At 54.3% G+C, this 82910-nt stretch carries 72 protein-coding genes and 2 pseudogenes; 29 read left to right on the top strand and 45 right to left on the bottom strand.

Going from position 1 to position 82910, the window contains the following annotated elements:
- A partial coding sequence (locus WNY38_RS15415) for an FAD-binding oxidoreductase (RefSeq protein WP_342858251.1) occupies positions 1 to 797 on the bottom strand: 797 nt, incomplete at its 3' end.
- A complete protein-coding gene (locus tag WNY38_RS15410; RefSeq protein ID WP_342858250.1) occupies positions 797 to 2146 on the bottom strand; it encodes a glutamine synthetase family protein in 1350 nt (449 codons plus the stop codon). The genes WNY38_RS15410 and WNY38_RS15415, both read right to left, overlap by 1 nt.
- A gap of 126 nt (positions 2147 to 2272) precedes the next feature.
- Between WNY38_RS15410 and WNY38_RS15405 the strand changes: the two genes are divergently transcribed.
- Positions 2273 to 2983 carry a GntR family transcriptional regulator gene (locus WNY38_RS15405; RefSeq protein ID WP_342858249.1) on the top strand — a complete coding sequence of 237 codons (711 nt, stop codon included), beginning with the start codon at positions 2273 to 2275 and terminating at the stop codon, positions 2981 to 2983.
- Between the two features lie 372 nt (positions 2984 to 3355).
- Here the strand turns inward: WNY38_RS15405 and WNY38_RS15400 are convergent, their stop codons facing one another.
- From WNY38_RS15400 to WNY38_RS15385, 4 genes are read right to left on the bottom strand one after another with little or no spacing between them, the layout of a single operon-like run.
- The gene (locus WNY38_RS15400; RefSeq protein ID WP_342858248.1) at positions 3356 to 4315 is read right to left on the bottom strand and encodes a substrate-binding domain-containing protein; all 960 of its coding nucleotides are present in this window, start codon (positions 4313 to 4315) and stop codon (positions 3356 to 3358) included.
- A 35-nt stretch (positions 4316 to 4350) separates the two neighbouring features.
- Entirely contained in the window at positions 4351 to 5322 is a 972-nt protein-coding gene (locus WNY38_RS15395) for an ABC transporter permease (protein WP_342858247.1), read from the bottom strand.
- Complete coding sequence (locus WNY38_RS15390) at positions 5312 to 6832, bottom strand: sugar ABC transporter ATP-binding protein (protein ID WP_342858246.1); 1521 nt, start codon at positions 6830 to 6832, stop codon at positions 5312 to 5314. The genes WNY38_RS15395 and WNY38_RS15390 overlap by 11 nt, the downstream gene beginning before the upstream one ends.
- A gap of 12 nt (positions 6833 to 6844) precedes the next feature.
- Positions 6845 to 8299, bottom strand: a complete 1455-nt coding sequence (locus tag WNY38_RS15385; protein WP_342858245.1) for an aldehyde dehydrogenase family protein — start codon at positions 8297 to 8299, stop codon at positions 6845 to 6847.
- Between the two features lie 242 nt (positions 8300 to 8541).
- Here WNY38_RS15385 and WNY38_RS15380 point away from each other — a divergent pair, with 242 nt between their 5' ends.
- Positions 8542 to 9303: an IclR family transcriptional regulator gene (locus WNY38_RS15380; RefSeq protein ID WP_342858244.1), complete on the top strand. Its 762-nt coding sequence runs from the start codon at positions 8542 to 8544 to the stop codon at positions 9301 to 9303.
- Positions 9304 to 9338: 35 nt separating this feature from the next.
- On the opposite strand, the gene WNY38_RS15375 is transcribed toward WNY38_RS15380, so the two are convergent.
- From WNY38_RS15375 to WNY38_RS15360, 4 genes are all read right to left on the bottom strand, one after another.
- Complete coding sequence (locus WNY38_RS15375; RefSeq protein ID WP_342858243.1) at positions 9339 to 11783, bottom strand: FAD-dependent oxidoreductase; 2445 nt, start codon at positions 11781 to 11783, stop codon at positions 9339 to 9341.
- Positions 11784 to 11802: 19 nt separating this feature from the next.
- Positions 11803 to 14244 (bottom strand): FAD-dependent oxidoreductase, encoded by a 2442-nt coding sequence (locus WNY38_RS15370; RefSeq protein WP_342858242.1) that lies wholly within the window; start codon positions 14242 to 14244, stop codon positions 11803 to 11805.
- 9 nt (positions 14245 to 14253) lie between these two features.
- On the bottom strand, positions 14254 to 14811 hold the full coding sequence (locus WNY38_RS15365; RefSeq protein ID WP_342858241.1) for an XRE family transcriptional regulator: 558 nt from the start codon (positions 14809 to 14811) through the stop codon (positions 14254 to 14256).
- 221 nt (positions 14812 to 15032) lie between these two features.
- A complete protein-coding gene (locus tag WNY38_RS15360; RefSeq protein ID WP_342858240.1) occupies positions 15033 to 16232 on the bottom strand; it encodes a replication initiation protein in 1200 nt (399 codons plus the stop codon).
- 597 nt (positions 16233 to 16829) lie between these two features.
- Between WNY38_RS15360 and WNY38_RS15355 the strand changes: the two genes are divergently transcribed.
- Both WNY38_RS15355 and WNY38_RS15350 read left to right on the top strand, forming a co-directional pair.
- Positions 16830 to 18245 (top strand): AAA family ATPase, encoded by a 1416-nt coding sequence (locus WNY38_RS15355; protein ID WP_342858239.1) that lies wholly within the window; start codon positions 16830 to 16832, stop codon positions 18243 to 18245.
- Entirely contained in the window at positions 18232 to 19320 is a 1089-nt protein-coding gene (locus tag WNY38_RS15350; protein WP_342858238.1) for a ParB N-terminal domain-containing protein, read from the top strand. The genes WNY38_RS15355 and WNY38_RS15350 overlap by 14 nt, the downstream gene beginning before the upstream one ends.
- A gap of 103 nt (positions 19321 to 19423) precedes the next feature.
- Here WNY38_RS15350 and WNY38_RS15345 read toward each other — a convergent pair whose 3' ends face one another.
- Both WNY38_RS15345 and WNY38_RS15340 read right to left on the bottom strand, forming a co-directional pair.
- Positions 19424 to 20518 carry a Gfo/Idh/MocA family oxidoreductase gene (locus WNY38_RS15345; protein ID WP_342858237.1) on the bottom strand — a complete coding sequence of 365 codons (1095 nt, stop codon included), beginning with the start codon at positions 20516 to 20518 and terminating at the stop codon, positions 19424 to 19426.
- A 36-nt stretch (positions 20519 to 20554) separates the two neighbouring features.
- Positions 20555 to 21265: a GntR family transcriptional regulator gene (locus WNY38_RS15340; RefSeq protein WP_342858236.1), complete on the bottom strand. Its 711-nt coding sequence runs from the start codon at positions 21263 to 21265 to the stop codon at positions 20555 to 20557.
- Between the two features lie 109 nt (positions 21266 to 21374).
- Between WNY38_RS15340 and WNY38_RS15335 the strand changes: the two genes are divergently transcribed.
- The 6 genes from WNY38_RS15335 to dctP all read left to right on the top strand — a co-directional run bounded on the left by WNY38_RS15335 (position 21375) and on the right by dctP (position 26979).
- Entirely contained in the window at positions 21375 to 22529 is a 1155-nt protein-coding gene (locus tag WNY38_RS15335) for an LLM class flavin-dependent oxidoreductase (RefSeq protein WP_342858235.1), read from the top strand.
- Positions 22529 to 23419, top strand: coding sequence for an aldo/keto reductase (locus WNY38_RS15330; RefSeq protein WP_342858234.1), 891 nt, complete (start codon positions 22529 to 22531; stop codon positions 23417 to 23419). The genes WNY38_RS15335 and WNY38_RS15330 overlap by 1 nt, the downstream gene beginning before the upstream one ends.
- 20 nt (positions 23420 to 23439) lie before the next feature.
- Entirely contained in the window at positions 23440 to 23934 is a 495-nt protein-coding gene (locus WNY38_RS15325) for a flavin reductase family protein (protein WP_342858233.1), read from the top strand.
- 81 nt (positions 23935 to 24015) lie between these two features.
- Entirely contained in the window at positions 24016 to 24606 is a 591-nt protein-coding gene (locus tag WNY38_RS15320; protein WP_342858232.1) for a TRAP transporter small permease, read from the top strand.
- The gene (locus WNY38_RS15315) at positions 24606 to 25895 is read left to right on the top strand and encodes a TRAP transporter large permease (protein ID WP_342858231.1); all 1290 of its coding nucleotides are present in this window, start codon (positions 24606 to 24608) and stop codon (positions 25893 to 25895) included. Before WNY38_RS15320 ends, WNY38_RS15315 begins: the two co-directional genes overlap by 1 nt.
- 25 nt (positions 25896 to 25920) lie before the next feature.
- Positions 25921 to 26979: a TRAP transporter substrate-binding protein DctP gene (gene dctP / locus WNY38_RS15310; RefSeq protein WP_342858230.1), complete on the top strand. Its 1059-nt coding sequence runs from the start codon at positions 25921 to 25923 to the stop codon at positions 26977 to 26979.
- A 60-nt stretch (positions 26980 to 27039) separates the two neighbouring features.
- Here the strand turns inward: dctP and WNY38_RS15305 are convergent.
- A pseudogene (locus WNY38_RS15305) lies at positions 27040 to 27332 on the bottom strand (tetratricopeptide repeat protein); the annotation flags it as partial.
- 136 nt (positions 27333 to 27468) lie between these two features.
- Between WNY38_RS15305 and WNY38_RS15300 the strand changes: the two are divergent.
- Positions 27469 to 28461, top strand: coding sequence for a YeiH family protein (locus WNY38_RS15300; RefSeq protein ID WP_342858229.1), 993 nt, complete (start codon positions 27469 to 27471; stop codon positions 28459 to 28461).
- Positions 28462 to 28528: 67 nt separating this feature from the next.
- Here the strand turns inward: WNY38_RS15300 and WNY38_RS15295 are convergent, their stop codons facing one another.
- The 4 genes from WNY38_RS15295 to WNY38_RS15280 are packed head-to-tail and all read right to left on the bottom strand — an operon-like array spanning position 28529 to position 32675.
- Positions 28529 to 29890 (bottom strand): amidase family protein, encoded by a 1362-nt coding sequence (locus tag WNY38_RS15295; RefSeq protein WP_342858228.1) that lies wholly within the window; start codon positions 29888 to 29890, stop codon positions 28529 to 28531.
- Positions 29891 to 29914: 24 nt separating this feature from the next.
- Positions 29915 to 31177 (bottom strand): TRAP transporter large permease, encoded by a 1263-nt coding sequence (locus WNY38_RS15290; RefSeq protein ID WP_342858227.1) that lies wholly within the window; start codon positions 31175 to 31177, stop codon positions 29915 to 29917.
- Positions 31170 to 31643 carry a TRAP transporter small permease gene (locus WNY38_RS15285; RefSeq protein ID WP_342858226.1) on the bottom strand — a complete coding sequence of 158 codons (474 nt, stop codon included), beginning with the start codon at positions 31641 to 31643 and terminating at the stop codon, positions 31170 to 31172. The genes WNY38_RS15290 and WNY38_RS15285 overlap by 8 nt, the downstream gene beginning before the upstream one ends.
- Before the next feature lie 54 nt (positions 31644 to 31697).
- Complete coding sequence (locus tag WNY38_RS15280) at positions 31698 to 32675, bottom strand: TRAP transporter substrate-binding protein (protein ID WP_342858225.1); 978 nt, start codon at positions 32673 to 32675, stop codon at positions 31698 to 31700.
- Positions 32676 to 32935: 260 nt separating this feature from the next.
- On the opposite strand from WNY38_RS15280, the gene WNY38_RS15275 reads away from it, so the two are divergent.
- Positions 32936 to 33892 (top strand): LysR family transcriptional regulator, encoded by a 957-nt coding sequence (locus WNY38_RS15275; protein ID WP_342858224.1) that lies wholly within the window; start codon positions 32936 to 32938, stop codon positions 33890 to 33892.
- On the opposite strand, the gene WNY38_RS15270 is transcribed toward WNY38_RS15275, so the two are convergent.
- The 4 genes from WNY38_RS15270 to WNY38_RS15255 all read right to left on the bottom strand — a co-directional run bounded on the left by WNY38_RS15270 (position 33887) and on the right by WNY38_RS15255 (position 40014).
- Entirely contained in the window at positions 33887 to 34381 is a 495-nt protein-coding gene (locus WNY38_RS15270) for a RidA family protein (protein ID WP_342858223.1), read from the bottom strand. The two genes, WNY38_RS15275 and WNY38_RS15270, sit on opposite strands and share 6 nt — an antisense overlap.
- A 192-nt stretch (positions 34382 to 34573) precedes the next feature.
- Entirely contained in the window at positions 34574 to 37657 is a 3084-nt protein-coding gene (locus WNY38_RS15265; RefSeq protein WP_342858222.1) for an efflux RND transporter permease subunit, read from the bottom strand.
- Positions 37654 to 38787: an efflux RND transporter periplasmic adaptor subunit gene (locus tag WNY38_RS15260; RefSeq protein WP_342858221.1), complete on the bottom strand. Its 1134-nt coding sequence runs from the start codon at positions 38785 to 38787 to the stop codon at positions 37654 to 37656. The genes WNY38_RS15265 and WNY38_RS15260 overlap by 4 nt, the downstream gene beginning before the upstream one ends.
- 258 nt (positions 38788 to 39045) lie before the next feature.
- Positions 39046 to 40014, bottom strand: coding sequence for a sodium-dependent bicarbonate transport family permease (locus WNY38_RS15255; protein ID WP_342858220.1), 969 nt, complete (start codon positions 40012 to 40014; stop codon positions 39046 to 39048).
- Positions 40015 to 40140: 126 nt separating this feature from the next.
- Here WNY38_RS15255 and WNY38_RS15250 point away from each other — a divergent pair, with 126 nt between their 5' ends.
- On the top strand, positions 40141 to 41061 hold the full coding sequence (locus WNY38_RS15250) for a LysR substrate-binding domain-containing protein (RefSeq protein WP_342858219.1): 921 nt from the start codon (positions 40141 to 40143) through the stop codon (positions 41059 to 41061).
- 204 nt (positions 41062 to 41265) lie between these two features.
- Here the strand turns inward: WNY38_RS15250 and WNY38_RS15245 are convergent, their stop codons facing one another.
- The 14 genes from WNY38_RS15245 to WNY38_RS15180 form a co-directional block, all read right to left on the bottom strand.
- Positions 41266 to 41718: a MarR family winged helix-turn-helix transcriptional regulator gene (locus tag WNY38_RS15245; protein WP_342858218.1), complete on the bottom strand. Its 453-nt coding sequence runs from the start codon at positions 41716 to 41718 to the stop codon at positions 41266 to 41268.
- Between the two features lie 163 nt (positions 41719 to 41881).
- Positions 41882 to 42655 (bottom strand): class II aldolase/adducin family protein, encoded by a 774-nt coding sequence (locus tag WNY38_RS15240; protein WP_342858217.1) that lies wholly within the window; start codon positions 42653 to 42655, stop codon positions 41882 to 41884.
- A 28-nt stretch (positions 42656 to 42683) separates the two neighbouring features.
- The gene (locus WNY38_RS15235) at positions 42684 to 43706 is read right to left on the bottom strand and encodes a 2-dehydropantoate 2-reductase N-terminal domain-containing protein (protein WP_342858216.1); all 1023 of its coding nucleotides are present in this window, start codon (positions 43704 to 43706) and stop codon (positions 42684 to 42686) included.
- Positions 43707 to 43722: 16 nt separating this feature from the next.
- The gene (locus WNY38_RS15230) at positions 43723 to 45003 is read right to left on the bottom strand and encodes a TRAP transporter large permease (protein WP_342858215.1); all 1281 of its coding nucleotides are present in this window, start codon (positions 45001 to 45003) and stop codon (positions 43723 to 43725) included.
- Positions 45003 to 45545: a TRAP transporter small permease gene (locus WNY38_RS15225; protein ID WP_342858214.1), complete on the bottom strand. Its 543-nt coding sequence runs from the start codon at positions 45543 to 45545 to the stop codon at positions 45003 to 45005. The genes WNY38_RS15230 and WNY38_RS15225 overlap by 1 nt, the downstream gene beginning before the upstream one ends.
- Positions 45542 to 46555, bottom strand: coding sequence for a TRAP transporter substrate-binding protein (locus WNY38_RS15220; protein ID WP_342858213.1), 1014 nt, complete (start codon positions 46553 to 46555; stop codon positions 45542 to 45544). Before WNY38_RS15220 ends, WNY38_RS15225 begins: the two co-directional genes overlap by 4 nt.
- Before the next feature lie 352 nt (positions 46556 to 46907).
- The gene (locus WNY38_RS15215) at positions 46908 to 47441 is read right to left on the bottom strand and encodes a flavin reductase (RefSeq protein WP_342858212.1); all 534 of its coding nucleotides are present in this window, start codon (positions 47439 to 47441) and stop codon (positions 46908 to 46910) included.
- A 12-nt stretch (positions 47442 to 47453) separates the two neighbouring features.
- On the bottom strand, positions 47454 to 48410 hold the full coding sequence (locus WNY38_RS15210; protein ID WP_342858211.1) for a PDR/VanB family oxidoreductase: 957 nt from the start codon (positions 48408 to 48410) through the stop codon (positions 47454 to 47456).
- 11 nt (positions 48411 to 48421) lie between these two features.
- On the bottom strand, positions 48422 to 49183 hold the full coding sequence (locus tag WNY38_RS15205) for an SDR family oxidoreductase (protein ID WP_342858210.1): 762 nt from the start codon (positions 49181 to 49183) through the stop codon (positions 48422 to 48424).
- Positions 49183 to 49677 (bottom strand): aromatic-ring-hydroxylating dioxygenase subunit beta, encoded by a 495-nt coding sequence (locus WNY38_RS15200; protein WP_342858209.1) that lies wholly within the window; start codon positions 49675 to 49677, stop codon positions 49183 to 49185. Before WNY38_RS15200 ends, WNY38_RS15205 begins: the two co-directional genes overlap by 1 nt.
- A gap of 3 nt (positions 49678 to 49680) precedes the next feature.
- Positions 49681 to 50964: an aromatic ring-hydroxylating dioxygenase subunit alpha gene (locus tag WNY38_RS15195; protein ID WP_342858208.1), complete on the bottom strand. Its 1284-nt coding sequence runs from the start codon at positions 50962 to 50964 to the stop codon at positions 49681 to 49683.
- Positions 50965 to 50981: 17 nt separating this feature from the next.
- Positions 50982 to 51350 (bottom strand): hypothetical protein, encoded by a 369-nt coding sequence (locus tag WNY38_RS15190; protein ID WP_342858207.1) that lies wholly within the window; start codon positions 51348 to 51350, stop codon positions 50982 to 50984.
- 10 nt (positions 51351 to 51360) lie between these two features.
- Entirely contained in the window at positions 51361 to 52500 is a 1140-nt protein-coding gene (locus WNY38_RS15185) for an acyl-CoA dehydrogenase family protein (protein WP_342858206.1), read from the bottom strand.
- Positions 52501 to 53670, bottom strand: coding sequence for an amidase (locus WNY38_RS15180; protein WP_342858205.1), 1170 nt, complete (start codon positions 53668 to 53670; stop codon positions 52501 to 52503).
- 162 nt (positions 53671 to 53832) lie between these two features.
- On the opposite strand from WNY38_RS15180, the gene WNY38_RS15175 reads away from it, so the two are divergent.
- The 4 genes from WNY38_RS15175 to WNY38_RS15160 all read left to right on the top strand — a co-directional run bounded on the left by WNY38_RS15175 (position 53833) and on the right by WNY38_RS15160 (position 57999).
- On the top strand, positions 53833 to 54396 hold the full coding sequence (locus tag WNY38_RS15175; protein ID WP_342858204.1) for a nuclear transport factor 2 family protein: 564 nt from the start codon (positions 53833 to 53835) through the stop codon (positions 54394 to 54396).
- 186 nt (positions 54397 to 54582) lie between these two features.
- Positions 54583 to 55869, top strand: coding sequence for an ATP-binding protein (locus WNY38_RS15170; RefSeq protein WP_342858203.1), 1287 nt, complete (start codon positions 54583 to 54585; stop codon positions 55867 to 55869).
- A 141-nt stretch (positions 55870 to 56010) separates the two neighbouring features.
- Positions 56011 to 56661 carry a GntR family transcriptional regulator gene (locus WNY38_RS15165; protein ID WP_342858202.1) on the top strand — a complete coding sequence of 217 codons (651 nt, stop codon included), beginning with the start codon at positions 56011 to 56013 and terminating at the stop codon, positions 56659 to 56661.
- 180 nt (positions 56662 to 56841) lie between these two features.
- Positions 56842 to 57999, top strand: a complete 1158-nt coding sequence (locus tag WNY38_RS15160) for an aromatic ring-hydroxylating dioxygenase subunit alpha (RefSeq protein WP_342858201.1) — start codon at positions 56842 to 56844, stop codon at positions 57997 to 57999.
- A 120-nt stretch (positions 58000 to 58119) separates the two neighbouring features.
- Here the strand turns inward: WNY38_RS15160 and WNY38_RS15155 are convergent, their stop codons facing one another.
- Positions 58120 to 59232 carry an S-(hydroxymethyl)glutathione dehydrogenase/class III alcohol dehydrogenase gene (locus WNY38_RS15155; protein WP_342858252.1) on the bottom strand — a complete coding sequence of 371 codons (1113 nt, stop codon included), beginning with the start codon at positions 59230 to 59232 and terminating at the stop codon, positions 58120 to 58122.
- A 115-nt stretch (positions 59233 to 59347) separates the two neighbouring features.
- Between WNY38_RS15155 and WNY38_RS15150 the strand changes: the two genes are divergently transcribed.
- Complete coding sequence (locus tag WNY38_RS15150) at positions 59348 to 59935, top strand: HutD family protein (RefSeq protein ID WP_342858200.1); 588 nt, start codon at positions 59348 to 59350, stop codon at positions 59933 to 59935.
- On the opposite strand, the gene WNY38_RS15145 is transcribed toward WNY38_RS15150, so the two are convergent.
- Positions 59896 to 61254 (bottom strand): formimidoylglutamate deiminase, encoded by a 1359-nt coding sequence (locus WNY38_RS15145; RefSeq protein ID WP_342858199.1) that lies wholly within the window; start codon positions 61252 to 61254, stop codon positions 59896 to 59898. The genes WNY38_RS15150 and WNY38_RS15145 overlap by 40 nt on opposite strands.
- An 85-nt stretch (positions 61255 to 61339) precedes the next feature.
- Here WNY38_RS15145 and hutI point away from each other — a divergent pair, with 85 nt between their 5' ends.
- The 4 genes from hutI to hutU are packed head-to-tail and all read left to right on the top strand — an operon-like array spanning position 61340 to position 66547.
- Positions 61340 to 62551, top strand: coding sequence for an imidazolonepropionase (gene hutI / locus WNY38_RS15140; protein WP_342858198.1), 1212 nt, complete (start codon positions 61340 to 61342; stop codon positions 62549 to 62551).
- On the top strand, positions 62548 to 64086 hold the full coding sequence (gene hutH / locus WNY38_RS15135) for a histidine ammonia-lyase (protein ID WP_342858197.1): 1539 nt from the start codon (positions 62548 to 62550) through the stop codon (positions 64084 to 64086). The genes hutI and hutH overlap by 4 nt, the downstream gene beginning before the upstream one ends.
- Positions 64083 to 64883, top strand: coding sequence for an N-formylglutamate deformylase (gene hutG, locus WNY38_RS15130; RefSeq protein ID WP_342858196.1), 801 nt, complete (start codon positions 64083 to 64085; stop codon positions 64881 to 64883). Before hutH ends, hutG begins: the two co-directional genes overlap by 4 nt.
- Positions 64880 to 66547 (top strand): urocanate hydratase, encoded by a 1668-nt coding sequence (gene hutU, locus WNY38_RS15125; protein WP_342858195.1) that lies wholly within the window; start codon positions 64880 to 64882, stop codon positions 66545 to 66547. The genes hutG and hutU overlap by 4 nt, the downstream gene beginning before the upstream one ends.
- Positions 66548 to 66611: 64 nt before the next feature.
- Here hutU and WNY38_RS15120 read toward each other — a convergent pair whose 3' ends face one another.
- Entirely contained in the window at positions 66612 to 67301 is a 690-nt protein-coding gene (locus tag WNY38_RS15120; protein ID WP_342858194.1) for a GntR family transcriptional regulator, read from the bottom strand.
- Positions 67302 to 67511: 210 nt separating this feature from the next.
- On the opposite strand from WNY38_RS15120, the gene WNY38_RS15115 reads away from it, so the two are divergent.
- From WNY38_RS15115 to WNY38_RS15100, 4 genes are read left to right on the top strand one after another with little or no spacing between them, the layout of a single operon-like run.
- Positions 67512 to 68468 carry an ABC transporter permease gene (locus tag WNY38_RS15115; RefSeq protein ID WP_342858193.1) on the top strand — a complete coding sequence of 319 codons (957 nt, stop codon included), beginning with the start codon at positions 67512 to 67514 and terminating at the stop codon, positions 68466 to 68468.
- 3 nt (positions 68469 to 68471) lie between these two features.
- Positions 68472 to 69329, top strand: a complete 858-nt coding sequence (locus WNY38_RS15110) for an ABC transporter permease (RefSeq protein ID WP_342858192.1) — start codon at positions 68472 to 68474, stop codon at positions 69327 to 69329.
- Between the two features lie 3 nt (positions 69330 to 69332).
- On the top strand, positions 69333 to 70970 hold the full coding sequence (locus WNY38_RS15105) for an ABC transporter ATP-binding protein (protein ID WP_342858191.1): 1638 nt from the start codon (positions 69333 to 69335) through the stop codon (positions 70968 to 70970).
- Positions 70967 to 72025, top strand: coding sequence for a succinylglutamate desuccinylase/aspartoacylase family protein (locus WNY38_RS15100; RefSeq protein ID WP_342858190.1), 1059 nt, complete (start codon positions 70967 to 70969; stop codon positions 72023 to 72025). Before WNY38_RS15105 ends, WNY38_RS15100 begins: the two co-directional genes overlap by 4 nt.
- A gap of 4 nt (positions 72026 to 72029) precedes the next feature.
- On the opposite strand, the gene WNY38_RS15095 is transcribed toward WNY38_RS15100, so the two are convergent.
- The 3 genes from WNY38_RS15095 to WNY38_RS15085 all read right to left on the bottom strand — a co-directional run bounded on the left by WNY38_RS15095 (position 72030) and on the right by WNY38_RS15085 (position 75237).
- Positions 72030 to 73187: an FAD-binding oxidoreductase gene (locus tag WNY38_RS15095; RefSeq protein ID WP_342858189.1), complete on the bottom strand. Its 1158-nt coding sequence runs from the start codon at positions 73185 to 73187 to the stop codon at positions 72030 to 72032.
- Position 73188: 1 nt separating this feature from the next.
- Positions 73189 to 74229 carry an aromatic ring-hydroxylating dioxygenase subunit alpha gene (locus tag WNY38_RS15090; protein WP_342858188.1) on the bottom strand — a complete coding sequence of 347 codons (1041 nt, stop codon included), beginning with the start codon at positions 74227 to 74229 and terminating at the stop codon, positions 73189 to 73191.
- 105 nt (positions 74230 to 74334) lie between these two features.
- On the bottom strand, positions 74335 to 75237 hold the full coding sequence (locus WNY38_RS15085) for a LysR substrate-binding domain-containing protein (protein ID WP_342858187.1): 903 nt from the start codon (positions 75235 to 75237) through the stop codon (positions 74335 to 74337).
- Positions 75238 to 75410: 173 nt separating this feature from the next.
- Here WNY38_RS15085 and WNY38_RS15080 point away from each other — a divergent pair, with 173 nt between their 5' ends.
- The 3 genes from WNY38_RS15080 (at position 75411) to hisC (ending at position 79530) form a co-directional block, all read left to right on the top strand.
- Entirely contained in the window at positions 75411 to 76967 is a 1557-nt protein-coding gene (locus WNY38_RS15080; protein ID WP_342858186.1) for an ABC transporter substrate-binding protein, read from the top strand.
- A 77-nt stretch (positions 76968 to 77044) separates the two neighbouring features.
- Positions 77045 to 78415, top strand: coding sequence for an FAD-linked oxidase C-terminal domain-containing protein (locus WNY38_RS15075; protein WP_342858185.1), 1371 nt, complete (start codon positions 77045 to 77047; stop codon positions 78413 to 78415).
- 14 nt (positions 78416 to 78429) lie between these two features.
- The gene (gene hisC, locus WNY38_RS15070) at positions 78430 to 79530 is read left to right on the top strand and encodes a histidinol-phosphate transaminase (protein ID WP_342858184.1); all 1101 of its coding nucleotides are present in this window, start codon (positions 78430 to 78432) and stop codon (positions 79528 to 79530) included.
- Between the two features lie 195 nt (positions 79531 to 79725).
- On the opposite strand, the gene WNY38_RS15065 is transcribed toward hisC, so the two are convergent.
- The 4 genes and pseudogenes from WNY38_RS15065 to WNY38_RS15050 all read right to left on the bottom strand — a co-directional run.
- Entirely contained in the window at positions 79726 to 81180 is a 1455-nt protein-coding gene (locus tag WNY38_RS15065) for an NAD-dependent succinate-semialdehyde dehydrogenase (RefSeq protein ID WP_342858183.1), read from the bottom strand.
- A gap of 42 nt (positions 81181 to 81222) precedes the next feature.
- Positions 81223 to 81440: pseudogene (locus WNY38_RS15060) on the bottom strand (4-aminobutyrate--2-oxoglutarate transaminase); the annotation flags it as partial.
- 145 nt (positions 81441 to 81585) lie between these two features.
- Positions 81586 to 82290, bottom strand: a complete 705-nt coding sequence (locus WNY38_RS15055; protein ID WP_342858182.1) for a type 1 glutamine amidotransferase — start codon at positions 82288 to 82290, stop codon at positions 81586 to 81588.
- A gap of 29 nt (positions 82291 to 82319) precedes the next feature.
- The coding region (locus tag WNY38_RS15050; RefSeq protein WP_342858181.1) for an FAD-binding oxidoreductase at positions 82320 to 82910 on the bottom strand (591 nt) is incomplete at its 5' end.

The following is an 82910-nucleotide window of genomic DNA, read 5'->3' as shown; positions in this document are numbered from 1 at the left end:
TGTGTTGAGACCGGCATAACACGGGATGTCAACGTCGGCACCACATGCCCAAGATAAGCGTTTCCGCACAAAACCAGTGTCTTACATGTCATCGTGCCGGTGGTTGTGGTCACAACGGGTTCGACAGCATCGGTATCAACGCCCGTCACCATGGACATTTCATAGATCGTGCCGCCAAGCTTTTCAAAGGCCGCGGCCTCACCAAGCGCGAGGTTAAGCGGGTGCATGTGCGCGCCAGTATGGTCGATCAGGCCACCTTCATAGAGGTCAGAATTGACGTGTTCGCGCAGTTGGTTTTTATCCAGCATCTCTTGGTTCTTGATGCCGTAGCTTTCCCAAAGTTTTTTGCGTTCTTCGAGCTCTTTCATGTGCGCCTTGGTCAAGCCCGTGAAAACGTTCTTCTCTTTGAGATCACATTGGATGTCATACGTCTTGATCCGCTCGCGGATGATTTCACCGCCTTCTTGCACCAGTCCAGCCACAAAAGTTGCGGTGTCCTGACCATAGCGTTTTTTGATCGTCTGAAGGCTTGCGTTCAACCCGTTGACAATCTGCCCGCCATTGCGACCCGATGCGCCCCAACCAACGCGCGCGCCCTCGAGGATCGCGACTTTGTATCCCTTTTCAACAAGATGCAGCGCCGTGGACAATCCAGAATACCCTGCCCCAACCACGCAAACATCAACCTTGTTAGGGCCCGTCAATGGGGGCCGCTCCGGTGAGCGATTGGCCGATGCGGCGTAGTAGCTTGCGGTATGCTTGCCGTCACCTGCGTAGTGTTTGGTCTTTGTGCTCATCACACAATCTCCAGATAGGAATGGTATTCAAAGTCGGTAACTTGGCGCGCGAAGCGTTTGAGTTCTTGGGTTTTGGACTCAACAAGCATCGTCTGAAGTTCGGGCGAGAAGACTTCTGCCACATGAGGGCCGTCTTCAAACGCTTCGATCGCGCTCGCCCAATCCAATGGCAAGTGAGGCAGATCAAGACGATATGCGTCACCGACAATAGGAAGCGAGGGCTTCATTTCATTCTCGATCCCCCAAAGCGCGCCACCTAGAATGCTGGTCAGCACCAGATAGGGGTTAGCGTCGGCCCCAGCCACACGGTGTTCTATCCTGCGCGCCTTTGGACTTCCCCCAGGAATACGAATGGCAGCGGTTCGGTTTTCGTAGCCCCAAGCGATGCCTGTCGGGGCATGCGCCCCCGGCATCAACCGACGAAAGGAGTTTTCATGGGGCGCAAAGGTTAGGCTGGTTTCTCGCATCGTTGCCAGCAGCCCCGCGACAGCGGACAGCATAATAGGCGTGCCCTCTTCGCCACCATTGTCGAAAACATTGATCCCGTTCTCGTCCAGCAACGAAAAATGCACATGGAACCCGCTTCCTGCGCGTTCGCCATAGGGCTTGGCCATAAACGTTGCTGCAAAGCCGTGCTTACGCGCAACGCCGCGCACAAGCCGCTTGAATAATACAGCATCGTCACCTGCTTTGAGCGGATCATCGACGTGCAACAGGTTAATTTCGAACTGACCCGCGCCGTTTTCAGAAATTGCGGCATCCGCCGGAATGCCCTGTTGTTCACACGCGTCATAGACATCGTTCAAGAAACCATCAAAGTGCTGAAGCTCGTCAATTGAAAGTGCGCCGTCGGAATCCAGCCGTTTGCCTGTCACAGGCGAATGCGGTGGCTTAGGTTGATTTCCCGACGGGTCACACAAATAGAATTCAAGCTCCGTGGCGACAACGGGCCTCAGACCTTTGGCCTTGAACCGATCGACAACGCGACCCAAAGCGCGGCGCGGATCCCCTAAGAACGGCGTGCCATCTTCCTTGCGCATCCAAAGCATCGCCATTGCGGTCGGGCGGTCAGACCATGTGATAGGCAACAGATCGCGACCTGTGAAATCACAAAGCCCGTCTGAATCGCCCGTTTCAAACACCAGCTTGCTGTTTTCAACATCTTCACCCCAAACATCAACGTTTAAGACAGACAGCGGCATGCGCACACCGCCTTCAACAACCTTGAGGGCTTGATCGACTGGAACACGTTTGCCGCGCAGCGTGCCGTTCAGGTCGCATACGCATGCAAAGATCGATTGGATTTCTGGTCTTTCGGACAACCATTTCGTCACGTTTTCAACTGGCATCGAATCCCCCTTGTGATGCTGTATTAGCATATGTGATATCGTTTTCAAGTTTATGATTTTATTTTACTTGGACTTTAGCTTTCTCTACCTTAAACGGGAATGACTGGGCTTCAAACAGGTGACATTATGGCTGGGCAACAAGAATTAAGCATCCCTGCCCCGCTTCTCGGCGAAGATGCAACAACCCAAGAATCCGTTTACACAAGGCTGCGCCAAGCGATCATGGTCGGAACGATTGAACCGGGCACTAACCTGACAATGCGTGGACTGGCGGATACGATGGGATTGAGTCCAACCCCCATTCGAGAGGCGGTACGCCGTTTGAGTTCAGAAGGCGCTATCGAAATTCTACCCAATCGTCGCATGGCAATCCCCGAGATGACGATGGGACGCTTTGAAGAACTCGTCGCGCTACGAATTTCACTTGAAATACATGCAGCAGAGCGCGCTTTGCCTTACATTTCTGATATTGTCATAGATGAGATGCAAAGACTTGATGAGGAAATGGATATCGCAATCGCAGACATGCGCATTGATGATCTGGCAATTCTCAATCAAAAATTCCACCGCATGTTGTATTCAGTCAATCCAAACCAAGTCTGTGTTCCCGCAATAGAAAGCGTTTGGTTGCAGCTGGGCCCGTTCCAACGTCAAGTCGTTCAACGTGTAAAAGAGTTCTACAAAGTTGACAGGCACAAAGAGATACTTGCAGCGCTCAGGTCGCGCGAAGTCGCATCTCTTGTCGTGGCCATAGAAAGCGATATCCGCGAGGGCATTAGCCATGCCGGAAGACGTTTACTGACCCAGATGCACGCCGGATACGCGACCACCACTTAAGCCGTTCCCGCCCCTGACCAGCAACAAACCACCCAAAAATTTAGCCAACCCCTTAACTGTGCTCGTTGAGCGCCAGCACCACGTGCCCAAACTCCATATTTTGTGATATCTTTATTCAAAACAAAATATCATGCATTACTTAGCAACACATCAGACGGAACGTTCGTACAAAGACTGGCAGACCAAGCCGTTCGCCAAGCGAATGCGCGCCTGCAGCGGCGGTGGCGACGTGCGAATGTGTAAAACTGACACCATTACGGCGCAGGACAGATCCAACAGGGTCTTGCGTTTAAAGTCTTGAGTGGCAGCTGAAAACGCAAAAAGCGACGCAAAATCTGCGCCGCTTTTCGAATTTTCAAACCCTAAGTGGATTTAGAAGACTTTGCTTGGATCGTAGCGTTTCATCGCTTCTTCTTTAAGAACCAGACCGGAATACAGCGGCGTGATGTTGGGCAGTTTTGCCCCAGCCAACAGACCCATCAGGTGATTAAACCCAACGCGACCAATTTCGTCACTGTCGTTCACAGCTGTGGCGATAAAGTTGGTGCCCTCTTGCTGCATTTCCCACAGAGTTTCTTTGCTGGCATCAGAGGCAGCAAAGACCATATCCGCGGAACGTCCCGCATCGGCTGCTGCTTTTTGCGCGCCAAGGCACATCGCGTCATTTTCGCAGAAAACCGCATTCAAATCGTCGTGCAGCGCAAGCATGTCGGACATGATTGTGTAACCGCCATCAAGTCCCCAATTGCCAAAACCAGGCGCCACGGTCACTTCGATATCAGCGCTTGAACTGACCGCATCGATAAAGCCGTTAGAGCGCGCAAGCCCGATGGAGTTGTCCGCAGGACCGCCCTTGATCACAAGCACATGACCCGCGCCGCCCAAGTGCTCTTCGATATGTTCGCCAATCGCGTTGCCCATCACATCGTTTTGCGCGCCAACCCAATTCCACGGCGTGGACAGGTCGGTGTTTTTCCAAAGACGATCTACGAAAACCACTGGAATGCCGGCTTCTTCGATTGCGATCAACGCGGATGGAATGGTCTCTGTTGGGCCAGCACTGACGATCAGACCATCAACACCTTTGGCAATAAGATCCTCAATGTCCGACGCCATTTTAGCCGCGTCAAACCCTGCATCTGTTGAGATCACTTCGACGTTGCTATAAGCGTCCGCCTCGCGGTGCACAGCTGTGTCCATCCCTGCAAAATACGGCGCACCGTACAGCAAGTTTGCCATGCCGATGGTTAAGGTTTTGTCTTCTGCCGATGCGGCCCCTGCTGACATGGCGACCAGCGCCGTCAAAAGACCTGTGGTTTGTTTGAAATTCATCACTTTGTTTCCTCCCTAAAGTGTGTCGTCGATTGTTAAGATGGTTTCCGGCGCACCAAGACAGCGACCAGAATGATCAAGCCCTTTACGATCTGCTGATAGTAGGACTGGACATTGAAAAGATTCAGGATGTTATCGATCACCGCCAGCGCGATAACCCCGCCAAACATCCCCCCGACCGAACCGCCACCGCCGCCCAAAACACCACCGCCGATCACAACGGCTGCGATGGCATCAAGCTCGTATCCCGTCCCGACGCTGGGTTGCGAAATCCCAAGACGCGCGGCCAGCAGCACACCTGCAAGGCTCGCGAAGAACCCGCAAATCACATAGGCCAGCGTGGTTTTGGCTTTGACGTTCACACCCGCCAAGCGCACGGTTTCAGGGCTGATCCCAATCGCCATGATCGAGCGGCCCGCGCGGGTGTGGTTCATGAAAACCCAAACGATGGGAATACAGACCAAAAAGATCACAAACGGCACAGGCAGAATGTCAAAAACCTTGCCTGACCCCAATGTTTTCAAAAAGAATTTGTCAGAGGCATAGGTCGGCGATTCACTGTAAATAAACAAAGCCCCGCGCACCACGCCCATCATCGCCAAAGTCACGATGAAAGGTTGCAGGCGCATATAGGCCACCAAAATACCGTTGATCAAACCGATGATCACGCCAACCGACAAAGCCACCAAAATGGCGACGCTGATATGCACCTGCCCCTGCAAGCCGGACACCAACAGACCGGCAAAGGCCAGCGTTGGCCCGACAGACAAATCGATGCCACCAGAGCGAATTACAACATACATTCCGATGCTTAAAAAGCCGGTGGTCACCATCTGACGCGAGACGTTGACCATATTGCGTTCGGTCAAAAACACGTCCGAGGTCAGCCCCGTTATCACGACAAGGAGCACCAGTACCACACAGAAAATAAGATTGGTTTTGGCCGATTTGGACATGTGTTTGAAGGTCCAGTTTTTTGCCGCTGGGGTCGTGTTCTTAGAGGTCATTTTTGGGTCTTTCCACATCTGCTGCGGCCACGAAAATATCGTGCTCGGAGGTTGTTACCGGATCAAGTTCAGCCACGATCTTGCCGTCGCGCATCACGTTTATGCGGTGCGCAAGGCCAAGAACCTCGGGCATTTCTGAACTGATCAATAGGATCCCGATCCCTGTCTGGGCCAAGTTCGCAATCAGTTTGTAAATTTCGACCTTGGTCGCGATATCGACGCCGCGTGTTGGCTCGTCCAGGATCAAAACCTTCAATCCCTTCATCAGCAACCATTTGGCAAGCACCACTTTTTGTTGGTTCCCACCACTCATGCGGCGCAAAATATAAGCAAGGTTAAGCGGGCGCAGGTCGAGTTCTTGCACCTTTTGAAACACCATATCGCGTTGCGCCGAGCGGTTCAAAAACGGCCCCCACCCGACGAGGTCCATCGAAGCAAGGCCCGCGTTATCGATGACATCCGCGTCCAGAACCAGACCATCGACTTTGCGTTCTTCTGTGACAAACCCGATGCCCGCCGCCATCGCGCGGGCGGGGCTTGGCGCGTTAAACGCAGCGCCATCCATCACAATTGTGCCCTGATCCATGGGGTCGGCACCAAAGATCGCGCGCATCACTTCGGAACGCCCCGATCCTACAAGACCGCAAAAACCCAAAATCTCGCCGCGCTTCAACTCGAACGATACATCGGCAACCTTCGGCGCGGCCTTCAGCCCCGTGACGCTGAGCAAAGTTTCCGTGCCTGCGGTGCCGCGTTTGGGGAAAATGTCTTCCAACGGACGCCCAACCATAGAACGGATCAAGCGGTCTTTACTCGCCTCTTCGCGTGAAAACGTATCGACAGAAACACCATCCTTGAGCACCACAAAAGTGTCGGCAATGTCCAGCACTTCTTCAAGGCGGTGCGAAATATAAAACACAATCGTGCCGCGGCTTTTAAGCGTCTCTATCAGGCGAAACAGCACATCGCTTTCAGTTTGAGTCAGAACGCCGGTGGGTTCATCAAGGATCAAAACCTCAGGCGACACACGGCTGGCTTTGGCAATTTCGATCATTTGTTGCAAGGCCACGGGATAGGACCCAACGGCATCGCGCACGTTGATATCGCAAATGCCCATGTGCGCCAAATCCGCTTCTGCGTCGCGAAACAACTGATCCCAATCAATGCATTCGATCACGCCAGCCACGCGTTTTATCGGCCATTCGCCAAGGTACAGGTTTTCGGCAACCGACAGTTCTGGCAGCAAACTGAGCTCTTGATAAACGGTGCGAATGCCCAGATCGAAAGCCTTATGCGGTGACAAAATGAATGTTTTCTGATCATCGATTTCAATGGACCCAAGTGTCGGCTGTTGAGAGCCAGACAAAAGCGACATCAAAGTCGATTTGCCCGCACCATTTTCCCCACAAATGGCCACGACCTGCCCACGATGCGCCTCAAAGCTCACCTCTTTGAGAGCCAGAGTCGCGCCAAAGGCCTTGGCGATCTTATGTAGACGAATGTGCTTCACGCTCGGCTCCGCTTAGCAATCAAAGACGTCAAAGGCGTCTTTAAAGATCACAGTTTTCAACTCGCTCATGTCTTTCAAGGTCTCCATAAAGCCCTCGCGCACGCCATTGCCGCTGTTTTTACGACCGCCAAAAGGCAAGCATTCCAACCGCATGGCGGACTGGTGATTGACAACAACCGTACCAACCTCAAGCTTCATGGTCGCGTTCATTATGGCACGAAAATCATTGGTAAAAATGGCGGCCTGTAGCCCAAATTCACTGTTGTTCGCCAAGGCCACCGCCTCATCAATCGTATCAAAGGGCACCAAGGGCAAAACCGGACCAAACACCTCTTCGCGCAGCAATGTGTTATCCTCAGCCACGTCCACAAAAACCGCCGGAGTGATCTGTTGATTGGTACGCACACCGCCCATCAGCAAAGTGGCGCCTTCAGAGACAGCGGCCTGAATTTGGCGTTCGACTGTGTCGGCAGCGCGGGTCGAAATCAAAGGACCGACATCGGTGGCAGGATCTGTATGATCGCCAACAACAAGGCCGCGTGTCAAATCTAGCACGTGATCGACGACAGCTTGGTGAATGGTTTTGTCGATAAACACACGCTTGACCGAACAGCAAATTTGACCATTCCCTGACGTGAACCGCCCCGCCACAATCGCCTGTGCCGCGATCAAAGGATCAACATCGCCACAAATAATCGTCGCGTCGCTGCCGCCCAGTTCCAAGTTGACCTTTTTCAAGGTTTGTGAGGCAGCAACGGACACAAGTTTGCCCACACGGGTGCTGCCTGTCAGCGAGATCATATCCACGCCTTCGATTTCCGCCAAACGCGCGCCAACAACTTCGCCGCGCCCCGTCAAAATTTGATGCGCGGCCTTGGGCAGACCAGCTTCTTCATAATAGCGCGAAATTTCCAGCATCGTCAGCGGGCATTCTTCAGGCGCTTTGGTGATCACGCAATTGCCCGCAGCCAAGCCGCCCGCCAGTTTGTGCGACCACAGCTCGACCGGATAATTGAACGGCACGATGGCCGCCACAACACCCAGCGGTTGATACACAGTATAGGCGAGTGAATTTTCCAAACCCTTCATGCTGTTCAACGGGATGGTGTCGCCGTGAAGCCGCTTGGCTTCTTCTGCGTAGCCTTTGATGATGCGCGCAGCGGCGTCAATTTCCCATCCGTTGATCTCTTTAAATGTTTTGCCATTCTCGGCGTTCAACATCTGAATCAGCATCTCGCGATTTGCCGTGATGCGGCTGGCAACGTCTTCTAAAATGCGCGCGCGCTCATGCGCTGGCATCCGCGCCATGGCAGATTTTGCACTGACGGCTGCGCTGACAGCGCGGTCCACATCCGCTACAGTTGCGGCCGGGGCATGACCCAAAACAGACCCATCATATGGATTTTGAATTGTCATTTCAGCACCATCAGAAGACGAAACCCACTCACCTGAAATTAACATGTTCATCTTGCCGTCCTCTTTTGGCGTTCATTTTTTGTACAACCCTTGTTCGTTCGACATTTAAACTAAGTCAACAAATATTGAACAATGCGAATTCAAAAATATTCTAAATTACTGTATATTAACAATTAAATTTCGTACGATATGCGTACATATCAAAAATCCTCAGGTTTCACGTTAACATAGACAAGCAAATGCAACCTGTGTATCAATGTTGTACACATATTGTTCAAACGGTTTGGAACCTCATGACGCGCGATTCAAACAAAAGCTCAACGGTTCTCAAAGCCTTTCAAGTGCTGGAAACTGTCGCAAACCTGCCGTCGCCGGCCACAGCGCCCGAAATTTCCAAAATGGCAAACATTGAGCGGGTGACGACATATCGGTTGCTGCGCACGATGGAGCACGCGGGCTATGTCGAAATGGACCCCGAGTCCAAAACATATCGCATAAGCCGCAGAATGCTAGCTTTGGCAAAACCTGTTTTGAACGCAGGCACAGACCGGCTTGTGATCGAACGCCTGCTCAATTCCATTGCGCAGCGCACAGGCGAAACCTGTCACTATTCCGAACTCATGGGGCCTGAGACGGTCCTGATTCAAAAGGCGAAGGGCACGCAGCTTGTCGCGGTCGATTTCAGCATCGGCAACCGTGGCGCGCTGCATTCAACATCTGTCGGCAAGGTGATCATGGCCTTTCAACCCGACACGGTGTTCGAGACCTATTTCGAAGGTGAGCTTAAAAAACACACACCCAAGACCTGCATCGACAAAGACAAGATGCGCGCAGAGCTGGCCGTTGTCCATCGCACAGGCGTGGCCTTTGATTTTGAAGAACTGGCCGAGGGCATGAACTGCGTGGCGGTGCCCGTGATCGACCCCTTTGGCGTGGTCGAGGCTGGCATTTCAATTTCAGGCCCCGCCAGCCGGTTCACAAAGAAACATCTGAGTGAACTGGCAAAGATCATGAAAGAAGAAGTCGGGAAAGCAGCCCTGCTCCCCGACATCTAATTTTATCATCACTTTAAACGAACGCCCTGCCGCGCTTAGACCTTTACCCGTGCAGAGGTCGGATCATAGAGCGGCTTGAGCGACGCAGTAGCGGCAAAGCGTTGCCCCGCGACTTCGATCTCATAGTTTGAGGCCAGAACTTGATGCACGGTCTCATTCGCGCACGGCACATAACCCAGACCAATCGCAGCCCCCAAGGTGTGCCCGTAATTGCCCGAGCTTAGATAGCCCACAAGCTGACCATCGCGCAGAATCGGTTCCGCGTGATAAAGCAAGGGATCAGGATCCGTCAGTTGGAACTGCACCATCCGCTTTTGCAGGCCTTGCTCGCGTTTGCGCAACACTGCGTCGCGCCCCAAATACAGGCCATCGGTTTTTTTGATCGCAAAGCCAAGACCCGCCTCAAGAATGTGATCTTCGCTTGAAATATCATGGCCAAAGTGGCGAAAACCCTTTTCGATCCGGCAACTGTCCATCATGTGCAAACCGCACAGTTTGGCATCCATATCGCGGCCAGCCTCCAGCAAGACCTCAAACACATGCGCCGCCATATCGGTGGACACATAAAGCTCCCACCCCAGCTCACCCACATAGGTCACGCGGTGCGCACGGGCGAGGCCCATGCCAATCTCGATCTCTTGGCAGGTGCCAAACGGATTGACCTCATTGCCAAAATCATTGGGCGACACGCGTTGCAACAATTTGCGCGCATTTGGGCCCATGACACAGATCACAGCCTCGGCGGCGGTCATATCGGTCAGCGTCACGCGGTAATCGCCAATCAGACGCCGCATCCATGCCTGATCCGCGATGCGGGTGGCTGCGGGCGTCACAACCAAATATTCGGTCTCGGACAGGCGCGTGATGGTCACATCCGCCTCGATACCTCCGCTTGCGTTCAAAAACTGGCTGTAGACGATTTTGCCCACAGGCACCGACAGATTGCTGGCGGCAACAAAATTCAGAAACGCCTCGGCATCTGGCCCGTCCACTTTGATTTTGCCGAACGATGACATGTCGTAAATGCCAACGTTTTCGCGGATGGCTTTATGTTCGCGGGCGGAATTTTCAAACCAATTTTGGCGCTTCCACGTGTACTCATATTCGGCTTTTTGCCCTGCATCTGCGAACCAATTGGCCCGTTCCCAGCCTGAAAATTCGCCAAAGACAGCGCCTGCCGCCTTGAGTGCGCCGTGCAGTGGTGAGCGGCGAATGCCCCGCGCCGTGGCCTTTTGGCGGTAAGGAAAGTGGTCGGCAAACAGCAAACCAAGCGTTTCTTTGGACCGCTCAAACAGATAGGTTTTATTGCCCTGAAATGGCTGCATCCGCGCAATATCAACATCCCCCAAATCAAAGGGTTTCTCACCTGTGTCCATCCAAGCGGCCAAGGCCATACCCGCGCCGCCCGCAGATTGAATGCCGATGGAATTAAAGCCAGCGGCGACCCAAACATTGTCCATCTCAGGGGCAAGGCCAAGATGATAGGCATCATCAGGGGTAAAGCTTTCAGGCCCATTGAAAAACGTGTGAATGCCCGCGCTTGCCAACAAAGGCATACGGTTAACAGCCTGTTCCAAAATGGGCTCGAAATGATCGAAATCCTCAGGCAGCTGATCAAATTCGAAATCCTCAGGGATGCCTTTCATCGCCCAAGGTTTGGCCACGGGTTCAAACGCGCCAAGCAGCAATTTGCCGGCATCTTCTTTGTAATAGGCACATTCCTCAGGCACGCGCAGGGTCGGCAGTTGCGCAAAATCAGGGATCGTATCGGTGACAATATAGAAGTGTTCGCAGGCATGAAGCGGGACATTGATGCCCATTTGGCGACCCACATCGTGGCCCCACATGCCCGCACAATTGACCACGTGATCACAAACAATAATGCCGCTCTCGTCACCTGTTTTCCACGTGACGCCGGTGATACGTCGACCGTCGCGCCTAAATCCAGTGACCTTGGTGCGTTCAATAATCTGCGCGCCGCGTTGTTTGGCACCGCGCGCCATCGCCAGCGCGATATTGGCCGGATCGCCCTGCCCGTCTTTGTCCAAATACACCGCGGCAGTCACGTCATCCACATTGACATGCGGATAGCGTTTGACAACTTCGTCAGGGCTGATTTGTTCCACCTCGACCCCAAACGCGCGCGCCATCGACGCCTGACGCAAGATCTCTTCACGGCGCTCTGGCGTCAGAGCGAGCGTGATCGACCCGTTGCGGCGAAACCCTGTGGCGACGCCTGTTTCAGCCTCAAGATTTCCATATAACTCTTGGCTGTATTTCGCCAAACGGGTCATATTTTGCGAGGCGCGCAGCTGCGCAATCAGGCCTGCCGCGTGCCATGTGGTGCCAGACGTCAGCTGCTTGCGCTCCAACAAAACAACGTCTTTCCAACCCAATTTGGTCAGGTGGTAAGCCACGGAACAGCCGATCACGCCGCCACCAACGATCACAACACGGGCATGTTTAGGGGGCAATATCATATCGATACCTTTCAAAGGGTTACGCGCGAATGCGGCTGTTGTCTGCGTCCCAAAGGCACGCGGTGTTTTGGATCGTCGCCTTGTGGCGCAGACCGTAAATTTCAACCTCAACCGATGCACCCGCAACGGCGGCCTCGGTCTTAATCATCGCAATCGCGATCGCCGCATCAACACGGTAGCAATAAGCGGACGAGGTCACTTCGCCGACGCGTTTCCCATCTGCAAACACCGCCGCCATATAGGGTGCATCTTGCGCGCTGTCCTCGATCACCAATGTCACTTGGGTTTTCACAGGGCCTTTGGCCTGCTCGGCAATCAGTGCGGCTTTGCCAGGGAAATTTTGCGGTTTATCAAGTTTCACAAAGCGCCCAAGACCGGTTTCCAACAGGGAATAATCGGTCGATAAATCGCCTTTCCACGTCAGATAGCCCTTTTCGATCCGCATCGCGTTGAGCGCATACATGCCAAAAGGCGTGGCCCCTGCGGCGCGGATCGCGGTGTAAACAACGCTCGCTTCTTTCACTGAAACATGGACCTCCCAGCCCAATTCACCGGCAAAGGACACCCGCGCCAAGCGCACATGCACCCCCGAGATCACCGCATCTTGGTGCGTCAACCAGCCCAGTGACAGATCACCATCTGAAATCTCAGCCAAAAGATCACGCGACTTTGGCCCTGTGACCAAAAGCGTGGTCAGCTTTGTGGTTGTGTCAATCAGGCTTAGGCCCTCAGGCAATCTGCGCGACAGAATTTCAAAGTCATGCCACTGCGCGACAGCGGCGGTCATCAGGGTAAAGTGATCCTCATCATGACGCATGCACGACATTTCGGTCAGGACATGACCGCGATAATCTGACAGGTAAATCAGGTTCAAACGGCCAATTTTGGGCAAGCCGCCCGCGATCTGGCCGCGCAGCCAGTCCGCAGCGCCTGAACCGCTCAATTCAAACCGCGAAAACCCGCACATATCGATCACACCAACGCCGTCGCGCACGGCTTCGACCTCGGCGCGGACCCGTGGCGTCCACGGGCCGATGCGGTTCCATGTCAGGGTTGCGGCCTCGGACGTATCATCGCCGTCTTTGGCAAACCAATTGGCCCGTTCCCAGCCATTGTAGGCACCCATTTGCGCGCCATCTGCGATCAAGCGGTCATGATTGGTGGACAGTTTTTTATTCCGCTCGGCAGGCCATTCATGATGGGGGAAATGCATCGCATATTCATGGCCATAGGTCTCAAGCGCTTTGCCAAGGTTGTACTGCGTATCGGTGTAATCCGTGTAGCGCCGCGGATCGATCGCCCACATGTCCCATTCGGTTTGGCCATGCATGATCCATTCGGACATAACCTTGCCCGCGCCGCCGCCTTGGGCGATGCCAAAGGTGAAACTATGGGCTTCAAAGGCGTTCGGCACCCCCGGCATTGGCCCAACCATTGGCAAGCCGTCTGGCGCATAAGGAATAGGGCCGTTGATGTTGCGTTTGACGCCTTGGGTTCCCAGCAAAGGCACCCGTTCCATCGCATCCATGATGTAAGGTTCAAGCCGGTCCAGATCATCAGGATACAGTTGAAACGAGAAATCGGCCGGCATTTGATTGTCTGGCGTGATCCAAGCCGCTTCGCAGGTCATCTCGTAAGGACCAAGGTTCAAACTATAGGTGTCTTGGCGCAGATAGTATGACGTGTCGACATCGCGCAGCATCGGCACTTTGCGGCCCTGTTCTTTGCTCCATGCCTCAATTTCTGGGATGGATTCTGTCAAAAAATACTGGTGGCTCATCACCGTCATGGGCACTTTGCGCCCGCCGAAGGCTTCGAACCATTCGCCCACGCGGCCTGCGTAATATCCCGCCGCATTGACCACATAGTCGCAGCGAATATCGCCTTTTTCCGTATGAACGGTCCATTCGCCCCCATCGCGGCTAACGCCTGTTGCTGGCGTGAACCGCGCGATTGTAGCGCCTAAGTCGCGCGCGCCTTTGGCCAAGGCTTGAGTCACTTGCGCGGGGTCAATATCACCATCAAGCGGATCCCACAGCCCGCCCTCCAAATCGTGTATCTCCATAAAAGGAAAGTGTTCTTGCAGTTGATCAGGGGTGCACATGTCCATCGTCAGACCCATGTGCGCCGCCATGCCGCGCACGCGGTCAAATTCCATCATGCGCGCGTGGGTGTGGGCCAAACGCACAGCGCCCGTGACGTAATAGTTGATCGGATACGAGACTGCGTCACCAAGATCACGATACAGCGCAAGGCCGTAACGCTGCATGTTCATCACACCATAGTTGGTCGAAAAATTCGGACAATTGCCCGCGGCGTGCCATGTCGAGCCTGCGGTCAGCTCGTTCTTTTCAAGCAAGACACAATCCGTCCAGCCCGCTTTGGCCAAATGATACAAAGTCGACACACCGATAACACCGCCGCCAATGATGACGACGCGCGCAGCTGTTGGAAGGGACATAAACAGACCTCAGTATACAGGGGGGGAAATGACCCAGACCGCGACGGCCTGATCATCGTAAGGATTGGCCCAGCGATAGCTTTCGCCACGAATGCGGAATGCATCGCCAGATGAAATGGTGAATTTTTGATCCTCGATCCACAGATCAAGGGTGCCTGAAATCACATAAGCGACCTCAACCGTGGGGCGCTGGATGGCTTTGGTCAATTTCGAATGGGGCTTAAAAATGGAATGAACCACTTCATAGTCGTCCGTTAAATCGGGGGACACCAACGTCTCGACCAACCCGTTGTCATGCGACCCAATTTCGCGCCGCGCCGCCGCACGTACGATCACACCGCGCTCATCGTCTGGCGCATCAGTCGTGCCAAAAAACAGCGACATCGGCACGTCAAGCGCGCGGGCGATGTCTTGCAGGCTTTTGATGCTCGGGCTGGTATGATTGCGCTCAATCTGGGACAGCCATCCCACGGATTTGCCAATCGCTGTGGCCAAGGCCTCAAGCGTCATTTTGCGCGACACCCTGAGGGCGCGAATGTCGTGGCCAAGATCGTCGGTGTCAGGCATGGGCGCTCCAGAATCAAATGCTCAGCAGGCACATCCTGCTTGAATGAAAAATTGGCACGTATTTTCATTTTTGGGAAATGAAAAATAAAGCTAAATTTTCATTTTTGATTGTGAACAGCGCAAACGTCTAAAAACTATGCAGGGCAAAACAATAAATACCGCCCTGCCCCAAACGAATGAAAGCTTAGACCCCCATGATAGGCGCAATCTGCGATGGTGGCCTACTCTGCCGCTTCAAAAGCCCCAGGCGCAATCTCCTCCCAAAACGCCACGATTCCAGCGTGATTGAGCGACGACACCCAGCCAAAATTTTCAAAATCCAACAGAGCTGCCCCATCCAGCTTGGACATAAACAAACGGCGATCTGCATCGCGCTGCGTCGGCGATCTGGCACTCACAAGCCTTTGCAAAATCTCTAACCGCTTGGCCCGCTCCGCGCCCTTTTCACTCAAAGGCTGCTGCGCTGTCGGGTTTCGCGACGAAACCGTACTGCCGCTAAAGTCTTGCTTAAGAGCTGCGGTCAAATAGCTCACAGGGTTCTTAACCCCGCCCTGCCCCGCAACATAATCGACCTGCTTGCGCACGTAAGCTTCGTCGTGCTCGTTCATCCATTGCAACGCCAAACGATCACTCACCCCAAGCGCACGCATCCGTTTGTAAATATCCGAGTTGCGCAAACCCTCACCATCGTCCAAATCCAAAATCGACAGCTGCGGGTTCTCTGCAATCTTGAACCGAATTTCAGACACCGACCGGCCAATCTTTTTGGTTTCAGGCGTCACAACGATGTTCGACGTCTTATTCACTTCCGCCACAGCCGGCTTGATGATCTTGGCGTTCAGATGCTTATACACCTCGTAATAGGAACTTTCAGACACCCCCATCAACCGGCGGAACAAATCCAAAGACCACCATCCCGTCGATCCCGTCCGCACAAATCGATAACAATTCTCGTACAGCGCCAAAGCGTGCCCAGAGGTAAAGCGTCTTTGAATGTTCAGATTGATCAGAGCAAAAACTTTTGGGTCATCCAGCTTTTGCGCCAAGGCGGGCGAATAAGCATATTCGCAAACGCCGCCCTTTAACTTGGCATAGCTCAGCAAAGACGACACGCCCCATTCCTGACGTCCCTCCTCGTCCAACATGTCCCATTCGGCCACAGTTTCGGCCAAGCCCCGCAGAGATTGTTTGAGCGTGTCCATATCGTTGGAATTATAGCCGATCATCATACATAAGGTCCGCGCATCGATTTGATGCACTTGTTGGCTCATCAATGTGTCATAGGCATTGAGCAACAGAACATTGGACAATTTGCGCTGCAACAAAGTCAGCTTGCCCGATACATGAATCGCGGCCACGTTTTTCTTCACCGCGCCACGTCGCAACGATCCGGTCAGGGTCTCTTTTTCAATATCGTCCATTGCCTGTCTCTTTGCTCATGCGCGCCGTCGGACCATTTGTTTAAGTTTATTTTGGTCTCTTTCATGCGATTCGTATCGCAGGGCTTCACATCGTTAGTATTTGCGATAAGGTCCCCACGTTCAAGTATTCAATTGGCACCTTAAGCTGCATACCGTAACTGGGTACCTTGAGCAACCGCCGCTTGATTGAGGGACCCAAATACAGGAAAGACAGACCACAGGGTTAGGGCGTGCTCTATTTGATTCGTTTGCAAATGACCCTAAACCAGCCTTTTAGGGGTCTAACGTGGAAAACAGATAAAAAATCCCGCGAATCGGCACCTCAGTTCCCGTATATTGGTTCCTTTGAACCTGAATGCAGGCACCTAAAAGCCTGTATCCAGGTACCTAAAAATATATAAACTATTGATTTTTAAAAATTTTTCTGGGCATAAAGACTCTAAATTCTCATAAAGAAAACTAAACAGACCTGAGTTTGTTTCTAATTTTGATTTTCAATAATGGGATAGCCTTCAAAGTGATTCACATTTCCTCGATCATGTGCCATACTTTAACGGACATCGCATAAAATAGCGAACATGCAGAGGCACGAGAATCATGACGTCAGCCAATAAGGGCAAAGATGCTCTCCCACCTTATTTCAATATAGATCCAAAAGCAGCAGCTGAAAGCTTAGCAGATCCCATCGACACAGCGCGCTTTGCTAAGGCCGCAGCCTTTGCAGGACGTGGTCGCGATGATTTGGCCAAACGCGGCTATGCGCCTGACGGCAAAAAACGTCTACGTAAATTTTCCACATGGGAAATCTGTAAGTATTTGATCCCCGTGGCTGCTGCGCATTTGCGGCGGGTTTTGAAAGCCAACCCGGAATTGCCGCAAGGCGAAGGGGAAGGTAGTTCAAAGTGGTTCAGCTTGGACGACGTGCAAAAGCTGCGTGAGCATTTTGCCAAAGAAGGCGCTGCAAACCGCGAATACACAGCTTGGCGTCCTAAAGGTTTGCCTGCCAAGGTTGTGGCTGTTGCGAATTTCAAAGGCGGTGTCGGAAAAACGTCGACAGCAGCGCATTTGGCAATGTCTGCAGCTCTTGATGGGTACAAAGTTTTGGTCATTGATTTGGACAGCCAAGGATCGATGACATCGATCATGGGTGGAACTGTCGCGGATGAATGGCAAACAGCGTTCCCGCTTTTGGCCCGCGATTATGCTTTGGCTTTGCAACGTGAAAATAAGGTGCGTGACGCGGCGGGGCAGGCGCCTTTCCCGTTCGACGAAACCCTTACCGAAGCGTTAACAGTTTCGCCGCGAAACCTTGTTCAGAAAACGCACTGGCCCAACATTGATCTCATCGGCGCTCAGCTCAATTTGTACTGGGCCGAATTTCAAGTCCCTGTTTGGCGGATGCAATTGCGGTCCTGGGCGCTATGGGACGCCCTATCTAACGCGTTGGAAGATGGCGGTTTGCTTGAGGAATATGATTTGGTATTTCTCGATACGCCCCCAGCCCTTGGGTACCTGACCATCAATGCTTTGGCCGCCGCAGATATCATGCTGGTGCCCCTTGGAGCGTCGTTCTTGGAATTCGATTCCACGGGCCGTTTCTTTGACATGATCTACTCTACTTTTGCATCGATTGAAGAAGGCGAAAACCGCAATCGACGTGCAGATGGTCTACCAGAAATGCGCTTTGAATGGGATGCGGTTTTGGCGCTGATCACCCGTTTCGACGCTTCGCAGCAAACGGATTTGGCCAATGTGATTCAGGCTTATTTTGGCGATTTCATGACGACATATCGCCAAGATATCACGGCTATGGTCGGGCAGGCGGGAGAGCAAGTCTCGGGCATCTATGAAACAGATTATCGCGATTTTAACCGCGACACCTATGTGCGTGGACGCGAAACATTTGATCAAACTTGGGCCGAAGTGAAACGGGTCATCTTAGGCACATGGTGGCGCGATTTGCAGGCGGCCGAGGCAGATAAAACAGAGGGACAAACAGATGGCGAAGCGTAGAAAACTGGTCGCCCCATCTGCGGCTGATTTGGATCAGATTGAACAACAGTTTCGCGGCGAAACCACAGCGCGCGCACCGTTAAGTGTGCCGATTGCGCAGGTGGCTGCCGAATCGGCGGGCGCTTTTGATGCTCGATCTCAAGCAGATCGCGAGAAATCTGCCAAAGACAGCGCAGATGCGGAAGTTCTGCGCGAGTCCCAGTCTAAAGGTTTGATCTTAAAAGAATTACCCTTAGAGCATATCCACGCGGATGCTTTGGTGCGTGACCGTGTTGTGCTGGACGCTGAGCAGATGAAAGAACTGCAAATGTCCATCGCCAAAGGCGGGTTGCGATTGCCGATTGAGGTGTTCGAACTGTCTGAACCCGATGGAGAGCGCCGCTATGGCTTGCTGTCAGGCTATCGCCGGTTGCATGCGGTGCAAGCGCTCAAGGACCTGACCAAGGACGCGCAATACGATACGATCAAAACCATTGTGCGCGACCCTGATGCCATGGGCGGCACCTTTGCGGCGATGATCGAAGAGAACGAAATCCGCGCGGCTTTGAGCCATTATGAGCGGGGCCGCATTTCGGTGATTGCTGCGCAACAAGGTGCCTTTGAAAATACCGAAGCGGCTGTGAACGGGCTGTTCCCGATGGCATCAAAAGCCAAGCGATCTAAAATCCGCTCTTTCGCTCTGATCTTTGAAGAGCTGGGCGATATGCTGGTTTTTCCTGATCAGCTTAAAGAGCGCGATGGTTTGAAACTGGCCGCAGCGCTGCGCGAAGGCTATGAGAATAAATTGCGTGATGCGATGGCCATCACCACGCCTGCAACACCTGAGCAAGAACTGCTACAGCTTGAGACAGCACTGTCCGCATTGACCACAGTGCGCAAAGACCCAGCACGGGGCGGGCGGCCAAAGAAAGCCGCGGCAGCACCGCACAGCGCGCGCCAGTTGAAGTCTGGTGTTCGATTGGCCAGCAGCCAAGACGGGCAGGGCTGGATGATCCGGATCAACGGCGATCGTGTGGATCAAGAGTTGGTGGAGATTGCTATGGCCGAGCTGGAACGTCTTTTGGATGCGCCTTAGATGCCCATTAGATGTACAGAGCATAGAGACAAAAAGACCCTAACCGCTCGGTTAGGGTCTTAAATTTGTCTGTGGGCTGATGTGCCACTTAATGCGAGGCAAACTAATCCAAGGTCACAACTTGACCTGTGAGCGCACTTTTCTGTGCAGCCATGCCCATTGCAACGGCTTTCCAACCATCGTCCAAGCTGACATCGGGCAGAGCGCGTTCACCGCGGACCAAAGCCAAAAAGCCTTCGTGTTGATAAAAGGTCGATCCGTTGTGATCGCCAGCTTCCAAAAGCGCGGGATCAACGGGAATGTCACGCACCTCGGGGCCTTTGGGATCACGGGGGCTGACAATGAGTTGGGCAATGGGCGCGTCACCCAAATGCGCTGGCCAGAAACGACCAGGGCCAGGGACGAGGGCTTCGATTTTACCATTCGGCCCAACGGCGCTGATTTCTTCTTGGTAGCGCGCGCCTTCGGCAAACATGCACAGTTCCAACATGGCGCGCATGCCGTTTGCGAATTCGACAATCACATAGCCGTTGTCCAGAATGTCAGAGGTTTTGCCGTCGTAAACCTCGTCAAGATGGTTCACGTCTTGGCCTGCGCTGGCCATGATCCGCACAGGTTCGGATTTTGTCAGCAGGCGCATGAGGTCAAAGAAGTGACAGCATTTTTCAACAAATGTGCCGCCTGATTTTTCATTGAAGCGGTTCCAGTCGTCGACTTTTGGCAAGAACGGAAAGCGGTGTTCGCGGATGGTCAGCATTTTGATCCCGCCGGTCGCGTCATCAACCGCGGCGCGCAGGGCCGCAACAGGGGGCATATAGCGGTATTCCATCGCCACCCAGACAGGTGCTGGGTAGCTATCTTGGAACGCTTTAAGACGCGTGACATCGGCGGGGTCCGTGAACAAAGGTTTTTCCACAAGGACGGGCAGGGGGCGCGTGGCGGCGATCTGTTCCAGCTGCGCCATATGGCAAAAGTTTGGGCTGACGATGACGAGGCAATCCAATGTCTCTATCGCCAAAAGCGCCTCGATGCTGTCACAGAACTGGGCCTCTGGGGCAAAACTTGCGGCGATTTTGGCCATGTTCGGGTCTGGCTCAAAGATCGCGGTGACTTTTGTGTCGGGCAGCAAGGCGATGTTGCGCAGGTGTTCTTGTCCCATCATGCCACAGCCGATGATGCCGTAATGTGTGGTCGTCATAGTCTTTCCCTTTTTTTTCTGGCCGTTTGTCAGGCCTTACTTGAGGCGTTGCACATAAAGGGCTTGATCGGTGTCAAACCATGTGCGTGAAAATTCGACCGCCTCATTGGCCTCGGCCCAACTTAAGCGTTCAATATATCCGGTGAGTGTGCCGCTGGGTTTGGTGAAGTTTGCGGGGGCCCAATCGGGCACGGCGCCAATGCCCACGCGGTCTTCGGCGCGGGTGATCCAAAAGCCAAGCTGTTCTTGGTAAAAGTGGTACAGCGAATCAGAAATGGCCCCATCGGGGACTTGGCCTGCATCACCGTCGAGCCAAATTTCTTCGACGCCTATTATAGTCTCGTTCAAGAATCGCAGGCGACGGATTCGGGTGGCATGGGTGCTGGTGCCGAAGGGGGGCAGGGTGTGCGGTTTTTCCATGGCATCGACGCTGAGAATTTGCGCTGTCGGCAGACCGCCACCACTGAGAAGTTCAAGGCGGAACATGGCATAGATGCTGTTGCTGTCACCGCCATGGCGGATGTAATTGCCCGAGCCTTGGATGCGCTCAAGCAGGTTTTTTTCAACGAGAATATCAAGCGCTTTGCGCAGGGTGCCCACGGATGTTTTCAAGGATTTGGCCATTTTGCGCTCAGGCGGCAGGCGTTCGCCATCCATCAAACGGCCCGCGCTGATGTCGCGAATCAGCAGTTCAGAAATCTGAACATAGGCTGGCAAAACATTGGGGTTTCCACCGCTCGGTTTCATGGGTTTGATCCTCAGGGGCAACAGGGAAAAATAATTGATACACCATTGATCTACATCATTTCGAGTGCTAGGCAAGTGGAAAGTGAGACGCATTCTTGGGAGGAAAGCGATGACCGTCGTACCTATCACATCGCCAGATTTAGACGCCGCAGAAGTATCGTGGTTCGCAGCCCTGTGTTCAGATGACTATCAATTTTTGGGGGTGCCTGACGGTGATTTGCGGTCCAGCTGGGCGCATTGTTCGAACATTGTGAAAACGGCGGAAAAGCAAGGGTTTGGCAACATTTTGTGCCCCTCGTCTTATCAAGTTGGCCAAGATACTTTGTCGTTTGTGGCAGGCTGCGCGCCGATCACCACGGACATCAATTTGCTGGCCGCGGTGCGGTGCGGAGAGATGCAGCCGATCATGTTGGCGCGGACTTTGGCAACGCTGGATCACATGTTGGAAGGTCGTTTGACGGTCAATATTATCAGCTCTGATTTTCCCGGACAAAAGGAAGACAGCGCCTATAGATACCAGCGGTCCCGCGAAGTCGTTGAGATTTTGAAGCAGGCCTGGACGCAGCGCGAAATCAACTACGAAGGCGAGATTTACAACTTTAAGGGTCTCACCACTGATCCTGTCGTGCCGTACCAAACCGGCGGGCCGCTGTTGTACTTTGGCGGGTATTCCCCGATGGCGCTGGAGCTGTGTGGTCAGCATTGCGATGTGTATTTGATGTGGCCTGAAAAGCAAGACGAGCTGGCTGGTCGGATGCGCGCTGTGAATGCTGTCGCCGAGAAATATGATCGCACGCTGGATTACGGTCTGCGGGTGCATATGATCGTGCGCGACACTGAAAAAGAAGCGCAAGAATACGCGGAATATATCACATCGAAACTGGATGATGACTACGGTCGTATGATCCGCGAACGTGCACTGGACGCGGGGTCTTTGGGCGTGTCGCACCAAGCGGCGAACCGTGAGCTTGCAGATGAATACGGCTACATCGAGCCTAATCTTTGGACTGGCGTTGGCCGTGCAAGATCTGGTTGTGGCGCGGCTCTTGTCGGCTCTGCGGATCAAGTTTTGTCCAAGATCGAAGCCTATCAAAAAATGGGCATGCGCGCGTTTATTTTCTCTGGCTACCCGCACATTGATGAAGCCGAACATTTTGGCCGCCTTGTGCTGCCGCATCTTAAAACCTGTTCTATGCCGCAAGCTTATGGCCGCGTGCCGAGCAGTGCCCCCCAAACCCCCTTGGCCGCAGGAGTCCGCCGTTAATGGAACGCATTCGTTTTTCTGATACTCTAGATATGAGCCGCATCGTTTATGGCATGTGGCGCGTGGCTGATGACGCTGACACGTCGGTCAAACATGTGACCGACAAAATTGACGCCTGCCTTGCACAAGGTATCACAACCTTCGACCAAGCCGACATCTATGGCGACTACACGGCCGAGGCCGTTTTGGGCACCGCTCTGCGTGGTCAGTCAGCGCTGCGTGATCAAATGCAGATCGTAACCAAATGCGATATCGTGGCGCCTTGTGGCAAATACAGCGATGTGCCGGTCAAATATTACGATACCTCTGCGGCGCATCTTAACGCCTCTGTTGAAGCGTCTTTGACCAGCATGGCGATTGATCACATCGATCTTTTGCTGGTGCACCGCCCTGACCCTTTGATGGACCACCTTGAGACTGGCGCTACCCTTGATGCCCTTGTGACGTCCGGCAAAGTCGGCAACATCGGCGTGTCGAATTTCAAGCCTTGGGATTGGGAACTGCTGCAAGCTGGCATGAGCAACCGATTGGTCACAAACCAACTTGAAGTGTCGCTTTGTGCGCACGAGGGCTTGGTCAATGGCGACATCGCGTTTCACCAAAAGAACGCGCAGCCGATCATGGCATGGTCGCCTTTGGGTGGCGGTGCTTTGATGACCGCAGATGACGACATCGGCCGTATGCTGGATATCATTGCAAACGAGAACGGTGTTGATCGCTCTGCGGTTGCCGTGGCTTGGGTCTTGGCCCATCCTGCCAAAATCTTGCCCGTTATGGGCACGAACAACTTAACCCGTATTGCTGCGATTTCGGATGCATTCAAAGTCAAAATGGACCGCCAAACGTGGTATAAACTTTACACGGCAGCCTTGGGTCGTGAGATCGCATAATGGGACAGGGGAGCGTATTGATGCCAGAGTGTTTTAAACCGAACGCTGACAACACGCGCTTGCTGCGCGATGCTTTTGGACGCTTTGCAACTGGGGTGACGGTTATCACCGCCGCCTCAGAGGATGGTCCTGTGGGCATCACCGCCAATAGCTTTTCGTCACTGTCTTTGGACCCTGCGCTTGTATTGTGGTCGCCCGCAAAAGGATCGCGCCGGTTCAAATATTTTGAGGCCGCTCCCCAGTTCGCCATTCACATTTTAGCCGACGATCAAGCGCAGGTCTGCGAAGGCTTTGCACGCGATATGCATGCCTTTGACACTCTGGACATGACGATCAGCGCGCAAGGCGTGCCGCTGATCAACAATTGCTTGGCGCGTCTTGAATGCCGCCATGTGGCAACCCACCCGGGAGGCGATCATGTGATCGTGGTTGGACAAGTGACACATGCCGAAATCAATCAAGGCAACGCGCTTGGATTTTTCGCTGGCAAATACGGAGTGTTTCAAGCGGCTTAAAAACGCGAGGAGGCGGATTTAGGAACGTACGGCACATAAGAGAAAAGGCCTGACAAGGGCCGCCATGGGAGGAGAAGGTCTGTGGGAGGACTATTATTGGTACTTGCACCGCTTGGGGTCGTGAACCATCACGTTTTACGTGTGGCACGCGGCTTGGGTGCTGTTGCTGTGGGCTTGATGGTTTTGGCCATCTTGATACAGGTGTTTTATCGCTACATTTTGAACAACGCGTTGCCGTGGCCCGATGAGGCCGCGCGTTTTTGCATGTTGTGGATGGCGGGTTTGATGGCTCCGACTGCCTTTCGCCAAGGCGGCTTTGTCGCCATCGACATGTTGGTGGTGATGCTGCCGCGTACTGTCGGTGGGGTGATCAACCTGCTTCTTTTGCTTTTGTCACTCTTGGTCTTGGTGGTCGCGGTGAAAATCGGCTGGGGCGAAGTCACTGGTTTTGGCGGGCGTTTTGCGACTGCCGCTTTGTATATTCCAACCTCATTTGATTTCACCGAGTACCTGCGGGTGCCGCGCGCGTGGATGATGACCTCGCTTTTGGTGGGTGTCATTTTGCTGACCAGCGTCAACGTGGAATTGATTTTGCGCACATTGGTCACGCTTTTGGGCGGTGAAGACCGTTTGACGCCCATTGTTGCGGCTGATGCTGGGGGTGCTGAATAATGTTAGTCTGGTTTTTACCCGTATTTCTTGTCTTTTTGATGATCGGTCTGCCGGTCTTTTTCGGACTGTTGGCAGCACCTGGCATTTTGCTGTGGCTCAACGGCCAAGAGAAAGACATCACGCTTTTGTACCGCAATGTTTACAACGGCATGGACAGCTTTCCTTTGATGGCGATCCCGTTTTTCATGTTGGCGGGTGAGTTGATGAACAAGGGCGGCATCACGATGCGCCTTGTTGAATTTGCCCAAGCCTTAATGGGGCATTTGCGCGGGGGATTGGCGCATGTGAACGTGCTGTCGTCTATGTTGTTTGCGGGGCTGTCTGGCTCTGCTGTGGCGGATACATCTGCGCTTGGGTCGATGTTGATCCCCGCGATGGAAAAGCAAGGCTACACCCGTAAGTTTGCCGCGGCGATCACAGCGGCGTCTTCTGTCATCGGGCCGATTATTCCGCCCTCTGGCATCATGATTATCTATGCCTATGTGATGGGCGAAAGTGTGGCCGCGCTGTTCTTGGCGGGCATCGTGCCAGGGGCGATGATTGGCATCGGTTTGATGTTGATGGTGCGTTTTATGGCCAACAAATATGACTTTCCAGTTGCCAGCCGCAAATACACTTGGGGCGAGCGCGGGCAGGCGTCTTTGAAGGCGTTCTGGCCATTGCTGACACCTGTGATCATTTTGGGCGGTATTTTGGTTGGTATTTTCACGCCGACCGAGGCGGCAGCTGTCGCGGTGGCTTATGCTTTGTTCATCGGGTTCTTTGTGCTGCGCACTTTGACGGTGTCTGAAATTCCTGGCATTTTGATCCGCTCAGGCACGACATCAGCGGTTGTTTTGCTGCTGGTGGGGGCTGCTATGGCGTTCAAAACTGTGGTCAGTCTGAGCCACGCGCCCGAACAGATGGCGAGCTTTATTTTGTCGCTGTCCGACAATCCGCTGGTGCTGTTGTTCTTGATCAATCTGCTGTTGTTCGCTGTGGGTATGTTCTTGGACGCGGGTCCTGCGATCATCATTTTGGGGCCTATTTTGGGGCCTATCTTTATCAATCTTGGTGTTGACCCGATCCACTTTGCGATCATCATGTCGGTCAACCTAACCGTTGGTTTGGCGACGCCGCCGATGGGGTTGATTTTGTTCGTGGCCTCCGCCGTGTCGGGCGAGAGGGTCGAAGCTATTTCCAAAGCGATCTTGCCATTCTTGGCCGTGGAAGTTGTCGTTATTTTTCTAATCACGTACGTACCGGCGATTTCGATGACCATTCCAAGGCTCACCGGATTTGCCAACTAAAATAGAGTATAAGGGAGGAACCAACATGCTCAAACATACGCTTAAAACACTCGCGCTGTCCGCGCTTTTGGCAGGGACTGCATTGTCAGCCACTGCGGCAGATTTCAAACTGCGTGCAACGGCGAACTCGAATGAAAACGACGAAGACTATGACGGTCTTGTGGTGTTCAAAAACTACGTCGAAGCGGCGTCCAACGGCGCGATCGAAGTCGAATTGTTCATCGGCACGCAGCTGTGTTCAAACGGCGCGGAATGTTTGCAAGGCGTGGCGGATGGCAGCGTTGATATCTACATTTCGACCTCAGGCGGCGCGTCCGGCATTTTCCCATATGTGCAAGTGCTTGACCTGCCATATTTGATGGCTGACGACCGCATCGCGGAACACGTTTTGTCTGGCGATTTTGTGCGCACAATGCGCGACATGGCTTTGGCTGATTCAGGCGACACAGTGCGTTTGATGACCATTGGCAACACCGGTGGCTGGCGCAACTTTGCCAACACAAAACGTCGTGTTGCTGAGCCTGCCGACATGGAAGGTCTGAAAATCCGCACTGTTGTCGCCGATCTGCCGCAAGAGCTGGTCAAAGCTATGGGTGCATCCCCAACGCCGATCCCGTGGCCCGAGCTGTTCACATCGTTCCAAACGGGCGTTGTTGAAGGCTCCAAAAACGGCATCACCGACATCATGGGCATGAAATTTCCAGACGCTGGCTTGCAATACGTGACCTTGGATGGCCACGCTTACATGGGCGCTTTGTGGTGGATGTCTAATGATACATTCATGTCTATGCCCGAAGACATGCGCCGCGTTGTGGTCGATGGCTTCTATGCCTTGCAGCAAGCGACATTTGCCTCACCAAAGCGCAAATCTATCGCAGCTTATGAAGAATTCGTAGCCGGCGGCGGCGATCTTTACGTGCCAACACCTGCGCAAAAAGCGGACTTCAAAGCGGCGGCAGCCCCTGTTTACGACTGGTTCAAAGCCAATGTTGCAAACGGCGAAGCAGTCTTTGAAGCGTTAAATGTTGCGGTTGCACAAGCCGAAGCTGACGTGAACGCAGCCCGTGATGCAGACCTGAACTAAAACGATGCGGGGCGTGCGTGTTCAGCATGCGCGCGCCCTCATCCGATCATCTGCGTTCGCTTATCTGAACGGGTACATCCAAACCTTGTACTCATTGACCAAAATATGCGCTTGATAGATCTGCTCTTGCATCATTTTTTCACAACTTCTTCCAGCGATATCGCCGCATCAGGATCCCCGCCGATGGCAGACAATGTGTACCACATATAGGCCCGCACCAGATCAATGCCGGTGACGCCGCGCCCGACTTCGTAATACCAACCTATCCCAGATTGAGCCCCCGGATGCCCCTTCAAAGACGCCCGCAAATACCATTCAAACGCTCGGGTGTCGTCTTTTGGGACGCCAAGCCCCTTGCGCTGCGCGACACAGATGTCGCAGCACTTGTTGATTTTATCAATGCCCTGACTGGCACCACCATAGACAGGCCGCCTTTTGGTGAGCCGTTTGCGGTGGCCAGTGGCCTTCAACTAGACTAGGACTTTTTTCATGATGAATTGGAAACAGACTGCCGAGCGGATTTTTCCTGGGCTTGTGATCGCGGGTCTTGTGGCTGTGACCGCGCAGTTTTTGTCGGAACATTACGGCGCGCCCGCGATGTTGATGGCCATTTTGCTGGGCATTTCTTTGCAGTTTTTATCCGAAGAAGCGCGCACCGAACCGGGCGTTGCTTTTGCCGCCAAAGGCCTGTTGCGTTTTGGCGTGGCGCTTTTGGGCGCGCGGATCAGCGTCGAGATGTTGCAAGCTTTGGGGCCTGCTTTGGTGGGGCTGACTGTTGTGGCGGTGATTTTGACGATTTTGTTTTCACTGCTGATTGGGCGGTTTTTCGGCCGCGATACAATGTTTGCTTTTCTGACCGGTGGCTCTGTCGCCATTTGTGGGGCGTCTGCGGCGATGGCCATCGCGTCTATCTTGCCCAAAGGCGAGACCCGCGAACGTGATCTGGTGTTCACTGTGGTCAGCGTGACTGTTCTGTCGACCATCGCCATGATTTTCTATCCGATTTTGGCAGATAAACTTGGACTGGATTTGCGCCAATCTGGCGTCTTTTTAGGGGGCACGATTCACGATGTCGCCCAAGTGGTCGGCGCGGGCTATTCGATTTCGGAAGAAACAGGCGATTTGGCCACGGTGGTCAAATTGATCCGCGTCACCATGCTGGCGCCTGTGGTGTTGATCGCGTCGATGTTCTTGCGCAAATACGCCGAACCTGGCGAAGCGCGTCCGCCGTTGTTGCCCGGATTTGTCGTGGCGTTCTTGATTGTCGCAGCGCTGAATTCGTTTCATTTGTTGCCCGAGGTCCTGCGCGATTTGGCCTCTGTCGTGTCTCGCTGGGCGCTTTTGACGGCCATCGCCGCTGTGGGGATGAAGACGTCAATTCCGCGTATTTTGCAGGTGGGCGGGCCCGCGATCGGGCTTTTGGTTGTGCAAAGCCTGTTCCTAGCGGGGTTTGTCTTGGTCGGAGCCTTGATGCTTGGGTAGCGTCAAGGGTTCGGTTTTGGATGGGTGCGGCGGCCCCAAAGGGCCGCGCAGGGTTCTTATTTTTGGGTCATCCCCTCAAAGCGGCCTCGATCGCGCGACAGTGCTGTAGCAAGTCCACATCCAATGACGTGGCCATGGAAAACAACACCCCAATCGGTGCGCCGTTTTGCGCGTGACCCGCGGGGATGCTGACGCCGGGCATGCCCAGATAATTGCCCAACATGGTGTTGCGCAAAGCCATCAGGTTCGTGCGCGCAAAGTGATCTGTGTCGGCGTCCAATTCGGCAATTTCGGGCGCGGTGATCGCAACACTTGGGAAGACCAAAATATCGTGACCAAGGGTGTCGGTGACGGCTGTTTCCAGACGGGCACGTTCCCATTGTAGTTGGATATAGTCTTGCGCGGAAAACTGTGTCGCGGTTTTCATCCGCTCAAACACACGCTGGTCCATCTTTGCGGCATCCGTGCTGGTCAGCAGATCTTTGTGCACCGTCGCGGCCTCGGCCACGGTCAATGTGCCGTGTTTGGCGAATAGATCTGTCACCTCGGTGAAGATCGGAAAGGCGCGGTGGGTGATGGTATAGCCTGCTTTTGCGAGCTTTTCTAACGTGGCTTCGAAACAGGCGGCGACGTCCGCGTCCAAGTCTTTCAAGACCACATCTGTTGGCACAATCAGGTTGGGTTTCGTAGGCGAAGTTTCAGGTGTTGGTTGCGGAGTCTTGCCGCGCAAAATCGCATCGAAGGTGATGAGGTCCTCTAAGCAATGCGCAAAACTGCCGACGGAATCCAAGCTGGCTGACAATGGAAAAATACCGGTTTTGTCATAATGGGACAGGCTGGATTTGAACCCCGTGATGCCGCAAAAAGACGCGGGCACACGCACGGAACCGGCGGTATCTGTGCCGATCGCCAGCGGCACCAAAGATGCCGAAACCGCCACGGCAGAGCCAGCGGAAGACCCACCAGGGGCCAAAGGCGTATTCGTAGAATGCGGGTTCACTGGCGTGCCGAAATGTGGGTTCAACCCAAGGCCAGAGTAGGCGAATTCCGACAGATTGGTTTTGCCGATGCAGATCAGACCCGCTTTGGTGCAATTGTCATAGATGACAGCGCCTTTCGCGGGGGCGCTTGCATGCTCATAAACCGCGCTGGCGGCTGTTGTTGGCGTGTCTGGGATGTCGACCAAATCTTTCCACGCCACGGGAATTCCGTCCCAAATGCTAAGCGGTTGCCCAGCTTTGCGGCGCGCGTAACTGTCTTTGGCGGCTTGCAACGCGGTGTCTTTGGTCAAGGTGATGAAGATCGCGTCATCACCATGGGCTTTGATCGCGGCAAAACAGGCTTCAACCAGCGCTTGGGACGTGAGCGTGCCAGAAGCAAGACGCGCGGCCAATGTGGTGGCGCTGACAGATGTAAGTTCGGTGTTCAATTTAGGCTCCGTGGGGTCTAGTGATCACACAAACAAGGTGATGACTTTAGGGAAAAGGATCAGCAAAACAAGCACCACCAAATAGGCGCCTATATAAGGCAGCGCGCTTTTAGATATGTCTTCCATGCGCGATCCCGATAGGCGCGCGGCGATGAACAGGTTCAACCCAACAGGCGGGGTGAAATTGCCAACAGCCAAAGCGATGACAGTGAAGACGCCGAAATAAACCGGGTCGATACCCACTGCCAAAATCAAAGTGCCCAAGGTTGGCACCAACAGCACAAGTGCTGCGACATTGTCCAAAAACGTACCCGCAAGCAAGAGCAATACAAGGATCATCACCATGATCAAGGTGGGGTTCGAGCTGAATTCCAAAATCGATGCGGCTAAGGCCTGCGGCACCTGTTCGGCGGTGATTATAAAGGAAAAGGCGTTTGCTGTGCCCATCAGATACATGACAATCGCCGAACTGATGGCGGTGTCGATAAAAATAGGCCCAAGCGATTTGATGGTGATCGACCGGTAAATAAACATCCCCACGATCAAGCCGTAAAGGCAGGCGACAGCGGCAGATTCAGTGGGGGTAAAGATACCGCCATAAATTCCACCCAGAATGATCAAAGGCATGACCAAAGCCAAACTGCTTTCCGCGATCACTTTGCGGGGGCTCATATCGGCGCTGACAGGTTCGCCCGTCAGCCCAAGACGCTTCGCCATAATGTAATTCACCACACCCAAAGCGCAGGCAATCACGATCCCAGGCAAAATGCCCGCGATGAACAGATCACCGATCGAAACGTCCGCGATGGTGCCGTAAATGACCATTGTAAGGCTGGGTGGAATGATCAAACCCAGCGCGCCGGATGAGGCCACAACCGCGCCGGCAAAAGCAGGCGCATAGCCGCGCTTGACCATCGATGGGATCAAGATGGACCCAATAGCCGACGTGGTCGCAGGGGCCGAGCCAGAGATCGCGCCGAAAAAGGCGGATGCCCCCGTGGACATCTGCGCCAGGCCACCCGGATAGCGACCCAAAGCAAGGCCGGAAAGCTTGACCAGCCGTTCAGATATTTGCGCCGCCGCCATGATATTGCCCGCGAGCAAAAACAAAGGGATCGCCAGAAAGGGAAAAGAATTGAGACCATTGAACAGCTTTTGCGGCACGATGATCAACGGGATGGAGCTGCCAAAATACAAGGCCGCGACCGATGCGATGCCAAGGGAAAAGGCGACAGGCACGCCCATCACTAACAGGGAAAAGAGGGCCAGAAACAGGATCTCAGTCATGGCGTTTGTCCTTAAAAAACGGGCTCAGTTTTTGCTCTATCAAAAACACCAGCGCGAGGATCGAGCCCACGGGAATCGCCATTGTGATGTAGCCGACCGGAATTTTTGCGGCGGGGGATGACTGGCGCATGGCGCGCATGGCCAAGTCGTAGCCCTCATGCGCGATCAAGCACAAAAAGCCCGCCAGTGAGATGAAAATCAACACATCTGCCACGCCCTCAAAGGGTTTGGGCGAATTTTTTTTCAAGATGTCCATCGCGATATGGCTGTTGGAGCGAAAGGCGACGGCTGCCCCTAAAAACACCGACCAAATCATCGCGTAGATTGACAATTCGCTGGCGGCAGCAAGCGAAAAGTTAAACAAAAACCGGCTGGCGACCTGCGCGGTGACCAAGGCAAAGACCGCGAACAGGCACAGGCCTGCAACAAATCTGACAAACATGTCCAAGAGATCAAAAAATTTCATAAGCAACCTTCATGTATTGGCGCGCGACGCATCGGCCCCGCGCGCCAAGTTGGATTAATCGGCCAGAGTGGCTTGGATTTCTTCGATGATATCCGCGTCTAGTGTTTTCTTGAACATTTCAATCACAGGGGCCGTTGCGGCCTGAAACGGCGCTGGGTCAACTTCGTTGATCTGATTGCCCAAAGCGGCCAATTCAGCCCATTGTGCGTCTTCCAAGTCATTGACCATTTTCAAGTGCACGGCAGCCATTTCGGTGGCTGTGTCCAAGATGATCTTTTGGTGCTCTTCAGACAAGGACGCGAGCAGGGCTTCGTTCATGATCAAGGGCGAGCCAAGATAGATATGCGCGGTTTTAGAGGTATAGGCCTGAACTTCGTAGAATTTTTGCGTCAAGATATGCGCAGGCGGGTTTTCTTGTGCGTCAGCCGTGCCAAGTTGCAAAGCGGAATAAAGCTCGCCGAAGGAAATCACCACTGGGTTGGCGCCCATGGCTTTGAAGGTTTCAACGAAAACTTCGCCTTCTGGCACGCGGATTTTAACGCCTTCAAGCTGTGACGGATCGGTGATGGGTTGCACGTTGTTGGTGATGTTGCGCAAGCCGCCCATCCACCAACCGATCACAGTCGCACCAGTGCCGGCCATTTTCGCTTCAAGTTTGTCACCCACAGGGCCTTCAAGAACTTCGTGCACATCGTCGAGTGACGAGAACATGAACGGCAGGTTCAAGATGCCCATGTCTGGCACCCAGTTCGACAAAACAGTGTCTGAGACGAGGAAGATATCTTGCGTGCCCAGCATGGTGCCTTCGACGGCTTCCAATTGCTTGCCCAGTTGATCGGCGGGGTAGACATCGATTTGGATTTCGCCGTTTGAGCGCTCTTTGACTGTTTCTGCGAAAAGCTCAGAGATGGTTTGGTAATGGTGCGTTGGTGCGCCGGTGTGGCCCAAACGCAATGTGACCTCTTGCGCGTTGGCGGCGCTCGTGAGCAGAACTGAGGCCGCGAGGATTGAGGCGGTTGAGAACAATTTCATGGAATTTTCCTTTGTTGGACAGGATGATAAAGCGCGGTGTTCTTCTTTTTTGGGTCGTGTGGGTCGGTTCAGAAGATTCACAAATTCAAACAAACGCGGGCTAGGGGCTGCAGATCCACAAGCGGCTCGTTCGTTGCACCAACTATGGCATTGCAAATTTTGGAGAAGGTAGCATTAACTTGCGACGTGGGCGTTGCCATATTGGCAACAGGGGCGTACAGGAATCGAGTGGTTTTTGTGCATAAAAATAGGGCAATGCTATGAATTTGAACGGTTTGAGATATTTTATGGAGGTTGCCAAGTGTAAGTCGATTCGACGCGCCTCTGATCGGCAACATGTTGCCGCCTCTGCCATCAGCCGCCAAATTTCTGCGTTGGAACATGAACTGGATTGTGTGCTGCTGGATCGCCGGTCTGACGGGGTAAGCCTGACAGAAGCGGGCGAGCGGCTTTGGGTGCATGGGTTGAAGATTGAGGCGCAGCTGCAATTGGTTCATTCTGATATCGATGATTTGCGCGCCCTGCATCGTGGCGTGATCCGCATCACCACGGTCGAGGGGATCACCGAAAATTTCCTGCCCGACATCTTAACCGAGTTCAATGAAGCCTATCCTGATGTGACCTTTGAAATCACCGTCGCCAGTTTGGATGAGACGGTGAATGCCTTGGATCGCTACGAGGCGGATATCGGGTTTGTCTATGATTTCTCAAACCACCACGCGATTGAAACCACGGCCCATTGCCACCAGCCTTTGATGGCTTTTGTGCCGCCCGCTCACCCCTTAAGCGACGGACGTGCGGTGGGGTTGGCCGAGATTTTGACGTATCGGCATGTTTTGCCAGATGACAGTTTTGGCATTTCGCAGCTGGTCAAACGGGTGGCGAAAAAGGAAAAGGCCGAGGTCTCGCCCTGTGCGCGCAGCAATCTTTTGAACTTTTTGCGCAACTACGCCCTGCGCACGCAAGCGGTGATGTTTGTGCCGCTGCAAGGGGTGTATAGCGAAGTGGTCAACGGGACGTTCGCGCCGGTCAATCTGCAATGCGCGGCCTTTGCGCACCGTCGTTTGTCTATCGCGCGCAGGCGTCAACGTGTTTTGTCCCCGGCAACTGAGCTGTTTTCAAAGTTCGCCGAGGACCGGTTTGCACATTGGGAAGCGCTGGACGCCAAAGCGCTTGAGGGGGCCCAACAAAGATGCTGGGCACCGTCGTCATTATGACTTCAAAAGAACCGTCATTTCGGCCTCAACAGGGGCATCCAAGCCAAGCTCGTTTTGGAACAAGGCGGCGCGCGCGTGTTTGCCACGTTCTGGGCCGAGCAGCTCAAGGTACAGATCCGAGGCGCCGTTCATCACAAGATGCGCTTCGGTAAAGCCTGGCGCGGAATTGACATAGCCAACCATTTTCACGATGCGCTCGATACGGTCCAAATCGCCGATGACCAGCTTCATCAAAGCCAAGTGGTTGAGCGCCATCAGTTTGGCAGACTCGTAGCCTTGGGCAATCGTCAGCTCGCCGCCAAGCTTGCCTTTGATCGGCATGATGTCTTTGTCGTTTTCATCGCGGATCGTGCCCAAAGTGCCCGACACGTAAAGCATATTTCCAACCTGAACTGCAGGCAGGTAGTTTCCGATTGGACGCGGGGCAGGTGGCAGTTTCAGCCCGAGTGCTTCCAGTTTTTGCTCAACAACGCCTTTGGTCTCAGTCATGATCAATCCTCTCGATGGGTACAGGTCCATCATTAGGTTTTGGGATTGGGCACGGGAAGAACGTATCAGGTAGGGGAGCTTTGCCGAAACGGCAACAAACCCTTCGCTTTGTGTTGCTCATTAAGGGTGGCGATACAATTGCGGCCAGTGACATTAAACCACTGGCCGCAAAAAATCATGTGTGGATGCGTTCTAAGCTGTGACTTCGGCTTCCAAGCGCGCCGCAGCCGCACCAGGGGCAGACCCCCAAACCGCGATCCAGCGATAAAAAATTGGGGTCAAGAACAGCGTAAACACTGTGGCAAAGCCCAAGCCGCCGACAATAACCCAGCCCACGGCGATCCGTGCCTCGGCGCCAGCACCAGAGGTAAAGATCAAAGGCAAGCCACCAAAGATCGTCGAGATCATCGTCATCATCACCGGACGAATACGCAACCGCACAGCGTTACGGATGGCCGCGTCAATGTCTTGACCTTTTTCACGCAACTGATTGGCAAACTCGACAATCAAAATCCCGTTTTTCGCCATGACGCCGATCAAAATGACCAATCCGATCTGACTGTAATAGTTCAGCGATCCACCCGTCAGCGAGATCGCCAAAAGGGCAGCGGCCAGACCAAATGGCACCGTCATCATGATCACCACAGCGCTGGCAAAGCTTTCGAACTGCGCCGCAAGCACCAGCAGCACCACAATCATCGCAACGCCAAAAACGGTGTAAAGCGCATCTGCACCATCGGTCAGCGTTGCGGCCTCGCCGGTAAAGATCAGACCCATGCCATCTGGCAAAGTCTCGGCCGCCAGAGCTTGCGCGTGAGCCATGGCGGTAGACAGGGTCGCGCCCTCGGCAAGGTTGGCTTGCAAAGCGACGGTCAAAGCACCGCCTTTGCGTTCGATCTGTGCTGACGACACAACCATTTCAAGCGAGGCCAGCGCAGAGAGGGGCACATAGCCGCCATCATCCAAACGCACGGACAAGGACGCGATGTCTGACGGGTCATCGATGGGCGGACCGCCTGGTACAACGTTGACGTCAACTTCTGTGTCATTTTCAAATACGCTGACGGCGACATTGCCTTGCACCATGGCGCTGATCAGGGCTGTCATTTCAGAACTGGTCAGCCCCATGTCGCTGGCCGCGGCATCATCAACGTTCACTTGCAATTGCGCGTCAACGCTGTCGCTTGACAGTTGTGGGTTCACGAAAGTCTCATCTTGCGCCATGGCCGCGATCAAGGTCTCAGCTGCGGCGGTCATGTCGTCAAGGTTCGTGCCTGTGACAGCCAATCCCAGTCCACTGCCCCCGCCACGAATGTTCAGACTGTTGGTCGATCTGGCACTCACACGCACGCCCGGAATTGCCGACAGTTGGCCGTTGATTTTGGTCATCAGCTCGGCTTGGGAAAAATCGCGATCATTCCAATCGGGTAGGCGCACAATAATAAAGGCACTTGTCCCACCCCCAACGCCGACGATGCTTTGCACTGTCTCGATTTCGCCGGTTTCTTGGTAGGGCTCAAGGATGTCTTCAACCATCACCACCTGACTGTCGAGGTAAGACACGGTTGTGTCCGACGCACCGCGCGCTTGGATCAAAAAGAAACCACGGTCTTCGGTCGGCGTCACGGTTGATGGCAAGGTTGTGGCAGCGCCGATAGAGATGATCACAAAGGCGCCCGCTACAGCGATCACAAAGACAGGCGTTTTGATCGCCAAGTCCATGATTTTGTCAAAATATTTGGCCAGTGCGCTTTGTTTTTCAACCTCAGGCGCGCGCTCTGCGTCGCGTTTTCCGGGGTCCAAAAGGGCTGCCAAAACAGGGGTCAATGTCAGCGCCGTGAAAGACGATAGCGTCACAGCAAAGGCCAGAACAAAGCCGAATTCCGCGAACACGCCACCGGCCTGACCGGGCAAGAATGAGATTGGAATAAACACCGCCGCTAAGGTCGCGGTGGTCGAGATAACGGCGAAGAACACCTCATTGGTGCCCGCTGCGGCCGCCGCGAAAGCGCCCATGCCTTCTTTGCGTTTGCGCACGATGTTTTCGATCACAACAATCGCGTCATCCACAACCATGCCCGTGGCCAAAACAAGCGCGAGCAAGCTAATGGTGTTGACCGAAAATCCGGTGATCCAGATCGCGGCCAATGTGCCGATCAGCGCCACTGGGATTGTCACCGCAGGGATAAATGTGGCGCGAGGAGAGCGCAGGAACACAAAGATCACCGCGACCACAATGGCCGTGGCCAGCATGATCGATTTCACAACTTCTGAGATAGAGCCTTCGATAAAGATACCATCGTCTGAGCCGATAATCAGCTCAACACCTTCAGGCAGTTGCGCTTGAAGTTCATTCACGGCGATGGTCACGGCGCGCGAAATATCAAGCGTGTTGCCGATGGATTGGCGCGTGATGTCCATGCCAACTGCCGTCTGACCGTTGACGCGGGCAAAGACAGAGCTTTCTTCGGGGACAAGCTGTACCAATGCGACATCTGCAACCGTAGTGGTGCTGTTGATCTGCACCGCGGCGATGGTTTGAACCGTGACATTCTTGCTGGCGACACTCAACGAAAGGGTCTGATTTTCAGCCTCTATTGAGCCCAAAGGCGTGTCATCGCGTAGGTTTTCCAAAGCCGTGCTGACATCTAAAATTGTCAAACCTCGGCTCAGCAAAGATGTCAGATTGACTGTGACCCGAAACTCGTTCGACCGATTGCCGCGCACGGTGACTTCGGCGATCCCGTCAATCGTTGAAAGCCGCTCGTAGATAGGCCCTTCGGCCAATTGGGTAAGCTCGTCAAATGAAGCATCCCCCAGCAAAGCCAGACGGATAATCGCATCAGAGTTGGTGTCGCTTTTGCTGACCTCGGGATCATCCACATCATCGGGCAATTGGCGCAAGGTGTCGGATACGATTTCACGGGCTTCATTCGCGGCGACATCAACATCCGTGCCGTCGGACAGATCGATGGTGATCCGGCTTGATCCAGTGCTTGAGGTCGACTCGATGTAAGACAGCCCTTCCAAAGCGCTTAAAGCGTCCTCAAGCACTTGGGTGATTTCTGAATCCACCGTCGCAGGGACCGCGCCCTCATAGGTGGTGCGCACAGACAGAACAGGGCTGTCGACATCTGGCATTTCTCGCACATCGACACTTGATAAAGCCGTTAAGCCCGCGATAATGACCAAAAGGTTCAAGACGATGCCAAAGATCGGTCGGGCGACAAAGGTATCGGCGAACCCCGCCTTATGCAGTTTTTTCTCTAAGCTCATGGCTTGCCCTTTGCATCAGCGGCTGAGGTTACAGCGGCGCCCGCGCGCAGTTTGGCGGCACCTTCGACGATAATCTCACTGCCCAATGGCACATCTGTTTCAATCCAAACCTGATCGCCTTCGCGGTAACGGATGGCAACCGAATGGCGCGCGGCGTGGCCTTCATCCGAGACCCAAATACCAGCGCCTGTGCGATCCCATGTCAGAGCGGTTGAGGGCACAACCGGCAGGGGTTCTGTCTCGTCAACCATGCGCACGTTGAACGTCATGCCAGACAAAAGCAGACCTTGCGTGTTGTCAATTTCGGCGCGGCCTGTTGCACTGCGCGTCACGGCGTCCAGCTGGGTGTCGAAGCCAGTGATAGCGCCATCGAAAATGCGTCCTGCGTAGGTCGGCGTACCAATCATCACAGGCTTGCCGATTTCCAGCAGGCCGACAGAGCGTTCAGGCACTTCGAATTCCGCCAAAATGGTGCTGGAATCGTCAATGCTGACGATGGCAGTATTTGTCGAAATATAGTCGCCGACTTGAATATCGCTCAAACCCAATTGACCCGTGATAGGGGCGCGAATGACACGATCTTCCAAGGCGATTTGGGCCAATCCGACATTGGCTTCGGCCAGACGCAAAGCAATGTCAGCTTCGGTCAGTGAGACATTCGTCACCGTCAGATTGCCGCTGGCCTTCAAGGTCTCATAGCGGTCTACGGTTGTTTGCGCTTGATCACGTTCTGCCACGGCGATTTCCAAGGCAAGCTGTTGCGTGCGGTCATCCAGTCTCACAAGAACATCACCGGCTTCGACGCTCCCGTTTGCGGCCATCTTTACCTCGGCCACAGTGCCAGATTCGCTGGCGACGACATCGACACTGTGCAGCGCGGTCGCTGTGCCAATGGTGCGCAAGACAAGTGCGTAGTTTTGCTCTGCCAGCGGTGACAAAACCACTGTCGTTGCACTGTTGCGCCGTCCGCCGCCACCTGGACCACCACCACGCGCAGGTGTTGCAGCGCCTGCATCACTGGATTCATCGGGCTTGACCAACGCAGCAACCGCAGGCGGCAGGCCAAAAGTATAAACATAAGCCACAGACAGGACCGCGACGGATGCAACAACGACAAACAATTTCTTCAAACGAATGTTCCTCTAACTGATTGTGACCGTATATATTTTTAGGCCTTTAGACATAGTTACGTGACACTCTGAATTTTCCGTTGCAAAAAAGATATTTAATGTTGCTCACATTGGCGTGAAGATCGTTTTTGAGGCAGTTAGCGCGACCTTCACGCTATCATATCGACTTGCGCACTGCAGTTACGTGACCGTGAAACAGCCGATCATGCAGGTGCTCAAAAGCTGGCTTTCATCTTAAAATTCGTCACGACAAGCCCATTAAACCCAACCTGACATCAAAAAGTAAAGCGGCATGCCGAGTGTGAGATTGAAGGGGAAGGTGACACCAAGAGCGAGGGACAGGTAGATGCCGGGCTTTGCCTCAGGCAAGGCCAAGCGCATCGCAGCGGGCACAGCGATATAAGACGCGGAGGCGCTTAAGACCATCATCAAGAATGCGCCACCTGAAGACAGACCGATCAGGGCGGCCATACCCAAGCCAAAGAAGCTGCCAATGACCGGCATAATGCAGCCAAAAACCAGCAACCCAGCAGTGATATCTTTGCGATTTTCCATCAAGCTGCGCCCCGCAGACAGACCCATATCGAGCAAGAAGAGCGCTAGAACTCCGGTGAACGGCACAACGATAAAGGGATGAAGGTCCTCAAGACCTGCTTCGCCGGTCAATCCGCCGATCACGAAAGAGCCAACCAGAAGCACGATAGAGCCATTGCCAAGTATATGGCGAATAAGTGCAGAGTCGATCGCCGCAGCCCCACCGCTGCGTGCGGCAATCCAAAGCGCGGATATGATGGCTGGCACTTCCATGACGGCGGCCACGGCCACAAGATAGCCTTCGGACGAGATGCCGCGCGCTTCAAGCAGACTGACAGCCGTGACAAAGGTGACAATCGAAATCGACCCATAATGACCCGCGACGGCGGCGGCATTCATCGCATCAAGTTTCGTTAGGTTGCGCAAGAGCACATAGGCCACAAAGGGCAATATGAAAGATAAGACCATGCCAGCGCCAAGCGAGGCGACCAGCTGCGCGTCGATGCCGCTTTTGGCCACAGCGGCCCCACCTTTGAATCCGATGGCCAAGAGCAGATAAATCGACATGATTTTCGCCGCACCCACTGGGATCGAAAGGTCACTGCGGGCAAAAGCGGCAATCAGACCAAGTATAAAAAACAAGATGGTAGGCGCGAGCAGGTTGCTCGCCAAAGAGGCGATTGAGAGTTCCATGTCTGGTCCTTTTGGTTGGTGGCGGCCCCGCGCAATTGCGCGAGGGAGGGAGACGTGGCTGCGATATCGCTTGAAATAAGAATACTCTCAAATATATATAAACTGTATTTTATATAGTCTGGAGCTATGATGCGCCCAACCCTTCGCCAGCTCGAATATATTGTCGCCATCGCCGAAACCGGACAGGTCGGACTGGCTGCGGCAAAGTTGAATGTCAGCCAGCCAAGTCTGTCAGCGCAATTGGCTGAGGTCGAACAAGACCTTGGGGCAACTTTATTTCAACGCGGGCGCTCTGGTTCCAAGATCACGCCCGTAGGCGAAGATGTTGTGCGGCGCGCGCGCCAAATTTTGCATGAATTGGAAGATCTGCGCGCAGCTGCCCAAGGTGGCGGGATTTTTCAAGGGCGGTTACGTTTGGGGGTTTTGCCATCGGTGGGGCCCTATTTACTGCCCGGCGTGGTGCAGCGATTGCACAAAGAACATCCCAGTTTTCGCCTGATCGTGCGCGAAGAAAACACCCGCGATCTTGACGAAGGGCTGCGCAGTGGGCGGCTTGATATGGTCATTTCTACGCCTGAAGATCATCCCGGAGCGCGTCAGGACCATCTGTTTACTGAGAAACTTTGGGCGGCTGTGGCCCATGATCATCCGCTGTCGCGGGGCGCTAAATCTTTACAATTGGCGGATTTAAAAGGGCAAACCTTGCTGACGCTGGGCACACGGCACCGGTTGTCGCATATCGTTGCTGGTCTGGCCGCAAGTGGCGGTGGGCGTGTGTCGGACGAATATGAGGGCACCAGTTTGGACGCCATTCGTCTTATGGCGGCTGCAGGGGCAGGGATCGCGATTTTACCCAGTATTTATGCCGCGATTGAGGCGCGCCGTGGCACGGATGTGCGTCTGTTTGCGATAAACGACCCCTCTGCCAGCCGGGATATTGCGTTGATTCAGCCGCAATTGCCGCAGCCGCGTTCGGGCAGTGACGTTCTTGTGGATATTCTTGGCAGCGAAGCGCAGAAGATCTTGAAGCACACGCCCGCCTTTTAAAGCCTAAGATAGATGGTGTATCTGTGCGGCCAAACGGCGAGAGGCCTCTGTCACCTCGTCGCCAAGAGCACCGTTATCGACCGCCCACCACAAAACCATGCCACCAACGTTTAAAGCCGCTAGGACAAGGGCGGTGGTTCGTCGATCTTCGGTGTCTCAGATGGGTTGTTTTCATAAAGCCAGATCATCGCCTTCAGCAGCGCTTCATAGCTTTTTCAGGCTTGCAAAGAGATCGGATAAAGTGCTGTTCAACGCGGCCAGTTCTGCGTCTGACAGTTTCGCAAATGTGCTCTCGAAAATGGCCTGCGCTTCGGCAAAAGCCTTTTTACGCAGCTTCTCACCTTTGTCCGTCAGGCAGACTTCTGTCACGCGTCCATCCGTGGGGCGCACGCGGGTCGACACCAGACCGTCACTCATCATGCGTTGTACAACCTTGGTGGTGGTGTTGAGCTTTTGCGCCGAAAAATCTGCAATTTCGGACACGGACAGATATTGATCCTCGTACAGACTCATCATCGCGCGCCAACGAGGCAAATCAACGCCGTATGATTTGATGCGGCGTTCCAAAGCATTGGCATAGGCCGCGTTGATTTGACTGACCCAAAAGAAAGGCCAATTTTCTTTAAATTTATCGGGGTTATCCTGGTGTACGGTCACAACTGTTTCTCTTCGCGTCAGGTTTGTTCCCTTAGTCTAGTGAGCTTTACCGTGAAATAGAATGTAAAAGTGATACGAACTGACCGAAGCTTTGGGCGTCGCATGCAAAACAGGGCTGCACAGCGGCAGCCCTGTAAAACCTCAAGAAAAACTGCGCCCGAACTCAGGCGAACTCAGGTCGATCGCGTTTCATTTTGCGCACCATGGCATCATAAAGCAAAGTCGCGAAAGAGGCGTTGTCTTTCAGGCGCTGCGCATCTGCGGCGCAGCGTTGTTTGACCTCATCGGTCAAGGCATTGTTCGGCCCGGGAATGCCCCCTGCCGCACATTGAATTTCGGCAGCACGCTGCACGGTCCACAACAAGAAAAACGTCAGCGGAATATCGGCTTCACAGACCGCGATCCCGTGGTTGCGTAAAACCAAAACATGTTTGTCCTTGAGCGAGGCCAACATACGTTCGCGTTCCTCGTCATAGATCGTGATGCCTTCAAAGGTGTGATAGCCCACCCGCCCGTACAGCTGCGCGCCGTAAAAACTGTCATGATCGATATCAAAGCCTTTCATGGTCATCGCAGAAATCGGCGTCGTATGCGTATGCGCGATACAGCCCACATCAGCGCGGTGCGCGTGGATGGCCCCATGCAGGGCAAAACCCGCGGGGTTTGGTTTGTATTCACTGTCACGCAACAGCTTGCCATCCACCCCCACAACCAACAGGTTTTCTGGGGTCACCTCGTCATAATGCAGTCCCATCGGGTTAACGAGATAGGCGTGATCCTCGCCAGGCAAGCGCACGGAAATATGGTTGAAAATCAATTCTGTCCAGCCAAGGTAGCTGACGAGATGATAGAAGTCCGCCAACTGCACGCGCAGCTCGGCTTCGGTCATGCCATCCATTGGCACGGAATCTTTGGCAGGGGAACTTTGCATGGTCATTGAGAGATCCTTTCGAGCAGGTTGGCGGTCATGCGGTGGTTGCGACAGGGCGTAGCGTTTTAAGGGCTGCAGGCACCTGCGCGAGAGAAAGAGGAATGCTGTCAGCTGTTTGAATAAGGTCTAACAGCGCTTGCAGAACGGGCATGTCTTTGCCCTTAGCTTGTGCAAACACCATCGGCGCGCGGCAAATGGCGTCAAGTTCTAAGGGTTTGCCCGCCAAAGCGTCTTGCAACATCGAGGTCGGAAACGCGCCCGCATCGATCAGCAAATCCGTGAGCCACGGGTTTGGCGGCAGCTCATATCCCTCCGCTGTAACCCAATCGCGAAACTCATCGGCAAGGGCTGTGGCGATATCACACAGCGCTGGTGTTTTGCCGATCTCATCCAGCATCGCCCCTGTCAAAGCCGATAGCGGATTGGTGGCAAAGTTGGCCAACAGTTTAACCAAAACTTTTTGTCGAATGTTCGGGTGCAAATCCGTGCGCACATCGCCTTGTTCCAACAGTGCGATCAAAGCCTCGACATGGCTTAGATCGACGCCCGCGCAGACAGTTCCAAGACTGAGCGTTGGCGTGTTGCTCGACTGAGCCTGCCCGCTGGCATCGGTTTGTACCGTCATCAACAGCACCGCGCCAAGCACTTGTTGGGGCGTCAAAAGTTCTGCCAAACCACCGTCAGGGTCCAACAGCGAGGCCGCGCCAAAACCGGTATCATCGGCGTAAAACCAAAACGGCAATCCGTTCACCATCGGGATCACCAAGGTGTCCGGGGTGATGGCGGCCTTATTCAGCTTAATGGCGCTTGCAAGGCTTTGCGACTTCACACAGACAAACAGCGCATCCATCGGCTCACTCAGCTGCGCGCAGGTCTTAGGGCGCGCTGCAATCACCTTGCCTCTGTCATTCAATTGCACGCCGTCTTGGGTGATCTGCTCTAGGCGCGCTCCGCGGGCGGTCAGCCAAACCTTGGCATCAGATTGCGACAAAAGCGCGGCCATGGCGGTGCCGATATTACCGGCACCGATCACGCCAATCTTATAGGGAGTGGTCATTGTTTTTCTCGTCTCTCTAAGTGAGGAATAACACCAGCACAGGGAAGGCTGTTAAAAGTGCTATCCGAAGCACATCCATGAACACGAAAGGCACAAGGCCTTTGAAGATCGTCCCAAGACGCACATCGGGCACGACGGAGCGCAAAACAAAGGCGTTCATGCCCACGGGCGGGGTGATGTAGGAAATTTCAGTGACCATCACCACGAAGATACCAAACCAAATCAGGTCGATCCCAAGGTTGGCGGCAATCGGGTAAAAGACGGGCACGGTAAGCATGATCATCGACAGGCTTTCCAACACACAGCCCAAGGCCAGATAAATGCACAGCACAATCACGATGAACCCCAGCGGACTGTTGGTCAGCCCTGTGATCAGCGATTGGATGTCTTGGGTCATACCCGACATATTCACATAGTTGGTAAAGGTCAGCGCCCCGAAGAGGATGAAAAACATCATCGCGGTGGTTTTCATCGTGTCAAACAACACCGCCAACGTGGCTTGGACCGAAAACTGACGCTTCAAAATAACCAAGACAAAGGCGCCAGCCGCCCCCATGCCCGCACTTTCGGTGGGGGTGAACACGCCAAGGTAAATTCCGCCCATAACAAAGGTGAACAAGGCCAAGGCGCCAGCAGTGCTTTTGAGCGCGCGGATGCGATCCATCAGTGGCAGTTTGGATTCTGTCTGCAGATCAATGCCTTGAAACCGCATGGAAAGGCGCACGGCAATGGAATAGCCAATGACGCCGATCACGCCAGGAATAAGCCCTGCCAGAAACAAACGTCCGATGTCTTGTTGGGTCAAAATGCCATAAAACACCAAGATCACAGAGGGTGGGATCAAGATGCCCAAAGTGCCACCCGCCGCGATAGCAGCCGTCGACAGCTGATCAGGATAGCCATAGCGGCGCATGGACGGCAGCGCTATTTTCGTCATGGTCGCAGCGGTCGCAAGCGATGAGCCACAAACCGACGAAAACGCTCCACAGGCCACAACAGTGGCAATTGCCAAACCGCCTTTGCGATGCCTCAGCCACGCATAGGCGGACTCGTATAGCTCGCGTGCGATGCCCGATTGCACCACGAAATTCCCCATCATCAAGAACAGCGGCAACACAGACAGCGAATAGTCGCGCCCATTGTCGAAAAACACAGACCCCAGCAGGGCCAAGGAAGGCGACCAGCCGATAATGGCCACAACCCCCACCAATCCGACGCTGGCCAGCGCGAAGGCAATGGGCACGCCCAAAAACAACAACACGACCAAGATAGCCATGCCAACGGGCCAATGTTCCATCAGTTTTGTCCTTTGTGGCTCAACTGCAAATACAAGCGTTTGAGCGGTAAAAATGCGGTGATAAGACCGCCGATAAGCGCGCAAATGGCGCAAAAATAGCCCAAGGGCGCGATGGGAATGCTCAAGCTGGTGGTCGACCCGCCGTAGCCGCCGATTTGGCCTGCGTAGATCCAGATGCGCCATGCGACGACCACAAGAATGACGCCGCTCAACAGCCCTGTCAGGGCTTGGCGAAAGGGTTGCACCGCGTCGGGAAATTTATCGGTCAACAGATCAACCGTCACGTGATTTTCGGCTAAAGACACAGCACCCAGACCCAGAAAAATCACCGCGCAGAGCAAGATTTCGGTCAATTCACCCGCCCCTTTGATTGGGGCATTGAAGACATAGCGGCCAACAACATCGCAGACCGTCAGCCCCATCATCGCGACCAAAAAAAGCCCACCTATACCTCCCAAGATGATCCCCGAAGGCGTCAGGTGGTGGTCAGGAGACGCAAGATTTTGCGCCTCCTGACGTGGTGTTTCCGCAGTGTCGGTCATTTTTCAGCAACGACTGCGGCGATTTCAGCTTTGAGCATCTCAAGAGCAGCGGGGCCGTCCACGCCAGTCTCTGACACTTGCGCAACTTTTTCATCAATCACAGGCGCCAGGGCTGCCGTCCACGCAGTAACCTGTTCATCTGTCGCTGGTGTCACGATTGTTGATCCGGCCATGGCCTCGAGGCCCGCTGCATCCGCGCGATCCCACATTTGACCCGCCATGCGCGCCAAGGCTTCGCCAGTCACACTGTCGATTGCCTCTTGTTGCTCTGCGGGCAGGCTGTCCCATTTTGCCTTGTTCATCACGATGTAAAACGACGTGTTGTACAAGCCACCGGGGACAGAAACGCCCACTTCAAGCTGCGGGATCAGTTTAAAGAAATTCACCGACTCGTAAGGGAACAGGATGCCGTCGGCCACGCCTTGGCTTAGCAATTCGTAAGCTTTCGACGATGGCCCCTCGACAGGCACCGCGCCCAACGTGGATGTCACTTCATGAACAATGCCGCCGCCCACGCGTAGCTTTTTACCGTCCAAAAGATCGACAGCGCTTGCGTCGCCCTCTTTTAGGAAAATCTCGCCTGGACCATGGGTGAAGACCCCCAGCACCTTGACCGCGTCATATTCGCCAGCGTCTTTGAGCATGGCATCAAACGTGCGCCAGTAACCGACGGAAATCGCTTCTGCACTGTCGCCCAAGAACGGGATTTCTGCGATATTCGTGGTCTTGAAACGACCCGGATTGTACCCTTGCACGCCAAAGGTGATGTCCGCGACGCCATTGATGGCAAAGTCAAAATGCGCAGCTGGCGGTCCTAATGGGGCGGGCAGGATATTGGCGACAACTTCGCCGCCTGTCGCAGCCGTGATTTGCTCTGTCATAGGCACGATGACCTCAGAGACAAGCGGGTGCGATGGCGGCAACCAATTGGCCACAGTCAATGTTGTTTCAGCAAAAAGCGGGTTGGACAAAACCATAACCGCGGCGACGGAGGAGAGTAGTTTTTTCATTGTGCGTTTCCCTGTTGTTGCACTGGCACACCTTGCGTGCGCCTGTTTTGTGTATGTCGGATCGTTTGGCGAAGACGGCCAAAAGGGGTGGGGGATTTTCAGCGTGACATCTGGTCATGCTTGGCCACGTGGTGGGCCGTCCTGTTCGATTTCCCTTTGGTCTCCTTCGCCTTATTACAGTAAAAATACCGCTTTAATTTGGGTTGGATCAAGAAAACTTCGACCCTGTGAGAGGCTTAACCCAAATAACTGTGCATTCCAGTGTGGATGGTCAAAAAACAAGCAGTGTGACTGGGCCTTGCCTGATCTTGATGCACAATCTGACAGCGTGGCGAATCTCTTATCTGAATGCTTACCCCTTTTGCGTCGGGTCTGGGGTGGAGGCTGGCGTCTCACCCGTCTCTAAGTGGTGAAAATCACGACTAAAATAGACCAAACCGCGATCCGTTTTTGCCGGCAAATGTACGTTTTCGATTTCGCAAAACATCACCGAATGCGACCCTTGTTTCAACACAGATCCGATCCGGCAATCGAAAGCGACATTGGCGTCACGCAACACCGGCGCGCCTGTGTCCATCGTGAACCAATCGCCATGAGAAAACCGATCCACGCCTGGGACAAAACGGGCAAAAATATTTGACAGATCTTGGTGATGCGCGGCCAGAACATTGACGCAGACCGTGCCGTTTTGCAAAAACTTATCATGCACGAAAGCCGCGCGATTGACGCAAACCAACAGCGTGGGCGGCGCATCGGTCACCGAACACACAGCAGAGGCCACGAGCCCGTGTTTGCCCGCCACCCCGTCCGAGGTGATCAAGTTCACGGCCGCACCCATACGGCTCATGCCGTCGCGAAAATCGCGTTGAGATTGCGTCAATTCCATCGTCATCGCTCCCTAAAGGTCCAAAACCAATTTGCCTTTGCCGCGCGAACAGCAGGCCATAATCACATCGCCATCTTCGCGTTCCTCATCCGTGAGAAACTGGTCGCGGTGGTCAATATCGCCGCTGATCACATCAGTCATACAGGTGCCGCAAACGCCTTCTTCGCATTTCACTTCGATCTTGATGCCTTGCGCTGCCAGCGCCTTGGCGATGGTGTCATCTGCACCCACGGTCACTGTGACACCACTTTCGGCGCATTCAACTTCAAAACTATCACCGCTCAGGTCGACATCTGCCGAGAAATATTCACGGTGGACGTTTTCAGTGGCATGACCCGCGCCCTCAGCCGTGGAAATCACCCAGTCCATAAACCCCTGCGGGCCGCAGACATAAAGGTGGGTGCCTTCAGTCGCATCAGGCAAATCACGTGTCAGATCAAGACGTTGTGCATCATCGCGATCATCAAAGTGAAAGATGATTTTATCTGCAAAATCAGCAGCTTTCAGTTCATCCAAGAAGGCTGTGCCCTGCTCAGAGCGCGTGCAATAATGCATAACAAAGTCTTTGCCCAAAGCTTGCAGACGCTTGGCCATGGCGATCATCGGCGTAACCCCAATGCCGCCGCCCAAAAGCACGGAAAGTTCGGCTTGCTCGTTCAGCGGAAAGTGGTTGCGCGGGCCTTCGATTTTGAAATCAACGCCTTCGATTGCACGTTTATGCACCGCAACAGATCCGCCGCGCGACGCCTGATCTTTCAGAACACCGATCTCGTAAAACGTGGTTGCCGCCGGATCAGAGCACAAAGAGTACTGCCGCCACAGATCCAAATCTGGAAGGTAAATATCAAGATGTGCGCCGGCTGTGAAGGGCACAACAGGCCCGCCATCTTTTGGGGCAAACCGAATGCGCGCGATGTCACCACGATCATCATGGCGGGCTGTCACTGTGTATGTTTGTGCTTGTGTCATTTTATGAACCCTTAGCGCATGAAAAGCCCGCCATTGACGTCCCAACAGGCGCCATTGACGAAAGCAGACCGAGGAGCGGCGAGCATCGCCACCAATTCGGCCACGACCACGGGGTTGCCCAATTGCCCGACGGGAATATTGGCGATGGCCTTGTCGATATTGTCGCCCAAAACTGCGCGTACCATGGGCGTGTCCATGGGGCCGGGGGCAATGGCGTTGCAGGTGATGTTGAACGGTGCCAGATCGCGGGCAAAGATTTTGGTCAGTGTCAGGATCGCGCCTTTTGAGGCCGCGTAATGCGCGCCCGTAGCCGTTCCACCATTTTGCCCCGCAAGTGACGCCATATTGATGATGCGGCCATATTTGCGCTCTTTGAAATGTCGCCCGAACGTCTGGCAGCCGGTAAAGGTACCGCCCGCGTTGACGGCCATGATGTCGTTGAACACGGCCGGATCGATATCCATCACCGGTTCGGCTTTGGTGCGCGCCGCGTTGTTGACCAGCACTTCGACAGAGCCATAGCGCAACACGCATTCATCCAGCACGCGCTGCCAATCGTCGGGCTTGGACACATCAAGGGTCGCGGTCATCGCGGTGTCGCCCGACAGGTCAAGTTCTGACACCAAAGCGGCGGCGTCAGTGCCCGGGTCCACATCGGTGATGATGACGCGAAACCCGTCTTTGTGCAGCGCACGGCAGACTTCGGCGCCAAAGCCGCGCGCGCCGCCTGTCACCACGGCTGTTTGGATTTTTTCTGGAAGAGGTGTGGCCATCAGAACAAATAGCTGAATGAATTCAGCATCCCATCAGAGTTAAGAAGTTTTGCGATCTTGCGATCCAGTTTGAAGCCGTCTTCGGTCTTTCTCAACGTGTAAAACAGGTTCGCGGCCCAAACGCGTTGCCGACCGAATTTATTCTCGATCAAATGCTCGGCGACGCGCACTTTGATGGTATCATTCTCGGCGCTTTCAATCACGATTCGGCTGACCGTACGCACTGTGTCGGCAGCGGGGGCAGACGAAATGGAAAAGCCGCGATTGAAACGATCCACGCGCATGCGGCGCATTTTGTCGTCATCGTAGCAAAGGTTCAGTTGGTTTTTGTAATCCTCGCCGTCTCCCATGGGCAGAATGTAAATGCCGTCTTGCGTCCAAAGATCCAGCCAGGCACCATAGTTTTTTGCGTCAAGCATATCGGCTTCTTGCCACAGGAATTCAGTGACATCCGCCAACAACGCTTTCGTGTCGATTTTGCTCATCTCAGTCATGGTTCAAGCCTCCTCGACCATCATACGTTTCCACATTTTATAGGCGGCGCGCATGCCGGTTTCGGCGCTGATATGACCGCGCGGGCCCATGGTGCCGGGTTCTTCGTCGACCATGCCGCGATTGACAAGAATGGGCAGATCTTCGCCGCCTTGTGTGCCACGTTGCACCCGTTCCCAGACCTCGGCGTCATCGGGCGAGCCAAAGCCCATCGGCCCTTGAAAATGTTCATGCAAGCGCAGACGGGTTTGGTTGGCAATTTCAGGCCCGCCATCCATACCAAGCGCCATGTGGCGAATGTCAGTTTTGTCGACGCTGATCGGGGTCAGGACGCGGAAGAACGACAACGAGAAAGACACATTCGGAAACAGGTTCATGTTGAAGCCTGGCCCGCCAACGGCAAGCACGATCTTTTTGACCTGCTCCTCAGAGTAGCCCTCTTTGCGAATCTCTTCTGCGAGCCATTCAAAGCGCGGCTCTATAGGGTCGTCCAAGCGGTCGTCCAAATCCTCGCGCGTGGGCATCATCATCATGATCGAATGCCCGTTGCCCAAGTCTTCGACCCAGCCTTCGTTCTTTTCCATGAAAGCAAACAGGTCTTCGGTTGTCTCGTCCAGCGTTTGCATGAAGGATTTATGCACGACTGGGAAATGGTAGGCGTCGGTGGTGTTTTCCAACTGCACTTTCCAGTTCATCGGCACAGAAAACTGATGTTCGCCCAGCACTTTAACAGGGAAGCCGCCACCTTGCTTCATGAACAAAGTCATGTAGCGGCACACTTCTGGCCCAAGGAAATCGACAAGCGGTTCGGCGTCTTCATTGAAGGTGGCAAAGACCATGCCTTCAAAGGATTCTGTGCGCAGTTTCAGCAAACCGTGCTGTGATTTGTCGAAATCATCGCCATATTGTTCGGGGTAAGGTACAGCCCGCAAGGCACCATCAAGCCCATAGCCCCAGCCGTGATAGGGGCATTGGAACGACGCCGTTTTGCCCTTTTTCACTTCGCAAACGGTTGCTGCACGGTGACGACAGCGGTTGACCATGCAGTGGATTTTACCCTTGCGGTCACGCACCACGATCACCGGATCAAGACCCACATTGGACAGCTTGAAAGAGCCTTTGTCGGCAAACTCACTTTCATGCGCAACCCAGACCCAAGTTTTTTTGAAAATCCGGTCCATCTCTTCTTTGAACAGCTCGGGGTCTTCGTACATTTCGGTGGCGACCTTGGCGTTTCCTACATCGTAGAGCGCATCCAGATCGCTGAATTTTGGCATATCAAGAGACATGTGTCAGCTCCCGTGGTTTACAGAATTTCGGTGGGAATTTCGAGCGCGCGCCCCATACGGGCTTCAACGGTCATGTATTTCCACAGGCGATCATTGCCTTCGCCCACAACAATGGTGCGCAAGAGATTACAGGCCGCCTGAACAGCTTCGCGATCAGGGAAATCCGCAAGAATATACCATGTGTATGGAAAGCCTTGAGTGGCGCCCACCATAGTCTGGTCGTCGTCAAAAGTGCCAACAATCTGCACACCTTCCATCTGGTCGATGCCCATCATCAGCGCTTGGGTGGCTTTCCAAACAGGGCCGATCTGATCAAACGGCAGGCTGAAAAAGGTGGGGTGATTGTTAAAGCACAACAAGGTGCGCAAAGGTGTTTTCTCAGTCATGTTACGTCTCCTATGGGTATCCGGGCATTGTGGGTTCGTCGAACATGGCAGCACCTGCGCCTGTCCATGTGCCTTCGCTCAAAAAAGCGTGTTGGGCCACTCCAGCGGCGTCCAACATGTAGCGGCCAAGCGGGTGGCCCTCATTAATGACGGCTGATCCGCCAAGGGCAAAGGCCATCCGTGCGGCCTCTGCGCCGTCTTTTGCAGCCTTTGAGGCCACAAGACGCAAACGAATATGCGTGTCGCGGCTGACCGTCTCGCCGTGTTCAAGCTCTGCGTAGGCGTCTTCCAGCGTGTCGTAAAACAGCGCGCGTGCGCCCAAATACAGGCCTCGCGCTTTGGCATATTCGCTTTGCAAATAGGGCCGCGCGCCGGGTTTTGGTGCGCCTGTTACAGATTGGCGTGATCCGCTGTCGTGGATGAAATCCAACGCCGCCCGCGCCGCCCCCAAGGCCACGACTGCCAGAACCTGCGAGGCCAGCGCCATTGATGGATAGCGGAAGATTTTGTCATCCATGGTGGGTTTGGACCCACGCACGAAAGTCCATTCGCGGGGCACAAAAACACCATTCGCTTTGATGTCGTGCGACCCCGTGGCGCGTAGACCAAGGGTTTTCCACGTGTCCACCACCTCGATCTTTGCCGCTGGCATGATCGCGATCAGTGGCAGTTTGGTCTGTTGATCCTCGACCTTGATTCCCGCGCCCGCTAAATCCGCGCCCATAATGCCAGAGCCCCAAGGCCATTGGCCCGTCACCTCGTAACCGCCCGCGACCGTTTTTGCAGGCTGGGGCGGGAACATAGCGCCCGCAAAGACTGTGTCGGGGTTCTTGCCAAAAATTTCGGCATAGGTCTCGGGGGGCAGGGTGCTCAAATACGTCGCGGACACGCCAAAGCTTGCGACCCAACCGGCAGAGGCATCCGCGGCTGAGATGTCTTCGATCATGCGGCAAAAATCTGCAGGGCTTTTCTCGTCGCCGCCAAACCGTGCGGGCACAAAAGCGCGGTAGACGCCCATGCCTTTGAACTGGTCCACAACGTCCCGAGGAATATGCCGCAACTGTTGAAATTCACCAGCGCGGGCTTGAATGCTGTCCAACACCTTTTGGGCGTTCAGCGGTTGATCCGTCAGCGCGGAAAGAGTGTTCATTTATATGTCCTCCTGTTGGAATGCAGGCAATGTCGAGGCCATCCATTCAGCGACGGCGCAAAGCTGTGCGTCCTCGCCTTTGCGGCCAATAATTTGGATGCCCGCAGGCAAGTGATCTGGTCCAACGGTGATCGGCAAAACGATCGCCGGATGTCCGCTGAGATTAAATGGCCGTAAAAACTTGGTCAGCGGCAAAACCGCTGCGGGGTCTTTTGCGGCCTCCAGCGTGGGCGGGATCATGGGCAAAGCGGGGGTGATCAGCGCGTCATAAGTGGACAGCGCTGCGTCCACCTCTTGGGTGAAAATATCGCGCATGTCTTCAGCGGCGCTCAGCTGTTCTGGGGTGATGTTACGCGCCTTGATCAAGCGTTGCAGAATGTCCGCACCCAAGGGTGCATTGGCATCCACCAGCGGGCCGTAAGCTGCGGCGGCTTCCACACCGATCACGGTCATGCCAGCGTCAAAGGCCGCCTCCATATAGGGCAATTCCAGAGAGCACGCATCCGGCAGAATTTCCATCAAAGCAAATATCAAAGGGTCGCCAACAGATTGATCTGTATCGCATTTAATCCGTGCAAGGCGCGGCTGCGTGGTCAAAACCGTCGGCGTAAATGTCGGATCAATCGCCGCCATACCTTGGGTAAGCATTTGTGCTGTGCGGGCGAAAACCCCGACGCAATCGAGCGAACTGTCCTTTGGGTGGCAGCCTTTGCGGCTCACGCGGCCAAAGCTGGGCTTGATCCCGTAGACGCCACAGCAGATTGCAGGTTGGCGCACAGAGCCGCCGGTATCTGTGCCCACGGCAAAATCACAAATCTCTGCGGCGACAGCAACTGCCGAGCCAGAGGAGGAGCCACCCGGGATGCGGTCCGGCCAGCGCGGGTTTAGGGGCGTGCCAAAAGCGGCGTTTACTCCCGTGACCCCATAGGCCAGCTCATGCATATTGGCTTTGCCGATGATCTTGCAGTTTTTAGATAGAACGCTTTCAACCACCACGGCATTTTGTGTCGCAGGGGCGGCGTCTTTCAGCGCGGCAGAACCACAGGCCGTCACCATATCTTTGATGTCGATACAGTCCTTGATCACCACACTTAGGCCCGCTTTGCTCCTGCCTAGATCCATGTCTAGAGTGTGCGCCAAAGCGCCTATATCCTGTCTGGTTACAGTCATATTGTTCCCGTTGTTCTGTTCGTTTTTTAGGCGCTATTTACGGTAGAATTACTGTAATTGCGCATGGCGTCAATAATTTTCATGTGAATATTGAAATACTTTTTGAGATTGCGCATGACTAAGGCAAGACGATTAATAATCCAGCATAAGAAAGACGCGCTCATGACCACAGACCGTATTGCCGCCCTAGAATCCCGCCTCGGCCAATTGGAAGCCGAAGCAGATATCCGCCGTTTGCAGGCGCGCTACATGTTCTTATGTGACACGCCAAACCCTGAATTTGGCTCCAATGATGACGCGGACCGTATTGACCGGATCATGGAGCTCTACGCCCCAGAGGCCACATGGGAGGGTGTTGGCGAATATTATGATGGGCAATTTGGACGTGCCGAGGGCTGGGACGCCATCAAAGCGCATTTTGAAAACTTCTGGGGCGCAAAAGTGAATCCTGCGCTGATCTTGAACTGCCACTACCTGACATCAGAACAAATCCGCGTCGCGCCCGATGCCCAAACCGCCGAAGGCAATTGGGTGCATATGCAGCCTTGGTTGTTCTCTGACGGCAAAGCCCTGCTGCGCTCGTCGCGCCTTTTTAATAAATTCCGCATATGCGAAGACGGTGTTTGGCGTTTTACCCAGAACAGAACCGAAAACGTCTTTGTCGCGCCGCTCGCGTCCACATGGGCGTCGGACTACCCGTCTAAATCGGTTCTGATGCAGCCTTGAGCGCTGCTGCCAAACAACCATGTTGATGGTATAGCAACGGCGCGTCGAACCGCTTGCCCCGATCCAAGCGACCTGAACAGCTGGAAGGGTCCAGATTAAATATACAATTTACGGACTTTCTAATGATCAAATGGTGTGATATCCAGTGATCAATACGTGAGACATATTTTTGGGAGCACCTGACGGATGATTGAGACTGAAGAGTATCTATCTCGTCATCTTATGACTGAGTTAAATGAAGCTGTCGCATCTGCGCGGATTGTGAACTTGGTCGGCCCTAGGCAAGTCGGAAAGACCACGCTGGTTAGAGATTTATTTGAGCATGGTCGCTTCATTACACTGGATGACGCAGCAGTTTTGTCTGCGATTGAGGCTGATCCCGAAGGTCAGCTTGCAAGTCTGATGCAAGACCTTGGCGACGCTCCGCTCATTATTGACGAGGCGCAAAGGTCAAAAACCCTTGCACTGGCAATTAAGCGCACGGTCGATGCCAGTCGGCGCAAAGGGCAGTTCGTTTTGACGGGCTCGTCTAATGTCTTCACAACCACGGATGTCGCGGATTCGCTTGCCGGCCGAATGCGTACGCTCAAGCTTTGGCCTTTGTCGGTCGCTGAAATTAAGTCTGCGCCTGCGAACCGTTTGATTGATTGGGCAATGCAAACAGCGCCAAATCTTGGGCAGATTTCCGAACCTGAACCACTTTTGCGAAACGACTACATAGATCTCATTTTGGCAGGTGGATTTCCCGAAACCAGAAGCTTGCCTTTACGCGCGCGCCAGCGCGGGTATCGTGATTATATCGATGCGGTGGTTGAGCGGGATGTGGCAGATCTGACGCCAGTGCGAAAACCGGATGCGCTGCGCGTGCTCATCGACCAAATGGCCGCGCGCTCAGGTCAAGAAATTAACACTTCGCAATTGGCAAAACTGACGAAGCTGCAGCGCATTACAGTTGACCAATACATTGATATTCTGGTTCGGCTTTCGATGTTGACCAAGCTTGGAGCATGGACCTCCGGCGAAGCGCGGCGTGAGATCAAAAATCCGAAATATCACTTTGTTGATTCAGGGATAGCCTGTGCGTTGCGGCGTTTTACCAACACGAGCTTTGAGGTCGATCACACGCCGCAGGCTTTGGGCGGGTTACTTGAGAGTTTTGTTGCCGGTGAACTGCAACGATCTTTGCCGCTGCAAAACGAGGACTATAGACTTTATCACTGGCGCAGCCCAGATCAGCGTGAAATCGATATTTTGATCGATGGCGGAAACCATCTGGTCATGGTCGAAGTGAAGGCGTCCGCTTCAGTCAGTCACGACGATTTCAAACACCTGAAATGGTTTGCGCACGATGGGCCTGGTAGGGGCAGGGCGTGCATAGGCATCGTATTCTATTTTGGCCGCGAGAAACTCTCATTTGGCAATGGTAATTTTGCTTTACCTGTGAGCGCGCTGTGGAGCAGCGTTACGGTTTAAAGGTGTATGCCTCTTCAGGAGTTGGCTGGTTAATTTACCTATAATCAATATTATGTAAAATTATTTGATTAATCTAGAGGGCTACAAATACTAGTGCATTAGGGTTACGGTTGAGTGCGAGAACACGGAGTAAATACAAATATGCCGACGCCCACGATTGATCCTGAGACCATGAACGCGACGGTCTATGGCGACCTGCGGATCAAATTGATCACGGGGCAGCTCAAACCGGCTGAGGCGGTGTCCGTGCGCCAGCTTGCCGAACTTTACGGCGTCTCGACCATGCCCGTGCGCGAAGCCTTGCGACAATTGGCGTCCGAAGGCGCGTTAAAATCCGCCGCCCGCAAAGCGTATCGCGTGCCCGACTTGACCGCAAAAGAGGCGTCAAACCTGTTTTTTGTGCGTGGTGTTCTGGAAGGGGCCGCGGTCGAACTGGCGGCGCAGCGGATGACAAAACGCAAGCTATCTACGCTGGAATCTGCCGTTAAAAAAACCCGCATCTGTTTGAACAGGCGCGATGTATCTGGATTGTTGCTGGCCAATTATGAATTTCACAGCACCATCTATCAAAGCGGTGACAACGGCGCGCTCGCGCTTAGCATTGATCGTCTTTATGTCCAAACAGGGCCTTGGTTGGCCCATGGTATCATGAACCTTGTGGACGCAGACAATTGGCTTGGCGAACATGATCTGATCATCGACGCCCTAAGACAGGCTGATTCCAAAACAGCACGCAAGCTGATCGAAGAGGACGCCTTTTGGGGCGTTGATCTGTACCGTCAGCGGGCCTGACCCCCCACAATTTGCGCGCACTTTTTTCCAACGCCTAAAATATTAGCAAGCCTCAACTGGCCTTTAGCGGCACGTCGAAAAGACGTTCGCTGGAAACGTGATAGGTATATTTTCTTTTGCTTATTGCGCTCAAGTTCCCTACATCTGTGATCACAGATTCACTTTTATTTGGAGCGCGACATGCCAGCCAATACCCCACTTAACGCACAAGGGTTGCGTCAGCATCTGACAGAATTGACAAGCCGGTCAAAGGATGAGGCCTATAGCATGCCGTCGCCCTTCTATACGTCCCAAGACTTCTTGGACCTTGAAAAAGAACAGATTTTTAGCAACGAATGGGTCTGTGTTGGTCATGTTGGCGAGGTTGCTGAACCCGGTGATTTTTACACGACAGAACTGATCGACGAACAACTTTTGGTCGTGCGCAACGACGAGGGTGACATCAACGTTTTGTCCAACGTCTGTCGTCACCGCGGCAATTTGGTCGAGGCTGAAGCCAGCGGCAATCGTCGCAGTTTTGTGTGCCCCTACCACGCTTGGACGTATAAACGTGACGGCGCGTTGAAAACCGCGCCTTTGATGCGAAAGGCCAAAGCCTTTGACGCAAAAAAATGCAGCCTTCCACAGTTCAAAACCGAAATTTGGAACAACTTCATCTTTGTGAATTTGGATGGCAAAGCAGACCCATTGGCGCCACAACTGGCCTCGCTCGACGGCATTTTACACAACTACCACCATGAATTGCGGAACCTTCTATTCAAGACCGAAGATGTCTGGGGCACCAACTGGAAAAACCTGACCGAGAACTTCATGGAAGGGTATCACCTGTTTGCGACCCACCCAAAAACATTGCAACCGATGACCCCGACGCAGCTGTGTCGCAAGGTTCCTGGCGAAGATCGTTGGACAGCGTATCGGTCATACTATGATCCAGAATACCCGCCGCGCGGTCCGTTTCATGATGACATGACAGAAGACGAACAACGCAATTCTGTATTGTTCAACATCTTCCCCAGCTTTGTTGTGGCTGTTGCGGCGAACTACACTTTGTTCCTGTGTCTGCGCCCTAATGGTGCGGATAAAGTATCAATTCGCTGGGGTGTTTGTGGTCTCAAAACGGATCCAACAGACCCCGAAGTTGTCGCTTACGTTGACCTGTGCAAAGCGTTCAACGCCGAGGACAAAGAAAAATTGGAAACCTTGCAACAAGCGCAGAAAACGCGCTTTTTCGCAGGTGGCCCGTTGGCGCCAGATGATCTGGAAGGCACAATTTGGGATTTCTTAGCCTACATGGACAGCAAGCTGGGCGTTGAACCTGTCGCCGCTGCCGCTGAGTAATCCAAAGCGCGCGCCTGCGGTGCTGGCGCGCGGCATTCACTACAAAAGCGATTTCAAACCCTGCCCCGATGATCACAACATTCTTCATGGCAAAGCTCCTTTGGTCCCACCCTTGGAGTTTTAAAACTCGACGACAGCGCGGATGGATTTGCCCGCATGCATCAATTCGAACCCATGGTTGATTTCATCTAAGGTTAGCTTGTGGGTGATCATTGGGTCGATTTCGATTTTGCCGCCCATGTACCAATCAACGATTTTAGGCACATCTGTGCGACCTTTTGCGCCGCCAAAGGCGGTCCCGCGCCACACACGTCCTGTCACCAATTGGAACGGACGCGTGGAAATTTCCGCGCCTGCTGCAGCCACGCCGATGATGATGCTTTCACCCCAGCCTTTGTGGGCTGCTTCAAGCGCTTGGCGCATGACGGTGGTGTTGCCCGTGGCGTCAAAGGTGTAATCCGCGCCGCCGCCTGTCAGCTCGACCAGATGGGCCACAAGATCGCCCTCGACTTTGGTTGGGTTCACGAAATCTGTCAGGCCGAAATAGCGGCTCATTTCTTCTTTGTCGTCGTTCAAGTCAACGCCAACGATTTGATCAGCACCTGCCATGCGCAGACCTTGGATCACGTTCAGGCCGATGCCCCCCAAGCCGAAGACAACGCAGCGCGATCCGATTTCGACCTTGGCCGTGTTGATCACAGCGCCGATGCCGGTGGTGACACCGCAGCCGATGTAGCAAATCTTGTCAAACGGCGCGTCTTTGCGCACTTTTGCCAAAGCGATTTCTGGCACAACAGTGTGGTTCGCAAAGGTCGAACAGCCCATGTAATGGTAGATCGGCGTGCCATCGAGCATGGAAAAGCGCGTCGTGCCGTCAGGCAACAGGCCTTTGCCTTGAGTGACGCGGATCGCTTGGCACAGGTTGGTTTTGCCAGACAGGCAGTATTCGCATTGGCGGCATTCAGGCGTGTAAAGCGGGATCACGTGATCGCCGACTTCCAGCGTTGTGACGCCCTCGCCCACTTCCAAAACGATGCCTGCGCCCTCGTGGCCAAGGATGGTCGGGAAAATGCCCTCGGGGTCGTCGCCTGAACGGGTGAATTCATCCGTGTGGCACAAACCAGTGGCCTTGATTTCGATCAGAACCTCGCCCGCTTTCGGACCTTCAAGATTCACGTCCATAACTTCAAGGGGTTGACCTGCGGCTACGGCTACGGCGGCACGTGTTCTCATCATCGGGAAGGCTCCATGGGTTATTATGTACATACTTATTATTATTTAGCATGCTAAATAAGATGTAATCTGAACTGGGTCAAGCGACCTGTTTGACAAACACAAGGACAACGCCATGCAAATTTTATCAGCCAGCGCGCTTATCGATGTGCCGTGGAAAAACGGCGGCGGCATCACCCGTAACATCGCCAAAGGCCTGCACGGCGCGCGGCCAGCTTGGACGATCAGCCGTGCAGATGTTGCACAAAACGGCCCGTTTTCAGACTTTTCAGGCATGACACGCGTTTTGACCGTCGTGTCTGGCGGCAGCATGACGTTGACGACACCAAGCCTATCATTGGACGCATCTTTATGGACGCCGGTGATCTTTGATGGCGGGCTTGCGATTGAATCGCTTTTGAATGACGGTCCGCTCACTGATTTGAATTTGATGTTTGATCCGAAGCTTTGCGAGGGCGTTGTGACCGTGCATAAAAAGACGTCAAACCAAACGGTCCAAACGCCTAAAGACGGCATCCTTGTGCTGCATGGTCTTGCGGGCGCGCCCAAAACCAACGGCACACCCTTGGGCGTCAGCGATACCGCCTTCATATCAGATACAAACGCGGTGCTAGAGCTGGCGGCAGGTGACGCCCTGCTTGAGATACGCCTGCGTTATTTAGATCAAAGCGCCGCCATTAAGCTGGCCATCGCTGACCGGTAAGCGGTGATGATCGCATCGCGTTTCACATGTCGTCCCGATTGGACGGCATGGCGACCGGCGGACCAGACATCTGTCACCACGTTGTCTTTTGCGCCAAAGACCAAGCCATCAAGCAGCTGATCTTGACGCAAGGCGCACAAAGCCGGTGCGGAACTGTCAATCGCAACAAGATCGGCCAGTTCGCCCACCGCGATCTCGCCCGCGCCACGCCCCAAAGCCTGCGCGCCGCCTTTTGCAGCACCGGTATAAAGTGTCTCACCAACAGAGCCCTCGCCCACAACCATAACATTGCGTGCAATGTCGCGCAGACGCTGCGAATATTCCAAAGTCCGCAACTCTTCTGTGAGCGAGATTAAAACATTGGAATCAGAGCCAACACCAAAGGCGCCACCAGACTGCAAATAGGCCGGACCGTTGAACGGGCCATCCCCCAGATTGGCCTCGGTCACAGGGCACAGCCCCGCAACCACGCCGGATTTGGCCATATTCACAGTCTCGGCGTCGGTCATATGGGTGGCGTGGATCAGGCACCAATCTGTGTTGGCATCCGTGTTTTCCAAAAGCCATTCCACAGGGCGCGCGTTCAACCAAGCCTGCACATCGGCGACCTCTTTGGGTTGCTCGGCGATGTGAATATGGACAGGGCCATTTGGTCTGGCGGTCAAAACGGCTTTCAAATCCTCAGGCGATGTGGCGCGCAAAGAATGCGGTGCAATGCCGACGCGGCAATCTGCGGGCAGTTGCGACACGGCGGCTTGCGCGCGCCCCACTAAACCATTGAAGCGATCGACAGAGTTGCCAAAGCGCGCTTGACCTGCTTCAAGCGGCACTTTGCCAGCGCCACCGTAGGTGTACAAAACCGGCAGATGTGTCAGGCCGATGCCCGTCTCGCTTGCCGCCGCTGCGATGCGTGACGATAGCTCGCCCAGATCATCATAAGGCATGCCGTTGGGCTGGTGGTGCAGATAGTGAAACTCGCCAACGCTGGCATAACCCGCTTCTTGCATTTCCAAAAACACGAGCCCTGCGATGGCCTCAACGTGTTCCGGCGTCAAATGCGCAGTGAACCGATACATCAAATCGCGCCATGTCCAAAAGCTGTCTTTGCCGGCCATGCGGAACTCGGTCATGCCAGACATCGCGCGTTGAAAGCTGTGACTGTGCAAGTTTGCGAGCGCGGGCAGCAGCGTATCGACGACGGTATCGCCCTGCGCGGGCGACTGATTTTCTGTCACTGACGAGATCTTACCATCGGCGATGTTCAGGCGCACATTTGTGGTCCACCCGGAGGAAAGCTTAGCTTGTTTTGCGAAAATCATTTGGCGGTCCTCAATTTTTATGTATATACATAAAGCACACTTACACATACTAGAAAAGTATAAATTCAACTGTGGCGGACCCAAAATGACCCAAGATACTCAGGTTTTTGTGAATTTAAACCTCGCAACGATGGGCGAATCGGACGTGGCCTATGGCTGGATCGAAGATGGCGCAATCGTGGTGACAGGCGGCGCGATCGATTGGCTTGGCCCTGTGAATGAGCTGCCAAACACCTATAAAGACCTGCCGCATACTGATCTTGGGGGGCGTGTCGTGACCCCTGGTCTGATCGATTGCCACACACATACAGTCCATGGCGGCGACCGCGCGGTTGAATTTGAGATGCGCCTCAACGGCGCCAGCTACGAAGAGGTCGCGCGCGCAGGCGGTGGCATCATTTCGACCGTCAAAGCCACACGCGGCGCCACCGAAGACGACCTGCTCGCCGCGGCCCTGCCACGTGTAGACGTGTTCATCGCAGAAGGTGTGACCACAATCGAAGTGAAGTCAGGCTATGGTTTGGATGTCGAGACAGAACTGCGCATGCTGCGTGTCGCGCGCGCCATCGAAGACCACCGGCCCATTCGGGTGAAAACCACATTCCTTGGTGCCCATGCGACACCCGCAGAATTTGCGGGCCGCGATGACGCTTATCTTGACGAGGTTTGCATCCCCGCTTTGCGCGCTGCCCATGCCGAAGGCTTGGTCGATGCTGTGGACGGGTTTTGCGAAGGCATCGCCTTTCAGCCCGCGCAGATTGCACGCGTTTTCAATGTCGCGCAACAACTGGGCCTGCCGGTGAAACTGCATGCGGAACAACTGTCCAACATCGGCGGCGCGAAACTTGCGGCGCAATTTGACGCGCTCTCTGCAGATCATATCGAATACCTTGATGAGGACGGCGTCAAAGCCATGGCGCAAGCTGGCACTGTGGCGGTGATCTTGCCCGGCGCGTATTACACCCTGCGCGAAACCCAAGCGCCGCCCATCGATTTATTGCGCAAACATGGCGTGCCGATGGCTTTGGCGACGGACCTTAATCCAGGCACAGCCCCAATCAATTCGCTGCTTTTGACCCTAAACATGGGCTGCACCCTATTCCGTATGACACCCGAAGAAGCCCTGCGCGGTGCCACACAAAATGCCGCCCGCGCGCTTGGCCTAACGGATGTAGGCACATTGGCGGTCGGCATGCGCGCTGACATGGCCGTTTGGGACATCAAACATCCCGCCGAGCTGGCCTATCGCATCGGCTTTAACCCTCTTCATTCCCGCATCTTTGGAGGCACATCGTGACCACACTGACCCTCACCCCTGGCGCTGTTACGTTAGACGATCTTGCCACCATTTACTGGACTGAGGCCTCTGTGCGCCTCGACTCGATCTGCCATCCTGATATTGAGCGTGCTCATGAGCGGATCGCGAAAGCCGTTGCAGGCACTGACGCCGTTTATGGTGTGAACACGGGCTTTGGCAAATTGGCCTCGGTTAAAATCGAATCCAAAGACACCACGGCGCTGCAACGCAACTTGATCTTGTCGCATTGCTGCGGCGTTGGACCGGCGATCTCTCGCCGCCACGCACGGTTGCTTATGGCGCTCAAATTGCTCAGCTTGGGGCGCGGTGCATCAGGTGTGCGGCTTGCGGTTGTGACTTTGATTGAGGACATGCTCGCCAAAGGCGTGACACCAGTAATCCCTGCGCAAGGCTCTGTTGGCGCGTCTGGCGATTTGGCGCCTTTGGCCCATATGGCCGCGGCGATGATGGGTCATGGCGAGGCTGAGTTTGACGGCCAAGTGATGTCCGGCGAAAAAGCTCTGGCAGCAGCTGGCCTGACGCCTGTTGTGCTTGGCCCCAAAGAAGGCCTCGCGCTGATCAACGGCACGCAGTTCTCGACCGCTTTCGCGCTTGCTGGCTTGTTTGGCGCTTGGCGTGCGGCGCATTCTGCACTGGTCACATCGGCCATGTCTACGGATGCCATTATGGGGTCCACAGCACCACTGCAGCCTGAAATTCACACCCTGCGCGGCCACATTGGCCAGATCCAAGCGGGCGCAACCATGCGCGCGCTTTTGGATGGCTCAGAAATTCGCGAAAGCCACGTTGTGGATGATGCGCGGGTCCAAGACCCCTATTGCATTCGCTGTCAGCCGCAAGTGACTGGTGCTGCGATGGATGTGTTGCGCATGGCCGCGCGCACGCTTGAGATTGAAGCCAACGCCGCCACAGACAATCCACTGGTGTTGATCGAGGCTGATGTCATCGTCTCGGGCGGTAATTTCCACGCCGAACCCGTTGGTTTTGCCGCTGATATGATCGCCCTTGCGATTGCCGAGATCGGCGCGATTGCACAGCGCCGTGTGGCCTTGATCGTTGATCCGGTGCTCAGCTTCAATCTGCCGCCGTTCTTGACGCCAAACCCTGGTCTGAACAGTGGTTACATGATCGCCGAAGTCACGACTGCGGCTTTGATGAGCGAAAACAAACATCTGGCAAATCCTTGTGTGACCGACAGCACGCCGACCTCTGCCAACCAAGAAGATCACGTGTCCATGGCCGCCCACGGCGCGCGTCGTCTGGGGGCTATGAACGAAAACCTAGCGCGTATTTTGGGTGTTGAGCTGCTGTGTGCGGCGCAAGGCATCGATTTCCGCGCCCCTCTGGCGACCAGTGCCGCCTTGCAAAAGGTTGTGACCCGCGTGCGTCAAGAGGTCGAAACCATGGGCGAAGATCGTTACCTCGCGCCAGATTTGGAACGCGCGGCCGTGATGATCACATCGGGCGATATTGTAACAGCAGCCGACATCGACATGCCCGAGCTGAGCCAATGAATCCTGTAGAGATCACCCAAGGCAGCAGTCCCATCGTTTTGGGTCTGCCACACACTGGCACCTTTGTGCCTGATGATGTTTTAGCGGATCTAAACGATCGCGGGCGCGGGTTGGATGATACAGATTGGCATATCCATCAGCTGTATGATGGTGTTTTGGACGGTGCGACGACAGTGCGCGCCACCTTCCACCGCTATGTGGTGGATGCCAATCGCGATCCATCAGGCGTCTCGCTCTATCCCGGACAAAACACCACGGGCCTTGTGCCGTTGACCGATTTTGATGGCCATGACATTTGGACCAAAGCCCCATCCGAGGCCGCCATTGAAGCGCGTCGCCAGACCTATCACGCCGCCTATCATGCCGCGTTGCAGGCGGAATTAAACCGCGTGCGCGACATCCACGGCATCGCGATCTTGTATGATTGCCACTCGATCCGCTCAAACATTCCGTTTTTGTTTGAGGGTACGCTGCCAGATTTTAACGTCGGTACAAACCTTGGCACGACCTGCGCGCCTGCGATTGAAACCCTCACGCAAGAGATTTGCGGGGCCGCAGCGGATTATACATCGATCACGAATGGTCGCTTTAAAGGTGGCTGGACCACGCGTCATTATGGCCGCCCCGCCGAAGGTTTTCACGCCATCCAAATGGAACTGGCGCAAAGCACTTACCTGACGGATGAGGCAGCGCCTTGGACCTATGACGCCGATAAATCCGAACGCCTGCGCGTTCATCTTTCTTCTATTTTGACACAATTGGCCGCATTGGCCCCGACTTTGAAAGGCACATCATGAGCGATCCGCGCAAGAACACCCGTGACATTTATCCCGCAACTGGCACAGAACTTTCCGCGAAAAGCTGGCTTACTGAGGCGCCGTTGCGGATGCTGATGAACAACCTGCATCCTGATGTGGCTGAGAACCCGCACGAGCTGGTGGTGTATGGTGGCATCGGACGCGCCGCACGCACATGGAAAGACTACGACTTGATCGTCGCTGCTTTGCGCGATCTGGAAGACGACCAAACCTTGATGGTGCAATCGGGCAAGCCTGTTGGCGTGTTCCAAACCCACAAAGACGCGCCGCGTGTTTTGATAGCCAACTCCAACCTTGTGCCGCATTGGGCGACTTGGGATCACTTCAACGAGCTCGATAAAAAAGGTCTGGCGATGTACGGCCAGATGACCGCTGGCTCATGGATTTACATCGGCAGCCAAGGCATCGTGCAAGGCACTTATGAGACTTTTGTTGAAGCGGGTCGTCAGCACTATGATGGCGATCTGACAGGCAAATGGGTGTTGACCGGCGGTCTTGGCGGCATGGGCGGTGCGCAGCCTTTGGCGGCTGTGATGGCGGGGGCTTGTTGTTTGGCGGTTGAATGTAACACCGACAGCATCGATTTCCGTCTGCGCACGCGATATGTGGATGAGCGCGCTGATACGCTCGACGAAGCGCTTGAGATGATCAACCGCTGGACGGCCGCTGGCGAGGCTAAATCTGTTGGGCTTTTGGGCAATGCCGCCGACGTCTTTGCCGAAATCGCAGCGCGGGGCATTCGCCCTGATATGGTGACCGACCAAACCTCGGCCCACGATCCGATCAACGGCTACCTGCCCCAAGGCTGGACCATGGCCGAGTGGAAAGAAAAGCGCGAAAGCGACCCTAAAGCGGTGGAAAAAGCCGCACGTGCCTCGATGAAAGTGCATGTGCAAGCGATGCTTGATCTGCAAAAAATGGGTATTCCGACCTTTGATTATGGCAATAACATTCGCCAAGTGGCTTTGGACGAAGGCTTGAGCGACGCCTTTGATTTTCCGGGCTTTGTGCCGGCGTACATACGTCCGCTGTTCTGTCGCGGCATCGGCCCGTTCCGTTGGGCCGCTTTGTCAGGTGATCCTGAAGACATCTATAAAACAGACGCCAAGGTGAAAGAAATCCTGTCCGAGGACAAGCACCTGCACAACTGGCTCGACATGGCGCGCGACCGCATCGCTTTCCAAGGCCTGCCAGCGCGTATTTGTTGGGTTGGTCTGGGCGTGCGCCACAAATTGGGCCTCGCGTTCAATGAAATGGTGCGCACTGGCGAATTGTCTGCCCCGATTGTGATTGGCCGAGACCACCTTGATTCAGGCTCTGTTGCATCCCCAAACCGTGAAACAGAAAGCATGAAAGACGGCTCTGATGCGGTATCCGATTGGCCGCTGTTGAACGCTTTGCTGAACACTGCCTCTGGCGCCACTTGGGTGTCTTTGCACCACGGCGGCGGCGTTGGCATGGGCTTTTCCCAGCATTCTGGCATGGTGATCTGTTGTGACGGATCTGAGGACGCGGACCGTCGTATCGCACGCGTCCTATGGAACGATCCCGCCACAGGTGTCATGCGCCACGCGGATGCAGGCTATGAAGAGGCACTGGATTGCGCCCGTGGAAACGGCCTGAATCTGCCAGGTATTTTGTAAGAAAAAACCGCCGCAGTCAGAGGGCTGCGGCGGTTCATATATCAGCCGTTTGTGATCAAATGGATCAAAAACGTGTCGTCATACGGTGGCCGGGACGGTAGGAAAACCGCACATAAGTCACGGCATCGTTTTCCCACCACGTAGACCGTTCGATGTTGAACAGCGGATCGCCAACAGAACAGGCCAAGTAGTCCGCGAGCTTTTCATCCGCCAATCCGGCCGAGAAATTAATTTCCGCCTCGGAAAATGGAATGGTCGAAATCAGCCACTCGCTTGGGCCATTCTCTGCAAAATTCGCAGTTTCAGCTTTGGGCAGCGCGGTCAGATTGATCCAGCGATCTTCATGCTCATACGGAATACCATCCGCGTAATGCATACAGATCAGATGCAAAACCATACCGTCATCGGGCAACCTGAGGCGCGCGCGCAACCAATCGGGCGCGACCCGAACACTGCGGCTGGCCAAAGAATACCGGTAAGATGCGCCTTTGTCTTCAATCTCGTCACGTATAACCGGAATATCAAAACGCGCTTGGCGGATCGGAGACATGCGTACGCGGGTGCCAGCCTTGCGGCGCCGCTCAATAATGCCATCGTCCGACAATTCTCGCATCGCACGGTTGACGGTCGCACGGGCACATTTATAGGTCTCGGCAAGATCGACTTCGTTCGGCACCAAATCACCCGGCGCCCAATCGCCTTTGATGATCTTTGCCAAAATATCAGATTTGACCTCTTTATACGTAACTTTCATAATCGACCAATTCTTATGCTATGTGTCTACTAAAATAGCTACACCTATATGCGACACCGGCGCGCGCGCCAAGCATACCCCTACCCACGTTGACCAAAAAGCAAATCTAAACGGTCGTATAGCTAGACTGACTTGACGATACAGCCTGTTCACCTCACCATCCTATTAATCTAGACATAATGCAATATCCCCAGACAAAAGTGATGAATTATGAGCTCAATCCAATCCATCATCCTCAAACGTTTGCTGAGTGGCCTCCTCACCTTGTGGATTGTAACAGTCATCATTTTCGGTGCGATTGAATTGTTGCCCGGTGATATTGCAACAGAAAAATTGGGACAGGCGGCAACACCCGAAAGCTTGGCTGCCTTTCGCGAAAAGTTTGACCTGAACCGTCCGGTGGTTGAGCGCTATGTCTCATGGCTTGGTGGGGCTGTGACGGGGGATTTTGGCATCTCTTTGGCCAACCAGCGCCCCATTTCAGAGCTGATCGGCCAACGCACCGCCAACACATTCTTTCTAGCGGGATATGCGGCAGCCATTGCCGTACCGATTGCGGTCATATCAGGCATGATGGCAGCCCTATACAACGGGTCGATCTTTGATCGGGTGCTGTCCAGCACGACGCTGGCGGCAATTTCATTCCCTGAGTTCTTTATCGCCTATATTCTGATCCTCGTGTTTGCCGTGGGTTTGGGCTGGTTCCCAAGCCTTGCCAATGTGGATGTGGATACCAGTTTGGGCGAACGCCTTTACAAGACGTTTTTGCCCGCGATGACCCTGACCTTGATCGTGCTGGCCTATATGATGCGCATGACACGGGCGGCCATTTTGAACCTTCTGGCGCTGCCTTATATTGAGATGGCGCATCTTAAAGGCATCAAACGCTGGCGGGTGATCGCGGTCCACGCCCTGCCAAATGCGCTCGCGCCGATCATTAATGTGATCGCGCTGAACCTTGCCTATCTTATTGTTGGCGTGGTTTTGGTCGAAGTGGTTTTTGTCTATCCTGGCCTTGGCCAAGTGCTTGTTGATGCCGTATCGAACCGAGACGTCACGGTTGTGCAAGCCGCCTGTCTTATTTTTGCAGCTACATATATTTTGCTAAACCTGCTGGCAGACATCCTGTCGATCATCGCCAATCCACGCCTCCTACATCCGAGATAACACATGAACAATTTGGTTTTTCATCTGCGTGATGCGCCTGTGTCCGCGTGGGCTGGCATCGTCATCGTTGCTTTTTACGCCGTTCTTGCCATTTTAGCACCAGTACTCGCGCCTTATGCGGAAAGCGCGTCCGTTGCCGCGCAGTATCAACCTTGGATTGCGCCGCATTATTTGGGCACCGATGCTTTGGGACGTGATGTTATGTCTCGGCTGATTTATGGCGCACGCAATACGGTCGGCATCGCCCTTGCGACGACCATCCTCGCCTTTACCCTTGGCGCATCTTGGGGGCTTTTGGCAGCGACCCTCGGCGGTTGGTTTGATACGATCAGCGCGCGCGCCATCGATGTCTTGATGGCGATTCCGCCGCTGATTTTCGCCCTGTTGATTTTGACCATCACCGGCACCTCTGTGGTGGCTTTGATCCTTGTGATCGCCATTTTGGACAGCACCCGTGTGTTCCGCCTATCGCGCGCTGTGGCACAAGGCATCTTAACGATGGACTATATCGAGGTCGCTCGGATGCGCGGCGAAAGTGTGTTTTGGTTGATCCGCAAAGAAGTTCTGCCCAATGCCGCATCCCCTTTGATCGCTGAATTTGGGCTACGCTTTTGCTTTGTCTTTTTGTTCATCTCGGCCCTGTCATTCCTCGGCTTGGGCATCCAGCCCCCGACCGCGGACTGGGGCGGCATGGTGCGTGAAAGCGCAAAACTGATCGCCTTCGCAAATTTCAGCTCATGGCAAAGCGCCACCTTTGGTCTCGCCCCCTTGTTGCCCGCTGGTGCCATCGCCCTGCTCACGATTGGGGTGAACCTTGTGGTGGATTGGGTGCTACATTTGTCCTCCGGCCTGAAGGAATAAACCATGTCAGATATATTGCTTGATATGAAAAATGTCATGATCGAAGGCCGATCAGACAGACAGTGGAAACCGATCATCAAAGGCGTTGACCTTACGCTGAAACGCGGTGAAATCCTTGGCTTAATTGGCGAAAGTGGCGCAGGCAAATCGACACTTGGGTTGGCGGCCATGGGCTATACCAAAGGCGGTTGTCGCATCAGCGGCGGCAGCATCAATTTCGATGGGATCGAATTGGTTGGCGCCTCAGATGAAGCCCTGCGCCAGCTGCGCGGCAAGCGCATCGCCTATGTTGCGCAATCGGCGGCCTCGGCGTTTAACCCCGCGTTCAAATTGATCAATCAATTTACTGAAGCACCTGTGCAACACGGCGTCTTGTCCAAAGCCGAAGCCCAATCAGACGCAATCGAATTGTACCGCAAAATTCGTCTGCCGAACCCCGAAACCATCGGTTTTCGTTACCCGCACCAAGTGTCGGGCGGGCAGTTACAGCGGGCGATGACGGCGATGGCGATGGCCTGTCGTCCTGATTTGATCATCTTCGACGAACCGACCACGGCTTTGGATGTGACCACCCAGATTGAAGTTTTGGCCGCGATCCGCGACATCGTGCGCGCATACAATACGGCCGCGATATATATCACCCACGACCTTGCCGTCGTGGCGCAGATGGCGGACCATATCAAAGTCTTGCTGCGCGGCGAAGAGGTCGAACAGGCCCCTGCCCGCGAAATGCTGTCCAATCCGCAAGAGGATTACACCAAATCCCTTTGGGCTGTGCGCGAATTCCGCCGAGCGCCGCGCCCTCCGCGTGACGCAAACGAGGCGCCTTTGCTTGTCGTTGAAAACGTCTCGGCGGCTTACGGTCCGGTAAAAATTTTGGACAATGTTTCAGTGACGATCAAGCGGGGCAGCACTGTTGCCGTGGTTGGCGAAAGCGGGTCGGGGAAATCGACCCTTGCGCGAGTGATCATGGGTCTGTTGCCCCCAATCGAGGGCGGCATTGTCTATGACGGCACAGCGTTGGAAGGCGTTGGCGCAAAACGCAAACGCGGTTTGAAACGCCACATCCAGATGATCCACCAAATGGCAGACACGGCGTTGAACCCCAAACACCGGATCAAAGACATCATCGGGCGTCCCTTGCAGTTTTTCATCGGGCTGAAAGGGGCCGCGAAGGAAGCCCGGATCAGAGAGCTTTTGACCCTGATCGAGCTTGATCCCGATGAGTTCATGCACCGCTTTCCGTCCGAATTGTCTGGCGGACAAAAACAGCGCATTTGTATCGCCCGCGCCCTAGCAGCTGAACCCGATTTCATCATCTGCGACGAAGTCACATCGGCGCTGGATCAGCTTGTTGCCGAAGGTATTTTGCGCCTGCTGGACCGTCTACAACGCGAATTGGATTTAACCTATATGTTCATCACCCATGACATCGCCACGGTGCGTTTTATCGCCGATGAGGTCGTGGTTATGCAACATGGTGTAATCGTCGAACAAGGTTTGAAAGACGACATTTTCACGCCCCCACATGCGCCCTATACGGAATTGCTTTTGTCATCTGTTCCTGAAATGGACCCCGATTGGTTGAGCAATCTTCTGACAGCGCGCGACGGCAAAATTGCGCAAGTGGACCCAGAATGACCCTACAGTTTGGCAACGTCCACTCAGAGGTCGATCTGGCGTCGCAAGGCAAACGCGCGGGCCATTTTGGTCTGTCGCATTCAGACAACCGACATGCGTTTTCCACGATCCAATCGCCTTTGGCTGTGATCTGTGGCGGTGCGGGGCCCACTGCATTGATTTGCGGTGGCAATCACGGCGACGAATTTGAAGGCCAAATCATTGCGCGGCGGTTGTTTGAAACCCTCACCCCTGAGGATTTGACCGGTCGACTGATCCTTGCGCCTGCTTTGAATATGCCTGCAGTTCAATCGGTCACGCGGGTCTCGCCACTGGACGGTGGCAATTTGAACCGGTCGTTTTTGGGCACGCAATTTGCAGGCCCCACGCAAGACATCGCGGGCTTTGTCGCGACGCATTTGATTGGCAATGCCGATCTTGCCATCGACATCCATTCCGGCGGACGCCTCAGCAACTATGTGGATACGGCCTATTTTTGCCTGTCCACCGATCCGGCCCAAAACCAGCAAACCCGCGCGCTGTCCGAAGTGATGGGCCTGCCCTTTACGATGGTTGTGCCCGCCAGCGACACCAGCGGCGATTTCGACAGCGCCGCCCATGCGTCAGGCTGCGCGATGATTTCATGTGAATTGGGCGGCGAGGGCAAAGTGTCCACGCAGGCGCTTCACCGTGGGTGGCACGCCGTTTTGCGATTGCTGGCCCACCAAGGCGTGCTCACACAAGCCGCCATAGACAGATTGGCCATCGAGCCCGCACCACAAACAACATTTCTAGATCTGGGACGCGACGCCGTTTACGTCACTGCGCGCTCTTATGGTTTGGTTGAACCCTTAATCGATCTTGGCGATACGGTCGAGATGACACAGCCCTTGGCACAGCTGCGCGACCTCTACACGATGGACGCGAAGCCAAAGGTGTTTACCAGCGATTGTGCTGGAATCGTGTCGATCATGCGGACATCGCCGATGGTCGCGCCGGGGGATTATCTGTGCGTGATTTGTCCGATACTGACAGAGGCGCAACTCTCAGACCAAATGGCGAAAATTGCGCTCTAAGCTGTTAGATATCCAGAACGACAGCCCCTTTGGGGCGCGAACAACAAATCAACACCTTGCCGTTTTCAGGCATGATCAGAGGCTCTTCGAAATACGCGACCTCGCCTGAAACCAAGGTGCATTTGCACGCGTTGCAAATGCCTGAACGACAGCTGAATTCAGGCTCTAACCCAGCGTTTTCGGCCAGTTCTAGCAGTGAATTTGCAGAGCCATCCCATTCGGCAAAGGCGCCCGATTTGCGAAACCTCACTTGGCCCTGTGACGCCGCTTGCACGGGCGCAGGCTTTTCATCTGCTGACGCCCAAGCATCCGGATCAGTCAAAAACGTCAAGGCCTGAATGGTTGGGGCCGCTTTGGATGCCGCTGCCGAGGCCACCTTGGCGGGCGCCGCTTTTGACACCAATTGATCAAGCGATGCCGCCTTGCCAAAGAACTCATAGGCGATGCGCGCTTTGGGCACGCCCAAGTCTTGCAGCACCCCGTACATGGCCACCATGAACGGCACCGGACCACACAGATAAACGTCGTAATCGTCAATCGGCAGGACGCTTTGCAAAAAGGCTTTGTCGATCACGCCTGTCGCATCACATTGGTCGCCGTCCTCGGGCATGCGGTAGACAAACCGCGCCTGAATGCGATCATTTGCTTGCGCCATGACCTCATCACGCAGGGCATGAACGCGTGCGTTGTCGCAAGCATGCAAGAAATACACATCGCGGTCACTGTCTTTAAGGCGGTGCAGCATCGACACCATCGGTGTCAGACCAACCCCGCCAGACAAGAGGACCACAGGTCGCGGGCTATTGTCATCAAGGTAAAAGACCCCGCGCGGGGCGGCGACATCAATCGTATCTCCAACCGCGATCTGATCGTGCAGCCAGCAAGACCCCACCCCGTCAGGCGCGCCGCCCGTACCGACTTCGCGTTTCACGGTGATGCGGTAATGGCCCGCCTCAGACGGATCACTTGAGACCGCATAGGTTTTGAGAACATGACCATCTGCGACGGGCACGCGCAGCGTTATATACTGGCCTGCTTTCACATCCCAAAGGGGGTCCGCATCTGTTGGCTCAAGATAAAACGACGTGATGATATCGCTTTCGGCATGTTTTTTGGCGACGCGGAACGCACGAAACCCATTTTCCGACGGATGCTGCGCCATGTTACTGGCTCATCTTTTCGTCAACCATCGCCTCTTCTGCGATCATGGCTTCCAATTGACGGCGAAAGCGCAGCTGACCCGCATCAATGCCCAGATCGATATGCGGCGAAGTTTTCTCGTTCATGCCGATCTGCACCGCATCCAACACAGCGCGATCTTCCTCAAAAGCATGACGCACGTCTTCGCTCATCATTTTTGACAGCTCGTCATCATCGGGGCGAATATTGCGCAGCTGGAACCAATAGTAGCGGGTTTCTTTATCGGTCGTTGGCGTCATGAAATTATAGCTGTCCATGACAAAGGTGTTCTCATGCAGCGGGCCGTCGACGCCGCCAGTGCCCGCGGGCGTAAACACAGCGCGGATCAAAGCGTGGCTTGGGTAACGCACTTCATAGTGCTGCAAACGGTCACAATTGCCCTCAAATTCCACAACCTTTTTGTAGAACGGCGCAGGTTCGTGATCCATCATCCAACGGTGCACGATCACACCTGTGTCGGTTTTGGTCACCCGCAAAGGCGTGTCTTTGGTCGCAGGCGTTGCAAACGACGTCTCATGCACCCACGCGACATGCGTTGGGTCCAATAAATTGTCGCACATCAACAAATAGTTGCAGTTCAACTCCATCGCAGCACCACGGTTGATGCCCCACTCAGGACTGTCGAAATTCGGAATGTCGATGATGTCCTCAACGTCCGCGATGGCCGCATTGCCCATCCAGATCCAGATCAGCCCATATTTTTCATGCACAGGGAAAGGCCGCACGCGGGCCGCCGATGGAATACGCCCGCCGCCAGGGGACCAAACACATTGACCTGCACAGTCGAATGTCAAACCGTGATAGCCGCATTCCACATTGTCGTCTTTGATTTTACCTTTGGACAAAGGCAGCTTGCGATGCGGACAGGCATCCTCCATCGCGATGACTTCACCCTCAGAGTTGCGAAACATACAAATCTTTTCACCAAGAACTTTGACCTGCTGCAATTCATTGACGATTTCGTCGCTCCAAGCGGCGACGTACCATGCATTCTTGAGAAACATATAACTTCCTAGCTGACGTGTTGTCTGAGATTACATTGACGTTACATCCGCATGGGTTTCAAAAAAACTCAGTCTGCACGGCCCATTGTTTAGATTTTCTGCAAATTAGATTTTGGCTTCCGCTAAGATCCAATTCAGAAAATCACGGGGTTTTTCTTGTTCCAACATCATCGAGCCCCAACAGATGTAATAAGGCTCAGGCATTTTCACGGCCTCTTGCGAAATGCGGATCAACCGCCCCAATCCCAAATCCACCGACGCAAAGGACAGTTGCGCCAAGGCGATGCCCTGCCCGCTGGCCACGGCTTCCAGCGCGGAACTGGACAGTGAGTGTATCGACGAAGGCTTGCGTGAGGGGGGCGGAAATCCTTGCGCTTCCAGCCACGTCCGCAACTTGGGCACCGTTGTATAGTGCGGCCCCCAATCGATATCCACCCATGGCAAATCAGACAGGCTTGCAGGATCTAACGCCTCAGGGTGCCGTTTTAAAAAGTCAGGCGCGCAAACGGGAAAGCACACATCTTGGAACAAAGGGCGCGCATGGGGAAACACCTCTGAGGCCGCCCCATAAGTCAAACGAAACATGTGATCCAAAAACGCAGGTTCGGGTTCGCCGTGTGTGGCTTCTAGCCGGATGGACACGCCCTCGTTGGCCGCTTCAAAACTCTGCAGACGGGGCTGCAACCATTTTGACAACAGCGTGGGCAGACCCGACACATTAATATCAATTTCGGAATTTTGCTGGGCCAGCAAAGTCTGCGCCTGACGCAATTTATCGAATCCATCGGCGATGACGGCATGATAGGATCGCGCCTTGGGCACAAGCCGAGCGCGTCGTCCGTCCTTCATGATGAGGGGCATTTGCAAATGATCTTCGAGCAGCTTGAGCTGTTGACTGATTGCCCCAGGCGTAACGCCTAATTCTTGTGCAGCGGCGTTAACGGATGAAAGCCTGCCGAAACTCTCAAAAGCTTGCAGGGCGCGTAAAGGCGGTAAATTTGAGCGCATATATGGTCCGAATTACCCTATTTCCGTCATCACTTTAACAATACTCAACAGTACCTCTCCAAAACTGATTTGTCACTCATAATGTAGCCACATACCGTATTAAATGCAGACATATTAACAACCAATGCCGCAAGACAATTGCCACCTTCGCAACACACAGCAGGAGATTACACATGACTTTTACAACGGACCGTCGCAGCCTATTGCTTGGCGCGAGTGCCCTTGGTGCCACCGCCCTTCTTGGACTTTCAGGTCAACCCCTGCGGGCTGCCACCCCATCACAAGGCGGCACATTGCGCCTGGGGATTGGCAGCTTCGATTCCGGTGAGACACTTGACCCGCAAGCCTCTGAAACGAAATTCATGCAAAACCTGCAATGGCAATTGCGCAACAACTTGATCGAAGTCGGCGCTGGCGGTGTTTTGATCCCCGAACTGGCAACAAGCTGGGAGCCCAACGACGATCTGACAGTTTGGACATTCCAGTTGCGCGAAGGCGTGCAATTCCACAACGGCAAAACCATGGACGCGGATGACGTTGTCTTCTCGATCAACCTGCACCGCGGCGAAGAGTCTTACTCGCAAGTCAAATCCCTTGTGTCGGTCATCAGCGATGTTCAAGCCACTGGACCTAATGAGGTCACAATCACATTGGGCTCTGGCAATGCCGGTTTCCCTGCAGTGATGTCGCTGACTTGTATGTACATCGTCCCTGCCGATGACATGAACTTTGATGCGGGTATCGGCACAGGCCCTTACATTCTCGAATCCTACGAACCCGGTGTGAAATCCGTCGTCACCAAGAACCCGAACTACTGGAAAGCCGACAAAGGCCACTTCGATTCTGTCGAAATGCTTGCGATCCGCGATGTGAACGCGCGCACAACTGCCCTGCAAACCGGTCAGCTCGACGCCATGAACGCAGTTGATCCAAGCACGGCCAACCTTTTGGGTATCATGCCAGGGATCGACTTAATCCAAACGCAAGGCAAAGTGCATTACGCCTTTAGCATGATGGTCAACGATCCGCTGTTTGCCGATAACCGCGTGCGCACGGCGATGAAATTGTCCATCGATCGTCAGGACATGGTCGACAAAGTGCTTAACGGTTTTGGGTCCATCGCGAATGACCAACCAATCTCGAACGCTTACGCCTATTATGATCCAGATCTTGCCCAGCACGAATATGATCCTGAGCAGGCTAAATCTTTGCTCAAAGCCGCAGGCGCAGAAGGCTTGACCACCACACTTCACGCCTCAAACACGCCGTTCACAGGTGCTGTTGAAGCGTCTCAGCTGTTTGCTGAACATGCCTCAGCCTCTGGCATCAACATCAACGTCTCGCGCGAACCAGAAGACGGCTACTGGTCAAACATCTGGGGCAAGAAAGCGTTCTTCGCGTCCCGTTGGTCCGGCCGTGCGAACGAAGACTTGATGCTGTCCCTCGCCTACTCAAAAGAATCCATTGGCGATTACAACGAAACCGGCTGGGACAACGCTGCCTTTAACGCCGCGCTGACGGCTGCACGGTCTGAAAAAGACGACGCAAAACGCAGCGCCTTGTACAGCGAATGCCAGATGCTCATCGCACAAGACGGCGGCATGATCGCCCCTGTTTGGGCGGACTTCCTTGACGCAAAATCCAGCAAGGTTTCCACACCTGAAGCCATTTCAGGCGACTGGGATCTGGATGGCAACCGCTGTGCGGAACGCTGGTGGTTTAACGCGTAATCCCCTCTAATCCTATTGAAGCGGGCCGCGCATTGTGCGGCCCGCTTTTTCTTGAAACACAACAGAATTGACTGCATATGTCCGACGCTCTCGCCCCTCTCTTTGATGCTTTGAAAGCCGAATTTGCAGATCGGTTTTTAACCTCGAACGCTGCGCGCGAACATCACGGCAGCGGTGAAAGCCACCTCCCAGCCGCTTGGCCTGATGCGGTTGTCATGGTCGAAACCACCGAAGAGGTCGCAACAGTCTTGCGCGCCTGCACCGCGCACCGCGTGTCTGTGATTCCCTTTGGCGCGGGCTCGTCTTTAGAAGGACAAATCCACGCGCCACTGGGCGGCATCAGCATCGATATGTCGGCGATGAACGCGATCCTATCGGTGCGCGAAGAAGACATGGACTGCACCGTTCAATGCGGCGTCACCCGCCAAGATTTGAACGAACATCTGCGGGCAACCGGATTGTTCTTTCCCGTTGATCTGGGCGCGCACGCGACGCTTGGCGGCATGGCCGCAACCCGAGCTTCTGGCACCACAGCCGTGCGCTTTGGCTCGATGCGCGATTTGGTGCTTGGGATGACCGTCGTCATGCCTGACGGCGAGATCATGCACACTGGTGGCCGCGCCCGCAAATCATCTGCCGGTTATGATCTGACGCGCTTGATGGTTGGCTCTGAAGGCACGCTTGGCATCATCACCGAATTGTCGCTGCGTTTGGCGGGCATTCCTGAGGCCTCACAAACAGCGATGTGCAGCTTCGAGACCATTGATGACGCCACCGAAACCGTGGTCATGGCGCTGCAATGCGGGCTTGCGCTGAACAGGATTGAGCTGGCCGACACGGTGCAAATGCACGCGATCAATCGCTATTCCAAAACCGATCTGCCCGAATATCCGACCTTGTGGATCGAACTGACCGGCAACGCCGTCACTGTCGAGAACGATATGGATATTCTGGAAGGTCTGGCAGACAACGCGCGTCAATTTGAACGCGCAGCAAATGCTGATGACGCGGCGCGTATTTGGCGAATCAGGCATAGCGCGCTTTATGCCGCGCGCGCGTTGCGCCCCGGAATCAAAGGTATTTCCACGGATGTTTGCGTGCCGATTTCGCAACTGCCTGCGTGCATCAGCCAAATCCAAGCCGTCATCGCGACCACCTCGATCATCGCGCCTTTGATTGGGCATGTCGGCGACGGGAACTTCCATCTTGTTTTGCTCTATGACCCCGAGGACGCCACCGAAGTGCGCGAGGCGCAGCACATCAGCAAAACCCTTGTGACCATGGCGATCGAGATGGGCGGCACTTGCACGGGTGAACACGGCGTTGGTCTGGGCAAAAAAGCCTATTTGCAGGCCGAACACGGCTCTGCGCTTGGGGTGATGCGGCGTATCAAACGCGCTCTCGATCCCGATAACATCATGAACCCTAGTAAAATTTTTGACCTATAATCTAAGGAACGCCCATGTCTTTCCCCCTGCCCGCCGACTTGATCCGCCAAGACGTCGAAAACCTTCCGACGTATAACGCAGGCCTTGCCGTGGAGCGTTTCAAGGACATCTACGGCATTGACTGTTTGGCAAAACTGGACAGCAATGAAAGCCCATTGGGGCCGTCGCCGCGCGCAATTTTGGCCATGCAAGACGCCGCAAAGGGTGTCGGACGCTATCCTGATGCCGCCAGTTTGGCGCTGCGTCAACAGGTGGCAAAGGCAACCGATACGCATGCGGACTGCATCATTTTCGGCAATGGGTCCGAAGACCTGATCGGGGCTTTATTTCGCGCTGTGATCCGCCAGAACGACAAGGTCGTCACCATCTGCCCCAGCTTTGGCCTGCATGAATTTGGCGCGCTGACGTTTGGCGCCACGGTCACCAAAGTGCCGTTCAACGACGATTGGTCTTTTCCCGTGAAAGGCCTATGCGATGCGCTGGAAAACAAACCACGCGTTTTGATCTTTTCATCGCCAAGCAACCCAGCGGGACCGGTGATCTCAAAAGACGAATTTAACCAAGTGCTGGCAGCAGCTGATCCCTCCACGCTGATCTGTTTTGACGAGGCCTACGTTGAGTTTATCGAAGCCGATAAGCAGTTCGACGCCATGGCTATCTTGCAAGACAGCGGCTGTCCTTGGATTGTGTTGCGCACATTCTCGAAAGCCTACGGGCTTGCAGGGGCACGCATTGGCTATGGGATCGCCAGCAATCCCAAAATGATTGACGCCTTGATGAAAACCCGCAATCCCTTTGGCGTGAATGCCCTTGCGGCCAGTGCCGCGGTTGAGGCCCTGGGGGATCACGCCCATTTGGCCAAGGTTGTGAAACAGGCCACGAATGAGCGCGAACGGGTGGCCGCCGCCCTGACCGCCAAGGGGTTTGTTTGCGCGCCGACCCAAGCAAATTTTGTGTTCTTTGACACAGGCGCGCCGGCCGACGGTCTGGCCGAAAAACTGCGCACCAAAGGCGTGTTGATCAAAGCATGGTTCGAGGCCCCCTATAAACATTGGGCCCGCGTCACCATGGGATCACCAGAGGAAAATGATATCTTCTTGAGCGCTCTTTCTTAAAGGCGCCTTCACCGCACCTATAACGTCCTTCGGCCGCGTATTTGCAGGGCGCGAATTGGCTTTAACACTGAAAGACATGAGATAATTATGACTCCAGAACAAAAACTAGCCGATCTTGGCTTTGTGCTGCCCGCACCGACACAGACACTCGCAGGCCTTCACCTGCCGTTTGTGCCTGTCAATATCCAAGTGCCCCTATTTCACGCCGCCAAAGCACATGTACTTGATTTCGAGAAAATCATCGGCGCCGTATTTTGATCCTTCGCGCCCAAGGCCCGATTGTTTCACACCTCCAAATGGGGCGACCTCGGTTGAAATAAGCCCTGTATTAATGCCGACAATACCGGTTTCCATTGCTTCTGCGACCCGCCAGATCCGGTTCATGTTTTCAGAATAGAAATACCCAGCAAGGCCGAATTCCGTATCGTTCGCCATGGCGATGACTTCGTCTTCGGTTTCGAACCGGAACAGAGGCGCAAGCGGACCGAACGTCTCGTCGTTCGCCACCATCATATCGGAGGTCACATCCGTGAGGACCGTTGGCTCAAAGAACGTGCCGCCCAGTTCACTGCGATGACCACCCAGCGCGATCTGTGCCCCAAGCGACGTGGCGTTGGCGATATGCTCTTCCACCTTTTCAACGGCGGCTTGGCTAATCAACGGACCGGTCGTGACACCTTCAGTCGTGCCCTTGCCCAGCAACAACCGACCAATGGCTGCCTGCAGCTTGGTCGCAAACACATCATAGACGCCCGTTTGAACGTAAATCCGGTTGGAGCAAACACAGGTTTGGCCATTATTGCGGAACTTGGAAATCATTGCCCCTTCGACGGCTGCGTCAATATCCGCATCATCAAAGACAATGAATGGCGCGTTGCCGCCAAGTTCCAAGGACATTTTTTTGACTGTGTCAGAGCATTGGCGCATCAAGATTTTGCCGACACGGGTAGACCCCGTGAAGGTAATTTTGGCCACTTTCGGGTTCGTACACAGCTCTTGCCCGATTTCGGCAGATTTGGAACTGGGAATGACGTTCAGCACACCAGCAGGGATCCCTGCCCGTTCACCAAGCACTGCCATTGCGGTTGCTGATAGCGGGGTCAATTCCGCAGGGCGCGCGACAAAACTACATCCGACCGCCAAAGCAGGTGCCACTTTGCGCGCAATCATCGCATTGGGAAAGTTCCACGGTGTAATGGAGCCTACAACGCCAACGGGCTGTTTGATCACGACGATCCTCTTGTCGCGTTGGTGACCGGGAATGACATCGCCGTAGATGCGCTTTGCCTCTTCTGCAAACCATTCAATGAACGATGCGCCGTAGAGGACTTCGCCCTTGGCTTCGGGCAAGGGTTTTCCCATTTCAGCGGTCAGGATCGCGGCCAGATCGTCTGCGTTCTCAACGATCAGATCAAACCAGCGCCGCAAGACGGCCCCGCGCTCTTTGCCCGTCCAACTGGCCCAGTCTTTTTGCGCCTTATGGGCATGCTCAATCGCGGCGTTGGTTTCGGCGACACTGATATCCGTAACATCGGCGATCTTTTCGCCAGTCGCAGGGTCAAACACCGGAAACGTCACGCCGTTTTCGATCCATTCGCCATTGATCAGCGCACGTGGTTCCAACAAGGATGGGTCATTCAGAGTTAACATCAATTTAGCCTTTCTTTGCGGCTTCGATTGCCTATTCGGTTTGTCCATTCCTTCAGAAAACACATCATCGGGAAGGGTGATCGGTGCCAAGAAACGCAGAACGTTGCCATAGGTTCCACAGGTTGGCAAGATCAGGGTGCGCTTTAATTCTGCAACACGAACACGATTGCGCATAGGCCTTTTTCTTCGATCACGTCCAGCACGGTATGTGCCACCGCAATACCCAACAGGTTGCCACCGTAAGTGCCATTCAATCCACCAAGGTTGCGCGCTTAGCATAGACCAGCGTCATCATGCCAACTCCGCGTGAAATTGCATCCTCGCGACGCTTACTCACTTCAGAATTTTGGATTTTCTCTTTATCGACTTATCGGCGGTGTCCACTAGAATTCTGTGGCGTTATTTTCAGTTTTGGTGTGCGGGATTGCCTGCCCGGGATTTTCGTTTGAAAAAATCTTCGAACTGTTGGGCGTAATCAGGTGAGGACAAAGATGCGTCCAAACGCCTTTCTGCCTCTCGGGAGATGTGCTCGGGCAATACGCTGCGGCGGGCATCCAGAAGGTCACTTAAGAAAGCTGACGTAAATTCGGGGTGTGGCTGAAGGGTCAGCGCCTTGTCCCCATATGCCAACATGGCATTCGCACAATGATCCGAACGGCCAATGACAACCGCGCCGTCTGGCACCTCAACAACCTGATCTTGATGCCAAGCCATGATCGTATCTTGGGTTCCATCTGCACGGACATAATCCGTGGCACCGACCTGCCAACCGCCCGCAAATTTTTCGACTTTCCCGCCCAAAGCCTGTGCCAAAATCTGATGACCAAAGCAGACCCCGACAATAGGGACAGCAGCAGCAAAAACCCGACGCAAAAAATCCTCAAGCGGCGCGATCCAATCATGGGCTTCATAGGTTCCAAACTTTGACCCCGTGACCAGCCAACCCTCTGCATCATTTACGCAAGCAGGCAGCACGCCATCCAAAACTGGATAGGTTTCAAACGTGAACCCTCGCCTGTCCAACAATCGTTTGAACAGGTCGTCGTAATCGCCATGGGTCGCGCGCATTTCGTCAGGTGAGCGACCCGTTTGTAAAATTCCGATTTTCATTCCGACCTCTTGTTGATTTATGCAGAACCCTAAAGACCAAGCCTGTCGCGCAACTCGTACCACCACGAGCCCGCCATGGAATACGGAACCCGAAACATGCGCCCGCCCGGAAATGGATACCAAGGGACGTTCTCAAAAACGTCGAAACGTGTCAGATCGCCATCGATGGCTTCAGACAAGATGCGCCCAAATGTGTGCGACCCTGTTACGCCATGGCCTGAATATCCATGCGCGAAATATGTGTTTTTGCCGATGCGGCCCATCTGGGGTACGCGGCTGAACGACAGCGCAAAATTTCCACTCCAGGCAAAATCAATCTTTGCAGTCTTCAACTGAGGGAACACTTTGTTCATATTGCGCTGAAGCTTTGACTTGATGTCCCTTGGGTCCGCGCCACCGTAAACGGTGCCACCGCCAAACAGCATTCGTTTGTCAGCAGACAGACGAAAATAATCCAGAATGTAACGAATGTCTTCAACGCAGGCATCTTGCGGAATCAAAGAATGCGCAAGGTCATCGCCCAAAGGTTCGGTTGCCATAACCTGTGTTGAGACCGGCATAACACGGGATGTCAACGTCGGCACCACATGCCCAAGATAAGCGTTTCCGCACAAAACCAG

The organism is Pacificibacter sp. AS14 (assembly GCF_038899935.1).
Classification (GTDB): Bacteria; Pseudomonadota; Alphaproteobacteria; order Rhodobacterales; family Rhodobacteraceae; genus Celeribacter.
The sequence above is the reverse complement of the archived record's forward strand: the minus strand, read 5'-3'. Positions and strand labels throughout refer to the sequence as shown.

Coding starts and splice junctions, on each gene's coding strand:
- WNY38_RS15410 (WP_342858250.1), bottom strand. CDS start 2,146: ATGCCAGTTGAAAACGTGACGAAATGGTTGTCCGAAAGACCAGAAATC.
- WNY38_RS15405 (WP_342858249.1), top strand. CDS start 2,273: ATGGCTGGGCAACAAGAATTAAGCATCCCTGCCCCGCTTCTCGGCGAA.
- WNY38_RS15400 (WP_342858248.1), bottom strand. CDS start 4,315: ATGAATTTCAAACAAACCACAGGTCTTTTGACGGCGCTGGTCGCCATG.
- WNY38_RS15395 (WP_342858247.1), bottom strand. CDS start 5,322: ATGACCTCTAAGAACACGACCCCAGCGGCAAAAAACTGGACCTTCAAA.
- WNY38_RS15385 (WP_342858245.1), bottom strand. CDS start 8,299: ATGAACATGTTAATTTCAGGTGAGTGGGTTTCGTCTTCTGATGGTGCT.
- WNY38_RS15380 (WP_342858244.1), top strand. CDS start 8,542: ATGACGCGCGATTCAAACAAAAGCTCAACGGTTCTCAAAGCCTTTCAA.
- WNY38_RS15375 (WP_342858243.1), bottom strand. CDS start 11,783: ATGATATTGCCCCCTAAACATGCCCGTGTTGTGATCGTTGGTGGCGGC.
- WNY38_RS15370 (WP_342858242.1), bottom strand. CDS start 14,244: ATGTCCCTTCCAACAGCTGCGCGCGTCGTCATCATTGGCGGCGGTGTT.
- WNY38_RS15365 (WP_342858241.1), bottom strand. CDS start 14,811: ATGCCTGACACCGACGATCTTGGCCACGACATTCGCGCCCTCAGGGTG.
- WNY38_RS15360 (WP_342858240.1), bottom strand. CDS start 16,232: ATGGACGATATTGAAAAAGAGACCCTGACCGGATCGTTGCGACGTGGC.
- WNY38_RS15355 (WP_342858239.1), top strand. CDS start 16,830: ATGACGTCAGCCAATAAGGGCAAAGATGCTCTCCCACCTTATTTCAAT.
- WNY38_RS15350 (WP_342858238.1), top strand. CDS start 18,232: ATGGCGAAGCGTAGAAAACTGGTCGCCCCATCTGCGGCTGATTTGGAT.
- WNY38_RS15345 (WP_342858237.1), bottom strand. CDS start 20,518: ATGACGACCACACATTACGGCATCATCGGCTGTGGCATGATGGGACAA.
- WNY38_RS15340 (WP_342858236.1), bottom strand. CDS start 21,265: ATGAAACCGAGCGGTGGAAACCCCAATGTTTTGCCAGCCTATGTTCAG.
- WNY38_RS15335 (WP_342858235.1), top strand. CDS start 21,375: ATGACCGTCGTACCTATCACATCGCCAGATTTAGACGCCGCAGAAGTA.
- WNY38_RS15330 (WP_342858234.1), top strand. CDS start 22,529: ATGGAACGCATTCGTTTTTCTGATACTCTAGATATGAGCCGCATCGTT.
- WNY38_RS15325 (WP_342858233.1), top strand. CDS start 23,440: ATGCCAGAGTGTTTTAAACCGAACGCTGACAACACGCGCTTGCTGCGC.
- WNY38_RS15315 (WP_342858231.1), top strand. CDS start 24,606: ATGTTAGTCTGGTTTTTACCCGTATTTCTTGTCTTTTTGATGATCGGT.
- dctP (WP_342858230.1), top strand. CDS start 25,921: ATGCTCAAACATACGCTTAAAACACTCGCGCTGTCCGCGCTTTTGGCA.
- WNY38_RS15300 (WP_342858229.1), top strand. CDS start 27,469: ATGATGAATTGGAAACAGACTGCCGAGCGGATTTTTCCTGGGCTTGTG.
- WNY38_RS15290 (WP_342858227.1), bottom strand. CDS start 31,177: ATGACTGAGATCCTGTTTCTGGCCCTCTTTTCCCTGTTAGTGATGGGC.
- WNY38_RS15285 (WP_342858226.1), bottom strand. CDS start 31,643: ATGAAATTTTTTGATCTCTTGGACATGTTTGTCAGATTTGTTGCAGGC.
- WNY38_RS15280 (WP_342858225.1), bottom strand. CDS start 32,675: ATGAAATTGTTCTCAACCGCCTCAATCCTCGCGGCCTCAGTTCTGCTC.
- WNY38_RS15275 (WP_342858224.1), top strand. CDS start 32,936: ATGAATTTGAACGGTTTGAGATATTTTATGGAGGTTGCCAAGTGTAAG.
- WNY38_RS15270 (WP_342858223.1), bottom strand. CDS start 34,381: ATGACTGAGACCAAAGGCGTTGTTGAGCAAAAACTGGAAGCACTCGGG.
- WNY38_RS15265 (WP_342858222.1), bottom strand. CDS start 37,657: ATGAGCTTAGAGAAAAAACTGCATAAGGCGGGGTTCGCCGATACCTTT.
- WNY38_RS15255 (WP_342858220.1), bottom strand. CDS start 40,014: ATGGAACTCTCAATCGCCTCTTTGGCGAGCAACCTGCTCGCGCCTACC.
- WNY38_RS15250 (WP_342858219.1), top strand. CDS start 40,141: ATGATGCGCCCAACCCTTCGCCAGCTCGAATATATTGTCGCCATCGCC.
- WNY38_RS15240 (WP_342858217.1), bottom strand. CDS start 42,655: ATGACCATGCAAAGTTCCCCTGCCAAAGATTCCGTGCCAATGGATGGC.
- WNY38_RS15235 (WP_342858216.1), bottom strand. CDS start 43,706: ATGACCACTCCCTATAAGATTGGCGTGATCGGTGCCGGTAATATCGGC.
- WNY38_RS15230 (WP_342858215.1), bottom strand. CDS start 45,003: ATGGAACATTGGCCCGTTGGCATGGCTATCTTGGTCGTGTTGTTGTTT.
- WNY38_RS15225 (WP_342858214.1), bottom strand. CDS start 45,545: ATGACCGACACTGCGGAAACACCACGTCAGGAGGCGCAAAATCTTGCG.
- WNY38_RS15220 (WP_342858213.1), bottom strand. CDS start 46,555: ATGAAAAAACTACTCTCCTCCGTCGCCGCGGTTATGGTTTTGTCCAAC.
- WNY38_RS15215 (WP_342858212.1), bottom strand. CDS start 47,441: ATGGAATTGACGCAATCTCAACGCGATTTTCGCGACGGCATGAGCCGT.
- WNY38_RS15210 (WP_342858211.1), bottom strand. CDS start 48,410: ATGACACAAGCACAAACATACACAGTGACAGCCCGCCATGATGATCGT.
- WNY38_RS15205 (WP_342858210.1), bottom strand. CDS start 49,183: ATGGCCACACCTCTTCCAGAAAAAATCCAAACAGCCGTGGTGACAGGC.
- WNY38_RS15200 (WP_342858209.1), bottom strand. CDS start 49,677: ATGACTGAGATGAGCAAAATCGACACGAAAGCGTTGTTGGCGGATGTC.
- WNY38_RS15195 (WP_342858208.1), bottom strand. CDS start 50,964: ATGTCTCTTGATATGCCAAAATTCAGCGATCTGGATGCGCTCTACGAT.
- WNY38_RS15190 (WP_342858207.1), bottom strand. CDS start 51,350: ATGACTGAGAAAACACCTTTGCGCACCTTGTTGTGCTTTAACAATCAC.
- WNY38_RS15185 (WP_342858206.1), bottom strand. CDS start 52,500: ATGAACACTCTTTCCGCGCTGACGGATCAACCGCTGAACGCCCAAAAG.
- WNY38_RS15180 (WP_342858205.1), bottom strand. CDS start 53,670: ATGACTGTAACCAGACAGGATATAGGCGCTTTGGCGCACACTCTAGAC.
- WNY38_RS15175 (WP_342858204.1), top strand. CDS start 53,833: ATGACCACAGACCGTATTGCCGCCCTAGAATCCCGCCTCGGCCAATTG.
- WNY38_RS15170 (WP_342858203.1), top strand. CDS start 54,583: ATGATTGAGACTGAAGAGTATCTATCTCGTCATCTTATGACTGAGTTA.
- WNY38_RS15165 (WP_342858202.1), top strand. CDS start 56,011: ATGCCGACGCCCACGATTGATCCTGAGACCATGAACGCGACGGTCTAT.
- WNY38_RS15160 (WP_342858201.1), top strand. CDS start 56,842: ATGCCAGCCAATACCCCACTTAACGCACAAGGGTTGCGTCAGCATCTG.
- WNY38_RS15155 (WP_342858252.1), bottom strand. CDS start 59,232: ATGAGAACACGTGCCGCCGTAGCCGTAGCCGCAGGTCAACCCCTTGAA.
- WNY38_RS15150 (WP_342858200.1), top strand. CDS start 59,348: ATGCAAATTTTATCAGCCAGCGCGCTTATCGATGTGCCGTGGAAAAAC.
- WNY38_RS15145 (WP_342858199.1), bottom strand. CDS start 61,254: ATGATTTTCGCAAAACAAGCTAAGCTTTCCTCCGGGTGGACCACAAAT.
- hutI (WP_342858198.1), top strand. CDS start 61,340: ATGACCCAAGATACTCAGGTTTTTGTGAATTTAAACCTCGCAACGATG.
- hutG (WP_342858196.1), top strand. CDS start 64,083: ATGAATCCTGTAGAGATCACCCAAGGCAGCAGTCCCATCGTTTTGGGT.
- hutU (WP_342858195.1), top strand. CDS start 64,880: ATGAGCGATCCGCGCAAGAACACCCGTGACATTTATCCCGCAACTGGC.
- WNY38_RS15120 (WP_342858194.1), bottom strand. CDS start 67,301: ATGAAAGTTACGTATAAAGAGGTCAAATCTGATATTTTGGCAAAGATC.
- WNY38_RS15115 (WP_342858193.1), top strand. CDS start 67,512: ATGAGCTCAATCCAATCCATCATCCTCAAACGTTTGCTGAGTGGCCTC.
- WNY38_RS15110 (WP_342858192.1), top strand. CDS start 68,472: ATGAACAATTTGGTTTTTCATCTGCGTGATGCGCCTGTGTCCGCGTGG.
- WNY38_RS15105 (WP_342858191.1), top strand. CDS start 69,333: ATGTCAGATATATTGCTTGATATGAAAAATGTCATGATCGAAGGCCGA.
- WNY38_RS15100 (WP_342858190.1), top strand. CDS start 70,967: ATGACCCTACAGTTTGGCAACGTCCACTCAGAGGTCGATCTGGCGTCG.
- WNY38_RS15095 (WP_342858189.1), bottom strand. CDS start 73,187: ATGGCGCAGCATCCGTCGGAAAATGGGTTTCGTGCGTTCCGCGTCGCC.
- WNY38_RS15090 (WP_342858188.1), bottom strand. CDS start 74,229: ATGTTTCTCAAGAATGCATGGTACGTCGCCGCTTGGAGCGACGAAATC.
- WNY38_RS15085 (WP_342858187.1), bottom strand. CDS start 75,237: ATGCGCTCAAATTTACCGCCTTTACGCGCCCTGCAAGCTTTTGAGAGT.
- WNY38_RS15080 (WP_342858186.1), top strand. CDS start 75,411: ATGACTTTTACAACGGACCGTCGCAGCCTATTGCTTGGCGCGAGTGCC.
- WNY38_RS15075 (WP_342858185.1), top strand. CDS start 77,045: ATGTCCGACGCTCTCGCCCCTCTCTTTGATGCTTTGAAAGCCGAATTT.
- hisC (WP_342858184.1), top strand. CDS start 78,430: ATGTCTTTCCCCCTGCCCGCCGACTTGATCCGCCAAGACGTCGAAAAC.
- WNY38_RS15065 (WP_342858183.1), bottom strand. CDS start 81,180: ATGTTAACTCTGAATGACCCATCCTTGTTGGAACCACGTGCGCTGATC.
- WNY38_RS15055 (WP_342858182.1), bottom strand. CDS start 82,290: ATGAAAATCGGAATTTTACAAACGGGTCGCTCACCTGACGAAATGCGC.